This is a genomic window from Pseudomonas sp. Sample_11 (genome assembly GCF_004307505.1).
Lineage (GTDB): Bacteria > Pseudomonadota > Gammaproteobacteria > Pseudomonadales > Pseudomonadaceae > Aquipseudomonas > Aquipseudomonas atacamensis.
The window spans coordinates 115,344-229,781 of record NZ_RCOD01000096.1 but is presented as its reverse complement, the minus strand read 5'-3'; the positions used below and the strand labels follow the sequence as shown (position 1 = coordinate 229,781).

Annotated in this window: 105 protein-coding genes (2 of these 105 running past the window's edge); 42 read left to right on the top strand and 63 right to left on the bottom strand. The window is 59.4% G+C overall.

Features of this window, described 5'->3' with window-relative positions:
* The 3 genes from D8U60_RS25785 to D8U60_RS25775 form a co-directional block, all read right to left on the bottom strand.
* Positions 1-1,469, bottom strand: the 5' portion of a protein-coding gene (locus D8U60_RS25785) for a cryptochrome/photolyase family protein (protein ID WP_130901264.1). It extends 70 nt beyond the left edge of the window; 1,469 of the gene's 1,539 nt are visible here — the first part of the coding sequence; its start codon is at positions 1,467-1,469; its stop codon lies beyond the left edge, outside the window.
* Between the two features lie 195 nt (positions 1,470-1,664).
* Positions 1,665-2,786, bottom strand: a complete 1,122-nt coding sequence (locus D8U60_RS25780) for an alkene reductase (protein WP_130901263.1) — start codon at positions 2,784-2,786, stop codon at positions 1,665-1,667.
* A gap of 102 nt (positions 2,787-2,888) precedes the next feature.
* Positions 2,889-3,566 (bottom strand): type 1 glutamine amidotransferase domain-containing protein, encoded by a 678-nt coding sequence (locus D8U60_RS25775; RefSeq protein WP_073476243.1) that lies wholly within the window; start codon positions 3,564-3,566, stop codon positions 2,889-2,891.
* A 212-nt stretch (positions 3,567-3,778) separates the two neighbouring features.
* Here D8U60_RS25775 and D8U60_RS25770 point away from each other — a divergent pair, with 212 nt between their 5' ends.
* Entirely contained in the window at positions 3,779-4,363 is a 585-nt protein-coding gene (locus D8U60_RS25770) for a TetR/AcrR family transcriptional regulator (protein ID WP_130901262.1), read from the top strand.
* A 207-nt stretch (positions 4,364-4,570) separates the two neighbouring features.
* On the opposite strand, the gene D8U60_RS25765 is transcribed toward D8U60_RS25770, so the two are convergent.
* Together D8U60_RS25765 and paoC are read right to left on the bottom strand one after the other, a co-directional pair.
* A complete protein-coding gene (locus tag D8U60_RS25765; RefSeq protein WP_130901261.1) occupies positions 4,571-4,903 on the bottom strand; it encodes a hypothetical protein in 333 nt (110 codons plus the stop codon).
* 25 nt (positions 4,904-4,928) lie between these two features.
* A complete protein-coding gene (paoC, locus tag D8U60_RS25760; protein WP_130901260.1) occupies positions 4,929-7,139 on the bottom strand; it encodes an aldehyde oxidoreductase molybdenum-binding subunit PaoC in 2,211 nt (736 codons plus the stop codon).
* A gap of 266 nt (positions 7,140-7,405) precedes the next feature.
* On the opposite strand from paoC, the gene D8U60_RS25755 reads away from it, so the two are divergent.
* The gene (locus tag D8U60_RS25755; protein WP_130901259.1) at positions 7,406-9,532 is read left to right on the top strand and encodes a TonB-dependent siderophore receptor; all 2,127 of its coding nucleotides are present in this window, start codon (positions 7,406-7,408) and stop codon (positions 9,530-9,532) included.
* Positions 9,533-9,767: 235 nt separating this feature from the next.
* Positions 9,768-11,174 carry a GABA permease gene (gene gabP, locus D8U60_RS25750; RefSeq protein WP_016774785.1) on the top strand — a complete coding sequence of 469 codons (1,407 nt, stop codon included), beginning with the start codon at positions 9,768-9,770 and terminating at the stop codon, positions 11,172-11,174.
* Here gabP and D8U60_RS25745 read toward each other — a convergent pair.
* Together D8U60_RS25745 and D8U60_RS25740 are read right to left on the bottom strand one after the other, a co-directional pair.
* Positions 11,171-11,383, bottom strand: coding sequence for a hypothetical protein (locus D8U60_RS25745; protein ID WP_130901258.1), 213 nt, complete (start codon positions 11,381-11,383; stop codon positions 11,171-11,173). The genes gabP and D8U60_RS25745 overlap by 4 nt on opposite strands.
* Positions 11,384-11,401: 18 nt before the next feature.
* Positions 11,402-13,453, bottom strand: coding sequence for a pyridoxamine 5'-phosphate oxidase family protein (locus tag D8U60_RS25740; RefSeq protein ID WP_130901257.1), 2,052 nt, complete (start codon positions 13,451-13,453; stop codon positions 11,402-11,404).
* A 285-nt stretch (positions 13,454-13,738) separates the two neighbouring features.
* Here D8U60_RS25740 and D8U60_RS25735 point away from each other — a divergent pair, with 285 nt between their 5' ends.
* Together D8U60_RS25735 and D8U60_RS25730 are read left to right on the top strand one after the other, a co-directional pair.
* Positions 13,739-14,368 (top strand): glutathione S-transferase, encoded by a 630-nt coding sequence (locus tag D8U60_RS25735; RefSeq protein WP_130901256.1) that lies wholly within the window; start codon positions 13,739-13,741, stop codon positions 14,366-14,368.
* Positions 14,369-14,522: 154 nt separating this feature from the next.
* On the top strand, positions 14,523-15,443 hold the full coding sequence (locus tag D8U60_RS25730; protein ID WP_122610581.1) for a LysR family transcriptional regulator: 921 nt from the start codon (positions 14,523-14,525) through the stop codon (positions 15,441-15,443).
* A 28-nt stretch (positions 15,444-15,471) separates the two neighbouring features.
* Here D8U60_RS25730 and D8U60_RS25725 read toward each other — a convergent pair whose 3' ends face one another.
* The gene (locus tag D8U60_RS25725) at positions 15,472-16,248 is read right to left on the bottom strand and encodes an alpha/beta hydrolase (RefSeq protein ID WP_024013008.1); all 777 of its coding nucleotides are present in this window, start codon (positions 16,246-16,248) and stop codon (positions 15,472-15,474) included.
* 154 nt (positions 16,249-16,402) lie between these two features.
* Positions 16,403-17,308 carry an AraC family transcriptional regulator gene (locus D8U60_RS25720; RefSeq protein ID WP_130901255.1) on the bottom strand — a complete coding sequence of 302 codons (906 nt, stop codon included), beginning with the start codon at positions 17,306-17,308 and terminating at the stop codon, positions 16,403-16,405.
* Positions 17,309-17,433: 125 nt separating this feature from the next.
* Here D8U60_RS25720 and rclC point away from each other — a divergent pair, with 125 nt between their 5' ends.
* Both rclC and D8U60_RS25710 read left to right on the top strand, forming a co-directional pair.
* Complete coding sequence (rclC, locus tag D8U60_RS25715; protein ID WP_130901254.1) at positions 17,434-18,009, top strand: reactive chlorine resistance membrane protein RclC; 576 nt, start codon at positions 17,434-17,436, stop codon at positions 18,007-18,009.
* Between the two features lie 30 nt (positions 18,010-18,039).
* A complete protein-coding gene (locus D8U60_RS25710) occupies positions 18,040-18,267 on the top strand; it encodes a DUF2790 domain-containing protein (protein ID WP_130901253.1) in 228 nt (75 codons plus the stop codon).
* 1 nt (position 18,268) lies between these two features.
* Here the strand turns inward: D8U60_RS25710 and D8U60_RS25705 are convergent, their stop codons facing one another.
* The gene (locus D8U60_RS25705) at positions 18,269-19,510 is read right to left on the bottom strand and encodes an MFS transporter (protein ID WP_130901252.1); all 1,242 of its coding nucleotides are present in this window, start codon (positions 19,508-19,510) and stop codon (positions 18,269-18,271) included.
* Positions 19,511-19,628: 118 nt separating this feature from the next.
* A complete protein-coding gene (locus D8U60_RS25700) occupies positions 19,629-20,762 on the bottom strand; it encodes a lactonase family protein (RefSeq protein WP_130901251.1) in 1,134 nt (377 codons plus the stop codon).
* 265 nt (positions 20,763-21,027) lie between these two features.
* On the opposite strand from D8U60_RS25700, the gene D8U60_RS25695 reads away from it, so the two are divergent.
* Complete coding sequence (locus D8U60_RS25695; RefSeq protein WP_024013001.1) at positions 21,028-22,329, top strand: Nramp family divalent metal transporter; 1,302 nt, start codon at positions 21,028-21,030, stop codon at positions 22,327-22,329.
* Between the two features lie 42 nt (positions 22,330-22,371).
* On the opposite strand, the gene D8U60_RS25690 is transcribed toward D8U60_RS25695, so the two are convergent.
* The 5 genes from D8U60_RS25690 to folE form a co-directional block, all read right to left on the bottom strand.
* Positions 22,372-23,175: a DUF1206 domain-containing protein gene (locus tag D8U60_RS25690; RefSeq protein ID WP_016774775.1), complete on the bottom strand. Its 804-nt coding sequence runs from the start codon at positions 23,173-23,175 to the stop codon at positions 22,372-22,374.
* A 125-nt stretch (positions 23,176-23,300) separates the two neighbouring features.
* The gene (locus D8U60_RS25685) at positions 23,301-23,606 is read right to left on the bottom strand and encodes a DUF6482 family protein (RefSeq protein ID WP_130901250.1); all 306 of its coding nucleotides are present in this window, start codon (positions 23,604-23,606) and stop codon (positions 23,301-23,303) included.
* Between the two features lie 14 nt (positions 23,607-23,620).
* Positions 23,621-24,331 (bottom strand): SDR family oxidoreductase, encoded by a 711-nt coding sequence (locus D8U60_RS25680; RefSeq protein WP_130901249.1) that lies wholly within the window; start codon positions 24,329-24,331, stop codon positions 23,621-23,623.
* Complete coding sequence (locus D8U60_RS25675) at positions 24,328-24,870, bottom strand: DUF3833 domain-containing protein (RefSeq protein WP_076562880.1); 543 nt, start codon at positions 24,868-24,870, stop codon at positions 24,328-24,330. Before D8U60_RS25675 ends, D8U60_RS25680 begins: the two co-directional genes overlap by 4 nt.
* A gap of 45 nt (positions 24,871-24,915) precedes the next feature.
* A complete protein-coding gene (folE, locus tag D8U60_RS25670; protein WP_016774771.1) occupies positions 24,916-25,473 on the bottom strand; it encodes a GTP cyclohydrolase I FolE in 558 nt (185 codons plus the stop codon).
* A 354-nt stretch (positions 25,474-25,827) separates the two neighbouring features.
* On the opposite strand from folE, the gene D8U60_RS25665 reads away from it, so the two are divergent.
* Positions 25,828-26,139 (top strand): hypothetical protein, encoded by a 312-nt coding sequence (locus D8U60_RS25665; protein WP_130901248.1) that lies wholly within the window; start codon positions 25,828-25,830, stop codon positions 26,137-26,139.
* A 169-nt stretch (positions 26,140-26,308) separates the two neighbouring features.
* On the opposite strand, the gene D8U60_RS25660 is transcribed toward D8U60_RS25665, so the two are convergent.
* Positions 26,309-27,268 carry a LysR family transcriptional regulator gene (locus D8U60_RS25660; protein ID WP_110600700.1) on the bottom strand — a complete coding sequence of 320 codons (960 nt, stop codon included), beginning with the start codon at positions 27,266-27,268 and terminating at the stop codon, positions 26,309-26,311.
* 89 nt (positions 27,269-27,357) lie between these two features.
* Here D8U60_RS25660 and D8U60_RS25655 point away from each other — a divergent pair, with 89 nt between their 5' ends.
* From D8U60_RS25655 to D8U60_RS25645, 3 genes are all read left to right on the top strand, one after another.
* Positions 27,358-28,176, top strand: a complete 819-nt coding sequence (locus D8U60_RS25655; RefSeq protein ID WP_130901247.1) for an NAD(P)H-dependent oxidoreductase — start codon at positions 27,358-27,360, stop codon at positions 28,174-28,176.
* On the top strand, positions 28,173-28,463 hold the full coding sequence (locus tag D8U60_RS25650; protein WP_110600557.1) for a hypothetical protein: 291 nt from the start codon (positions 28,173-28,175) through the stop codon (positions 28,461-28,463). Before D8U60_RS25655 ends, D8U60_RS25650 begins: the two co-directional genes overlap by 4 nt.
* 284 nt (positions 28,464-28,747) lie before the next feature.
* Positions 28,748-30,202, top strand: coding sequence for a TrkH family potassium uptake protein (locus D8U60_RS25645; protein ID WP_130901246.1), 1,455 nt, complete (start codon positions 28,748-28,750; stop codon positions 30,200-30,202).
* 59 nt (positions 30,203-30,261) lie between these two features.
* On the opposite strand, the gene D8U60_RS25640 is transcribed toward D8U60_RS25645, so the two are convergent.
* From D8U60_RS25640 to D8U60_RS25610, 7 genes are all read right to left on the bottom strand, one after another.
* A complete protein-coding gene (locus D8U60_RS25640; RefSeq protein ID WP_130901245.1) occupies positions 30,262-30,747 on the bottom strand; it encodes a DUF6130 family protein in 486 nt (161 codons plus the stop codon).
* 121 nt (positions 30,748-30,868) lie between these two features.
* A complete protein-coding gene (locus D8U60_RS25635) occupies positions 30,869-33,259 on the bottom strand; it encodes a TonB-dependent siderophore receptor (protein ID WP_130901244.1) in 2,391 nt (796 codons plus the stop codon).
* A gap of 120 nt (positions 33,260-33,379) precedes the next feature.
* Positions 33,380-34,360, bottom strand: coding sequence for a FecR domain-containing protein (locus D8U60_RS25630; protein ID WP_130901243.1), 981 nt, complete (start codon positions 34,358-34,360; stop codon positions 33,380-33,382).
* On the bottom strand, positions 34,347-34,865 hold the full coding sequence (locus D8U60_RS25625; RefSeq protein ID WP_038862146.1) for a sigma-70 family RNA polymerase sigma factor: 519 nt from the start codon (positions 34,863-34,865) through the stop codon (positions 34,347-34,349). Before D8U60_RS25625 ends, D8U60_RS25630 begins: the two co-directional genes overlap by 14 nt.
* Before the next feature lie 185 nt (positions 34,866-35,050).
* A complete protein-coding gene (locus D8U60_RS25620; protein ID WP_122706226.1) occupies positions 35,051-35,944 on the bottom strand; it encodes a LysR family transcriptional regulator in 894 nt (297 codons plus the stop codon).
* Positions 35,945-36,039: 95 nt separating this feature from the next.
* Positions 36,040-36,780 carry an SDR family oxidoreductase gene (locus tag D8U60_RS25615; RefSeq protein WP_122692570.1) on the bottom strand — a complete coding sequence of 247 codons (741 nt, stop codon included), beginning with the start codon at positions 36,778-36,780 and terminating at the stop codon, positions 36,040-36,042.
* Between the two features lie 322 nt (positions 36,781-37,102).
* Positions 37,103-37,999, bottom strand: coding sequence for a LysR family transcriptional regulator (locus tag D8U60_RS25610; RefSeq protein WP_016774759.1), 897 nt, complete (start codon positions 37,997-37,999; stop codon positions 37,103-37,105).
* 503 nt (positions 38,000-38,502) lie between these two features.
* Here D8U60_RS25610 and D8U60_RS25605 point away from each other — a divergent pair.
* The 5 genes from D8U60_RS25605 to D8U60_RS25585 all read left to right on the top strand — a co-directional run bounded on the left by D8U60_RS25605 (position 38,503) and on the right by D8U60_RS25585 (position 45,244).
* The gene (locus D8U60_RS25605; protein ID WP_071172471.1) at positions 38,503-39,153 is read left to right on the top strand and encodes a hydrolase; all 651 of its coding nucleotides are present in this window, start codon (positions 38,503-38,505) and stop codon (positions 39,151-39,153) included.
* Positions 39,154-39,533: 380 nt separating this feature from the next.
* Entirely contained in the window at positions 39,534-41,246 is a 1,713-nt protein-coding gene (locus D8U60_RS25600) for a sigma-54-dependent Fis family transcriptional regulator (protein ID WP_071172470.1), read from the top strand.
* Positions 41,247-41,544: 298 nt separating this feature from the next.
* Entirely contained in the window at positions 41,545-42,123 is a 579-nt protein-coding gene (locus tag D8U60_RS25595; protein WP_016774755.1) for a nuclear transport factor 2 family protein, read from the top strand.
* A gap of 233 nt (positions 42,124-42,356) precedes the next feature.
* Complete coding sequence (locus tag D8U60_RS25590; protein WP_071172469.1) at positions 42,357-43,049, top strand: hydrolase; 693 nt, start codon at positions 42,357-42,359, stop codon at positions 43,047-43,049.
* Between the two features lie 299 nt (positions 43,050-43,348).
* Positions 43,349-45,244, top strand: coding sequence for an amidohydrolase (locus tag D8U60_RS25585; RefSeq protein WP_223631322.1), 1,896 nt, complete (start codon positions 43,349-43,351; stop codon positions 45,242-45,244).
* A 232-nt stretch (positions 45,245-45,476) separates the two neighbouring features.
* On the opposite strand, the gene D8U60_RS25580 is transcribed toward D8U60_RS25585, so the two are convergent.
* On the bottom strand, positions 45,477-46,478 hold the full coding sequence (locus D8U60_RS25580) for a zinc-dependent alcohol dehydrogenase family protein (RefSeq protein WP_130901241.1): 1,002 nt from the start codon (positions 46,476-46,478) through the stop codon (positions 45,477-45,479).
* Between the two features lie 108 nt (positions 46,479-46,586).
* Here D8U60_RS25580 and D8U60_RS25575 point away from each other — a divergent pair, with 108 nt between their 5' ends.
* Positions 46,587-47,468: a LysR family transcriptional regulator gene (locus tag D8U60_RS25575; RefSeq protein WP_122698266.1), complete on the top strand. Its 882-nt coding sequence runs from the start codon at positions 46,587-46,589 to the stop codon at positions 47,466-47,468.
* A 104-nt stretch (positions 47,469-47,572) separates the two neighbouring features.
* Here D8U60_RS25575 and D8U60_RS25570 read toward each other — a convergent pair whose 3' ends face one another.
* The 13 genes from D8U60_RS25570 to D8U60_RS25510 all read right to left on the bottom strand — a co-directional run bounded on the left by D8U60_RS25570 (position 47,573) and on the right by D8U60_RS25510 (position 59,433).
* Positions 47,573-49,138: an aldehyde dehydrogenase (NADP(+)) gene (locus D8U60_RS25570; RefSeq protein WP_122698267.1), complete on the bottom strand. Its 1,566-nt coding sequence runs from the start codon at positions 49,136-49,138 to the stop codon at positions 47,573-47,575.
* Positions 49,139-49,143: 5 nt separating this feature from the next.
* The gene (locus D8U60_RS25565; protein ID WP_041480352.1) at positions 49,144-49,773 is read right to left on the bottom strand and encodes an isochorismatase family cysteine hydrolase; all 630 of its coding nucleotides are present in this window, start codon (positions 49,771-49,773) and stop codon (positions 49,144-49,146) included.
* An 84-nt stretch (positions 49,774-49,857) separates the two neighbouring features.
* Positions 49,858-50,886: a D-cysteine desulfhydrase family protein gene (locus D8U60_RS25560; protein WP_123442471.1), complete on the bottom strand. Its 1,029-nt coding sequence runs from the start codon at positions 50,884-50,886 to the stop codon at positions 49,858-49,860.
* A 98-nt stretch (positions 50,887-50,984) separates the two neighbouring features.
* Complete coding sequence (locus D8U60_RS25555; protein ID WP_130901240.1) at positions 50,985-51,641, bottom strand: DsbA family oxidoreductase; 657 nt, start codon at positions 51,639-51,641, stop codon at positions 50,985-50,987.
* Entirely contained in the window at positions 51,638-51,853 is a 216-nt protein-coding gene (locus D8U60_RS25550) for a 4-oxalocrotonate tautomerase family protein (protein WP_016774741.1), read from the bottom strand. Before D8U60_RS25550 ends, D8U60_RS25555 begins: the two co-directional genes overlap by 4 nt.
* 204 nt (positions 51,854-52,057) lie before the next feature.
* Entirely contained in the window at positions 52,058-52,525 is a 468-nt protein-coding gene (locus D8U60_RS25545; protein WP_130901239.1) for a hypothetical protein, read from the bottom strand.
* Between the two features lie 252 nt (positions 52,526-52,777).
* Entirely contained in the window at positions 52,778-53,569 is a 792-nt protein-coding gene (locus tag D8U60_RS25540) for a putative DNA-binding domain-containing protein (RefSeq protein WP_130901238.1), read from the bottom strand.
* Positions 53,562-54,446: a DUF692 domain-containing protein gene (locus tag D8U60_RS25535; protein ID WP_130901237.1), complete on the bottom strand. Its 885-nt coding sequence runs from the start codon at positions 54,444-54,446 to the stop codon at positions 53,562-53,564. The genes D8U60_RS25540 and D8U60_RS25535 overlap by 8 nt, the downstream gene beginning before the upstream one ends.
* A gap of 112 nt (positions 54,447-54,558) precedes the next feature.
* Complete coding sequence (locus tag D8U60_RS25530) at positions 54,559-54,978, bottom strand: organic hydroperoxide resistance protein (RefSeq protein WP_130901236.1); 420 nt, start codon at positions 54,976-54,978, stop codon at positions 54,559-54,561.
* 61 nt (positions 54,979-55,039) lie between these two features.
* The gene (locus tag D8U60_RS25525; RefSeq protein WP_130901235.1) at positions 55,040-55,555 is read right to left on the bottom strand and encodes a DoxX family protein; all 516 of its coding nucleotides are present in this window, start codon (positions 55,553-55,555) and stop codon (positions 55,040-55,042) included.
* Positions 55,556-56,058: 503 nt separating this feature from the next.
* Positions 56,059-57,009 carry an enoyl-CoA hydratase/isomerase family protein gene (locus tag D8U60_RS25520; RefSeq protein ID WP_130901234.1) on the bottom strand — a complete coding sequence of 317 codons (951 nt, stop codon included), beginning with the start codon at positions 57,007-57,009 and terminating at the stop codon, positions 56,059-56,061.
* 207 nt (positions 57,010-57,216) lie between these two features.
* A complete protein-coding gene (locus D8U60_RS25515; protein WP_130901233.1) occupies positions 57,217-58,182 on the bottom strand; it encodes an alpha/beta hydrolase in 966 nt (321 codons plus the stop codon).
* 189 nt (positions 58,183-58,371) lie between these two features.
* Positions 58,372-59,433 carry an SDR family oxidoreductase gene (locus D8U60_RS25510; protein ID WP_130901232.1) on the bottom strand — a complete coding sequence of 354 codons (1,062 nt, stop codon included), beginning with the start codon at positions 59,431-59,433 and terminating at the stop codon, positions 58,372-58,374.
* 104 nt (positions 59,434-59,537) lie between these two features.
* On the opposite strand from D8U60_RS25510, the gene D8U60_RS25505 reads away from it, so the two are divergent.
* Positions 59,538-60,164, top strand: a complete 627-nt coding sequence (locus D8U60_RS25505) for a dTMP kinase (protein ID WP_130901231.1) — start codon at positions 59,538-59,540, stop codon at positions 60,162-60,164.
* Between the two features lie 120 nt (positions 60,165-60,284).
* On the opposite strand, the gene D8U60_RS25500 is transcribed toward D8U60_RS25505, so the two are convergent.
* From D8U60_RS25500 to D8U60_RS25475, 6 genes are all read right to left on the bottom strand, one after another.
* Positions 60,285-61,397 carry a hypothetical protein gene (locus D8U60_RS25500; protein ID WP_130901230.1) on the bottom strand — a complete coding sequence of 371 codons (1,113 nt, stop codon included), beginning with the start codon at positions 61,395-61,397 and terminating at the stop codon, positions 60,285-60,287.
* Positions 61,398-61,523: 126 nt separating this feature from the next.
* Positions 61,524-61,865: a helix-turn-helix transcriptional regulator gene (locus D8U60_RS25495; RefSeq protein ID WP_162999773.1), complete on the bottom strand. Its 342-nt coding sequence runs from the start codon at positions 61,863-61,865 to the stop codon at positions 61,524-61,526.
* Positions 61,866-62,825: 960 nt separating this feature from the next.
* On the bottom strand, positions 62,826-65,228 hold the full coding sequence (locus tag D8U60_RS25490; RefSeq protein WP_130901229.1) for a TonB-dependent receptor: 2,403 nt from the start codon (positions 65,226-65,228) through the stop codon (positions 62,826-62,828).
* A 67-nt stretch (positions 65,229-65,295) separates the two neighbouring features.
* Positions 65,296-66,246 carry a FecR family protein gene (locus tag D8U60_RS25485; protein ID WP_130901228.1) on the bottom strand — a complete coding sequence of 317 codons (951 nt, stop codon included), beginning with the start codon at positions 66,244-66,246 and terminating at the stop codon, positions 65,296-65,298.
* Positions 66,246-66,755: a sigma-70 family RNA polymerase sigma factor gene (locus D8U60_RS25480; RefSeq protein ID WP_130901227.1), complete on the bottom strand. Its 510-nt coding sequence runs from the start codon at positions 66,753-66,755 to the stop codon at positions 66,246-66,248. Before D8U60_RS25480 ends, D8U60_RS25485 begins: the two co-directional genes overlap by 1 nt.
* Positions 66,756-66,836: 81 nt before the next feature.
* Positions 66,837-67,733 carry a helix-turn-helix domain-containing protein gene (locus D8U60_RS25475; RefSeq protein WP_122507352.1) on the bottom strand — a complete coding sequence of 299 codons (897 nt, stop codon included), beginning with the start codon at positions 67,731-67,733 and terminating at the stop codon, positions 66,837-66,839.
* 162 nt (positions 67,734-67,895) lie between these two features.
* Between D8U60_RS25475 and D8U60_RS25470 the strand changes: the two genes are divergently transcribed.
* The 5 genes from D8U60_RS25470 (at position 67,896) to D8U60_RS25450 (ending at position 74,298) form a co-directional block, all read left to right on the top strand.
* Entirely contained in the window at positions 67,896-69,254 is a 1,359-nt protein-coding gene (locus D8U60_RS25470; RefSeq protein ID WP_016774729.1) for a glutamine synthetase family protein, read from the top strand.
* Positions 69,255-69,441: 187 nt separating this feature from the next.
* The gene (locus D8U60_RS25465; RefSeq protein ID WP_016774728.1) at positions 69,442-70,530 is read left to right on the top strand and encodes a polyamine ABC transporter substrate-binding protein; all 1,089 of its coding nucleotides are present in this window, start codon (positions 69,442-69,444) and stop codon (positions 70,528-70,530) included.
* Positions 70,527-71,828 carry an FAD-binding oxidoreductase gene (locus tag D8U60_RS25460; protein WP_130901226.1) on the top strand — a complete coding sequence of 434 codons (1,302 nt, stop codon included), beginning with the start codon at positions 70,527-70,529 and terminating at the stop codon, positions 71,826-71,828. The genes D8U60_RS25465 and D8U60_RS25460 overlap by 4 nt, the downstream gene beginning before the upstream one ends.
* Positions 71,829-72,073: 245 nt before the next feature.
* The gene (locus tag D8U60_RS25455; RefSeq protein ID WP_130901225.1) at positions 72,074-73,729 is read left to right on the top strand and encodes an MlaD family protein; all 1,656 of its coding nucleotides are present in this window, start codon (positions 72,074-72,076) and stop codon (positions 73,727-73,729) included.
* Positions 73,730-73,746: 17 nt separating this feature from the next.
* Positions 73,747-74,298 carry a PqiC family protein gene (locus tag D8U60_RS25450; protein WP_024012957.1) on the top strand — a complete coding sequence of 184 codons (552 nt, stop codon included), beginning with the start codon at positions 73,747-73,749 and terminating at the stop codon, positions 74,296-74,298.
* Between the two features lie 5 nt (positions 74,299-74,303).
* Here the strand turns inward: D8U60_RS25450 and D8U60_RS25445 are convergent, their stop codons facing one another.
* Positions 74,304-75,242: a tyrosine-type recombinase/integrase gene (locus D8U60_RS25445; protein ID WP_307845070.1), complete on the bottom strand. Its 939-nt coding sequence runs from the start codon at positions 75,240-75,242 to the stop codon at positions 74,304-74,306.
* A gap of 243 nt (positions 75,243-75,485) precedes the next feature.
* On the opposite strand from D8U60_RS25445, the gene D8U60_RS25440 reads away from it, so the two are divergent.
* The 5 genes from D8U60_RS25440 to D8U60_RS25420 all read left to right on the top strand — a co-directional run bounded on the left by D8U60_RS25440 (position 75,486) and on the right by D8U60_RS25420 (position 81,632).
* Positions 75,486-76,865: a UDP-glucose/GDP-mannose dehydrogenase family protein gene (locus D8U60_RS25440; RefSeq protein WP_130901224.1), complete on the top strand. Its 1,380-nt coding sequence runs from the start codon at positions 75,486-75,488 to the stop codon at positions 76,863-76,865.
* 241 nt (positions 76,866-77,106) lie between these two features.
* Positions 77,107-78,285 (top strand): MFS transporter, encoded by a 1,179-nt coding sequence (locus tag D8U60_RS25435; protein ID WP_130901223.1) that lies wholly within the window; start codon positions 77,107-77,109, stop codon positions 78,283-78,285.
* 157 nt (positions 78,286-78,442) lie between these two features.
* On the top strand, positions 78,443-79,129 hold the full coding sequence (locus D8U60_RS25430; RefSeq protein ID WP_130901222.1) for an HPP family protein: 687 nt from the start codon (positions 78,443-78,445) through the stop codon (positions 79,127-79,129).
* A gap of 241 nt (positions 79,130-79,370) precedes the next feature.
* Positions 79,371-80,477: an enoyl-CoA hydratase/isomerase family protein gene (locus D8U60_RS25425; RefSeq protein WP_130901221.1), complete on the top strand. Its 1,107-nt coding sequence runs from the start codon at positions 79,371-79,373 to the stop codon at positions 80,475-80,477.
* Between the two features lie 3 nt (positions 80,478-80,480).
* Positions 80,481-81,632: an acyl-CoA dehydrogenase family protein gene (locus tag D8U60_RS25420; RefSeq protein ID WP_130901220.1), complete on the top strand. Its 1,152-nt coding sequence runs from the start codon at positions 80,481-80,483 to the stop codon at positions 81,630-81,632.
* A 267-nt stretch (positions 81,633-81,899) separates the two neighbouring features.
* Here D8U60_RS25420 and D8U60_RS25415 read toward each other — a convergent pair whose 3' ends face one another.
* The 6 genes from D8U60_RS25415 to D8U60_RS25390 form a co-directional block, all read right to left on the bottom strand.
* A complete protein-coding gene (locus D8U60_RS25415; protein WP_130901219.1) occupies positions 81,900-82,673 on the bottom strand; it encodes an enoyl-CoA hydratase in 774 nt (257 codons plus the stop codon).
* Positions 82,674-82,688: 15 nt separating this feature from the next.
* Positions 82,689-83,816, bottom strand: coding sequence for an acyl-CoA dehydrogenase (locus D8U60_RS25410; protein ID WP_130901218.1), 1,128 nt, complete (start codon positions 83,814-83,816; stop codon positions 82,689-82,691).
* 148 nt (positions 83,817-83,964) lie between these two features.
* On the bottom strand, positions 83,965-85,158 hold the full coding sequence (locus D8U60_RS25405) for an acetyl-CoA C-acyltransferase (protein WP_130901217.1): 1,194 nt from the start codon (positions 85,156-85,158) through the stop codon (positions 83,965-83,967).
* Between the two features lie 12 nt (positions 85,159-85,170).
* Positions 85,171-85,932 carry an SDR family NAD(P)-dependent oxidoreductase gene (locus D8U60_RS25400; RefSeq protein WP_130901216.1) on the bottom strand — a complete coding sequence of 254 codons (762 nt, stop codon included), beginning with the start codon at positions 85,930-85,932 and terminating at the stop codon, positions 85,171-85,173.
* 18 nt (positions 85,933-85,950) lie between these two features.
* Positions 85,951-87,615: an AMP-binding protein gene (locus D8U60_RS25395; RefSeq protein WP_130901215.1), complete on the bottom strand. Its 1,665-nt coding sequence runs from the start codon at positions 87,613-87,615 to the stop codon at positions 85,951-85,953.
* A 291-nt stretch (positions 87,616-87,906) separates the two neighbouring features.
* Entirely contained in the window at positions 87,907-88,923 is a 1,017-nt protein-coding gene (locus D8U60_RS25390) for an AraC family transcriptional regulator (protein WP_130901214.1), read from the bottom strand.
* Between the two features lie 272 nt (positions 88,924-89,195).
* On the opposite strand from D8U60_RS25390, the gene efeU reads away from it, so the two are divergent.
* From efeU to efeO (D8U60_RS25370), 4 genes are read left to right on the top strand one after another with little or no spacing between them, the layout of a single operon-like run.
* Positions 89,196-90,035: an iron uptake transporter permease EfeU gene (efeU, locus tag D8U60_RS25385; RefSeq protein WP_041480384.1), complete on the top strand. Its 840-nt coding sequence runs from the start codon at positions 89,196-89,198 to the stop codon at positions 90,033-90,035.
* Positions 90,036-90,043: 8 nt separating this feature from the next.
* Positions 90,044-91,228 carry an iron uptake system protein EfeO gene (gene efeO, locus D8U60_RS25380; protein WP_130901213.1) on the top strand — a complete coding sequence of 395 codons (1,185 nt, stop codon included), beginning with the start codon at positions 90,044-90,046 and terminating at the stop codon, positions 91,226-91,228.
* A gap of 17 nt (positions 91,229-91,245) precedes the next feature.
* Complete coding sequence (gene efeB / locus D8U60_RS25375) at positions 91,246-92,544, top strand: iron uptake transporter deferrochelatase/peroxidase subunit (protein WP_130901212.1); 1,299 nt, start codon at positions 91,246-91,248, stop codon at positions 92,542-92,544.
* 26 nt (positions 92,545-92,570) lie between these two features.
* On the top strand, positions 92,571-93,395 hold the full coding sequence (efeO, locus tag D8U60_RS25370) for an iron uptake system protein EfeO (protein WP_130901211.1): 825 nt from the start codon (positions 92,571-92,573) through the stop codon (positions 93,393-93,395).
* A 108-nt stretch (positions 93,396-93,503) separates the two neighbouring features.
* On the opposite strand, the gene pssA is transcribed toward efeO (D8U60_RS25370), so the two are convergent.
* Positions 93,504-94,847, bottom strand: coding sequence for a CDP-diacylglycerol--serine O-phosphatidyltransferase (gene pssA / locus D8U60_RS25365; RefSeq protein ID WP_130901210.1), 1,344 nt, complete (start codon positions 94,845-94,847; stop codon positions 93,504-93,506).
* Positions 94,848-95,040: 193 nt separating this feature from the next.
* On the opposite strand from pssA, the gene D8U60_RS25360 reads away from it, so the two are divergent.
* The 3 genes from D8U60_RS25360 to D8U60_RS25350 all read left to right on the top strand — a co-directional run bounded on the left by D8U60_RS25360 (position 95,041) and on the right by D8U60_RS25350 (position 97,170).
* Entirely contained in the window at positions 95,041-95,604 is a 564-nt protein-coding gene (locus D8U60_RS25360; RefSeq protein WP_130901279.1) for a TetR family transcriptional regulator, read from the top strand.
* Between the two features lie 54 nt (positions 95,605-95,658).
* A complete protein-coding gene (locus D8U60_RS25355; protein ID WP_110600631.1) occupies positions 95,659-96,138 on the top strand; it encodes a nuclear transport factor 2 family protein in 480 nt (159 codons plus the stop codon).
* A gap of 252 nt (positions 96,139-96,390) precedes the next feature.
* The gene (locus tag D8U60_RS25350) at positions 96,391-97,170 is read left to right on the top strand and encodes a TSUP family transporter (protein WP_130901209.1); all 780 of its coding nucleotides are present in this window, start codon (positions 96,391-96,393) and stop codon (positions 97,168-97,170) included.
* On the opposite strand, the gene nudC is transcribed toward D8U60_RS25350, so the two are convergent.
* The 4 genes from nudC to D8U60_RS25330 form a co-directional block, all read right to left on the bottom strand.
* Entirely contained in the window at positions 97,138-97,968 is an 831-nt protein-coding gene (gene nudC, locus D8U60_RS25345) for an NAD(+) diphosphatase (protein WP_130901208.1), read from the bottom strand. The two genes, D8U60_RS25350 and nudC, sit on opposite strands and share 33 nt — an antisense overlap.
* Before the next feature lie 7 nt (positions 97,969-97,975).
* Positions 97,976-98,788, bottom strand: a complete 813-nt coding sequence (locus D8U60_RS25340; RefSeq protein WP_122698299.1) for a crotonase/enoyl-CoA hydratase family protein — start codon at positions 98,786-98,788, stop codon at positions 97,976-97,978.
* 186 nt (positions 98,789-98,974) lie between these two features.
* Positions 98,975-100,120, bottom strand: coding sequence for a PQQ-dependent sugar dehydrogenase (locus D8U60_RS25335; protein WP_073474484.1), 1,146 nt, complete (start codon positions 100,118-100,120; stop codon positions 98,975-98,977).
* 52 nt (positions 100,121-100,172) lie between these two features.
* Entirely contained in the window at positions 100,173-100,493 is a 321-nt protein-coding gene (locus D8U60_RS25330) for a hypothetical protein (protein WP_016774702.1), read from the bottom strand.
* A 189-nt stretch (positions 100,494-100,682) separates the two neighbouring features.
* Here D8U60_RS25330 and D8U60_RS25325 point away from each other — a divergent pair, with 189 nt between their 5' ends.
* Positions 100,683-101,549: a Ku protein gene (locus D8U60_RS25325; RefSeq protein WP_073474486.1), complete on the top strand. Its 867-nt coding sequence runs from the start codon at positions 100,683-100,685 to the stop codon at positions 101,547-101,549.
* A 131-nt stretch (positions 101,550-101,680) separates the two neighbouring features.
* On the opposite strand, the gene lpxO is transcribed toward D8U60_RS25325, so the two are convergent.
* Positions 101,681-102,580 carry a lipid A hydroxylase LpxO gene (gene lpxO / locus D8U60_RS25320; RefSeq protein ID WP_039764006.1) on the bottom strand — a complete coding sequence of 300 codons (900 nt, stop codon included), beginning with the start codon at positions 102,578-102,580 and terminating at the stop codon, positions 101,681-101,683.
* 309 nt (positions 102,581-102,889) lie between these two features.
* Here lpxO and D8U60_RS25315 point away from each other — a divergent pair, with 309 nt between their 5' ends.
* Complete coding sequence (locus D8U60_RS25315; protein ID WP_024012933.1) at positions 102,890-103,324, top strand: hypothetical protein; 435 nt, start codon at positions 102,890-102,892, stop codon at positions 103,322-103,324.
* A 33-nt stretch (positions 103,325-103,357) separates the two neighbouring features.
* Here D8U60_RS25315 and D8U60_RS25310 read toward each other — a convergent pair whose 3' ends face one another.
* From D8U60_RS25310 to D8U60_RS25295, 4 genes are all read right to left on the bottom strand, one after another.
* Entirely contained in the window at positions 103,358-104,302 is a 945-nt protein-coding gene (locus tag D8U60_RS25310) for a class I SAM-dependent methyltransferase (RefSeq protein ID WP_016774697.1), read from the bottom strand.
* Positions 104,303-104,316: 14 nt separating this feature from the next.
* The gene (locus tag D8U60_RS25305; RefSeq protein ID WP_130901207.1) at positions 104,317-105,684 is read right to left on the bottom strand and encodes an iron-containing redox enzyme family protein; all 1,368 of its coding nucleotides are present in this window, start codon (positions 105,682-105,684) and stop codon (positions 104,317-104,319) included.
* 110 nt (positions 105,685-105,794) lie between these two features.
* Positions 105,795-106,724: a ZIP family metal transporter gene (locus D8U60_RS25300; RefSeq protein ID WP_122698304.1), complete on the bottom strand. Its 930-nt coding sequence runs from the start codon at positions 106,722-106,724 to the stop codon at positions 105,795-105,797.
* Between the two features lie 15 nt (positions 106,725-106,739).
* Complete coding sequence (locus D8U60_RS25295) at positions 106,740-107,966, bottom strand: zinc-dependent alcohol dehydrogenase (RefSeq protein WP_130901206.1); 1,227 nt, start codon at positions 107,964-107,966, stop codon at positions 106,740-106,742.
* Positions 107,967-108,342: 376 nt separating this feature from the next.
* Here D8U60_RS25295 and D8U60_RS25290 point away from each other — a divergent pair, with 376 nt between their 5' ends.
* Together D8U60_RS25290 and D8U60_RS25285 are read left to right on the top strand one after the other, a co-directional pair.
* On the top strand, positions 108,343-109,929 hold the full coding sequence (locus tag D8U60_RS25290) for an ABC-F family ATPase (RefSeq protein ID WP_016774693.1): 1,587 nt from the start codon (positions 108,343-108,345) through the stop codon (positions 109,927-109,929).
* Positions 109,930-110,179: 250 nt separating this feature from the next.
* The gene (locus D8U60_RS25285; protein WP_130901205.1) at positions 110,180-111,367 is read left to right on the top strand and encodes an MFS transporter; all 1,188 of its coding nucleotides are present in this window, start codon (positions 110,180-110,182) and stop codon (positions 111,365-111,367) included.
* Between the two features lie 130 nt (positions 111,368-111,497).
* On the opposite strand, the gene D8U60_RS25280 is transcribed toward D8U60_RS25285, so the two are convergent.
* Both D8U60_RS25280 and D8U60_RS25275 read right to left on the bottom strand, forming a co-directional pair.
* Positions 111,498-112,535, bottom strand: a complete 1,038-nt coding sequence (locus tag D8U60_RS25280) for a dienelactone hydrolase (protein WP_130901204.1) — start codon at positions 112,533-112,535, stop codon at positions 111,498-111,500.
* Positions 112,536-112,702: 167 nt separating this feature from the next.
* Positions 112,703-113,314, bottom strand: a complete 612-nt coding sequence (locus tag D8U60_RS25275) for an FMN-dependent NADH-azoreductase (RefSeq protein ID WP_130901203.1) — start codon at positions 113,312-113,314, stop codon at positions 112,703-112,705.
* A 126-nt stretch (positions 113,315-113,440) separates the two neighbouring features.
* Between D8U60_RS25275 and D8U60_RS25270 the strand changes: the two genes are divergently transcribed.
* Positions 113,441-114,349, top strand: coding sequence for a LysR substrate-binding domain-containing protein (locus D8U60_RS25270; RefSeq protein ID WP_130901202.1), 909 nt, complete (start codon positions 113,441-113,443; stop codon positions 114,347-114,349).
* On the top strand, positions 114,346-114,438 hold the 5' end (the start) of the coding sequence (locus D8U60_RS25265; RefSeq protein ID WP_016774690.1) for an MmcQ/YjbR family DNA-binding protein. 267 nt of this gene lie beyond the right edge of the window; only the first 93 of its 360 coding nucleotides appear in the window; it begins with the start codon at positions 114,346-114,348; its stop codon lies beyond the right edge, outside the window. Before D8U60_RS25270 ends, D8U60_RS25265 begins: the two co-directional genes overlap by 4 nt.

The following is a 114,438-nucleotide window of genomic DNA, read 5'->3' as shown; positions in this document are numbered from 1 at the left end:
GCCAGCGGCATGCGGTCGAGGTTCTTGTACATCATGCCCATGCGCTGATTGCCGCGCAGGATATCGCCGTGGCGCATGAGGTAATGCCAGTACAGCGCGTTGAACGGGCAGGCATCGTCCGCGCTGCTTTCCTTGACCTTGTAGGCGCAGTCGCCGCAGTAATCCGACATCCGATTGATGTACTGGCCGCTGGCGCAGTAAGGCTTGGAGCCGAGATAACCGCCATCGGCGTGCATGACCATGCCGAGGGTATTGGGCAGTTCGACCCAGTCGAAGGCGTCCATGTAGATCGCCAGATACCATTCACAGATTTCCTTCGGCGCAATCCCGGCGAGCAAGGCAAAGTTGCCGGTGACCATCAGCCGCTGGATGTGGTGAGCGTAGGCATGTTGCAGGCTTTGACCGATGGCCTGGCGCATGCAGTTCATCTGTGTCTGCCCGGTCCAGTAGAACTCCGGCAGCGCACGCGTGTTAGCAAACACGTTGCCCTCGGCGTAGTCCGGCATCTTCAGCCAGTACACACCGCGCACGTATTCGCGCCAGCCGATCAACTGCCGAATGAAGCCTTCGGCAGCGTTGAGGCCGATGCTCCCCGACCAGTACGCCGCCTCGACATCGCTGCACAGCTGGCGCAAATCGAGCAGGCCGATGTTCAGCGCGGCACTGATCCGCGCGTGAAACAGGAACGGCTCGTCGCTGGCCATGGCGTCCTGGTAATCACCGAAGCCGGCCAGCGCGTAGTCGAGAAAGTATTGCCACAGGGCCTGGGCATCGGCGTGGGTCACCGGGTAATTGAAGTCATCCAGCGTGCCGTAATGGCTGGCGAAGCGCTCGCCGACCAATACCAGCACCTCTTGGGTGATTGCATCATTGGCGAAACGTGCCGGGTAGGGCGGTTTGGCGTATTTGGGCAGGGCCTTGCGATTCTCCGCATCGAAATTCCACGCACCGCCGACCGGCGTGCCGTCGCCATTGAGCAGCAGCCGACTCTTGCGCCGCATCTCGCGGTAGAAAAACTCCATGCGCAGCTGCTTCTTGCCGCTGGCCCAATTGGAGAACTCTTCGCGGGAGCAGAGGAAACGGCGGTCTGAGTGCCAATGCACGGGCAAGCCCGAATCGTTGATTGACTGCTCAAGACGCCAGTCGCCGCATTCGGTGATATGAATCTCTTCGGCGCCGGTGAGGGTTTGCCAGCGCTGTAGTTCGCCGGGAATTGAGCCGCTGTTGTCCGGGTCATCGAGGGTGACGTACTGGACGCGGTAGCCTTTATCGCGCAACGCCTCGGCAAAGTGGCGCATGGCGCTGAAGATCAGGGCGATTTTTTGCGGATGATGAGCGACGTGGGTCGCTTCCTCCATGACCTCGACCATCAGCAGCAGGTCGTGCTGGGGATCGAGTGGCTGCAGGGAGGCCAGGTCGAAGGACAGCTGGTCGCCGAGGATCAGGAGCAAGCGGTGGGCAGGGGGCATGGAGCGAAGTCCGGTCAGCGATTCGAACTCCAATAGTTATACAAATTTTTTGTGATGTATAGGTTTTGGCAGCAACTGACATCCTATTGTGGGAGCGAGCCTGCTCGCGAAAGCGTCCTGTCAGCAAATACAAATGCTGACTGACACACCGCCTTCGCGAGCAGGCTCGCTCCCACAGGGATTTGGGTGGGGTTCTTAAGCGGCGTAGGTCGGATAGTCGATATAACCCTCGGCACCGCCGCCATACACCGTCGCCGGATTCAACTGATTCAACGGCCAGTCATGGGCAATCCGCGCCGGCAGGTCCGGGTTGGCCATGAACGGTCGGCCAAACGCAACGAGATCGGCCAGCCCCGACTCAAGCAATTGCGCGCCGGTTTTGGCGGTGTAGCGGCCGGCATAAATGATCGCGCCGCTGAACGTGTCGCGCACGGCCTGGCGAAAGGTCTGCGGCATCGCTGGCGCGTTGTCCCAGTCGGCTTCGGCGATCGACAGGTAGGCGATGCCGACGTCTTCAAGAATCTTGATCGCCGCAATGTAAGTTGTGTGCGGATCTTCCTCGACCAGGCCCAGATACGTCCGCGCTTCATCGGTGGTAGTGAACAACGGCGCGAAACGCACACCGACCTTGTCCTTGCCGATGCATTCGGCGACGCCGGCCACCACTTCGCGCAAAAAGCGCAAGCGATTATCCAGTGAGCCGCCGTACTGGTCGGTGCGCAGGTTGCTGTGGGCGGAGATGAACTGGTTGACCAGATAACCGTTGGCGCAGTGCAGTTCGATGCCATCGAAACCCGCATCCATCGCGTTGCGCGCGGCCTGGATGTACAGCTGAATCAGTTCCTGCACTTCATCGGTGCTCAACGCGCGCGGAGCGGACGGCGGCACCAGTTCACCGACACCGGGCGCGGTTTCGATGAACACGCTGACGCGGTCCGTGGCGACCGCAGAGGCCGACACCGGCGCATCGCCGTTGGGCTGCAACGCAATGTGCGAGACCCGACCGACATGCCAGAGCTGGGCGAAGATCACGCCATCCACCGCGTGCACCGCCTCGGTGACTTTGCGCCAACCGGCGATCTGCTCCGGCGTGTGAATGCCCGGCGTCCAGGCATAACCTTGGCCGCGCGGTTCGATCTGCGTGCCTTCGGTGACCAGCAAACCGGCACCGGCGCGCTGCTGGTAATACTCGGCCATCAACTCGTTGGCGACATTGCCCGGTTGTGTGCTGCGCTGGCGGGTGAGAGGCGGCAGAACGATGCGGTTTTTCAGGGTGTGGGCGCCCAATTTGGCAGGCGTGAAGAAAGCGTTATTCATGGAGTAAGCCTTGAATCTGATTAGACCAGTCGACTAGTAACTGGACAAAAAAACAACGCCGGGCGGTACGCACGCGGCGTTGATCGGGTTGGAGCGAGGGATTCAGCCGAGCATCTTCAACAGCTTTTCGGCAACGGCGGCAGAGCTGGCCGGGTTCTGGCCGGTGACCAGTTGACCGTCAGCCACCACGTGAACCTGCCAGTCGGCGACTTTCGAGTAACGCCCGCCAAGGCGCTGGAACTCGTCTTCGATGAGGAACGGCACCACGTCAGTCAGGCCGACTGCAGCCTCTTCGGCATTGGTGAAACCGGTGACATCACGGCCCTTGACGATCGGCTGGCCGTCAGCGCGCACCACATGACGCAACACACCCGGTGCGTGGCAGACAAAACCGTGAGGTTTGTTGGCGCGGTCGAAGGCTTCGATCAGTGCAATAGAGGCTTTGTCTTCGGCCAGATCCCACAACGGGCCGTGGCCGCCTGGGTAGAACACTGCGTCGAAATCCTCGGCCTTCACATCAGCCAGACGGCCAGTGGTGGCGAGTGCCTGTTGTGCGGCCGGATCGGCGCGGAAGCGGTCGGTCTCGGCAGTCTGCGCGCTTGGCTCATCGCTTTTTGGATCCAGCGGAGGCTGGCCGCCGGCAGGCGATACCAGGGTGACATCGGCGCCGGCGTCCTTGAAGGCAAAGTAGGGCGCGGCGAACTCTTCCAGCCAGAAACCGGTTTTCTTGCCAGTGTTGCCGAGTTGATCGTGGGAAGTCAGAACCATCAAGATTTTCATAGAGCACCCTTGGGTTGGTCTGGCATCGGCAGAAGGCGAGGGATTCGCTTGTTGTCGGTGCCGCATGAATTTGTGTGTCGGGGCGCAGCATAGTTTCCAATTAGACCAGTCGTCTAGTAATTTTTTCAGAAAATGTTTTTGCCCGTCGGTTATGGCAAACTCCCGGTCCTGAAAACTATACGACTGGTCTATTGTCTGGAATTTTGCGCACCATGAAGCCGACCTTTGACGACACCCGCCAACACTTGCTCGACACCGGCCACCGGATGATGGCCGAGAAGGGCTTCACCAGCGTCGGCCTCAACGAGATCCTGCAGACCGCCGGCGTGCCCAAGGGCTCGTTCTATCACTACTTCAAATCCAAGGAGTTGTACGGCCAGGCGCTGCTCGAGGATTACTTCGTCGACTACCTCGCCGACATGGAGCGCCGCCTGACGTTGCCTGGGCTGACGGCCTTCGAGCGTTTGATGGATTACTGGCAGGGCTGGCAGAACCGCTGCACCCTCGAAGGCCACGGCGATGAATGCCTGGTGGTGAAACTCAGCGCCGAAGTCGCCGACCTGTCCGAATCAATGCGCCTGACCCTGCGCGACGGCGCCGAACGCATCGTCGCGCGCATCACCGAATGCATCGAACAAGGCCAGACCGACAACAGCCTGCCGGAGGGCGATGCGCGCAAGTTGGCAGAGACGCTGTATCAGCTCTGGCTCGGCGCGAGCCTGCTGAACAAATTGCAGCGCACCGGACAGTCGCTGGAAACTTCGATGGCGATGACCCGGCAGTTGTTGCAAGTCTGAGCCTCGCCGCAGATCCCTGTATGAGTGAACCACCGATCTTCATTTAATCCCCAATCTCTGTGGGAGCTGGCTTGCCAGCGATGGCGGTATATCTGCTACATCAATGCTGGATGTGCTGACCTCATCGCTGGCAAGCCAGCTCCCACAGGGATTTGCGGTGGTTGTCGCAGTTATGTCCAGGGAATACCGGATCAGGCAACTCAACATTCAGTCAGGGGATTTTTCCTCTTCAGGCAGTTGGGCAAACCACTGCGCAGACGGTGTATTGCTCACTTTGAATCGGTTGTAATCCGGGCTGCCGTCATCCCACCACACCGGCCCGCGTTCACCCAGCGCGACTTTGGCGTCGTTGACGCGAGCTCTCGCCGACTTCAACGCCTGTGCATCCTCCGCACGCTTTGCCTCTTTGACCGCACGCCGCGCTGACATGAGTTCGGCTACAAATGCCTCACGCTCGGCGGCTGGCAGCGATGGATTGCTGCAACGCCACAGCTGTTGTTTGACCACAAAATAGCGGCCATCGGGGGTGGTGGGGTACATGGGCGATATCCTGCGCGATCGAGTCTCAGACCGGGTAGGACAACTCGCCGATGAGTTTATCCAGCGTAATCGGATAATCGCGCACCCGCACGCCACAGGCGTTATAGATCGCGTTGGCGATCGCCGCCGCGGCGCCGCTGATACCCAGCTCGCCAACGCCTTTGGCTTTCAACGGGGTGGCATACGGGTCGACTTCATCGAGAAAGATGACTTCCTGATGGGGAATGTCGGCGTGCACCGGCACCTCGTATCCGGCCAGATCGTGATTGACGAAAAAGCCGATTCGATGATCCACCGCCAGCTCTTCCATCAATGCCGCGCCAGCGCCCATGGTCATGCCGCCGATGATCTGGCTGCGCGCAGTTTTCGGGTTGAGGATGCGTCCGGCGGCGCACACGGCCAGTTGCCGACGCAGGCGAATTTCGCCGGTCGCCGCATTGACCGCGACCTCGGCGAAATGCGCGCCGAAGGTCTGCTGGGCGAAGCGCTGGGCAAGGTCACCGTATTCCATGCGGTCCTCGCCCGTCAGCTCGCCATTGGCTGCGGCCTGAGCCAAGCCAACCTGCTGCGAGCCTGCGCGAATTTGCCCGTCGACAAACTCCGCTTGCTGCGGGTCAATCCCGACGGCGCGAGCGGCGGCCTCACGCAGTTTCACGCACGCGGCATACACGCCGGCAGTGGAGGAGGCGGCGCCCCACTGGCCGCCTGAGCCCGACGATTCCGGAAACCGCGAATCGCCCAAGTGCACCACGACACGCTCCAGCGGCACGCCCATCATTTCGGCGGCGGTCTGGGCGATGATGGTGTAACTGCCGGTGCCGATGTCGGTCATGTCGGTTTCCACGGTGATGACGCCTTGACGATCGAGACGCACCCGCGCCGCCGAAGCGGTCGTCGGTGCGCCGCGAATCGCCGAGGCCAGCCCGATACCGATCAGCCAACCGCCCTCACGGCGCTGACCGGGTTGAGGGTTGCGCTGACGCCAGCCAAAGCGTTCGGCCCCAGTGTTCAGGCATTCCACCAACTGCCGTTTGGAGAACGGCCGCGACGGTTGCTCCGGATCGACCTGCGAATCGTTGAGGATGCGCAACTGCAGCGGATCCATCTGCAGCTTTTCCGCCAGTTCATCCATGGCGATTTCCAGCGCCATCATCCCCGGTGCCTCGCCCGGCGCGCGCATCGCCGAACCCTCGGCGAGATCGAGCACGGCGAGATTCAAACGGGTCATGCGATTGGCCCCGGCGTAAAGCAAGCGGGTTGACGCGGTAGCCGCTTCGGCGCGTCCGCCGCGCAGATTGCCCGACCAGCTCTCGTGGCTGATCGCCGTGATCACGCCGTCACGGTTGGCACCGATGCGCAAGCGCTGAATCGTTGCCGGACGATGGGTCAGGTTGTTGAACATCAGCGGCCGCGGCAGCGCGACTTTCACCGGTCGCCCGGCATGTCGAGCGGCCAGAGATGCCAACACTGCGTCGCAAAGAATCGTGCCCTTACCGCCGAAGCCACCGCCGATATACGGCGAGATCAGGCGCACATCTTCCTTGGCGATGCCGAGGGTTTTCGCCAGATCGCGCACGCCCCAGTTGATCTGTTGGATCGATGTCCACAAGGTCAACTGCGTGCCACTCCAGCGGGCAATGGTTGCGTGCGGTTCCATCATCGCGTGGGCCTGGTCAGGCGTGCTGTAGTGCTGATCGATTTGCACTGGCGCAGCGGTGAAGGCGCCTTCGAAGTCACCGACGCTGGTTTGCGGCGGCGGGCCGAAACCGGCCGGTGGCGGTGGGGTTGCGGAGTCTTTCGCAGCCGCCAGATCGAAGGAACCTGGTTCGGCCACGTAGCGGATGTCGAGCAAGCCGGCGGCCGCGCGGGCCTGTTCAAAAGTGCCTGCGACGACAATCGCCACGGCCTGGTGATAGTGATCGACCTGCGGCCCGGCCAAGGCCCTGGCTACGTAAAACTCGCCTTTGGCCAATGGCCCGGCGTTTTCGTAAGTGACGATGGCAATCACCCCGGACGCCTCCCGCGCTTGCGTCGAATCGATCGAGGCAATGCGCCCCTTGCCGATCCCGGCGCCGACGATATAGCCATAGGCGGCGTCCGGCACCGCTGCGTTTTGCTCGTAGGCGTAGGGAGCGGTGCCGGTGGTTTTCAGCTTGCCGTCGATGCGGTCGGCAGGTTGGCCGATGACGTTCAGCTGGTCGATCGGATTGGCGCCGGCCGGGGTGTCGAATTTCATCTGCGAACTCCTTTCAGACAGGCTGGCGGCGCCCACGTAGCGCGGCGCAGCCATCGATTGACGTCGGATCCCTACGAGCCTAGGCCATCGACGCCCTGCTGATAATGCGCGGTTTCAGGATGGAATGATGAATCCCGCTCACCAATCCTGATCAACATGGCAAATAAGAATACGTTTCAATTACTAATGCGACCGTATACCATGCGCGGCGTTTTCAATGGCGGTTTTGCCCTTCGTTCTGGCCTATTCGTAAAGGTTTTCACCTCATGCGTCGAACTCTGCTTTCCATTTGTGTGCTGCAGGCGTTGTCTTCTTCCTCGTGGGCTGAGTCAGCCGAACCGACTTCTTCAACGCTTGAGCTGGAAGCCACCGATGTGGTCGGCACAGCGGATTACGAAAGGGCAGACGGCCCGGTCCAAGGCTACCGCGCGACTCGTTCGGCCAGCGCCACGCGCACCGACACTTCGATTCATGAAACCCCGCAGTCAATCAGCGTGGTGACCAAGGATGCCGTCGAAGACCTCGGCGCCACGCGTTTGCAGGATGCGCTGGATTACGCCGGCGGCGTCGGGCGCGCGAACAACTTCGGCGGGCAGGGCCTGACCACCTTCACCGTGCGCGGTTTTACCACCGGTGAGTTCTACCGCAACGGTTTCCCGATCAACCGTGGCTACCCGAATATGCCCGACGCGAATACCATCGAGCGTCTGGAAGTGCTGCGCGGTCCGGCGACCATGCTCTATGGCCGTGGCGATCCCGGCGGTACCTTCAACGTGGTGTCGAAACAGCCGTTGCCCGAGCGCACCGTAACGTTAGGCAGCCAGTTGAACGACCAAGGCATGAAGCGCGGCACCCTCGACGCTTCCGGGCCACTCGATGAAGAAGGGCGTTTGGCCTATCGCTTGAATGTGGTGGGCGAGGGCGGTGACACCTTCCGCGATCATGTCGAGACCGAGCGCTACGGCATCACGCCGGTGCTGACCTGGCAGGCCACCGACGCGACCAAGCTGATTTTCGAAGGCGATTTCATGCGCAACAACGCGCCGCTCGATCGTGGCGTGACGCGCTACCCGGCGCAGATCGGCACTGCCTCGCGCGATACCTTCTTTGGCGAGAAGGACGTCGGCAAGCTGCACAACGACAACAACATGGCGCAACTGCGTTTCGAACACATGTTCAACGACGACTGGACCCTCGGCGGTGGTTTCCAGTGGCTCGACGGCTCGCTCAAGGGCAATGCGATCGAGGCCAACGGCATTGCCGCTGACGGCCGCACGCTGGGGCGTAACTTCAACTACCGCAAGCTGGAATGGACCGACAAGGACACCCAGCTCAACCTCACCGGGCATTTCGACACTGGCGGTCTGCAGCACACCTTGCTCACCGGCATCGAGTACGAAGATTACGACTACAAGTCGATCATCCAGCGCTCCAGCGGCGCGGTCAGTGCCTACCCGATCGACATCTTCAACCCGGTCTACGGCCAGCCACGCCCGGCGCTGACCCGCACACCGACCCACGATAAAGAGAACCTCAAGACCTACGCCGCGTTCCTGCAGGATCAGGTAGCCCTCACCGACAAACTGAAAGTGCTGGCCGGCGCACGTTTCGAGCGCTTCGAGCACGATTACGAAACCTACGTGCCGGGCGGCAAGAGCTGGCAGGCCAGCGACAACGCCGTCACCCCGCGTATCGGCGTGACCTACGATTTGACCGAAACCCTGGCGGTGTACGCCAACACCGCGCGCTCGTTCAAGCCCAACACCGGCGCCAGTCGTGAAGGCGGCGGCTTCGCTCCAGAGAAAGGCAAGTCCTACGAGATGGGCGTGAAGTGGGAAGCGCTGGATCAGCAGTTGAGCGTCGACGCGGCGATCTACCAGATCGAAAAACGCAACGTGCTGACCACCGATCCTGTGGATTCGACTTTCAGCGTCGCTGCCGGTGAAGTGCGCAGCCGTGGTTTCGACGTCAACGTCACCGGCAACCTCACCCCGGAGTGGCGAGTGGTCGGCGGTTACGCTTACGTCGACGCCGAGGTGACCAAGGACAACACGCTGCGCTCCGGCACGCGCCTGCTGAACATCCCGAAGAACAGCTTCAGCCTGCTCAATATGTACGAATTCCAGGACGGCACGCTCAAAGGCCTTGGCCTTGGCACTGGCCTGAAATACGTCGACGAGCGCGCCGGGCAGACGTCCAACACCGCGTTTTCCATGGGCAGTTACACCGTGGTCGACCTGCTGAGCTTCTACAAGATCAACGACAAGGTGCGCCTCAATCTCGATGTGAAAAACATCTTCGATCGCGACTACGAAGAAGGCGCCTTCGGCAACGTTTACGCCTACCCGGGCGCGCCGCGAACCGTGCAGGTGGGGATTTCCTACACGCTGTAAATCGCCGCAGCGGTTGCCGCAGCCCCATGCTGGCCTGAGAGCGGCATGTCGAAATCAGACATCGGCATGCCGCACTCAGGCTAGTTGCGCGGCGGGCGGGCCACGTAAGGTGAAGCATCATTTCGTCGGCAAGGCGTCTGCGTCGCAGCTTTCGCCTGATGCCGACACCGGAAATGATGATCGCCTGACGCTCAGTCAGTGGCCCAAACGTCGATCATGAGAACAATAAGAACCCATGACTAGCCTGAACCCCAAGGACTCCAACGGTCAGTTGGCGCAAGGTTTCAAACCGCGTCACGTCACCATGCTTTCCATTGCCGGCATCATCGGCGCAGGACTTTTCGTTGGCTCAGGCCACGCCATCGCCGCCGCAGGACCTGCGGTGCTGCTCGCGTATCTGTTCTCCGGTCTGCTGGTCGTGCTGGTGATGCGCATGCTCGGCGAAATGGCCGTGGCGCATCCCGACACCGGCTCGTTTTCCACCTACGCCGATCAAGCCATTGGCCGCTGGGCCGGGTTCACCATTGGCTGGCTCTACTGGTGGTTCTGGGTGCTGGTGATTCCCATCGAAGCACTGGCCGCCGGGCATGTGCTCAATCAGTGGTTTCCCCAGGTCGATGCGTGGTTGTTCGCCTTGCTGTCGATCGTGCTGCTGGTGATCACCAACCTGTTCAGCGTGTCGAAATACGGCGAGTTCGAATTCTGGTTCGCCATGGCCAAGGTCATCGCAATCATCGGTTTCATCGGCTTGGGCTTTGCGGTGCTGATGGGCTGGATTCCCGAACGCGAAGCCAGTGGCTTGAGCACGCTGATGGCCGAGCACGGCGGCTTTGCGCCCAACGGCATGTCGGCGGTGGTCGGCGCGTTCATCACCATCATGTTCAGTTTCATCGGCACCGAAGCGGTGACCATTGCCGCTGCAGAATCGAACAATCCGGCGCAGAACATCGCCAAGGCCACGCGCTCGGTGATCTGGCGCATCGGCATTTTCTATCTGCTGTCGATTTTCGTGGTGATTTCCGTGGTGCCGTGGAACGACCCCCAACTCGCCTCGGTCGGTTCCTACCAGCGCGCACTGGAACTGATGAACATCCCCAACGCCAAATTCCTCGTCGACGTGGTCGTATTGATCGCGGTGGCCAGTTGCATGAACTCGTCGATCTACATTTCCTCGCGCATGCTCTATTCGCTTGGCCGACGCGGCGATGCGCCGCCGGCATTGAAGGTGACTTCGGCGGCCGGCGTGCCACGCGCGGCGGTCATTGCCAGCACGGTGATTGGCGCGGGTGTGACGTTACTCAGCTATTTCATGCCGGCCGGGCTGTTCCAGTTCCTGCTCGCCAGCTCCGGCGCGATTGCCTTGCTGGTGTATCTGGTGATCGCCATTTCGCAGTTGCGCATGCGCCGCCGACTGGAACGGGAAAAGGTCGAAATGACCTTGCGCATGTGGCTGTTTCCCTGGCTCACCTGGCTGGTCATCGCCTTTATCTGCGCCGCTCTGGCGGTGATGATGATCACCCCAGAACATCGCCTGGAAGTGACTTCGACCATTGGCCTGGCGCTGCTGATCTCGTTCATTGGCCTGGTCACCAGCCGCCAGCACCGGCCGGCGAGCAGGGTGGCGGCTGTTAGCAAAGCCTAAGCAAACAACGCCTTGAGCCCACGGGAAAACCAGCCGTTCGGGCTCGAAGGCAGATGCTCACGTTGATTGAATGAGCCCGTCAACGCGCAGGTTTCACCGGCGAGTGAACCCATCAATTGCGGCAGCAAAAAGCTGCGTTCGCATTCACTGGCGGACAGTCCGGTGTTCTCTTGCGGCCAAACGACGTTGGTTTCGGCAAACAGCTTCATGGCGCACCTCCTCATGATTCAAACGTCCAGCACCAGGGTTTCGCTGCCCTGCGCCGGGGCGGCGCAGCAGATCAGCACTTCGTCGTCCGCCAGGCGCATGGCCGGCGGGGTGAGGTAGTGCACCTGGCCGCTGGTAAGGCGGGTTTTGCAGGTGCCGCACGAGCCGCCGCGACAGCTGAACTCCGGATTCAAGCCACGCGCCTCGGCCAGTTCCAGCAAGGTGCCGCTGCCCGGTTCCCAGCGTGCTTCCTTGCCGGACGTGGCGAACAACACCTTGACCGGTTCTTCGGCGACCGGCACCTGCGGCGGCGCCGGGGTACTGATTTCGACATCGCGGATCAGCGTCGAAGGGCCGAAGGTTTCGGCGTGGATGCGATCGTCGGGAATACGCATTTTGCGCAGGCCGTCGTACAGCGCCTGGGTAAAACTGCCCGGGCCGCACAGGTAGAAATCGTAGTCATCCAGCGGCAGCAGGCTCTTCAGCAAGGCAATGTCGATGCGCCCGGCATGATCGTAACCCTGCGCTGTTGCTTCCAGCGGCGGCTGGCTGACCACGCGCAGCACCTTGACCTTGTCACCGGCGCGCGCAGCCAAGGCGTCGATTTCTTCGCGAAAGGCCAGATCCTCGACGGTGCGACTGCTTTGCACCACCCAGGTCGGGCGCATGCGGCTGATGCGTCTGCCCTGATAGACCACCTCGCGCAGCATCGACAGCAACGGCGTCACCCCAACCCCTGCGGCCAACAGCACCAGTGGCCGGCGTTCGGTGGCGTCGACGGTGAAATCGCCTTGCGGCGCGCGGGCTTCGATCAAGTCCAATGCCTGAACCCGATCATGCAGATGCGAAGACACCGAGCCGTCGCGTTTGACGCTGATGCGCAGGAACTCGTCCGACGGCGCGCTGGAGACGCTGTAGGTGCGGATCGACGCGGCATCCTGACCGTCGAGCAAGACCTTGATCGGCAAGTGCTGGCCCGGTTCGAAGCGCGGCAGGCCGAAGCCATCGTTGGCTTGCAGGTAAAAAGAACGGATCTGCGGACTCTCATCGACCACCCGCGTGACGTGCAGCGCGCGCCATTGATTGCGCAGCGCCTCGGCCTGCAAACGCTCGCGGGTCTGTTCCCAGCTGCCGGTCATTTGCGAGTTGGGCGAATCGCCTTCCGGCTGCTCGGCCCAGCGCAGTGGCAGCGCGGCCTGACGGTAAACGATGCGCTGCGGCTTGAAGCGCCACAGGCGCTCGGCGCCTTGAAACGCGGCGATTTGCGGATCGTCGAGCAGCACTTCCGCGCTGCCGGTCATCTGCAACAGATCGCCGCTTTCGAAATCGATGAAAGTCAGCCCGGCGCGCGGGTTAAGCAGAATGTTGCCCAAGGTGTTGAAGAAGAGATTGCCGGAGAAATCCGGGATGGTCAGGGTGCCGTCTTCGTCCATATGCACGAAACCGGATTTGCCGCCGCGATGGGACACATCGACTTGGCGCTCACCGTCGCGCACCACGTAAGTGGCCACGTAGAACGAGTCGGCGGCGGTGATCATGTCGCGCACCAAGGGTTCGCTGACCGGCAAGTCGAGCGCGTTGTCGGTGGTCTCGTCGACGAAGGCGTAATGACGCAGGTTGATATAGCGCGGGCAGTTGCCGTAAGCCTGGGTCACGCCGATCTCTAGAATGTTGTCATCGCGGCGGCTGATATTGCCGTTCATGCGATTGCGCCGACGGGTGTGCAGCTCGATGCCGAGCATGCCGATCGCATCGCCGGGTTGCAGGCCTTGATTGGCCGGGTCGTTGGGCTGGGCGTCGAGTTTGATCTTCAGCACCTGTGGCGACGGCGAATCCATGAACCCCGGTTGACCGGTGCGCAGCGTTGCCCACGGATCGCCCTGGCTGTCGACAGCGCCGAGTACGACAAAGGGCAGTTGCGCATAGAACTCGCGGTGCTGGTCCGGCATCCAGTCGCGGGCCAGTTGCCGCTGGCCGACACCGACCATCATCTCCACCGCGCCGACGGCACGTTGCAGGGTCAGCTCACCTTCATGCCAGGGCGAGGGCTGCGGTTTCGACGCTGTGTCCATTTCGATTCTCCTCGGGTGCAAACGGGCCGGTGAGCCGCCAGGGGCTGAAGCTCAAGTGGGCTCATGTTCGCCCTCGGCCGGTTGCGAGGGAATGGCCAGAAACTGCAATCCACTGTTTCACTCGGTGAAATGATCCCTGCGCGCACCTAAGGAGGCGGTTGATTATTTCACTGGCTGAAATGCTCGATTGTATTTGCTGAGGATTCCGCGATTTGCGGCAGGGGAGCAGGATGAGACCCATCGACACGATCAGCGGGTCGACCTCAAATAATCCAGGAGCACGTCATGTCCCAGTCAGCCGTCAAACTGTACCGCCATCCGTTGTCCGGCCACTCGCACCGCGTCGAGTTGATGCTGTCCCTGCTGGACGTTCCGACTGAACTGGTGTTCGTCGACCTGATGAAGGGCGCACACAAAACCCCTGAATTCCTCGCCCTCAACCGTTTCGGTCAGGTGCCGGTGATTGATGACAACGGCACGGTGCTCGCTGATTCCAACGGCATTCTGGTTTATTTGGCGAGCAAATACGGCAACGGCCAGTGGCTGCCGAGCGATCCGGTCGAGCAAGCCAAGGTGCAACGCTGGTTATCGGTGGCAGCCGGGCAGATCAGCTCCGGCCCGGCCACGGCGCGCTTGATCACTGTGTTCGGCGCCGGTTACGACGCGGCTGATGCGATCAAGCGTTCCCACGCTTTATTGCAAGTGATGGAAGACGAGTTGGCCAACAGCGCATTCCTTGCCGGCGACAAGGCAACCGTTGCCGATGTGGCCGCCTACACTTACGTCGCCCACGCACCGGAAGGCAATGTCTCGCTTGAGGATTACCCGAATGTGCGGGTGTGGCTGGCGCGGGTGGAGGCGCTGCCCAAGTTCGTCGGCATGCAGCGTACAGCGGTGGGCCTGCAAAGCGCTTGATATCAGCACACGCCAAAAAACCTTGTGGGAGCGGGCTTGCCCGCGATAGCGGTGGGTCATTCAGCATCGTTGTTGACTGACAGGACGCCATCGCGGGCAAGCCCGCTCCCACAGGGGGCGGTGGGTTTTCAAAATCTTCGGCAGGTTCCCGTCTATGGATCGTTTTCAGGAAATGCGCATGTTCCTGGCCGTGGCCGAGGAGGGTGGCTTTGCGGCGGCGGCCCGGCGTTTGAACACCTCGCCCCCCAGCGTCACCCGCGCCATTGCCGCTCTGGAACAACGCATCGGCACGCGTCTGTTGTCGCGCACCACGCGCAGCCTGCATCTGACCGAAGCCGGGCATCGTTATCTGGACGATTGCCGAAGAATTCTGTGCGACGTCGACGAAGCCGAAGAGGCCGCTGCCGGCAGTTATCGGGTGCCGTGCGGGCACTTGAGCGTGACCGCGTCGGTGTTGTTTGGCGAGCTGTTCATCGCGCCGTTGCTGGCGCAATACGTCGACGCGTTTCCTTCGGTGCATCTGAAGGCCTTGCTGGTCGATCGCGTGGTGAACATGGCGGAAGAGGGTATCGATGTCGCCGTACGCATCGGCCATCTGCACGAGAACAATCAGCATGCAATCAAGGTCGGCGAGGTCCGCCAAGTGATTTGCGGCACCCCCGATTACTTCGCCCGCTATGGCCGTCCGCAACATCCGAACGAGCTGAGCCGCGCCAATATCGTCATGTCGTCCGCCAGTCATTTGCTCAGCGATTGGCAATTCGCCCATGCCGATGGCCCGTTGAGTTTTCGCTTCGAACCGCGTCTGGTGGTCACGGCGAATCAGGCGGCGATCAACATCGCCAGCTCCGGTTGGGGCATTACCCGGGTGCTGTCTTATCAAGTCGCCAGCCAGGTTGCGGCCGGTGAACTGGAATTGGTGTTGCAGGCCTATGAGCCGCCGGCGCTACCGGTGCAACTGGTCTATCTGAAACATCCGCGCGTACCGGCGAAGGTGCGCACGTTTGTCGATTTCCTCAGCGAACGTCTACAACATCATCCAGCGCTGAAAGCCGTGAACAGGGTTCACGGCTAAGGCTTCAAGGGTTCAACTCAGCGCTGGATCACTTCGCGGCCGCAGCGGTTTCGATCAGGCTGGCAACGGCTTTCGGGTTCGACACCATCACAACGTGCGACGCGCCTTTGACCACGACGGTCTGCTTGGAGTGCGCGCGCTCGGCCATGAACGCCAGGGCTTGCGCCGGGATGTTCTTGTCCTGGTCCCCGTAGACGAAGTACGACGGCACGGTTTTCCATGCAGGCTCGGTGGCGGCTTCGTTGAGCGCGGCGACGGTCACCGGGCGCTGGGTGGCGGCCATCAACTTCGCATCTGCCGGGGAAACATCAGCTGCGAACTGCTCATGGAATTTGTCCTGCTGGATGTACAAATCCTTGCCACCATCGGCCAGCTCAACCGGGGCCGACAGGGTCGGGCCAAGAGTGCTGCCAGGGAAGCGGCCGGACAATTCGGCTGCGGTTTCACCCTTTTCCGGAGCGAACGCAGCGACGTACACCAGCGCTTTGACATTGGCATTGCCGTAAGCGGCTTCGCTGATCACCGGGCCACCGTAAGAGTGGCCGACCAGCACCACCGGGGTTTTCACGCTGGCCAGCACATCCGCCACCGATTGCGCATCACCCTTGACCGAGCGCAGCGGGTTGGCAGCGGCGATCACCGGATAGCCATCCTTCTCGAGAATCTTGACCACGCCGTTCCAGCTGCTCGAATCGGCAAAGGCACCGTGCACCAGCACCACGGTAGGTTTGACCGGCGCGGCGAAGGCGGCGGTGGCACCAAACATGGCGGCGGTAAGGGCGAGGGTAGCGAAGACTTTGTTCATGGTGATGTCCTGTCGATTGATTAAGGTAGGAATGGAAGCGACAGTGGTATTTAGCGCGCTAAATGTGTCAGTTGTGTGTGCGCACGGCCGAACTTCGCATGCATGTGTATCTGTGTCGGCAATTGCTACACGCTGATACAAAGCGACCATCCGTTCAGATCGCGCGGCGGATCTTGCCTGGGGCCTCGCCGTAGGTTTCCTTGAATTTCTTGCTGAATGCAGCTTGCGACTGATAGCCGACCTGCACGGCAATGTCATTCAGGCCCAGATGCGAATGGCTGAGAAGACTGAACGCCAGTTCCATGCGCAATTGGGTCAGCAGCACCCACGGCGACACGCCAGCGACCCGGGCGAAGGTGCGCATGAACGTTGCACGAGACATGTTCGCGGTGTCGGCCATGGCTTCGATGGTCCACTCGTGCGCCGGGTCGGCCAGTATCGCCTGACAGGTTCGGCCCAGGCGCTGGTCGCCGAGCAGCGCCAGAGTGCTCTTGTCCTGCTCCGCACGGGCCAGGTGCGCACGCAGAATCAAGGTGAACAAGGCTTGGGACAGTGAATCGAGGAGAAAGCGTGCACCCGGCTGTTCGCTGTCGGCTTCGCTGCGCAATAGCGCGACCAGGGCGGTCAGCGGCGCATCCACCGGCAAACCATCGTTGGCAATCAACAGGTAATCGGGGAGGGCAGCGAACAGCATCGACGCGCGGTTGTAATGAAAGCCACCGCAGAGCATGTCCAGATCGGCGCTCGCGCCACCCAGCCGATAGATCGGCAACACCCCGCCGGGAATCAGCGTTGGCGACATCGCCGCTACGTTTTTGCCGTCACTGTGCAGCACATGTGGCGTCCCCCGTGGCAACAGCAGAATATCGCCGGCGCGCATCGCCAGGCGTTGTCCGCTGGCCAGTTCAACCCGGCATTCACCTTTGAGCACGACGTGGTAGGGCGCCTTGCCCAAGGCTTCCTGTTGATGATCGCGCGCCCAATCGCCTTGAAACTGGCAACGCAGATCGAGGCTGCCGCGCACGTTGGCCAGGCTGATGAGCTTATCGAGCGAGTTCATTGGCACCCATCACGAAGGAATCCGCAAAGTTGAGACGATTGAGCAAGACGTTGAGCATGACCGACAAAAGCGCGATTCGGTAGCACCGCAGACTGACTCCACTTTCATTGATCTGGAGACGTCGCATGTTCACCTCAATCAACGCCGGACTACAACAGCTCGGCAAACTCGATCGCCTCGGTATCCCGCTGATGCGCGTGGCCATCGCCATCGTCTTCCTGTGGATCGGCGCGCTGAAATTCGTCCCGTACGAAGCCGACAGCATCACGCCCTTCGTCGCCAACAGCCCGGTGATGTCGTTCTTCTACGAACACCCGCAGGACTACAAGGCGCACCTGACCCATGAGGGCGAGCTGAACGCCGACAAGCGCGCCTGGCAGACCGCGAACAACACCTACGGCTTTTCCACCGGGCTTGGCGTGGTGGAAATTCTCATCGGTCTGCTGGTCCTGTCCAATCCGCTTTCTCGCCGTACCGGCCTGCTCGGCGGTGCCTTGGCGTTCGCCACGCCGCTGGTGACCCTGAGCTTTCTGATCACCACGCCGGAAGCCTGGGTCGCTGCGCTGGGCGATGGTCAGCATGGCTTTCCCTATCTGTCCGGCGCCGGACGCCTGGTGCTCAAAGACGTCCTGATGCTCGCCGGAGCGCTGCCGGTCATGGCCGATTCCGCGCGCCAATTGCTGACTGAACGTCAGGCCTGAATTCCTTCCCCTTTATAGAGAGATCACACCATGAAAACGTTTATTGCTTTGACCCTGGCCATCCTCGCCGGCAACGTGTTCGCCGCCACCGAACCTGCACAAACCGGCGTGCCACTGGATATCGCCAAAACCATCAGCATCACCGACACCAGCGCCGCCTGCGGAATTGTTCCGGTGGAGGTCGTCTATGAAGACAGCCACGGTCAGCGGCATGTCGCCACTTACAGCGTTTTAGGCGATGGCTGCGGTGGCGATTAGCTCAGGTTTGGCCCATAACTGCAGCGGACTCGAATTGCTCAGTCCGCTGCAGCGTTTCCGGAACACCGATCACCAGCAGCAGGAATGCTGCCGCTGCAATCCCGGCGAGAGTCAGGAATGCCGCGCTGTAACCGGCGGCCTCGACGACAAATCCGGCGAGCCCATTGCTCAGCGCCGCGCCCAAGCCAAACGCTGTGGTCAGCGCGCCGAGGCTGACATTGAAATGCCCGGAGCCGAGGGTGAGATCCTTGACCATCACCGGGAACAGCGCACCGAACAAACCAGCGCCGACGCCGTCGAGCAACTGCACGGCGACCAGCCAGTACGGATCATCCGAGAAGGTGTAGAGCAAGCCACGCAGCGGCAGGATCAGAAAACCCGCCAGCAATAACGGTTTGCGCCCCCAGACATCGGCTTTCGCACCGGCCAGCAGCGCCATCGGCACCATCACCAGTTGCGCGGCGACGATGCACGCCGAGGTCAGCGGTGTGGCCATGTGCAAGTTGGCTTGGGCGAGTTTCTGGCTCACCAGCGGCAGCATCGCCGCGTTGGCCAAGTGAAACAGCGCGCAGCACAGGGCAAACATCAGCAACGGGCGATTGCTCAGCAGTACCTTGAATCCGGACGGCTGATGGCTTTGATCGCCAGGCTGCAAACCGCGCGCGACGTCGTGATCTATCGCTTCGGCCGAAACGAACAGCACGGCAATCACACTGGCCAGCGCCATGACCGCCATCAGATAAAACACCGCCACCGGACCGAACAGATAGGCAAACAAACCCGCCAATAACGCCGCGCACGCGTTGCCGGCATGGTTGAACGTCTCGTTGCGACCGGTACGCCGGGTGAATGCTCGTGGGCCGGTGATGCCTAGGGTGATCGCGGAAATCGCCGGGGCGAAAATTGACGCTGCCGCCGCGCTCAAGGCTTGAGTCAACGCCACCAGACTGAATGACGAAATGAACGGCAGGAGCAGACAACTCACCGTCACCAACAGCGCGGCGATGATGATCAGCGCACGTTTCGCCCGGCTGCTGTCAACCAGCGCACCAGCGGGCGTCTGCGTGACCAGCGCGGCGATACCGGCGAGAGTCATGACCACACCGATGCTGGCCGGGTCCCAGTGGTGCACGGCGAGCAAGTAGATGGCGAGGTACGGCCCGAGGCCGTCGCGGACATCGGCGAGGAAGAAATTCAGACTGTCCAGCGAGCGGTTGTTGCGGCGATCGAGATGGCTGATCACGTTGGGCAGTCTCTTGAAAGTGAGGTCTGCGAAAATGTATCAACCTCGGCAAACCTAATGACCGAAGCGGCGGGGGATTAGTTGCAGAACGGCGGAGCAGTTGCTGCTCCGCAGATATTCATGCGTCAGGCGTTTGCAGTACTTCGATCCATAACGCGCCTTTGCCGGAGGCCGCTTCACCGACACGCTTCAGCGCGCCATCCTTGCTCACCGCGTACGTACCGACCTTGGCGCTTTTCTCGCCCGTCACCAGCAGCCAGCGGCCATCGGGGGAAAAGGCGATGTTGCGTGGTTGCTGTTCTTGCACGGGGTAGTTGTCGAGAAACGTCAGTCCTCCCGTTGCCGGATCCACGGCAAATGCCGAAACGCTGCTGCTGGTGCGCTCACTCATCAGCAGCAGTTTTCCATCCGGCGACATGCGCAGGTCGGCAGCCCAGATGCGTGGGGTCGGATCGTCTTTCAAGTCGTTGTTGCGCGCATCACGGACTTCGCCGTGGGCCAGTTTCAATCGCTCGGGAATGCCATTGGCTTCAGCGATGCGGGTCAACGCGCCGCTGGCCTCGTCGATCGAAAACGCCGTCACGGTGCCGCTCATTTCACCGACGACGTAAAGGAATTTGCCGTTGGGCGAGAACGCCAGGTGCCGAGGCCCGGTTTTCTCCGGAACACTGACCGCGCCGCTGCCGATCGGGCTGAGTTCGCCAGTCTTGGCGTCCAGGCGATATTGCAGCACCTTGTCGGTGCCCAGGTTACCGGCGTAGGCAAAGCGATTGCTCGGCTCGGTGCGAATCGAATGGGCATGCAGGCCGGTCGGGTAGCGCAGGATGTTGGCGGAAGGTTGATGATCTTCGCCGATCTTTTGAACGCTGAGGGTGTCGGCGCCGTAGGACGCGGCGAGCAGGTAGCGACCTTTTCGATCGGTCGACAGGTAGGCCATGCTCTCTGCCAGAGGCGCTTGGGTGAATTTTGTCAGGCGACCGCTTTGGCGATCGATCCGGTAACCCAGCACCTGAAAGGGTTTGACGCGCAAGGCTGCAAACAGCACCTTGCCATCCGGGGAGAGAGCCATGGGATTGACCTGATCACCGGCCTGAATCTGCTCAACGAGGGTGAGCGCGCCATTGCTCTGATCAAGGCGATACTGCGAGATCAGACCGTCACCGGGGCTTGAGATGTAAGCGTAAGTAGCGGCGTTAGCCGTCACGCTCAACGTGGAGGCGAGCGCAGCGATCAAGAGGGTTCCTTTCATCATTTCCAGCCTTATTGTTGTTGTGATCAGTCATCCTATGAGTGATTCGCTGGGGCATCAATGGCTATTTCGTCGGCCTGTAACGTCGCTACGCTTATTTCACATGCTTGTTCTAGATGATTTTGATCAGCAGAAATGACCGGAGAGGGTCGTCGTCATTGAGGTTTGACACATTTTTACATACTCTCCCGTTAGCGTTGTTGTACGACATCCTACCTAATGTGCGCAGTGCAACAACTCTCACAAAAACAATAACGGAGATACCCCTATGACGAGCATGGCTCCACTCGATCATCAGGCCGCTGCAAAACCGCAAAACCTGTTCCTGCGTACGCTGAAACTGCTCGGCCCCGGCATTATCGCCGTGCTGTCGTGGCTCGGTGCGGGCGATCTCATCACGTCTTCAGTGGCCGGTGCGAACTACGGCTACGCGATGATGTGGGTGCTGGCGGTCTCTTTGCTGTTGAGATACCTGATCGTCAACATCATTGCCCGTTTCCAGCTGTGCAATAACCAGGGCATGACCATTCTGCAGGGCTACGCCCAGCTCAACCCGGTGTTTGCCTGGTTCATGCTGGTTTATGCCTTGTTGATGGGGCACTTGATGAACGCCTACATGATCAAGGGGGCAGGGGAGTCGCTGGCGATGCTGTTCAAGATCGATCAGCCATTGCTGTGCTCGGTGGCGGTGGTGCTGGCGGTCTGGATGCTGGTCGGGCGCAACATCTACACGATGATCGAAGGCGTGATGAAGCTGCTGCTGGCGATCATGACCCTGGCGTTCATCGCTTTGGCGGTGATGTCCGGTCCGGATGTCAGCGGCATCATCAAAGGCACCATCGGCTTCAGCATTCCACCGGACGAAGGCGTGCATGGCGCGTTGCTGGTGGCGGTTTCAGTGATCGGCGCGGTTGCCGGCTCGATCGCCAACTTCGTGCACCCCTATGTCATGCGCCAGAAAGGCTGGACCGGGCCGCAGCACAAGCGCATTCAGCGTAACGATCTGCTGTTTGCGGTGTTCGTCGGGATCATCATCAACCTGGCGATCTGGATCGTCGGTGCGGAAATCCTGCGGCCCAACGGCATCGAGGTGAAAACCTTGGGCGATCTGGGCAAGGCGCTGGAAATCTTCTTCGGCCCGATCGGCTGGTACGTGTTCTTCATCGGCGTATTCGCGACCTTGTTTGCCAGTATTTCAGGCAAGACCACGGCGTTTCCGATGCTGATCACCGACGCCTTCCAGCATGTTCGTCCTGAGCGCCGCGAGAAGTACGGTAAAGAGTTCCATCACGACCCGATGCACAAGTGGTTCATGCTGTTCATCCTGGTCACGCCGCTGATCTGGTCGATGCCGGGCATGCCGGATTTCGTCACCCTGACCATTGGTGTCAGCGCATTGAATATCATTGGTTTGCCGGTGATTTCCCTGGGCTTGCTGATCATGTCTAACCAGAAATCGCTGCTGGACAAGCAGTACCGCAACAACCTGTTTGAAAACATCGCGCTGATGTTTGCTACAGGTCTGGCGCTATGGGTAGCGTTCCAGTTGGGCGTTGATCTGTTTACTTGACGGGAAGCAATCGAGGGGGCAAACGCCCCCTCGAATCGCCGCTTACAACGGCACATCCATTTCGATCCGGCGCCAGGCCGCTTCGGAAAAGCTGTACACCGAAAACGCGATCAGCCCCAACGCCATCAGCATCAACAGCACGCCGCCTGCCGGCAGATTCTGCAAAGCATCCAGCGCTTCCTTCATGCCGGGTGGATTGGTTGCCTGGTAAACCGAGCCGCTGACCGCCATCAACACTGCAATCTCGATAAACACCACGCCGCGGGCGATCAAGCCAAAGCGCGACACCGGGCGCACGTAGCGCATCACTTCGTCATCCGCTTCGAAGTATTTCTCGAACGTGGCCTTCCAGCCTTTGATGATGTGGGCGATACCGACACCCAGCGGAATCAGCGCAATCAGGTAGATCAACAGGTTCGAATGCTCGAACGACAGCAGCTGCGCGAGCAGATCCTTGGTCTTGCCATCGCCGGAACCGCCCGAACTCCTGAGACCACTCACCAACAGACCCAAGGCAAAGAAGGCCAGCGCCGCATTGACCAGACCGCCGGCGAGCAGACCTGCGCGAATGACCAGGCCTTTGAACTCGCTGCCATGGTGGTCGACATCGCGGATCGCTTGCAGCGCACGCCACGCGGCGAAGGCCAGCAGGCCGGCGACCACAACACCGATCAGCACATAGCCAAAGGGCTGACTGAGCAATGCTTCGAGGCTTTTGTGACTGTCTTTCGGTTTGGTGGAGTCGTGCGCTGCCAACAGCGCGAAGATACCGATGATCAGATACAGAACGCCGCGCGCGGCGTATCCGCCTCGGGCAAGCAGGACAAGTGTGTGTTGAGTGGACATGGGTTTACTTCCAGGGAATCGATGTGAAGCAGACCCGTGGACGGGGCAGGGGTTCGATAAATGCGTCGCCGGTGGGCGACGCGCGCTTTATCAGCCTGCCATTCAGCGCTCGCCTCGCTTCAGCGTCATAACGGCATGGTCAGCGAAAACGGAATGCGCAGCTCTTCAACCGGCCCTGAATCCCGACCGCACATTTCGTCGTGCACGCATTGTTGCACCAGTACGCAGGGAAACGCCGGCACGGTCTGCAGCAAGTCGCGCAGGTGGGTGATCGAGCGCAGGTGCATTGGCTTGGCCGCGTCATCGAGCAAGGTGAACTGGCCCTGATCCACGCGAATTCTCGCCAGATAAAAACCACCTTCGAGTGACAGCAGCTCCAGTTCGCGAACTTCACTGTTGGCCGCACGTTCGGTGAGGGTTTGCAGATTCATGCTTCACTCCTTGCCTACCAGGGCAGGCGTTCTCCATCGTAGGCGAAGAAATGGCCGCTATCGGCCGGCGTTAGCGTGTCAATCAGACTCAGTAATTGCCCGGCGGCAATGTCTGCCGGGCGGGCGCTCGAGGCTCCGCGAAAAGGTTGCGACAACGGCGAGACCACCGTGCCTGGGTGCAGACTGAGCAAGCGGCTCTGCGGTCGAGTGCGCGAAAGCTCGATGGCGCCGGTCTTGATCAGCATGTTCAGCGCAGCCTTGGAGGCGCGATAGGCGTACCAGCCGCCCAAACGGTTGTCGCCGATGCTGCCGACTTTCGCCGACAGCATCGCCATCGCGCCTTGAGGCGCAAGCAATGGCAGAAAGTCGCGCAGCAGCAATGCCGGCCCCAGCGTGTTGACTTGAAACACGGCCTGCAGCGACTCGGCTTCGATTGCACTGTAGCTTTTTTCCGGCTTGATCCGGTCACGATGGAGCAGGCCGGCCGCGTGAATGATCAGGTGATAGGGCGCTTCGCCTGCCAGTTCGGCGGCGGCGCTGGCGATCGTTTCGGGCTGCTCGAGGTCGAGCTTCGGCACGGTATCGCGTCCCAGCGCACGGACGCTGGCGCAGCGTGGATCCTTGTTCAAATGTTGGCAGAACGCCGTGCCGAGGGCGCCACTGGCGCCGATCACCAAGGCGCGATAACCGTCGCCGAACGAGGCCAGGGTCAACCCACTGCTCATGGGTTCGCTCCAGCGTTCTGGCGCCGGAAGAACACCGTCACCTGACCGACTTCGAAACCCCACTTGGACATACGGGTGCGGTTGATCAACGTGTCTTCGTCGACCAGGTACATCCAGTCGTCCATGCTCATCTCGTAGGTCGAGTCGTCGACTGGCAGGTTCAGGCGATAACGCCAGTGGAAGGTGTTGCCTGCGATCTGGCCCTGCGCAACCCCGACCACATCGTGCGCGCGACCGCTCCACTGACCATTGCCGCCAGGAGTGAGGGTCCAGACTCGGCGTTCACGGGTGCCGTCGCTGTAACGGAAGCGCTCGTCGAGGATCAGGTTTTCACCCTCACGACGGCTGGCAATATCGACCTCAAACCGCTTGACCACTTCGCCGTTGCGCTTCTGAAACATCCCCCAGGCTTTGACGGGCTGACTGAAAAACTGCTCCAGATTCAAAGCCGGTTGCTGATCCGCATAACGAGCAACATCGACACTGCCGCAGCTTGCAATGCTGAGCGCCAGTCCTAACAGCAGCAGAAATCGGGTCATCTTCCTACTCCTTGTGCTTGTACAGTTAACAGGCTGTGTATAGGCCTAGCGCCGTCCGATGAGCTGGAGAAATTCCTGCCGCGTCGTCGAGCTGTCGCGAAAGGCACCGAGCATGACCGAGGAGGTCATGATCGAATTCTGCTTCTCGACACCGCGCATCATCATGCACATGTGCCTGGCTTCAATAACCACCGCGACACCGGCAGCATCGGTGATCTGCTGGATCGCCTGAGCAATCTGCCGAGTAAGGTTTTCCTGGATCTGCAGACGCCGCGCGAACATGTCGACCACCCGTGCCACCTTGGACAGCCCCAGCACCCGGCCAGTGGGGATATACGCCACATGCGCCTTGCCGATAAACGGCAGCATATGGTGCTCACACAGCGAATAGAGCTCGATGTCGCTGACGATCACCATCTCATCGCTCTGCGACTCGAACAGCGCACCGTTGGTGACGTCTTCCAGGCTCATCGCATATCCGTTGCACAGGTATTGCATCGCCTTGGCGGCGCGCTGGGGCGTGTCCAGCAAACCCTCGCGTTCCGGGTTCTCACCGACGCCAACGAGGATTTCACGGTAATGGCTGGCTAGTAGTGGGCTCATTCGGGTTACTCGTGGCGGTGCGGGTTAGGGATACTGTCGGGCGAAAAGGTTGTACGCATACAGGTTGGCTGTATAGGTTTTATTCAAGATAGGCCGAAAAAAATCAACTGACAACGCATCGGTGGTTTTTTTGTGCGGGTTTGGGAGTTTAGACAGGACAAACCTGGGGCCAGGTTTGGTGAGTGGCTTGCTTGGGCCAGATGTACGGGCGTTTCAGCTGATAGCTGCCGGTGGCGGATGGCAGCTATCGGTCAGAGCGTACGCCCAACGCACTTTTTTCCAACCCAAAGCGGTCATCATCATGTTCAAGTATTATTGCGTCGATGCTCGGACTGTTCATAGGTAGGTTGACGCATGGCCAGAAGCGTTAGGCTTCAACAGAAACTTCATTCAAAGTATCTCGTTGAGGTAGCGGGAGAGGTGGTGTTTGATGACTGCCTTGTTGAAAAGCTATGGGCGCTCAACAGAGGTGACCGGTTTGAGTTGAATTCACGCTCCTTCGGTTTTGGACCTGTTCAAAAATACCGCTTGGAATACGTGATAACGAGAGGCCCCATTCCTGGGCATTGGCTCTACAAAGAATTTGACCCAAAGGAACTGACATTATTTTTTACGGCAAAAGACTTTGCCGGCATTTGCCATGGCTGGACCTTGTTTGACGAGTGACCATTCACGGTTCGCTGCCTGGGAGGCAGCTTCCGGCCAAAAACAGTCATTCAGGTATGCCGATAAAACCATAATCGGCCATACGTAGATGGATGTAGATTTATTGCCTCAGCGAGCTTGCAAGAGCGAGCCAACCAGCGAGCCTTTGAGCTATCGAGTACTCGACACGCTAGCTTGTCTGGACGGGTTTTAAGGTCGTCAGAGATCTTGGGTTGCCATAATCGGATGCACGAGAATCGGCCACGCGAGTGATGAACTCACGTACCCATTTGAAGCCGGCGTGCCCATCCGACCGCTCATGCCAGAACAAGCCAATCGCAAAACCTTCCACCGGCAAGGGAGGGGCTACGCACAGCAGTTGCTCGCTGCGACCGTCTACAAGACGACTTGGAACCAGGGCCACACAATCGGACTGCGCGACCAACTCCGGTACTGGAAGAAATGACGACGCTGAATGAACGACGTTACGCCGCAGCCCGCGCGCTACCAAGGCGTGATCCACCGAGGTAGAGAAGCCTCCGCCGCGCAGTGACACCACGACATGTTCCAGCTGCGCGAACTCATCCACGGTCAGGTCCGCGCGCAGGCTGGGATGCCCACGACGCCCGATCAGCACGTAACTCTCATCATAGAGGTGTTGCGAGTGCAGTGCGGGCGGAACCCCGTTCATGTTTATCACGGCCAGATCCACCTCGCCGCGGGTCATCTGCAGCTCCAGCTGTGGTACGTCCAGGATGCGCAGTGCGATGCGGACACCCGGCGCTTCGCGTCGCATGGCGACAACGAGATGTTTGATCAAAACCGCCTGCACGTAATCCGTGCAGGCGATTGATACCGTCAGGCTCGCCGTCGCGGGCTCGAAATTCAGATGAGTAGTGACCGTCGCCCTTACCTGGTCAAGTGCCTGGCGAAGCGGCACGAGCAGCTCCAAGGCTTTGACGGTGGGCGTCATTCCACGCTGCGCGGGGATCAGAAGAGGGTCGTTGAAGACGTCGCGCAGACGGCTCAACTGAGCGCTGACTGCTGGCTGGCTCAAATGCAGACGGGCGGCAGCCCGGGTCACGTTCTGCTCAATGAGAAGGGCCTCCAACGTCACAAGCAGATTTAGATCAAGGCGTCTGGTATCCATCGATCTTATGTTAGCAGCAAACTTTTGCGATTTCACAGATGGCCCGAGCCCCGCGACACTCCTTCGAAATCACAGCGGAGCCGTCCTTCATGTCGAAAAAAATATTGATCATCTATGCCCATCCCGAGCCTTCGTCGCTAACGCGGCAACTGGTGGATGTGTCTGTTGAATGCTTGACTGCGCAAGGACACGAGGTCCTGCAATCCGATCTATACGCCATGGGCTGGAAAGCGATATTTGACGAGCACGACTTTCCTCAGCGGGCCAACCCTCAGCGGCTTTCGTTCGGAGCAGAGTCCGCCCACGCCTATCGTCATCGCAGCCAAAGCTCTGACGTGGCGGCGGAGCAAGACAAGGTTCTAGCGGCAGACGTTGTCATCTTCCAGTTTCCGCTTTGGTGGTACGGCATGCCGGCCATCATGAAGGGATGGATAGATCGCGTCTGGGCAGCCGGACTCGCCCACGGCTACAAGGACGCTGGCAACGCCTACCGCTATGGTGACGGCGCTTTCAAAGGCAAGCGGGCCTTGTTGTCAGTCGCTGTCGGCGGCCCCGCAGATGACTACTCGCCGCGCGGCATCAACGGACCACTCGAGCAATTGCTGTTTCCGATCACGCACGGCTCGCTCTACTTTCCTGGGTTCGATGTGCTGCCGACGTTCGCCATATACGGCACTGGCAACTTGACCGCCGCAGATGCCGTCGCAGCCAAAGAGGCTTGGCGCACCCGGCTCGAGAATTTGTTCACAGATGCGCCAATACCTTTCCGGCCCCAAAACGGTGGGGACTACACTCCCCGCAATGAGCTTAAACCGCATGTGGCCGTGGGCCAGAGCGGCATAATGGCGCACGTCGCGTATGGTGAAACAACCCAGCGCAAGCAGCTGAAAACGGAGGAGGTGTCATGAAAACCTTCGTGATCCTGACTCGCCGTGCTGATGGAGCGGCAGAAGACTTCAAGCGGCTGGCGAAACCGGAGGTAGTGCACGTTTGGCAAGGCTTCGCTGGCGGTATCGTGCGCGCAGTTCATGGGCTGGCCGATGGTCCCGGTGCCGCGTTTGAACTGGAATCCGCCACCTTCGAAGAGGCGCGTGATTACATCGAGGCGCTGCCTTACGTCAAAGGGAATCTGCTGCACGTGCAGTACTGCGCGCTCAAGCCCTTCTCTGATTACGAGAAACTCGTTTCCTCCTGATGAGCGATCAGCGCAGATCAACACCTGTTTGCACGGCGCTGCATGCTGTAGCCAGATTTTACGCGCAGCATGCAGCGTCAGGCCGGGACTCGTTTGATGCGAAGAGGGCTGGCACTGGCGGCTTCTGCCGATTTCGGCCTGTTGCGAAGGCCTGTAATTGACTCTTAGCCACGCTTTGACTCACGCAATCTGACTCATTGCAGGTAAAAATTTTACGGAGAATTTACGCAGTCTTTATTGAGGGCATCCGATACTGCGCGGCGCTAATTTGGAACGCTTTCGTGATGTCCCTCGCAGCAATTCGGCTTATCGGTTTCATCTTGGGTATTTTTCTGATCACCCTGGCGGTAAGCATGGCTATACCCATGATGACGCTGGTGGTCTATGAGCATAGCGACGATCTGTCGGCCTTTCTCTGGTCGAGTCTGATTACCTTCATCTGTGGTCTGCTGTTGATCGTGCGAGGGCGTCCGGAGACTGGCAATCTTCGGCCCAGGGACATGTACCTGTTGACTACCGCGAGCTGGGTTGTTGTGTGCGCCTTCGCAGCGTTACCCATGGTTTTCATCAGCGATATCAGCTACACCGATGCGTTCTTTGAAACGATGTCGGGCATCACCACCACTGGCTCGACGGTACTCACCGGTCTGGATAGCGCCTCTCCCGGCTTGTTGATCTGGCGTTCCATGCTGCACTGGCTAGGCGGCATCGGTTTTATCGGCATGGCTGTCGCGATTCTTCCGCTCTTGCGAGTCGGCGGCATGCGTCTTTTCCAGACAGAGTCCTCGGACTGGTCGGAGAAAGTGACACCACGTTCTCATGTCGCAGCCAAGTACATTCTTTTGCTCTATCTGGGCCTGACGGGTATCGGCACTTTGGCGCTCTGGCTCGCAGGAATGACCCCATTCGAAGCGATCAACCACGCAATGTCGTTGATCTCTACCGGCGGGTTCTCGACGTCGGACTCCTCCCTCGGGCACTGGCAGCAGCCAGCAATTCACTGGGTGGCGGTAGTCATCATGATCCTGGGCAGCCTGCCATTCACCTTGTACGTCGCAACCTGTCGGGGCAATCGGCGTGCGTTGATCAGGGATCACCAAGTACGCGGGTTTATTGGATTCCTGCTCGTCACATCGTTGGCAGTAGGTACCTGGCTGTATTTTCACAGCGACTACGGATGGTGGGACGCGTTTCGTATCGTGGCGGTCAATGTGACCTCGGTCGTCACGACCACCGGAATTGCGGTTGGCGACTACACCTTGTGGGGCAGCTTCGCTGTGTTGCTGTTTTTCTATCTGACCTTCGTCGGTGGCTGCTCCGGCTCAACGGCAGGCGGGCTGAAGATCTTCCGTTTTCAGGTGGCTGCCGCGCTTCTGGTCAGCAGTTTGAAGCAGTTGATCCATCCCCGAGCCGTGATTCAGAAAAAATACAATGGCCATCCCATCGACGAGGAAATCGTCCGTTCGCTGCTGACCTTCTCGTTTTTTTTCACCATCACGATTGCCGCCATCGCTTTGGGCCTGGCGCTGATCGGGCTTGATTGGATTACCGCCCTGAGCGGCGCCGCTACGGCGGTGTGTAACGTCGGCCCCGGCCTGGGCACAATCATCGGCCCGGCAGGTAATTTCTCGTCACTGCCGGATGCAGCCAAATGGCTACTCACCGTTGGCATGCTGCTAGGCAGGTTAGAGATCCTGACGGTGTTGGTGCTCGTGACCCCGGTTTTCTGGAGATATTGAGCCAGTCAGTCGCTGGCAGAGACGCCGATTGTTGCCTGTTTCGGTGAATAGCAGGGCAGTCATGGCTTTACCGCGTGATGATCGTCAGTACGGGGAGCGTCCATCGGTTTCTTCTCCGGTACTGTAAAACTCACTGTCGTACTGGTGATGATCTGGTGCGTCGGATCGGCCACTTCCAAGAGAACCTTGTGAGGACCGGGCGTTAGCCCGACCAGGATAATCGGGTCTTCACTGGTGTGCGCCCACGTACCTTTCCAGTCATCGACGGTCACGTGAAGGTGACCTAAGCGTGGTGATACCTCAGCAGCCACTTTGCCAAATACCGGCATGATCCTGGCGTGCTCTGTTCGAAACTGGATGATGACCACTCCACGGGCGAGCGGCTCGGCAAGCGGCGGGTAGGCAATGAGTTTCGGCGCACTCTCGGATGCCAATGGCAGTATTGCCGGTGGAGAATCGCTGTCTGCTGCCCCTTGTCCGAGCACGGATGGGCAAAAGCAGACACCCAAAGCCAGGGCCAATAGACTTCCGGGAGCGAGGGACATGATCGGTTTCTCCGCGTGACTTCATTCAAGCGTAGATCAAGCTGGGTATTGCCCGTAGTTAACGGTGCCCGCGGTAACGCGGGCACCGTTTTCTGTGTGGGAAAAACGCTTACCCGCCTGCTTACCAGTTGTAGCTCAGCTTGGCGGTAATCTCGCGGCCCGGGTTGTAGAAGTTCGCGGTGCCGGAGCCGACCACGTGCTGCTCGTCCAGCAGGTTGCTGACATTCACCGCCAGGTCGGTGCCTTTGGCGATCTTGTAGTTGAAGGCGGCGTCGAACAGCGTGGTGCCATCGCTTTTGCCGGAGTTGGCTGCATCGAAGTAATAAGCGCCGACGTAGCGCGCACCCAGGCCCACGCTGACATCGGTGGCGGGTACGTCGTAGTAACTCCAGAGCGAAGCGGAATGCTTGGGTGCCGTGGCGAACTCGTTGCCCTTCAGGGAACTGCCGTCATACAACGAACCGCGCAGTACCTCGGACTCCATATAGGAATAGCCACCGATCAGGCTCAGGTTCTGCGTCACCTGCGCCTTGGCCTCCAGGTCGAGGCCACGCGCCCTCGATTCACCCACCGTCTGCTGCTCGATGATGCCGCTCGGCAGCACCACGGCGATGGTGACGTTTTCCTGGGTCAGGTCATACACGGCGGCGGAGAACAGTGCGTCCATCCCCATCGGTGCATACTTCACGCCCACTTCGTACTGCCTGCCTGTCTGTGGTGTCACGCCAACCTGCGGCGGCGAGACGGATTCGACCATGCTCACGTAGGTTGATACTTCATCGTTGACGATATAGGTCAACGCACCTCGGTAGGAGGTTTCGGAGAAGTTGTCTTTCTCAGTGGATTGCAAGCCTTTGCTGGTCAGGTCCATCGAGTCGTTGCGCACGCCCCCGGTGACGATGAAACGCTCGTAGAACGACAGGTTCTGCTGAAGGAAGACGGCCTTGGTGGTCGCGTCTCGCTTGTTGACGGCATACGGCGCGATTGAGCGTGGAACGCCAGTAAACACCGGGTTGGCAATATCGATCGGGGTTGTCAGGGCGTAGACCGAGCTTTCCTTGGTGGTCGAATCGAGATACTCCACGCCCACCAGGCTGCTGCTGTCGATGTTCTCGAAGCGGGCATCGTATTGCAGCATCAGATTGCCGTTGAACTGATCGGCTTCAGTGTCGGTTCCGAACAGGTATCGATCGACGGTGGTACCGACACGTGCGGCGCTGTCGCTGAGGTACACGTAGCCGAAATCATCGGTCAACTTGCTGTAACGCAGATTGCTGCGCAGCACGAAACCGTTGTCGAAATCATGGGTGACGTTACCGCTGAGGCTGGTGCGCTCGACATCGTGGAAGTTGTAGCTGGGCTCGCCATAAAACTTGCTGCGGTCGTATTCCCGATCCAGTGGATAGCCGCCGCTGTTGGGCGAACTCTCGGTTTTCAGGTAGTCCAGAATCATCGTGGCCGACGTGTAATCCGTCGGTGCCCAGGTCAGGCCACCCATAAACAACTGGTTGTCGTCCTGCGAGTGATCGTACTCGCGGTCGCTGTTCTGGCCTTTGGCAGTAAAGCGGCCGGCCAGGGTTTTTTCGTCGTTCAGCGCATCGCCAACATCGATGCCGGTCTCGACATGGTCAAACGAACCGTAGGTCACATAGCCTTGGCCAAACTTCTCGAAGCGCGGCTGTTTGGTCACGAAATTTACCGAACCGCCCGGGTCCGCAGGGCCAAACAGGGTGGAGTTGGCGCCACGCAGAATCTCGATGCGCTCATAGGCGAACGGATCTTCGCGTACGCCGCGCATCGAGCTGAGGGTCAAGCCGTCACGGTAGGTGGTGGCCTGGAAGCCGCGGATCTGGAAATAGTCGTTGCGATCATCCGTACCATAAAAGTCGCTGACCACGCCCGGCGTGTATTGCAGCGCTTCTTCCGTGGTGCTGACGCTGCGTTGCTGCATTTCCTTGTTGGTCACCACCGACACCGATGCCGGTGTATTGAGAATGCTGGTGGCCACCTTGCCGCCCACCCAGAGTTCCTTGGCAACCACCGAGTTGGCGTCGTCGTCGGCACTGACCCGAACCTTGGCATTGATGATGAGCGGGGCGAGGCGGTAGTCCTCGACGGCCGTTGCGTCGAGTTCCAGCGGGCCGGCGGTTTTTGCTTGAGGGGTCAGCAGGTAAGCATTTGGGCCTTGCTGTTCGATCTGCAATTCGCTGCCCTGGAGCAGGGATGACAGCGCTGCCGACGTTTCGAGCGAGCCATTCACGCCAGCCGTGGTGCGGTTCGCCACACTCGAGGCGTCGAAGGAAAGGCTGATGCCAGCCTCGCGCGCAAAGCGGTCAAGCGCTGGCGCCAGTGGCCCGGGGGCGATATTCCACTGTTTGACCTGACTGCTCTGGTCAGCGCCCGAGGTTTGCGCCAGCGATGGCAATGCGTAGCTGCTCACGATCAAACCCAGGATCGCACCGTGCATGGCACGACTTAATGGATGGCACTGTGAAACCGGGGACGAACTCATTTTCTCGCTCCAAGAAAGGACATCGGCAGACTGGCCTGTATTCCGGCCTTCCTTACAGGTCGAACGAGAATGAGAAACCACCTCATTATTTTTTAGGTAGCAAAAAATATTTGGATGGAGTCAGGTGGCAGCGGTTACGGTGACCCAATAACGGGTTCGGTAATCAATGTGCAGGCGCAGTGACTGCGCGATCAATGCCAGGACCCGATCGTTGTCGGCGAGCTGGAAGGTGCCGGAAACGCGACGATCAGCGACTTCTTCGGCGCAGCGCAAGACTCCTGGACGATAACGCGACAACTCTGCGATGAAGTCACCAAGGCGCATATGGTTCGCACTGATCACTCCGTCACCCCAACCCCATGGATCAAGGCCGTTGTCCCCGACCGTTCGGGCGTCACTTGAGGTGAACAGCAGTTGATTTCCTGCCAGGACGTTGCGGCTCGCAGGCGTTTGGCTGGAGCCGGGGAACACCGTGACTGATCCTTCCTGAGCTGCGACCAGAGTGCCGTCGTCACGCTCGCGGACCAGAAAGCGCGAGCTGTGGGCTCGCATCATTCCGTCGCGTGATTGCACCCACAACGGTCGCGCTTGCGGCGAGTGTTGATCCGCACCGACATTCACGATGATTTCACCACGGCGCAGGATGATCAGGCGTCGCTGGGCGTCGAAATCGCTGTCGACGGCGCTATCGCTATTGAGCTGGATAAGGCTGCCATCATCGAGTTCGAAACGTCGTTGCTCGCCGGTGCTGCTGCGCTGCTGTGCAAGCATGGAGGGCAGGGGGGTGTAGTCGCGGCCGAGCCAGGCTGCCGTGCCGACGGTCGCCAATACGCCCAGTAGCTTCAGGCTTTCCCGCCGGCGCATTCCCTGTTGGGCGCCCTTAAGGGTTTGTCGAGCCAGCTGAGCTGGCACGCCTTCGAATTCATCGCCAAGCGTTTCCACACGCTGCCACGCCAATCCATGCTCCGGGCGCTGCTGCAGCCAGTGCTCGAACGTGCGCTGTGTCTGTTCATCGGCTTGATTGAAGCGAAGGCGCACCAGCCATTGGATCGCCTGCTCGACAATGGCCGGATCCAGCGCCTCGGGCTCAGGCCTCGACATAACGCAAGCGATAGCAATGTTGCAGGGCCGTGGCCAGGTCGCGCTCCACCGTCGCGCGGGAGACTCCGAGCTTTTCGGCGATTTGCGCGCAGGTCAGACCGTCGAGACGGGCAAATAAAAACGCCTGGCGAACTCTTGGTTTAAGCGAGTCAAGCAGACGGTCTATGCGCTCGAGCGCATCGAGAATCATCAGCCGGCTTTCTTCCGAGGGAACCTCGTGTTGCGGCAGCAAGGTGATGCTTTCCAGGTAGGCACGTTCGAGTTCGCGACGACGATACTGATCAATCATCAGACCGCGGGCAATGCTGCTCAAATAGGCGCGTGGCTCGCGCAGGGCGCCGGACTGATGGCGGTGTTTGAGCACACGCACAAAGGTGTCTTGCGCCAGATCTGCGGCGTTGTCGCGACAGCCGATGCGACGGACCAGCCAGCCCTGTAACCACGAGAAGTGGGTGCGATAGAGCAGCCCTGGATCTGCAGTACCTAGTGTTTCGTCGCTACGCATCGGCATCCCGGGACATACATGATTGATAATGAATCGCATTCTACTCAGGCGATTGATCTTAGGCAAACATGCGCAGCTCAGCGCCTGCATGCAGGCGAATGGCATGGTTGTGCAGGAACTACGAGTGGAAGATGCGTCCGGCAATTGGATAGATTGAACGCTCGCCGTCCCGAGTGGCGTGCCTTCTAAAGGGAGAGGACGTTGCCCGGGCTCACATCTGCGAACCAATCGACCAGCATGTCCGTCAGCACCCGTATCTTTCGCGCAGGGTGCTGGCTTTGGGGGCGAACAATGTAAATACCCGCCGGAACAGGGGGATATCTGTGCATGACGGACACCAATGCGCCAGATTTGATGTGCTCGTCGATGACGCTGTCAGAAAGGTACCCAAGACCCAGACCTGCAACGGCTGCCGCGGCGAGCGCGACAGGATTGTCAGCCTTGAAGCGCCCTTGGGGATTAACCATGATGGACTTTTGGCCATCCATAAACCGCCAGGTTTCCGCACCTTGCATAAGAGATTCATGCGCAAGAATCTCGTGGGGAGCCTCTGGCGCTCCATGTGTACTCACATAGCCTGGGCTTGCCACGAGTTTGCCGTGAATGCTGCCCACACGCTTTGCGATGAAATTGGAGCTCTGTAAATGGCCGACCCGAATAGCACAATCGAAGCCCTCGCCAATCAGATCGACGATACGATCGCTGTAACTTGCATGAATGTGCAGGAGAGGGTGGCGTCGCCCCATTTCAGCAAGCACGGGGGCAATATGTGTCGGGCCGTACGAGATCGGTGCTGCGATCCGGAAGCGGCCTCGAAGGTCTCCATCTGGAACAATGGCGTCCCTGGCCGCGTCAAACTCAGCGACGATCCGCGCCGCATACTCTCGCAAGGCGGCTCCCGCTTCGGTGACAGCAGCACCACGGGTTGTCCTGGCCAATAGCTGCACACCCAGTTGGGTTTCCAGCTTCAGAAGCCTGCGGCTTATTATCGATTTCGCAACACCCAGTCGCCGGGCCGCCGACGAAACACCACCCGCGTCGGCTACCTCGACGAAGGTTCGAAGATCATCAATATCCAATGCTTCCTGCCTCTGCAAATGGCCATTAGTGCGTTTCAACCCCTGACCAACAGTCCATGGCAGGCGTCCACTGCGGACAGCTGCCTGAGCGTTAGTCAAGCGATCGCACCGCCGTCCACGGTCAGGATGGCGCCAGTGATCAGGCTCGCGGCAGGACTGGCCAGATAGACCACCGCACTCGCAACCTCGCGAGGCTCGCCAAAACGTCCCAAGGACGACAGGCTCCGCTGAAAGTCGCCGGCGGGGCCGTCGGCTGGATTTGCGTCGGTGTCGACCGATCCCGGCTGAACAAGATTAACGGTTATGCCGGTGGGGCCGAGTTCACGCGACAAACCCCGGGTGAATGCGAGCAACGCCGACTTGGACATTGCATAGGCTGTTACACCCGCAAAGGGCACCCGCTCTGCCAGTCCCGAGCCAATTGAGATGATTCTTCCGCCAGCGGGCAGATGTGGGATGACCGCCTTTGCGAACAGGACGGGGCCTCGCACGTTGATATCCATCAGTGCTTGATAGTCGTCTACATCAATGTCGGCGATCATTCCGTTCAAGCCGATAGCCGCGCTATTGACGAGAATATCGAGGCCGCCCAGCGTCGAGATGGCCTGCGCGACTGCGCATTCAATGGCTTGCGGGTTGGCACTGTCGGCTTGAATTGCGATAGCACGACGCCCTTTATCAGCGATGAATTTGGCCACTGCCTCAGCTTTTTCCGTCGACTGCTGGTAGGTGAACGCAACATCGGCGCCATTCTCTGCCAGTGCCACTGCGATAGCGGCGCCGATCCCGCGAGCTCCTCCCGTCACCAACGCACGTTTTCCTTCCAAATCGATCATTACTCACCTGTCTGGCATGCAGTTATTTGGCCGCGCGCATTCACCAGGGATGGTGCAAGCGTGCCGATACGGGGGCGGATATTAGGGATCCAGTTCCTTGGTTTGTAGTCTCGTGGGTTGTATTACTGTGTCGCACAAATCGGAACATCCAACCGGGTGTTGGCGTTATTCGCGAGTGAGGAATGAAACTTTGGAGAAATATTCGGGTGCGCTGATCAGGACTGGACGTATTGCCGCGATAGCTCTGATGGATCAATAAGTAAGCCTGGTATCCATACTTTGCTTTCAGGACTCACTCTAAGGGAGCTTGCAATCGGGTCTTTCAGCTCTGTGGCGACTCAGGAATATGTGCCGCCTGGTCGCAGTATTCAAGCAGCAATTCGGTGAGCACCCTTATCTTTCGCGCAGGGTGCTGGCCTGGCGGTCGAACTACATAAGCGCCTGCTGGAGGCGGCGGATAATCCGTCATGATCGCTACAAGTGCGCCGCTCGCCAAATGCTCATGCGTGACCCAGTCAGGTAACCAGGCAATGCCGATGCCGGCCAAAGCTGCGGCCAGCAATGCGGTGCCATTGTCGGCTTTGAACGTTCCCTGCGGGCGCACCGTAACCATCGTGTCACCATCCATGAATGACCACGATTCATTGCCTTGCATCAGTGCTTGGTGGCTGACGACTTCGTCGGGTGTTTCGGGCGCTCCATGCGCCTTGATATAGACGGGGCTTGCCACCAATTGGCCAAAGATCGGTCCGATACACCGGGCGATCATGTTGGAATCGGGCAGGTAGCCCACCCGTATCGCGCAGTCATACCCCTCGGCGATGAGGTCAACGAAACGATCGGTGTAGTTCGTTTGCACATGAAGCTGTGGGTGACGCCTGGCCATTTCCGCGAGGATCGGCGCGAAATGTATTGGCCCCAAAGTCAGGGGCGCGGCGATCCGCAGGCGGCCACAAAGCTCGCCGGAAGGCAAGATCGCATCGCGTGCCGACTCGGCCTCAGCGCATATTCTGGCGGCGTAGTCGCGGAAGGTCGCCCCAGCTTCGGTAAGGGCCGCACCGCGGGTGGTACGCGCCATCAGTTGCACGCCCAGCTCTGCTTCCAGGCGGGCAAGCCGGCGACTGACGATAGATTTCGACGTGCCCAGGCGCGTTGCCGCACGGGAAATGCCGCCGGCATCGGCCACTTCTACAAAGGTTTCAAGCTCTTCTATATCCATTTCCACGTTCCTTTTTTTGCCACGCAGCTACGCACGGAATGCGACTACCAGAACGTACATCTGAACTGCACATTACGGAGTTCGCGCCTTGGCGCCAATAGCGGTTCCCGGGGACGTCCTGATCTGTGCGTACATGGGGCCGCTTTTCGAGCGGCCGGCAGTGCGTGCGAGTGTCGACAAGCTGCTACAGGATGTATTGCGGGAGCGTATACGGGTTGTCATTGAACGGGCCTTTACCCTATCGCAGGCTGCTGCGCATGACTTCGCGGAGCGAAGCAAACCGCTGGGGCGCGTCGTCATGAAGCCGTGAAGCCATCGCCAGAGAATTGCAGCAAAAACCGTGGCGTTCCTCATTGCGCGACACAGTTAGTCATTCGCTGCTACTACCCGAAGGTTTGAGGGCGCTGCACAGTGCATGAGGCATCGCCGCTCATAAGGCGCGCTGCACGGAAACTGATCCCGCAAATAAACGTGCCAACCCACGGCAACAAGAGGATGGATTAATGGCTTTTCGTAACGGTCTTGCTTCGCTTCTTCGTCCAGAAGACTCCGTACTTGTGTTGATCGACCACCAGCCTTTTCAACTCACCAATCTCAATAGCCACGATCCGCACGCAGCGGTCAACTGTGCGACAGCATTGGCGAAGGCTGCGAAGGCGTTTAACGTCCCGACCATTCTGACCAGTGTGATTGCCGAGCGTGGCGGTTGGATCTTTCCGCAAATCACCGACGTTTTCCCCGGTCAGGAGGTGATTGACCGAACGCTCATCAATACTTGGGAAGACAAGAAAGTAGTGGACGCGGTCAAGGCAACAGGCCGCAAGCAATTGGTCCTGGCTGGCCTGTGGACTGAGGTCTGCGTCGCCATGCCAGCGATTCAAGCACTAGGCGAGGGCTGGGACGTTACCGTGGTCACCGACGCGTGCGGTGGCGTTTCGGTCGAAGCCCATCAAGTCGCCATCCAACGCATGGTCGGCGCCGGGGCAAATGTCATGACCTGGTTGGCAGTCATGGCTGAATGGCAACGCGACTGGGCACGCCTCGATACGGCAGGCGCTGTAACCGATGTGCTTCTCCAGCATGCTGCAGGTAGCGGCATTGCTTATCTGTGGGAGCAGCAATTGCTCGACACGCCGGTACCCGCTGAAGGTTGATCAGCACGGGAGTGAGGGGCCAGTGAAGTACCGCTTTGCCAGGGAGGCGCCCCATTCCCGCGTTCATCGACGGCCGATACTGAAGGCGTGCATTCGCAATCTGCTGGGATATTGCGAATGACCAATACCTAGTCCAACACAGCACATGGCCGGCTCGGGCCAGATCACCAACATTAAGCCTGGCTGACTTTGGCGCTTGGTAACTGCCTTCATCTGCCCGCGAAGCCCGTGCACCGTCATGTCTTTGCATCGGGAGGCCCGCTGGCTCTGCGTAGCAATGCACTAAAATCCCTTCATATCGCGATCGATTGTTTCGGTGCTTTCACTCGGCGCCACAGCTTGATCAAGACCGCTCAAAACAATAATCGAGGTCTCTCTCAATGGCTGTCAGTTACAACCCTGAGCTCCACTATTCCGGCTTTCACGACCTGAGCGACCAGGTTCGTTTTCAAAGCACGGAAGGCAAGATCTGGTTTGGCGAGCAGCGCATGTTGTTGATGCAGGTATCGGCGATGGCTAATTTTCGCCGTGAACTCATCAATAGCCTCGGCGTCGACCGCGCCAAGGGGTTCTTCTTGCGCCTTGGCTACCAGTCTGGACTCAAGGATGCGGAAATGGCCCGCAAGCTCAGACCAGACAGTCCGCAGTTGCAGATGTTTCTGGTCGGCCCGCAACTGCATTCCCTCAAAGGTATGGTCAATGCGAAACCCATTCAGTTAGAGCTGGATCAGGAGAGCGGCCATTTTTATTGCGAGCTCGAATGGATTGACTCCTTTGAGGTCGAGACTTGCCTGACTGAAGTCGGCCTGATGGAGGAACCAGTCTGTTGGTCTTTGTTGGGCTACGCCTGTGCGTACAGTTCTTCATTCATGAAACGCGAAATCATCATCCAAGAAACGACCTGTCGCGGATGCGGGGATGAGCGCTGCATCATTATTGGTAAACCTGCCGAGGAATGGGAGAACGCCGCAGAATTCAGACAGTACTTTCAAGCCGACCCAATCATCGAGGAGCTGTATGAACTGCAATCACAGATCAGCTCTCTGCGTAGAAGCCTGGAGAAGCAGGAAGCTCAATTCTATGGAGTAGGGCGCTCGCCTGCCTATTTGAAGGTATGCAAGATGATCGACAAGGCTGCCAAAGGAAAAATTTCCGTCCTGCTGCTCGGAGAAACTGGCGTCGGCAAGGAGGTCATCGCACGGAGCGTGCATCTGCGCAGTGATCGCGCCGAGCAAGCGTTTGTCGCAGTGAACTGCGCTGCCATTCCTCAGGACCTGATTGAAGCCGAATTGTTTGGTGTTGAGAAAGGCGCTTTTACCGGCGCCAATCAAACCCGCCCAGGACGCTTTGAACGGGCCAACGGAGGGACGATTTTTCTAGACGAGGTGGTGGAGCTGACGCCCAGAGCGCAGGCGACATTACTTCGGGTACTGCAAGAGGGTGAACTGGAACGGGTAGGCGATTCCCGAACCCGCAAGATCAATGTGCGAGTCATCGCTGCTACCAATGAAAGCCTCGCCGACGCCGTCGAAGCGGGCCGGTTTCGCGCCGATCTTTATTACCGCTTGAATGTGTTTCCGGTGCAGATTCCCCCACTGCGCGAGCGACTTGAAGATCTGCCACTGCTGGCCGAGCACTTTATAAGCAAATTTCACTTGCAATATCACAAGCGAACGCTGGGTTTATCAGACAAAGCTCTTGAATTGTGTCGCCGCTACGCCTGGCCGGGGAATATTCGCGAATTGGAAAATACGATTGAGCGTGGCGTCATCCTGACCGACAGCAACGAGACCATAGGCCAGGATGCACTCTTTGCAGTCTTCCCAAAAACAGACGATTCGCACGGTGATCGTCTCAACTCTGATGGCGCGTTAGTTCAGGCTGGCGGTGAAGAACCTTGTCCCGATTGGGTTACGCAGATCTTTGATAAAAACATCAGCCTGGATGCTGTGGAAGAACGGCTGATGCGCCGCGCCATGGAGCTTTCACACCAAAACGTCTCGCAAGCCGCTCGCATGCTCGGGTTGACCCGGCCGGCACTGGCCTATCGCCTGAAGAAAAGCGGCTTGTTGCATGACGAGAGTCTTGAGTGACTTTGCGTGGCCGCCTGGCGGTTCACCGTGGACCACGCTTGAGCTGGATTGATCAAATCAACAAAACCTCGCCGAGACTTCATCAAATGATCAAACAAGCCCTTCGATAAACTCCGAGCCCGATACTCGCGACATCACATTAAGTTATATGTCATTGATAAATATCGATTTATATAAGTTTTATAAAATTGGCATAGCCCTTGCTCCAGTACCAATTGTCGCTTTTCGACGCGTAGCAATTTGCAACATGGGTTGGAAGACCGCGAATCGCAAAATCGTACTCATAAATGGAGAGTTCATGAATACTCGAAGCATCAAATTGATCACTGCAGCAATGGCGCTCGCCTCATGGTTAGTAACAATCACTCCAGCGTCGGCGCAGTCAGCTACTGAAGCGCAATCTGCTGCTTCACTAGCGGTTGTCGTGGAATTCCTGGCCAATACCGCACCCGATAAAGTCGAAGCCGCGGCAATGAGGTTGGCAGCTCCAGACGCCACCTATGTTTCTCTAAACTTTGACAATCCAGAACTCAGAAAAATCATGCCGTGGACCGGCACAAACAAAGGTCCCAAAGCCTTTAGCTCTTTGTTTTTGCAGGTCTCAAACTACTGGAAAATCGAAGACTTTACGATTACTACCAAAATCGCTTCCGGCGAAGATGTCGCGATTTTCGGTAAGTTCACCTACCGCTCCGTGGCGGTCGGACATCTGTTCACATCACCGTTTTCCATCCATGCGAAAGTTCAGGATGGAAAGATGACCTATTTCCAGTTCATGGAAGATACCTACGCGTCTGCCAGTTCGTTCCGGCAGTCCGGTTCATGGACCGTGAAGACATCCAAAGATGCACTTCCCTTCAAGGTGGGCGCGAATTAGCCGCAGATGATGTGCACTTGCAAAAGCAGCTTGGCAAGCGTTTTTCGGGCATTTAACTGAACCCCGCGAACGCGGCTGAACAATGCTGCATTCGTAAATTCAAGGGGCTTTTCGGCACCCCTGAACTCGTCCGGAAAGTGGCTTTTAGCCCTACCAGGACGGGTAGCGTTCTGCTTGCGCAGCCACGCATAACGCCGCTTTCGTATTGCTCTACTTACCAAAGGAAATCCGCCATGTCCAACAAGTACTTAGAAATACTGACCCCGCAAAACAGCCAAGTGATTTTCATCGACCACCAGCCCCAAATGGCCTTTGGTGTGCAGTCGATAGATCGGCAGGTGCTGAAAAATAATGTCGTGGGGTTGGCCAAGGCTGCCAAAGCGTTCGGCATACCTACCACCATCACGACTGTGGAAACCGAGGGTTTCTCTGGCAATACATACCCTGAGTTGCTAGCGGTATATCCGCAGAACAAAATCCTCGAACGTACTTCAATGAACTCCTGGGATGACCAAAACGTTCGTGATGCCCTGGCAGAGTCCGCCATTGCCGGCCGTAAGAAGATCGTCGTATCCGGCCTGTGGACCGAGGTCTGCAACACGACCTTCGCACTGTCCTGCCTGCGCGATACAGACTATGAAATCTATATGGTTGCCGACGCCTCGGGTGGCACCTCGATCGACGCGCACAACTACGCCATGGACCGCATGATTCAGGCCGGTATCGTACCGGTTACCTGGCAGCAGGTGCTGCTCGAATGGCAGCGGGATTGGGCGCGCAAGGAGACCTATGAAGCCGTGATGGGGATCGTGCAGGAACATTCCGGCGCCTACGGGATGGGTGTGGATTATGCCTACACCATGGTGCATAAGGCGCCTGAGCGGGTGCAACATGGCGAGCACATCGGTCCAAACCCTGCTAAATAAATCCGTTATGCAAGAGCTGTCGCGCAGGGCTGACGCGATAGCTCCACCCATCGGCGTTATTGTCCAAAACACGAGGTGGAGCATGAGGATGTATGCAGTTTAAAAGTCCAGTCAGACGTGAGTAACCGGTTCGCAAGGTTCGCTATTCCCTGAAGGCCCTGGAAACGGGCTTTATATCTGTGAGGCCTCTACCTATGACATCGCGCCGAAAACTTCTCCAGGCCGCCTCCACCTTAGCGTTAGGGGGTGTCTTTGGACGCAGCGCTTTTTCCGAAACTCTAAGTAGGGAAGGGCCGAATATGACCGATTCCATTCCGGACATCATTTTCCACAATGGCGAGATCACTACACTGGATCGCGCCAACCCAGTCGCCCACGCCGTTGCAATCAAAGACGGCAAGTTTCTGGCTGTAGGGTCAGACCAGGAAGTCCTGGCGCTGGCTGGCTCAGCCACAAAAGTTGTCGACCTCAAGCGCCGTTGTGTGCTCCCTGGCTTAGTCGATAACCATACCCACATGGTCCGCGGCGGCCTTAACTACAATCTGGAATTGCGCTGGGACGGTGTGCGTTCACTGGCTGACGCCATGGACATGCTCAAGCGCCAAGTGGCTAACACACCAGCACCGCAGTGGGTTCGCGTGGTAGGTGGCTTCACTGAACACCAGTTCGCTGAAAAGCGTTTGCCAACCATAGCCGAGATCAATGCGATCGCGCCCGATACACCTGTATTTCTTCTGCATCTCTATGACCGGGCCTTGCTCAATGGTGCGGCCTTGCGCGCGGTCGGCTACACCCGAGATACCCCCGAGCCACCAGGCGGGAAAATTTACCGCGATGCCAATGGTGCGCCTACGGGCCTGCTGTTGGCCACGCCCAACGCGACGATCCTTTACGCCACGTTGGCCAAGGGACCGAAGTTGCCCTTCGACTATCAGGTCAACTCCACTCGCCATTTCATGCGCGAGCTCAATCGCTTGGGTGTGACAGGGGTTATTGATGCGGGCGGCGGTTTCCAAAACTATCCCGACGATTACGCAGTGATCCAGAAGTTGGACAACGATGGGCAAATGACGGTCAGGTTGGCTTACAACCTGTTCACTCAGAAACCCAAGGAAGAGAAGGAGGATTTCCTCAAGTGGACCTCCAGCGTTAAGTACAAGCAAGGAAACGACTACTTCCGTCACAACGGCGCGGGCGAAATGTTGGTGTTTTCCGCTGCCGACTTCGAAGATTTTCGCCAGCCGCGACCGGACCTGCAGCCCGAGATGGAGGGAGAACTGGAGGAAGTTGTGCGCATCCTCGCAGAGAACCGATGGCCGTGGCGGTTGCATGCCACCTACGACGAAACCATTACCCGAGCGCTGGATGTATTTGAGAAGGTCAACGAGGACATCCCCCTCGCTGGCATCAATTGGTTCTTTGATCATGCCGAAACCATCTCGGACAAATCAATCGACCGTATCGCCGCGCTCGGCGGTGGCATCGCTGTACAACATCGTATGGCTTATCAGGGGGAGTACTTCGTCGAGCGCTACGGCGCCCGTGCGGCGCAAGCGACCCCGCCCGTAGCGCGCATACTGGAAAAAGGGGTGAAAGTGTCTGCAGGCACCGATGCCACCCGGGTTGCCTCCTACAACCCCTGGGTTTCCCTATCCTGGATGGTAACCGGTAAAACGGTGGGCGGTCTGAATCTGTACCCTCAACGAAACCTGCTTGATCGCGAAGCGGCGTTGCGGATGTGGACAGAGAATGTCGCCTGGTTTTCTAACGAAGAGGGCAAACGTGGTCGCATCCAGACCGGTCACTTTGCTGACCTGATTGTGCCAAGTAAGGACTACTTCTCTGTGCCTGAAGACGAGATTTCATTTCTTACCGCCGATATGACCGTGGTTGGCGGGCGCGTGGTTTACGGGGCCGGCCAATTCGCCAGGTTTGACGACAACCCGCTACCGCCCGCCATGCCTGACTGGTCGCCGACGCGTACCTTTAAAGGTTATGGCGCTTGGGGAGACCCAGACGGAGCAGGCAGAAACTCGCTGGCTCCGCTGCGCGCCCAAGTCGCGGCCTCGTGCGGCTGCGCAAGCTTTTGCGGCCTGCACGGTCACGATCATGCCGGTGCATGGGGATCCAATGCTCCAGTATCGGACCCCCGAAGTTTTTTTGGTGCCTTGGGCTGCTCCTGTTGGGCCGTGTAGAAATGGGCCGGTGATCGATCAGCTATCCTATGAGGGTCATCGGCCATTACTCCTGCACTGCCAGCGCGTCAATCAATTCTTGGGTGGTCACGATTGAATGAGCGACGGTCGGCCCGTTCAACTCGTGGGGTGCTACGTGTTTGACGCTTTTGGCTGGGAGAATGGCGGCGAGGACGTTGCGGACCATTGCGCACGCTTTTGGCCGAGTGCGCTCTAAAGAGATTACAAGGAACTATGCAGCCACAAACTCGATCACCGTCTTGCCCCTGCCGCGGCCTTCGGCGACTTGGCGAAATGCCTCGTTGACGTCGTGCGGCGCAAAGTGCTGTTGATCCACGCGGATTGTCAGTTGACCCGCATTGGCCAGCGCAGCGGCCTCGCGCAGGATAGCGCCGTGATGGTCGCGTCCTTTGCCGGTGAGCAGCGGAGCCAGAGTGAAAACCCCCGAGTAGGTGGCACTTTTGAACGATAACGGTGCCAGGCTGTGCTGGCCCCAGCCCAGGCAGCTCAGCACGTGCCCGGTATAGGCTTTCACGGCTTTGAATGATGCATCCAGCGTGCTGCCGCCGACGGTGTCGTAGACAATGTCGAACCCTTCGCCGGCGGTGTAGTGCTCGACATAATCCTCAACGCTCTGTGCCTGATAGTCGATCGCCGTAGCCCCCAGCGAGCGTATGAAGTCGAGACTGCCCGCCGAACCGGTGGCGTAGACATCGGCACCGCGTGCCTTGGCCAGTTGCACAGCCACTTGGCCGACCCCGCCCGCGCCCCCATGAATCAGGACACGCTGACCGGAGCGGACATTGGCGTGATCGACCAGACCTTCCCACGCGGTGATGAATACCAAAGGCAATGCAGCCGCCTCACGCATGCTGAGGGTGTGTGGCTTGACCGCGATCAGGCGGGCATCCACGGCAATGTACTCGGCCATGGTGCCTTGGGCACCGCCGATCCCGCCGGGCATGCCGAAGACTTCCTGACCCGGGGTGAACCCCTCGACCGCTTCGCCCGTTTCGACCACCGTACCGGCAAGATCAAGGCCGAGCACGGCCGGCAGCGTTTGGCGGGCGTGAGCCCCTGCGCCGGCGGCAATTTTGGTATCGAGCGGATTGACCCCTGCGGCGTGAACCTTGACCAGTACTTGCCCCTTACCGGGAACAGGGCGGTCGATGTGACGGATGGCCAGAGGGGATTGAGCGGACTCGGCGATGGCGGCAAGCATGGAATGTTTCATGACGGGAACCTGTGTTGGGATGGACGCTTACAGATTGCCGCGCTTTAATCATTCCGATAAGAAACCCAATGTGCATATGACTTATTCCCCAAAGAGAACCAATCGTCGATGGATCTGTTCGACAGCATGCATGTCTTTGTTCGCGTCGTGGAGCGCGGGTCTTTCTCGGCGGTCGCCCGTGAACTGAACGTGGGGCAGCCGGCAGTGAGTAAGCAAGTGCGCGCGCTGGAGCAGTATCTGGGTGGGCCACTGTTCGCACGCAGCACTCGGCACCTGGCCCTGACCGACCAAGGTCAACGCTTCTACGACCACTGCCAGGAAATTCTCGGCCACGTCGAAACTGCCACGCGAAGCTTCACCAGTGGCCAGGAGCAGATTGCCGGCCCTTTACGAGTCGCCGCCCCGGTCAGTTATGGAAGGTTATGCATCGCACCGCTCATAGGGACTTTCCTGCAACGCCATCCTGATGTGCGGATTGACCTGCGGCTGAGTGACCACAATGAAGACCTGCTCAAGGAAAACATCGATCTGGCTATTCGCATTGGCGCGGTGAAGAGCGAGGGATTGGTGGCACTGCCACTGGGCAATAGCCCACGGCGTGTCTATGCCGCGCCCGCTTACCTGGCTCTGCACGGCGTGCCACGTGAGCCAAGCGAACTGTCCGATCACAACTGCATCGGCTTCACGTTGCTGGAGCATTACGACCGTTGGCACTTTACCCACAGCGCCGAAGAACTCGATGTAGCCATTCAGGGCAACGTCACCAGCAACAGCAGCGAGGCCATCCGCGAAATGGTGCTCTCCGGCCTGGGTATTTCCCTCTCTCCGCAATGGCTGTTCACAGCTGACGTCGAGCAGGGCAGGGTGAGTACCGTCCTCGACAACTATCAGACCAGCGCGCTGCCTGTCAGCGCCGTACTCAGCCGCGAGCGGCGACGTTCAGCGCGGACGATGGCGTTCATCGATTTTCTACGCGAGCAATTGTTGTAGCAGCGTTTCGCTCGGAAGACGGATCTACATGGATCCATCAGCGAATTTTTCCTGCCACTGAAGTCGTCACGGACAGGTGACTCGAGCTGATCCCTGACAAGCTCTTATTGGCCGTCAATCAGACGCGGCAGTTGCAGCGGATTAGCCTCGCGCAGTGCTTCAGGCAGCAGCACATCCGGGAAGCCCTGATAAGCGACAGGTCGCAGGAAGCGCTCGATCGAGCTCATGCCCACCGAGGTGAAGCGGCTGTCGGAGGTCGCGGGAAACGGGCCGCCGTGGACGGTGGCGTAGTTGACTTCCTGCGGGTGAGCAAAGGCGTTGACGACAATGCGCCCGGTGCGCCGCTCCAGCACCGGCAGCAGTCGCCTGGCCAGTGCAAGGTCGCTGTTTTCCAAGTGCAGGGCCGCGCTGAGTTGCCCCTGGAGTGAGCGCGCTACGGCCAGCAATTGTGCTTCGTCGTCGACGCTCACGAGCAGCGCTGACGGCCCGAACACTTCCTGGGCCAGCAACGGTTCGCTCAGAAACCTTACGCCGTCGACCTCGAGCAGCGCCGACTGACCGTCGAAGTCCGCATGGCTTGCACCCCCTTGCGCGATGCGACGCGCGCCGGCACGTTCCATGAGCTTCAGCCCGTCTAGATAGGAGGCGTGAATGCCGGGCGTCAACATCGTCCGTGCGGCGGCTTCGCTTACGCGTTTCACCATGGCGCTGCGCAGCGTTTCGAGACCGGGGCCTTTGATCGCGATCAAAAGGGCAGGGCGCAGGCAGGCCTGGCCGACATTGACCAGCATGCGCTCGATGAACCCGTCGCCAATTTGTCCACCCCGCACAGCGAGCGCGGCGGGCAGAATGAAGGTTGGATTGACGCTGGTCATTTCGGTGAAGACCGGAATCGGGGCCGGGCGACGTTGCGCGCGGCGATACAAAGCCATGCCGCCGTGTTCCGAACCGGTGAAAGTCACCGCCTTGATCAGCGGATGATCGACCAGCGCTTCGCCGATCGTATTACCGGCGCCCCGCACCATTGAGAACACCCCCTCGTGCAAGCCGTGCTCCTGCACCGCCTGACGGATCGCACGGGCCTGGATTTCCGAGGCGCCGGGATGCGCGTTGTGCGCCTTGAGGATCACGGTTGCGCCGGCGGCCAGTGCCGACGCGGTGTCGCCACCGGCAACCGAGTAGGCAATCGGAAAGTTACTGGCGCCGAAAATTGCCACCGGGCCGATGGCGATTTTTTGCAGCCTATGGTCCATGCGCGGGCGCGGCTGACGTTCAGGCTGCGCTGGGTCGATCGCCAGTTGCAGAAAGCGGCCTTGACGCACCACCTCGCCAAACTGGCGAAACTGCGTGGCTGCGCGGTTCACTTCACCTTCGAGCTGCACCTGGGGCAAGCCCGTTTCGAGTGCGGCGCGTGATGCCAGTTCTGAACGCACACTTTCCAGGTTATCGGCGATGCTATGCAGAAACGCCGCCCGTTGGCTCAGCGAGGTGTGGCTGTAACTGTCGAACGCCTCGTCCGCGAGCACTGCAGCCTGATGCACGTGCGCCGCGTCGCCCAGGGCAAAGTCCGGTTCGATCCATTCCTGAGTGGCGGGGTTGAGCGCCTTCATCGTGCCGGCAGTGGCCGCGACGTCGTTTGCGCCGATGATCAACTGTCCTGTGAGGTACATCGCCATTACTCCTGCACTGCCAGCGCTTCAATCAGTTCCTGGGTGGTGACAATTGAGTGAGCGAAGGTCGGCCCGTTCAACTCGTGGGCGGCGTGCATCATTTCCGCGCGGAAAGCGGCGGTCGCATCGCGCACCAGCGTGACGTGGTAGCCCAATTCCGAGGCGTAGCGGGCGGTCGCTTCGATGCAGGTGTTTGCGAGCAGGCCGACGATGATGACGTGGGTGATGCCTTTCTGCTTCAGGCGAAAATCAAGGTCGGTATTGGCAAAGCCGCTGGAGCCCCAATGTTCCTGCACGACAATGTCGCCGTCCTTCGGCGCGAAATCGGGATGCCATTCGCCGCCCCATTCACCACGTGCGAAGTGGTGCATGTGCATGATTTTGCACTGGGTCGGTGTTGGATGGTCCCAGCCTTCGTAGTCGCCATGTTCCCAACGGTGGTGCGGCACGATGACCACTGGAATGTTCTGCGCTCGTACGGCGCGATCGAGGGCTCGCAGGTTGTCGAGCAGCCCGACCTGTTCGGCAATCGGCTTGATCAAGGGGAAGACCTTGCCGTTTTCCGAGAGAAAATCGTTGTACGGATCGACCAGCAGATAAGCGGTGCGGTTCAGCGGATAAGGGGCGTTCGACATGACTATGTACTCCACGCAAGTTGAGTGACCGATGCCGTGGGCTCGCCCGGGCATCAGTTTTTTATGACGACGAAAAAGCTCAAGTCAGTTGAAGGCGCTGCGGTAGGCAAAGAGGCCAGGCAAGCCGCCGGTCATCACAAACAGTAGATTGCTTCCCGCCGGGTAGTCGCCTTGGCGCACGGCAGCGAGCAACCCGGCGAAGGCCTTGCCACCGTAGACCGGATCCGTCAGCAAACCCTCAACGGAGGCCAGCAGCCGGACCGCTTCGAGCATCGATTCGGTGGGGGCGCCATAGGCGTCGCCACGTTGACTGCCATCCACAGTGATTGCGCTTTCCACAAGGGTTGCGGACGGGTCCAGGAGCTGCAAGGTTTCCCGAGTTTTGCTCAGGGTCGCCGCCGTGGCCTGCTCCTCAGTTGCCAATACCGAATAGCCGATAACTTCGGTTGATGATCGAGCGAGTGCCAGACCTGCTTGCAGTCCTGAATGGGTTCCGGCGCTGCCATTGGGGATGATGATCCGCTCGAAGTGAACGCCGAGCGCGTCCGCCTGGCGGAGAATCTCTCCCGCACAAGCGGCGTAGCCCAGACTGCCCCTGGGGCTGGAGCCGCCCAATGGTATGAGGAAGGGTTTTTTGCCTTGGCTTCTGAGCGTGCTGAGCAATTCTCCAGCGTAGCTGTCCGGCGTCAAACCCCGCAGCAGTCGATGAACCTTTGCGCCAAACAGGCCATTGAGCAATACGTTGCCGTTATGACAAAAATCGTCATCGCTGCGCACCGCCGACGGGGTCAGGATAAGCTCGCAGGCCAAGCCGTGGTGGGCCGCGACGGCGGCGGTCAACCGGGCGTGATTGGATTGAAAACCGCCCCAGGTAACCAGTGTGTCGGCGCCTTCGGCCAATGCTTCGCCAAGCAGGAATTCGAGTTTGCGCAGTTTGTTGCCACCACCGCCGAGGCCCATCAGGTCATCGCGTTTGACGTACAGATTGCAGCCATGCAGCTCGGCTGCCCGGCTCAGGCGGGACAGCTTCTGAATCGGTGTCGGGCCTTCCAGCAGCGCCACTCGGGGGTAAGCAGCCAGCGCAGTTTCCAGTTGATTCAAGTCGTGAGGCATGACGGTTCACTTGACGTTGATGAAAGGAAGTGGGGCGGTCACTTCACCAAGGCCCCGGCCAAATGGTTAATAACTGGTATTGCAGTTAAGTCGCTTTGTCAGGCCGGGGCGGACTCTCGTGCCACTTGCCTGAGAATTTCTTCGTACTCCTTGACGGATAGCGATCCGGACACCAACTGGCGACCGTTCAGTACCATGGCCGGGACCGGGTTAATCCCGCGTTCAAGGTAAAAGCTCTCAAGTTCACGGACTTCGAGAGCGAACGCCTCGCTGGCCAAAATCTCTCGGGCGCGGGTGGTTGAAAGTCCCGCTTCAGCGGCCAGGCGCACCAATGTTTCGTGGTCGCTGGGGTTCTCGCCATTGCTGAAATAGGCCTTGATCAGGATTTTCTTCAGCGCGACCTGGCGGCCTTCCTGCACGGCCCAGAGCAGAAGGCGATGGGCATCGAAGGTGTTGTAGAAATGGCTGCGCTTGTCCAGGTCGAACTGAAAGCCGATGGCTTTGCCACGCGCGACGATCATTTCATTGCGCGAGGCGACTTCTTCGGCGCTGCGCCCGTATTTGCGCATCATGTGCTTGATGGCGTGCTCGCCCTCGGCCGGCATGTCCGGGTTCAGTTCGAAGGGCTTGAAGGTCAGCTCCACGGCAACCTCGCCGGCAACATTCGCGATGGCTTGTTCCAGCGCTGTGGCGCCGAGTGCGCACCAGGGGCACACGACATCCGACACAAAGTCGATACTGACGGGGAAAGTCATTTCTTCGACTCCGTCAGTTGTTGGCGGTACTCGGTGGTGGTAATTCCGGCATAGCCCCAGTTGTCGGTGTCGACCTCTTCAATAACGATATGGGTGAGGTGCGGGTCCTTGTTGAGGACGGTTTGCATGGTTTTGGTGATCTCGGCGATGACTTGAGATTTCTGTTCTTTGGTGACGCCGTCGCGAGTGATACGAACGCTGATGAAAGGCATGGGATAAGTCTCCAGTAGGCGCCCCATCGACATGATGAGGGGAGCAGTGGGATGGACTTTAGAGTGTTGCGTTCAGGGGATAAATCAGGGGCGGAGAACATCACTTATAACGCGATGTAATCAATACAGCTGAGGGCTTTGCAGAAGTTAAATCGCCCTCCCTGGCTGCAGGCGCGGGGAGGGCGAGTGCTACGGCGAGAGGAATCAGTTCTGCGCTTTGCTCATGCGGGTAAATAGCTCGGTGGGTACTTTCTTGCCGTTGGAAATGTACTGATTGGTTCTGAACTTGTAGACCTCACCTTCCGAAAGAAAACCATCGTGGTTGGTGTCCATCGCTTTGAATTCTTCACCGCCCTGCGGTGCCACAGCCAGCAGTTCTTTAAGAGAGACGAGGCCATCATGGTCGGTGTCTGTGCGAGCGAAAGAGTCGTCGCCACATTTGCCTTCACCGCACTTGCCCTCGGCAGTAGCGGACTTGTCGCTGGCTTCGCTGGCCCCGCATTTGCCTTCGCCACACTTGCCTTCGCCGGTTTTATCGGCCGATGCCAGTTGGTAGCCTTGAGGCAATGGCTCTACAGCGAATGCCGCAGACGATGCCAGGCTCATGCCACCGGCTAAAGCAATTGCGGCCAGGCCAAGACTGGTTTTGTTCGACATTGATTTACGGTACATAGTGCTTCTCCAGATGCTTTGCGCGGCCAGGCCGCGGTTCATGCCACAGGGCGGATAGACCCTCAAGGAAGTTCGAGGCGAAAGGCGCAAGCGTCTTCCACTTCGATACAGCGTCCTTGTTCGGGTAGGCCTATTTAGCGGGAGTCATGTATCGGCGATGTATCGGCGAGCGGAGCATTTGTAAGCCAATCCCAAGACTTAGCGTTTGGGTACATAGAGATACAAAAACCGACCTCAGCCTTTGCGCGTCACTCAGGACAACAGCTTTAAAACGGGTGTCGCGGCTACGCCGACGGCAGCTTGCGCATGCAACTGGCGCAGCAGCACCAGTGCGTCAGCGACGAAGCCGGTCACGTCTGAAGCACCAGCCTCCGCAGCCAAAGCGTGCAACTGCGCTCGACCATCCATGTCAGGGAACTGCTCGATCCGCTGCAACAAACGGAACGCGAGAGGGCTGACCTGGGAAAATTGGACCTGGCCACTCGGCACACGGCTGATCAGCAGCAACGTCGGTTGTTCTGGCGGTTCAGAAGGCAAGTGGCCTGGCGCGAGACGATGTACGGCCCAGGTGTAAGCCAGCGGCCAGACGAGCGGGGAGAGCCTGAGGGGACGGTCGAGTAAATGCGCCGCATCACTGGCCTTTAACGGCGCAGCGTCCAACTGTTGCAGCGCCATTTCCACCCACTCGTAATGAGCCAATTCAGGCAAGAACGGGTACCAGGGGTGTTCGTGGCCGGGCGAGTCTTCCAGGCTCGCTACGAAGTCTACAAACTCACGGGCAATTTCTCCGAAGCGTGGCGTTTGCGCGCGGTAATCACGCAAAAAACGTCGTACCAGTGCACGCCAACCGGCATCACCCAGCACGGCAACCAGCACCGGAAACGTCCCACCCAGCAACCCCAACAGATTGTTCAACACCAAGTTGAGATAGACCTGCGCTCTCTCGGGATTCATCTGCGCAGGTGGCGCATAACTGTCCGGGTCACGCAGGTACCGGGTCAGTGCGAGCTGCTGACTGTGCAGGCTTGAAGGGGAGTCAGCCATCGACGGTCACCCGCACCAAAGCATTGGCGTCGCGTTGCAAGCGCCTGATGGTGTTCAGCTCAGCCACCAGTTCGTCGTAGGACGGAAAGTTGAAATCGCGCTCCAGCAGGGTTGGCTTCACGCCGAAAAGGTCATAAGCCTGGCCCAGCAATGACCAGACTACCGGTTTGACCGACGCACCATGGGTGTCGATGATCAGGTCATCAGCTTCGTCGTAATGGCCAGCCACATGCATGGCGGTTACGCGTTCTGGTTCCAGGCCGGCGAGGAAAACTGCTGGATCGAAGCGGTGGTTCACCGAGTTGACGTACACATTGTTAACGTCGAGCAACAGGTCGCAATCGGCCTCGCGGAGCACTGCATTGGTAAAAGTGAGTTCGTCCATGTCCTGATGAGCAGCGGCGTAGTAGGAGACATTTTCTACAGCAAGACGACGACCGAGAATGTCCTGTGCACGGCGGATGCGCGCAGCAACGTGATGAACGGCTTCCTCAGTGAATGGCAACGGCAGCAGGTCGTATAAATGGCCATCGTCACTGCAGTAACTCAGGTGTTCGCTATAAAACGGCACGTTGAAGCGATCAAGAAACCCGCGGACTTGCTCAAGAAAAGATTCGTCCAGCGGTGCACTGCCACCCAGCGACAGTGACAGGCCATGGCATGACAGCGGGTAGCGTTCAGCTAGCAACTGCAAGGCCTCACCATGAGCGCCACCGATGCCGATCCAGTTCTCTGGAGCAACCTCCAGAAAATCGAAATCACCGACCGGAGCGTCACGAAGCGTGTAGAGCAGCGCACGGCGCAATCCCAGCCCGACGGTCGCCTCAAGGGAGAGCTGTGGAGCGAATTGTGTTGATGATGATGTGTTCGTTTGCATGAGCTCAATACTCCGATTCGACGTCTGGAACCCCCGATCCACAGCACCTCCACGGTTACCGCTGGCAGCCGGGAGGTGTGAATCGGGTGATTGAAACCCGCCACGGTTCTGCTCAAACGAGGTTGATCACCACGTTGATGTTGTTCCGCGTCGCTTTGGAGTACGGGCATGTCTGGTGTGCGGTGTCGATCAGGTCTTGAGCAACGTTGCGATCCAGCCCGGGAAGGGAGACGTTGAGGCAAGCCTGGAGGAAATACGCACCATCGGTTGTGCCTAGATCGACTTCGGCGTCGACGGCAAGGTCAACCGGGAGGGTGACTTTCAGCTTGCTCGCCGCTAGTCCCATTGCACCGATAAAACAGGCCGACCAACCCGCGGCGAACAACTGCTCTGGGTTGGTACCGGCGCCAGAAGTGCCAGGCGACGACAGCTTTATATCCAGTCGGCCGTCGTCACTGACGGCGGTGCCATTGCGACCACCCGAGGAGGTATGGACTTTGCCGGTGTACAGCACTTTATCAATATGGGTCATGGTGAAATTCCTGATTCACTAGCGGGGGTTGAGAGCGATAACCTTGGTGACGCGATAACACTCAGCGTGCATTCAAACGCTTGAGATACCGACCGATGAATGCATCCAGGCTCAGCTTGCCGGCGCCTGTGAATACCAGTGGCAGAAGTGCGACGAGATAGATCAACGGCAGCTTGAAATTGCCGTAGCCTTTGTTGCTGATGGAGTACCCCATAGCCAGTTCGCTCAACGTCGACCAGTGTGCTGGCCAGTGAACTGCGGCAGTTGCCACGACGGTGACCACTATGAGGATCAGTGCCGAAAGACGTGTTCCCAGGCCTACAAGCAAAGCAATGGAACAGAGCAGTTCTGCCCACATGGATAACTGCCAATTGAACGTAGCCGGCAGATGATTGAAGGGAAAAGGAAAGGCCCCTTGAATGCTGGGGAACCAGTTCTCACCGTTCCACTTTTCCCATCCCGCTTCAAAAAACTCCCAGGCCAGAAAAACGCGCAGGCTTAAAGGAGCGATCCAGTCCCCAGCGCGATCGAGATTAAGTTGCAGCCGATTCAAGACCGATAACGCGTTTGTTTGCATGGGTTTAATCCTCCGACTTGTCGTCAAGAAAGTGGAAGCCGTTCAGGTGCTCCCAATGACAGCTGTCAGGCACAGGAGCACTGCGCTGGCCGTGGGCGCAGTTCATCGTGCTGGTGTATCTCGCTTGTGTCTGAGGGGGCGGGAAGATCAATGTTGTGTAACGTGTTTGCGTCCGTACACACTTGGATACAGAGCGATACCTGTCGAAGGCGCTATTTTGGAGTTGGGATATACGATCGGCTGCGTTCTGCCGGTGACTGGCGGGAGGATTTCTGGCGGGGCGTAGTCATTTTCTGCCCGCCAATAATCTGTATTGGCAGAGAAATGTCCCGAGGATTGGTCAGTTGTAGCAGCGGTGTGCTGGTCAACCCGTGCGTGAACTGCGCGCGAATGCGAGTCTGCCAGGCGTTGAATGCAGCCGCGGCATGACAGATATTGTGCTGGAGTGAAGGGCTAAGCCTGGCCCAGCCCTGTAAATCAGTACTGTCGCAGTTATCTGCGGTTCATTTTTTCTCGGCGCTGACCTGGCCGGTATATTTGGGGAGGTTGATTTCCACATCGGCTTTTTGTTGCAGGCCTAGTTCCATGAGCCGGCCGATATGGTGCTGGGCTGCGGGGCGTCGAACCGAGTTGAGAAAACCTGTCCATTCCTTACCGATGTCTTCGTTTGGGGGCAGGGAGGCTATGTTCACCAGATCCTTGATCTCGCCCAGAGACTGCTTGTCGAAGGTGGCAATGCGGCGAGCCAGAGTGTCGACAAAACCGTTCAGTTCACCTTCGGGGAAACTGCGGTTTACGTAGCCATAACGCTCGGCCAGCTTGCCGTCGATGTCGCTACCGCTCAGCAAGACCTCTAATGCGCGGCCGCGGCCGATGAGACGCGGCAGACGTGCCATTGGGCCTCCACCAGGGACAAAGCCGGCGCCAATTTCAAATTGGGACAGCACTGCCTTATCGCTGGCAAAACGCATATCGCTGGCCAGGGCCAGTTCGCTGCCTACGCCTGAGGCGCGGCCGTTGATCATCGAGATGGAAACCACTGGGGACTTACTCAGGCGTACCAGCATGTCCGGAAGTGGCGGTAGGCCGGTCTTCCCGTTAGGCATTTGCAGGGTGCGCTCCAGAGGCTCCGCAAAGTCGTAGTGGGTCAGGAAGAAACCAGGAACCTTGCTTTCAAAGACCACCACTTTGAGCTTGTTGTCGCTTTCGATCGCGCTGATCACCTTCTCGAGCTGAAAGGTAGAGTCAGGGCCATATATGTTGAAAGGCGGGTTATTGATTTGCACCCGCCAGTATTCCGGGCTGATTTTTTCAATGAGAAACTGGTTGGGTGAGGAGCTGGCAGATTTAGGGGAGCTGGCAGAGTCGGCTGCCAGGGCTTGACCCGCCATGGCAGTACCGCCAAGCAGCATGCTGACGGCGAGAGTCGCGCTTACGATACGTCGTAGTTTCATGGAGAACTCCAACTTAATCGAATGAACTGCGATGAATTGACCTGAATCCTGTTCAGGATCACGAGCACCGGATGATGCTCGACTCAGCAGTATGATCGGCAGCCGCGTTTTGGCAAATTCAGGCGCCACTACCAGCGGCAGCCGTGGCGCAAGCCAAGGTTTCTGTTGATGGAAGCCAGTTTTGCAAACAAGTCAGTCGAGCCGAATTCAGTCCCTCATATGCTTACCAAGAAATGCCCCCACCAACCCGGCAATCTGCCCAGGCTGCTCATCCAGCGCGAAATGCCCGGCCTCCAATACATGAATCTCTGCATTCGGCAAATCCCGGCGATACGCCTCGGCCTCCGCCACATCAAAAGACGGATCAAACTTGCCCCACACCACCAGGGTCGGCGGTTGATGTTCGCGCAACCACGCTTGCCACTTCGGATAGCTGGCCACGTTGTTGCGATAGTCGTAGAAAAGATCACTCTGTATATCCGCTTGCTGCGGCTGGTTCAGGAAGTTGAACTCATCGGTCCACAGATCCGGGTTGAAAACCTCGATATTCGGGTTGGCCCCCACGTGCCGTTGCCGAGTGGTCGCGAAGGAGAAAAAACTTGCCCGCAGTCCCGCCTCGTTTGCCGCCCGATTGGCCCAGAACTCACGACGTTTTTGCCACAACGGCCCTAAACCATCCTCATGGGACACTGCATTCTGGACAATCAGCGCCTGCAACCGTTCAGGATGAGCCAGCATCAACCTGAAGCCCACGGGGCCGCCGTAATCCTGAACATACAGCGCATAATTTTTCAGCCCCAACGCGTCAGTGAAATGCTCCATTACACTGGCCAGATGATCGAAGGTATAGGCAAACGCCTTGGGGTCGGGCGCATCGCTATGACCAAAGCCCGGATAGTCCGGCGCAACCAGATGGTAATGCTCAGCCAGACGCGCCAGCAGCGGGTCATACATGCGTGAAGAACTGGGGAAACCGTGCAGCAATAATAAGGTAGGCGCATCCGGCCGACCGGCTTCACGGTAGAAAATCGTCAGGTCATCGACTTTGATACTTCGGTAGGCAACGGCCAGTTGCGCGGTGGAATATCCCGCCGAATCGGCAGCTTGGGTAGTGCTGGAAAGAGACAAACCCAAAGCGCAACCAAGGGCCAGGGCAGACAACAATTTACTCATCGCAGGGCTCCGACAGAAGGGTGGAAGGAGGTGACTGATAACGGTGCCACCTCGATGTATCCACCCTGTATCGGTTTTGTAATCGCCGGTATGTTTCCCGGGGAAACTTACACAGCGATACACACCCCGCACGTCCCCGCGCGCTCTTATTGGAGCGCGGTGGATTTGTAATGGCGGGTCTGGAACAGCCTAAGGCATCAAGCGCATCTCTCGCAGTTTGTCGAACACGTCGAAAAATGCCTGATCACTCGCTTGGTAGGCAGTGAAGCCCATCAGGCGGCTTTTCGACATATCCGTGACCACTTCGATGGGCCGACCGAGGTCGGCATCGGTATGCCATGGGGAAATCAGGCGACCGATATCGGATTCTTTCAAATCGTGTTCTGCGACTATTTGCGCCCAAACGGCTTGATCGTCCGCCATCTGCTTCTCTAGAGGCGAAGGTGACGCAGGATAGTCAGCAGCAGGCAGGTCGAAGTATTCGGCAATTCGGCTCCACATCCATTTCCAGCGGAATACATCGCCATTGGTGATATTGAATGCCTGATTTGCCGCAGCCGGCGTGGTGGCCGCCCACAGTTGCTGTTTCGCCAACTGCCGCGCATCGGTCATGTCGGTGAGGCTGTCCCACTGCACTTTTGATCCTGGAAACACGAAAGGGCGATTGGTGTGTTTGCAAATCGAGGCATAGACGGCGAGGGTGGTTGCCATGTTCATCGCATTGCCCACGGCCACCCCGGTGACGGTATGCGGGCGATGCACGCTCCAGGTGAAACCGTCCTTTTCCGCAGCGGCGAAGAGTTCGTCTTCTTGGGCGTAATAGAAGTTCTCGACATCGAGGCGACCCTGTTCTTCGCGAAACGGTGTCTGCGGCAGACTGCCCTTACCGTAGGCTTCGAACGGGCCGAGGTAGTGTTTCAGGCCGGTAACCAGTGCTACGTGTTTGACGCTTTTGGCTGGGCGAATAGCGGCGAGGACGTTGCGCACCATGGCTGCATTGACGCGAATGTTTTCGGCCTCCGTGGCTTGCCGCGACCATGTGGTAATGAACACATGCGTGGGTTTCACATCCCTTAGCGCCTGTTCCAGAGAAGCAGGATCCTGAAGGTCTGCCGCGACAGGGATCACGCCTTGCGCTTGCGATGGATGCCTCGACAGCGCAGCGACCTGCCACTGGTTGTCGATGAGTAACTGAGTGATGGCGCTACCGACGATGCCGCTGGCGCCCACGACTAGAGCTGTCTGGGTCATAGGTTTCTCCTGGATTTGAGTTTGGGAGTCCGTCTGAGCAACAGAGGTTCAACCTGAAAATCCGTTAGAGTGCGCGCTACTACCCGCTAAAGCCTGTGAGAAAAATGACTCGTCCGCTGTTTGTCGCTCTGGATGGCCCCAAAGGCGTCGGCAAAACCTCGCTGTTGGAGGCCATCACTGAAGTCCTGAGGGCAGACAACCAGAAAGTCATCCGACTGTGCGAGAAAAAAAGCGACCCGTTCAGGGGCGAGACAATGCATCTGGTGAACCGGCTCGTCCGCCATCCTGACCGGGATCTGGAACTGGAAGTTTGCCAACGCCTGGCTGATAGCCGCCGCTGGATCTCCCAGCACGTGCTGACCAAACAACCCGCCGACAGCATCATCCTGATCGATCGCTGGTACCCGTCCGATGCCGCGTTTCGCCGGATAGTGCCTTTCGCTGAAATCCTGCAGTTGAACACTGACCGCAACGTACAGGTGCCCGACCTGCATGTGGGGGTGGTCACAGCGGCGGAGATTTCGTGGGCGAGGGCAGGGGCACGCCGGCGCGGCTTGAGCAGTACTGTACTTCGCGGTCTGGAGGAGCATGTCGCTTGTACTGAGGCGTTTGAGGTGGCCGCTGCCGATCAGGGTTGGTTTTTGTGTCGGAATGAAGGGACGATCGAGGAGGCGACGGGGCGGGTGGTAGGGGAGATTAATCGGGTGGTGAGCCGCCTGCGTGTTCCTTAGCGCCAGTCCTTCAGGGCAGATCACGGTCGACTAAGAAAGGCAGCGCGGAAAGTGCCATTGCACAAAAAAACGTGGCTCCAGCGTTGCGAATATGTGCTGGAGCCCCGTATTTATGGGCTATCAGTCAAAACTCAGTTCCTGAGTCTTGATGTGATTGGCCACTGCGCCGGAGATGGCGTCGAAGATTGCTTTTTCATTTTTACTGTAGACCTCCATGTCGAGATCCAGGGTAATGGCAGCGCTGCGGATCAATACACCTTCATGGTGGTAGCTGACAAACAGTGAGCGCCAGTCTGTGAATTCTACATCCAACACGAGGTAAACCACCGTCACCGAAGCCATGCCCTGATCGTTCTTGATGGGGCCAAAGGCGACAGTCGTACGGCCGTCCTTGGTGCTGGCCTTGTTCCACCAGAAGGTCATGAAGTCGTGGGTACCGGAATCGTTGGGATCCTTGGCCAAGAGCGTCGCGAGCTGCTTGAAACTCTCGAGTTCCGCCGCTCCCAGATACGTGCCAACGATGGTGGTCAGCAAACTACCGATGTCCACGTCACCAGAAGAGACATCCTGCCTGACCTGGCCGCCGCTCGCTGCCTTTACGGTAAAGCCCAGATCGGTCAGTTGGTAAACCACAGCATCGAACCATTGCTTCGTCTGCAGATAGTCCGTATTGGTGATGTCCACGCCCTTTTTTTTCAGGACGGCGCGCGCAGCCCCCTGTGCGTAGAGGTTCAGGTGAGAGTATGCGCTGACCTGCTCCGGGGTAGCATCGGTCATGGCATAAACCAACTGCGAGTCGATGGCTGTGGCGTCGATTGTCGTCGTAGTTCCACCGGTTAGCACGCCGCCCAGCTTAGCCGGCGCAAGGGCAGGCCATGCGCAGGTGATGATCCTGCTCGTAAATCCCACACCATCGCGAAGATAGGCTTGACGAGAGCGCCAGTCGGGATGGGAAGTGCGGTCGATGGTGAAAGGGACGTCGCGCAATCCTTCGGGAGGGTTACCTATGGACTTGTCGATTGCCACGTTGAGTCTCTTCAGAAGCCCGTCGCACTCGCATTTCGCGAAGACATTCAGGTGGTAGGACAGGCCTTCTGTATTGGTTACTTGCACGTGAGCACCGGCCCCCAGGGCCGCTTGGCAAGTTGAGATGTTGCGACCGAAGAGGCTGAACGTTTTCTGGGACTCGAACTTCACTTCTACATCAGCTTTTGCAGATTCCTTAGTGCACATGATGATCTCCAGCTCATTCCCAGGCGTCATTGCTTGGGCATCTAGAAGTTATCAATATCGGACCCTTCGTGAAGCTCAGTCGGTTGAGCAGTGCTCACGAATTGCCCTGAAAATATTGCGCGGCGCTCAAGGTGCTGGAGTGGTCACTTCATCAAGAAACTTGGCGAGGTTACGAACGTCGTTGTCGGCCATTCTTTCAATCACGTCCGCGAGCGCTTTGCGATGCGGCGCGTCATGCATCGCGGCGAGCGTGTGTTGCCCACGGCCGAGCAGAAGCCAATCCGCATTGACGTTCAGCTCGACGCACAGCTTGGCAAAATTCTCCATACTGATTGGCTCTGAACGAAACCACCGACTGAGGGCACTATCCGTCACGCCGATTCGGTGTGACAGCGCGTAGAGCTTTGGAAACCCACGAAGGGTATAAGCGAACTGAAGTCTCTCGCCGTAGCTTTTGATGCCATGCATTTCCATATCTTTCTTCGTCCTTTACTCGGAGAGGCATCGAAAGCTTCAGAAGTCCGCAGCCTCTCCGGGTTTAAGGCGGGTGAAGCCCCCAAGAGCGAATCGAGTGTGGTAACTGTCAGCCGGCAGCGCGCCAACGATTGCTCTCGGCCATGCTAAAGACGAACTCATGTGCCGTGATATGAACTTTGCTGACAGAGAGCAAAGGTAGGTGTCCGGCCAAGGTGATGAGAGGCCAGGGTAGGAGAATAGCGATGCTGGATAAACTTCACTCCAGTCGATGCCTTATTCGCGATTTAACATAATATACATTACACGTAACAAGATATTACGACGTCCGCGTGTAGTCCGTGGGATTCGAATCTCTTGTCACGCAACAGCTTCGTTCTTTCCTCAATCCGGCCTCGAATCCTCACCTCGATCCTGTCGATGACCCGATATATCCGCTTGGCGAAATCCCACTAACGCGAACGTTACTGGGATTTCCTTTCTTTGGAATGGGTTAGACCGCTTTATGAGGATCTACAAGTCCTCAGTTGGCAGTACACTATCAATTGGCTTGTAAACCTTCTGCTGTGTGCACCTTTTCTTTTCAATCAGTATGTTTCGTCGTGTCAGCTGTTCAGGCGTCAATTGCGTCAATTGCTCTGGAGTCAGTTCTATAAGTTCGGCATCGCTGAAGTTTGTCATGGTCGATTCTCTATTATGGAATGGGATTCGTCACACAACACCTATCATTCGACCCTTGAGGCTATTTTAAAACTGTAAGAACTAACAGTTTCTTATGCTCTTTTGCTTTAGCCGACATTACCTGAAAGCATAATTCTAAAAAAATTGGTTTAGGTTCTGATTACGCTGGCAGGCCATCTCGATATTCTTGAATGTTTTTGTTAGCTCAACTAAACGGTCATTTAGTGTAGTTAACGTATTTTAGGCGACGATTGACGCACTTACCCTGCTCCATTAGAAGTCTACCGTCGCCGACAGCAGATACGTTCGCGGCGTCGAAAGCGTCAATCCCGGTTCGCTGTCATCCGAAGCGCCCGCTGAGCTCCAGTAGCGTTTATCCAGTACGTTTTCGACATTGGCGCGCAAGGTGATCGTCTTCTCGTCCAGCTTGAAAGCATAGCGTGTGCCTACATCGAGCCGTTCCCAGGAGTCGATTTCCTTGTCGTTCGCCTGATCCAGATACTGCGAACTCGAATAGATTCCACGGCTGGTCAACGTCAAACCCTGCACAGTCGGCACGTCCCACTCTGCACCAAGGTTGACGTTGTATTTCGGTGTCGCCGGTGCGCGGTTGCCGTCGAATGTGCCGTTGGTGGTGTGGGTCAGTTCGCTGTCGATGTACATCACACCGCCGAGCAATCGGAAGCCCTTGAGCGGTTCGCCGAACACGCTCAGTTCTACGCCGTTGTTCTCACGCTTGCCGTTCGGGCCGAAGACTCGTGTGGTGGCGTTGGTTTCGTAGGCAGGCTGTTTGATGCGGAACACCGCTGCCGTCAGCGCGTATGAGCCCGCGTCGTACTTTGCGCCGACTTCAACCTGGCGGCTGATGAATGGCGGGAAGATTTCGTCTTCGTTGATAGATGTCGATGGCGCGATCTTGCCTTGGCTCAGACCTTCCATGTAGTTGGCGTACAGCGAAAGTTTGTCCGTCGCCTTGAACAGAATCCCGCCCGATGGCGAGACTTTTTCCTCATCGTAAGCCGTGTCGCCCTTGATGCCGTCGCTCCAGTCATCGACTTTGACTCGCTGCCAGCGCGCCCCCAAAGTCAGCAACAGACGATCGTCGAAGAAGCCGAGTGTGTCCGACAGCGCTACGCCGCTGAAGCGGTTCTCTGTGTAGACCTTGGCGTCATTGCGGGTCGGCGTGCCGGGTCTGGCGATTTCCACCGGGTCGTAGAGATTACTGCGCCCGGCCGCGTAACGGGCGCCGCCGTTTTCGAAGTCCATATAAAAGTAGTTGGCCGCCAGGTTCACTTCATGGCTGACCGGCCCGGTGTGGAACCAGTTGCGCACCCCAGCGGTAGCGGTACGCACGTTTTCGTCGCGGGTGAAATCTCGCGGCTGGACGCTGAAATCACCGGCATCGTTGGTCACCGAAACGGCATGGCGCAAGAAGTCATGATTGCTTTTGCGTGCGCCGACGCCGCCATACAGCATGACCGAATCGCTGACATCGAACTCGCCGTTCACCGTGCCGAAAGTGTCTTTAGTGCGCGCCCGGCTCCAGGGTTGCGCATAGTTATCGCGCACATCATTGGAGTTCGGCACCTTGGCATTGGCGGCGACTTGTACGCGTTCCTGCGGCGCGTCGGTGTCGCGTTCGGTGTGGCCGATATCGGTGGAAAGTCGCAAGCGTTCACCACGGAAATCCAGACCAAGGACCGCCATGTCGCGATCGACGCTCTGGTGATCCCATTCGGTATCACCGGACTGTTTGACACCGTTGAAGCGCAGACCGAATTGGTTTTCGTCACCAAAACGCCTTCCGACATCCACCGCGCCGCCGACTTGATTATTCGAGGCGTAGTTGGCCGTCAGCGAGGTGATCGGCTTGTCGGTCGCGCGTTTCGGCACGACGTTGATCCCCCCTCCTACACTGCCCCGTGGCGAAATCCCGTTGATCAATTGGCTCGGGCCTTTGAGGATGTCGACGCGATCAGCCATTTCCATATCAATGGTGTACGTCGGCAAGATTCCGTAGAGGCCGTTGTAGGCAACGTCACTGTTGAACAGGCTGAAACCACGGATGGTGAATTGCTCGTAGCGTCCACCGGCCGGGTTGGTTGCGCGTACCGAAGGGTCGCTGCCGATCAAGTCGCCGAGGGTGCGCGCCTGTTGGTTTTTCACCGTTTCGCTGGTGTAGGTGGTCATGCTGAACGGGGTTTCCATGAAATCCCTGGAGCCCAACAGCCCTTGCGAACCCCGCCGCGCGACCTGACCGCCGGCGAATACATCGGCATCCGCTGAACCGCTCGCGCCGAGAATGGATGTCGGCGCAAGTTGCAAGGTGCTGCCTTGCGCTGCGGGCACCAGCGTATAAGCCTGATCGCCGACCGGTTGCAGCTGCAACCCCGAACCCAGCAACAACCGGCTGAACCCCTCCTCCACGCCATATTCACCGGACAAACCATTGCTGTTGCGGCCGCTGACCAGCGCCGGATCCACCGAAAGATTGACTCCAGCGAGGCCGGCGAACCGCGTCAGCGCCGCACTCAGACTACCGGCCGGCACCTGATAACTGCGGCGGCTGCCATCGTCGGCCCAGCTCGATTGGATCAACACGGGGCTGGCACTCAGGCTCAGCAAAAGGCTCAACTGCAACAACGGACGCAAACGACCTGGAAATACTGCGGGCATTGGAAGAAGCTCTCGATTTTGTTCACTTGCCTGGAATGACCAGCGAGGCGAAAAAAAGGGACAGGCTTCAGCCAGTTTTTTCTACGCGCGGTACCAGTGACACCCAAAATCGCGTTCGCGTGTGCACGTCGACGGGCAAACTGGCTGCCAGCAGTGCCAGTACTTGATCGGTATCGTCGAGGCGGAAACTACCCGTGATGCGCAGCGATTCCAGCGCCGGATCCCAGCGCAGCACGCCCGAGCGGTAGCGACTCAGCTCGCGAAGGAAATCACCCAGCGGCTGGTTTTGCGCCATCAGCACACCGTCGCGCCAACCGGGCATCAACGCATCGAATGCCGTCACCGCCCCCGCGCCCGAAGCTTGCAGGCTGACTTGCTGGCCCTGCTGCAATACCAGCGCCGGGCCGTGCAGCGGCTGCAATTGCACCGAACCGCGCAGCACGCAGACCTGGCAATCGCGTGCATTGAGGCGCACCGAGATGTCGCTGTGATTGACGATCATCCGCCCATAAGGCGCGTTGACGATAAAGGCTGAATCGCCCGCCACGTTGAGCGCCATCTCGCCACGAATCAGTGTCAGCTGACGTGCAGGCAGATCGACATTCACCGCGCTGTCGGTGTTGAGTTGCAATGAAGAATCCTGGGCCAACTGCACTTTGCGTCGCTCGCCAGTGCTGGTGTGCAAATCGGCACGCCAGACCTCCAGCGGCAGCTCCCGACTGATCAACCACGCCGCCGGCACCAGCGCCGCTACGCCCAGGGCACGCTTGAGTGCCGCGCGCCGCGCCGGATCAGGCCGATCCAGCGTGGCCATGGCCAGTGTCGGCGGCAAACCTGCAAAGCGCTGACGCAGTTGCTGGATTTTCTGCCAAGCGTTTTCGTGGCGACTGTCACTGGCGCGCCAATGCTGCAATTGGGCGTGATCTTCATCACTGGCGCCGCCGGATTCGAGCAAGGCCAGCCATTGCGCCGCCGCCCTCGCCACTTCCCGCGTTTCATCGTTGGGGGCAACGCGCATCACAGCTCCACCAGCAGGCAATGCTCGTACGCCTGGGCCATGTAGCGTTTCACCGTGCGCTCGGAAACCTGCAAGCGTTCGGCAATCTCGCGGTAGCCAAGGCCCTCGAGTTGACTCCAAAGAAATGCCCGGCGCACGGGGCGCGGCAAGCCATCGAGCAATTCATCCAGCGCCTGCAAGGTTTCCAGCAGCAACCAGCGCTGTTCCGGCGACGGTGCGCACGCTTCCGGCAATTGCGCCAAGGCGTCGAGGTAGGCTTTTTCCAGATGGCGCCGCGTGTAGAAATTGCTCAGCAGGCGTTTGCCGACGGTGAGCAAATACGCGCGCGGCTCGCGCAACTCGGCCAGTGGCGGCGCGTTGCACAGGACGCGCAGAAAGGTGTCCTGGCTGAGGTCCGCCGCATCCCACGCATTGCCCATGCGCCGGCGCAGCCAGGTTTCCAGCCAGCCGCGGTGCTCGCGATACAACTGCTGCAGGCTCTGCTCCGACGGTGACGTAGCTTCAATCATCTCAAGAGACCCTGCGCGAAGGTAGATTCAAATGAGACTGATTCTATTTAACTTCTCGAAGGACACAAAGCCTTTTTCTGCTCAGCGCTTGAGCGTTTCGCTCGGCAGCTCCTTGAACAGCGCGCGGTAACTGCTGGAAAACCGCCCCAGATGCCAGAACGACCAGCGCATCGCCACTTCCGCAACGGTGGTTTCCGTGGGCCTGCGCTTGAGCAATTCACGGTGCGCACTGTTCAGCCGCCTCAGCCGTAACCAGTGGCTCGGGGTCATCCCGGTGTAGGCCTTGAATGCCTGTTGCAACTGGCGCAGCGGCACGCCGGCAACGTGAGAAAGTTCGAGCAGATTGACCGTGTCTTCCGGCGAATCAGCCGCCCACTCCCCTACTCTTTTGATGATCTGGCGTTCGTTGTTGCGCCGCTGCAATCCGCTGCGATCAAGGCTGGTGTGAGCGTTATCAAGGATGAACAGGCAGTCCTCAAGCAACTGTTGAGTCAGACGATCTTTATCAAGTGGATCAGCAGCTTGCGACAACTTCGTGAGAATCGAGCTTAACCAGCCGCTGAACAAAGCGTTCTGGCCGCAGTTCAGCGGCGCCATGAACAAACCCTCGAGCTTTGCCACTTGCAAACCGTGCTCGCGGACGAAATCCGGACCGAACACCACAGCGATTTCCCGGTAGTTCTCCGGGGTGATCCAGATGTTGCGGCTCTCTTCGTTGAGCAGGTACAGCGCGTTGTCGCTGCGATCGAAACAGAACGCCAGAGCACCGGATGGCGCACTGAAATTCTGCTCGACCCGGGTGTTCATCTGTTCTTCGTAAACCTCGACGCCCTGCAGATCGAGATAGCGAATCTGCCCGGCGAAATGCCCCGGCGACATCTGCTGGTAATGCTGGACCCAGCCCGGTGTAGCGCGGATTTGCTCGGCCACGTCGGCGGTGTTGAACGCTTGTACCTGAAGCGGATTGCACGTTGTCATGGGGTGACCTTGCGCACTCTTTTGGTGCGCTTTGGTGCTGCTGAAAGTGGATAGATGGAATCGCAAGCCGCGCCCAAGATAGTCGCCAACGCGCCACAGGGGAAGGGGCGGAAGATGAAACCCGCCCTCCCCGGCGTCTACAAAACCAATAACGAGGTCTTTATGAACGCCCCTTTCGATCAGCTGTTCACCTGGCTGAAAGATCACAAGATTACCGAAGTCGAATGCGTGGTCAGCGACCTGACCGGCATCGCCCGCGGCAAGATTGCACCGACCAACAAGTTCCTGCATGAGCGCGGCATGCGCCTGCCGGAGAGCGTGCTGCTGCAAACGGTAACCGGGGATTTTGTCGACGACGACATCTACTACGACCTGCTCGATCCGGCCGACATCGACATGGTGTGCAAACCGGTTTCCGATGCCGTGTATGTCATTCCGTGGGCCATCGAGCCGACCGCCATCGTCATCCACGACACCTTCGACAAGTTTGGCAATCCGATCGAACTGTCGCCGCGCAACGTGCTGAAGAAAGTCCTGCAGCTCTACACCGACAAGGGCTGGAAGCCGATTGTCGCGCCGGAAATGGAGTTCTACCTGACCCAGCGCTGTGAAGATCCGGACCTGCCGCTCAAGGCACCGCTGGGTCGTTCGGGTCGTGCGGAAAGCGGTCGCCAGTCATTCTCGATCGATGCCGCCAACGAATTCGATCCGCTGTTTGAAGACGTCTACGACTGGTGCGAACTGCAAGGCCTGGATCTCGACACGCTGATCCACGAAGACGGCCCGGCGCAGATGGAAATCAACTTCCGCCATGGCGATGCATTGGATCTGGCCGACCAGATCACCGTGTTCAAACGCACCCTGCGCGAAGCAGCGCTCAAGCACAATGTCACTGCGACGTTCATGGCCAAACCGATCGGCGACGAGCCCGGCAGCGCCATGCACTTGCACCAGAGTGTGGTCGAGATCGCGACGGGTCAGCCGATCTTTGCCGATGCCGAGGGCAACATGAGCGAACTGTTCCGGCATCACATCGGTGGCCTGCAGAAGTACATCCCGAAAGTGCTGCCGATGTTCGCGCCGAACGTCAATTCGTTCCGCCGCTTCCTGCCGGACACCTCGGCGCCGGTCAACGTCGAATGGGGTGAAGAGAACCGCACGGTGGGCCTGCGTGTGCCGACTTCCGGGCCTGAATCGATGCGCGTGGAGAACCGCTTGCCCGGCGCCGACGCCAACCCGTATCTGGCGATTGCCGCGAGCCTGCTGTGCGGCTACATCGGCATGGTCGAGAAGATCGAGCCGAGCGCGGCGGTCGAAGGCCGGGCCTACGAACGGCGCAATCTGCGCCTGCCCATCACCATCGAAGAAGCCCTGACGCAGATGGAAGAGTGCCCGAAGGTCGCCGAGTACCTGGGCAGCAAATTCGTCCGCGGCTACGTCGCGGTCAAACGCGCCGAGCATGAAAACTTCAAGCGCGTGATCAGCTCGTGGGAGCGGGAGTTCCTGCTGCTCAGCGTCTGACGGCGAGCCCGTCCCTGTGGGAGCGAGCCTGCTCGCGAAGACGGCCGCACAGTTGATCGTTCCCACGCTTCCGCGTGGGAATGCATCACGGGACGCTCTGCGTCCCATTCAAAGCCGAACGCCGAGCGTCCGTTGCGGCATTCCCACGCAGAGCGTGGGAACGATCATTACAAGAAGAGGTGTCGAAATGCGTCTATTGAAATCCGTACTCCCGGTCGCACTGAGCGTGCTGTTCAGTGCCGTAGCCCACGCCGAGCCCCAGGTCAGTGTCTACAATTGGACCGACTACATCGGCGAAACCACCCTCGCCGACTTCCAGAGCAAGACCGGGATCAAGGTGATCTACGACGTCTTCGACTCCAACGAAACCCTTGAAGGCAAACTCCTCGCCGGCCGCACCGGTTACGACGTGGTAGTGCCGTCCAACCACTTCCTCGCCCGTCAGGTAAAGGCCGGCGCGTTCATGAAGCTCGATCGTTCACAGTTACCAAACTGGAAGAACCTTGACCCGAAACTGCTTGAATTGCTTGAGAAAAATGATCCCGGCAATGCGCACTCGGTTCCCTATCTGTGGGGCACCAACGGCATCGGTTACAACGTCGACAAGGTCAAGCAAGTGCTCGGCATCGACCACATCGACTCCTGGGCCGTGCTGTTCGAACCCGAAAATCTGAAGAAGCTCAGCCAGTGCGGCGTGTCGATGATGGATTCCGCCGACGAAGTCTTCCCGGCCATCCTCAACTACATGGGCATGGACCCGCGTAGTGAAAACCCTGAAGACTACAAAAAGGCCGAAGCCAAGCTGCTGAGCATCCGTCCGTACATCACCTATTTCCATTCCTCCAAGTACGTGTCGGACCTGGCCAATGGCGACATCTGCGTTGCGTTCGGTTACTCCGGCGATGTGTTCCAGGCAGCCAACCGCGCCAAGGAAGCCAAGAACGGCGTGAATATCGCTTACGCCATCCCCAAGGAAGGCGCCAACCTGTGGTTCGATCTGCTGGCGATCCCAGCCGACGCGAGCAACGCCAAAGAGGCACACGCCTTCATCAATTACCTGCTCGATCCGCAGGTGATCGCCAAAGTCAGCGCCACCGTCGGCTACGCCAATCCGAACCCGGCGGCCAAGCCGTTCATGGATGAGGAACTGGTCAACAATCCTGAGGTTTACCCGCCGCAGTCGGTGCTCGACAAACTCTACATTTCCTCGACCCCGCCCCAGGCGATCATGCGTCTGATGACCCGGTCGTGGAGCAAAGTGAAGTCGAACAAATGAATCAGCACAGCGCACAACACACCGGCTCTTATTACGCCGCTTCTGCGCGGGCGAGCACGCCCTACCCTGCGCTGGATGGTGATTTGCTTGCTGATGTCTGCGTAATCGGTGGCGGCTTCACTGGCGTCAATACCGCGATTGAGCTGGCGCAGCGCGGTCTGTCGGTGGTGTTGCTCGAGGCGCGACGTATCGGCTGGGGCGCCAGCGGGCGCAATGGCGGTCAGCTGATTCGCGGTATCGGCCATGAAGTCGAGGGGTTCGCTCGCTACGTTGGCCAGGACGGCGTGCGCTATTTACAGCGCGCCGGTATCGATTCGGTGGAGCTGGTGCGCCAGCGCATCACTGACAACGCCATCGCCTGTGATCTGCGCTGGGGCTTTTGCGAACTGGCCAACACCGCCGCGCAATTCGCCGCGTTCAAGCAGGAACAGGACAGCCTCGCCGAACTCGACTATGCCCACGAAACCAGGCTGGTCGGGCCGGAACAGATCCGGCAGCAAGTGGTCGACGCCGGTGTGTACGCCGGCGGATTGATCGACATGGGTTCGGGGCACTTGCATCCGCTTGATCTGGTGCAAGGTGAGGCGCGTCTCGCGGCATCGCTGGGCGTGCGTATCTTTGAGCAGAGTCCGGTGCTGGAAATCTTCCATGGCCCGACCGTCGAGGTGCGCTGCGCCACCGGTTCAGTGCGCGCCGGCAGTCTGGTGCTTGGTTGCAACGCGCATCTGGATGACCTCGAGCCGAAACTCAGCGGCAAAGTTCTGCCCGCTGGCAGTTACATCATTGCCACCGAGCCGCTGGACGAAAGCCGTGCCGCGCAGTTGATTCCACAGAACCTGGCGCTGTGCGATCAAAAAGTCGGACTGGACTATTACCGACTCTCGGCTGATCGACGGTTGCTGTTTGGCGGCGCTTGTCATTATTCCGGGCGCGATCCGGCGGACATCGCCGCCTATATGCGCCCGAAAATGCTCAAGGTGTTCCCGCAACTGGCCGATTTGCGAATCGACTACCAATGGGGCGGCAAGATCGGCATTACCGCCAATCGCTTCCCCCAGGTTGGCCGACTCAAACAGCACCCGAACGTGTTTTACGCGCAGGGTTATTCCGGCCATGGCCTCAACGTCACGCACTGGTGCGCGAAGTTGTTGGGCGAAGCCATTCATGCCGGGCACAGCCAGGGCATGGACGTGTTCAGCGGCGTGCCGCACATGACCTTCCCCGGTGGCCCGGCCTTGCGTTCGCCGCTGCTGGCGCTGGGCATGTTCTGGTATCGCCTGCGCGAAATGCTCGGCTGAGCCCGCCACGACTCTGGCCCCTGTAGGAGCTGCCGAAGGCTGCGATCTTGGGACGCAGAGCGTCCCGGGCGGCATTCCCACGCAGAGCATGGGAACGATCAGGTCGCAGTGTTCGGCAACTCCTTGCACCGCAATCGCGTCCCACGCCAGCTATACACATTTGCTCTATCGCCAAGCACTTCTATATTGATGAGGTGCTTTTGCGTTCCTGACGCTCAGTGCCCGATAAATTGAGGAGGACATGGATGAAGTCGTCAGCCAGCGATGAGCCGCTAGCACCCGGTCAAGCGCCGATCAAAACCCGCCGTTTCGCGATTTCACTGGTATGGATCGTGCCGATTGTGGCGGTGCTGGTCGGGATTTCGTTGGTGATTCACAACATCCTTCAAGAAGGCCCGGTCATCACCGTTACCTTCAAGACCGGCGATGGTCTGACCGCAAACAAGACCGAAGTCAGATACCGCAACGTGGTCATCGGCCATGTCTCCGACGTTGAACTGGCCAACGACCATAGACACGTCAACGCCACGATCAAACTGGCCAAGCAAGCCGAAGCCTTCACCCGCGAGGATTCGCAATTCTGGGTGGTGCGTCCGCGCATTGGCGCCGGCGGCGTCTCGGGCATCGATACACTGCTGTCGGGCGATTACATCGGCGCCGACATTGGTCAAGCCAATACCCGCTCAAAAAACTTCAAAGGTCTGGAGAACCCGCCGCCGATCACCTACGGCGAACCGGGCAAACGCTTTACGCTGCACACCGCAGACCTTGGCTCGCTGGACATCGGCTCCCCCGTTTATTACCGCAAGATTCCGGTTGGCCAGGTCGTGTCCTACGCGCTGGACCCGGACGGCAAAGGCGTCAATATCGAAGTATTCGTGCATTCGCCCAACGATGCCTACGTCACCGAAAATACCCGCTTCTGGAACGCCAGTGGCATCGACATCAATGTCGGCGCCAACGGCTTTGCGGTGAAAACCGAGTCGCTGTCGACCCTGCTGGTGGGCGGCATCGCTTTCCGCGCCCCGGACTACAGCCCCGACGATAAGCCGGCCAGCGACGACAAGAGTTTCGAGCTGTTTGCCAACCAGACCGCCGCCCTCGCCCCGCCCGACGGCAAGGCGCAATACCTGGCGCTGCGGTTTGATCAGGCCTTGCGCGGCCTCAAGGTGGATGCGCCTGTCGAGTTTCTCGGTATCGAAATCGGCCGGGTGGTGGCGGTCAATCTCGACTTTGACGAGGTCAAACGCACCTTTCCAGTGAATGTCGGCATTGTCATTTATCCGCAGCGACTCGGCCGTGCCCACGCGAAGATTCTCAAGACCTACCATGGCGACGAAAACGACGAGGCCACCGGCGCGCGCCTGATCGGCACGTTCATTGAAAATGGCCTGCGCGCCCAGGCCCGCAATGGCAACCTGCTCACCGGTCAGTTGTATATTTCGCTGGATTTCTACCCCAAAGCGCCGAAAGTCGCGTTCGACCCCAAGGCACGGCCGGTCACCATTCCGACCGTTCCCGGCAGCCTCGAACAGTTGCAGGAAAAACTCGAGGCGATGGTGAACAAGATCAACGCATTGCCGGTTGAACGCATCGCCAGCAACCTCGACGGCAATCTGGTCGAGCTGCGCAAGGGCCTGAAGCAGTTCAACGCCAGGACTCTGCCGGGTGTACAGAGCACCCTCGCCGATGTCAGCAAGACCTTGCAGTCCGCCAATGCGACCCTCGCCGAGGATTCACCGCAACGCGAGCAACTCACCGAGACCCTCGACGAGCTCGGGCGCATGTCGCGCTCGTTGCGAGAGCTGTCGGATTACCTCGGTCGCCACCCTGAGTCGCTGATTCGCGGGCGTCCCGACAACGCCGCGCCGCTGGACCTCAAAGGACCGCCACGCAATTGAGCACAGGAGCTGAATCCATGGCTTTACCGTTGAAGATCACCGTGCTCGCTGCCTTCGTGCTGCTGACTGCGTGCCGTAGCGACCCGATCAGCTTTCACACACTGACCCCGGCGCAACCGGGTGCCAGCCGCAACGGCGCCGACATCGCCATCGAAAGCATCAGCGTGCCGCCACAGGTCGATCGCGCGCAGATTGTGATTCGCCAGGGCAACAGCGGCGTGGCGATTCTGGAAACCGATTGGTGGAGCGCCACCCTTGCCGATGAGTTGCGCGGCGCGCTGATCGATCAATTGAGCAGCGGTGTCGGCCAGCAGCGCGCCTCCGTGCGTATCGACGTGCAGCGCTTCGATTCGATTCCCGGCCAGTACGCCTTGATCGACGTGAAATGGCGAGTGCGTCCGCTGGGTGCTGAAGACGCGGCGCTACTGACCTGTCGCTCGGTGTTGCAGACGCCTTCAGGGCCAAGCATCGAAGAGCTGGTGACTGCGCAACAGAACAACGTCAAACGGCTTGCTGCACAAATCACTCAGGCTGCGACGGCCGCGCGCAATTGCCCTTCATCGGGCTAAACGCGTCACAAATCGAAGCGATCCACCGCCCGCCGCCGCTCGTTGTCATCGCGCACATCGTAGTTGGCGGTCGTCTGGATATTGCTGTGATGCGCGAGTTTCTGCGCGATCGACAGGTCGTGCTCTTCGATCACCCGGGTGATAAATGAACGCCGAAAATCGTGGGGCATGATTTTCACCCCGACCTGCGTACCGCGCTGGCGGGCGATGTAGTAAATCGCGTGTTTGGTAATGCGCTCGCGGGTGATGTGGCTGCCCCGGCGTATGCGATTGAACAGGAATGCATCGTCGCTCTCGCCTTCCTTGAGCTGTGAACGACGCAGTTCCAGCCAGGCATCGAGCTTGGCAAAGGCCCAGGCCGGCGCGTACTTGATCAGCTGTTTGTTGCCCTTGCCGGTGACGGTCAGGCTGCGCTCTTTGAAGTCGACTTGACTCAGATCCAGATCCACCGATTCCGACTTGCGCATGCCGGTGCCATACAGCAACGCTATCACCGCCGCATCACGCAAGCCCTGCGGGCGCGGGTCGGCAGCGCAGACTTCCATCAGTTCGTGGATCAGCGTGCGCTTGAGGTTGCGCCCTTGGGACAGCCGCGTGCCAGCTATGCCCTTGACCGAACGCATCTTCAACAGGTGATCCTGGCTGATCAGGCTCATGCGCCACGCCTCGTTCATCACCCCGCGCACGGCATTGACGTACAGCGACGAGGTGTTCGGTGCATAACCGTCGGCACGCAAAGCGGCGACCAGCGCCACCACGTCTTCCGGTTGCAGGCCGTGCCAGGGGATTTCTTCGATATCGACGTCCTCGAAACCGAGGCGGTCAGCGGCATCTTGCAGCACATAGCGCATGGTCAACTGGCTGGAAGGTGCCAGTCGCGCCAGGTAAACGGTCAGCGGATTGCTGGTGGACGGTGCAGGTTGGGTACTCGACAAATCACTCAAACGAAACGGCCTTGAAATAAAAAACGATTCAACAAAAACAATAAATGCATGAAATGAAACGCAAAAAAACGGCGTGACTCAATGACAGGGGTTACCGCGAAAGGCCGACAACCTGCCGTTCGAGGCCGTAAAAGTCAATCGGGCATTCCCCGAACGGTCTGTTTGCTGCTTTATCAGCACGGTAGGCGAACTGAAACATCGCGCTCTTATGTTCGATGCAGGGACTGCGAACAGGAGTGCGGCATGAAGATCACGGTATTTGGCAGTGGTTATGTCGGTCTGGTGCAAGCGGCGGTGCTGGCCGAGGTCGGTCACGACGTGGTGTGCATGGATGTCGACGCGCAGAAAATCGAGCAGTTACGCCAGGGCCACGTCAGTATTTTCGAGCCGGGGCTGGCCAGCCTGGTGCGTGAGGGCCTGGATTCGCAGCGCCTGCAATTCACTACTGATGAGCGGTTTGCGGTGTTGCATGGGCGGGTGGCGTTCATCGCGGTGGGCACGCCGTCACGCGAGGACGGCTCGGCGGACCTGCGCTACGTGCTGTCGGTCGGCGACGCGATTGCCCGGCATCGCCAGCAGCCATTGATCGTGGTGGAAAAGTCCACGGTGCCGGTGGGCACGGGCGACGCTTTGCGCAGCCACATCGAAAAAGCCCTGATCAAGATTGGCCGCCTGCTGCAGTTCGATATTGTCTCCAACCCGGAATTTCTCAAGGAAGGTTCAGCGGTTGCTGATTGCCGGCGGCCGGATCGTATCGTCATCGGTTGCGAAGGCGCTGAAGTGCGCGATGTGATGCGCGATCTGTACGCGCCATTCAACCGCAACCATGACCGCATCCTGTTCATGGACCTGCGCAGCGCCGAGCTGACCAAATACGCCGCCAACTGCATGCTGGCGACCAAGATCAGCTTCATCAACCAGATCGCCGAACTCGCCGAGCACCTCGGCGCGGACATCGAATCAGTACGCCAGGGCATCGGTGCCGATACGCGGATTGGCTATCACTTTATCTACCCGGGTTGCGGCTACGGCGGTTCGTGTTTTCCCAAGGACATGCGCGCGTTGATTCACAGTGCCGAACAGGCGCATTGCTCCAGTGATCTGCTGCAAGCGGTAGAAGCCATCAACCAGCGGCAGAAGCACAAGCTGTTTGAACGCATCAACGCGTTCTACCGTGGTGACTTGCGCGGCAGGACCTTTGCCTTGTGGGGCCTGGCGTTCAAGCCCAACACCGACGACATGCGCGACGCGCCGAGCCGGGTTCTGCTCGAAGATTTATGGGCCGCCGGGGCCAGCGTGCGCGCGTTTGATCCGGAAGCCATGGTGGAAACCCAGAATCTCTATCCAAATGAATCAAAACTGATGCTGATGGGCACGCCGGAATCGGTACTGGCCGGCGCCGATGCGCTGATCATCTGCACCGAATGGCAACAGTTCAAAGCCCCGGATTTCGAGCTGATCAAACAGCGCCTCAACAGCCCGGTGATCTTTGACGGCCGCAACTTGTACGACGCCGAGCGTCTGGCGCGCAATGGTTTCCAGTATTTCCCGATGGGGCGCGGTGAATCGTGCAAGTTGCCGATCACCTTGCGGCAGAGGCCGGCGGCTTCGGATGTGGCTTGAACTGGCCCTGAGGGAGTCATTGCAAATTGTGAGCTACACAGACCTTGTGGGAGCGAGCCTGCTCGCGAATACGGTATGTCAGCGACATTAGAGGTGACTGATCCGCCGCCTTCGCGAGCAGGCTCGCTCCCACAGGGAAATCATGTGCTCCGAGGGACGCTGGTGTATCAGCTTGACCGGTGGCGGCTGCCCAGAGAGGATGGCGTTCGCCAGCCATTCCGAATAAGGACATTCCCCCTCCGTGGCCATGTATTCGCCGTTCATTCGCCGGTTGATGATCAGCTCGCTGACCGTGGTCATCAGCCGCGCCCTGGTCAGTCCGTTGCTGACGCTGTTCCTCAGCAACAAGCTTGGCCTCAATCCGCAGGATGTCGGCTTGCTGCTCGGCATCGCCGTGTTCAGCGCCACGCTGCTGTCGCTGTACGGCGGCTACATCATCGACAAGCTGGACAAGCGCCAGTTGCTGATTGTGGCCATGCTCTCCAGCGGTATCGGCCTGATCCTGCTGACCTTCGCGCAGAATCTCTATCTGGTCACCGTGGTGCTGGTCATCAGCGAAACCGCGTCGGCGCTGTTCCTCATCGGCTCCAAGGCGATCCTCAGTGAAAACCTGCCGGTGGGCCAGCGGGTCAAGGCGTTTTCCCTCAATTACACGCTGACCAATATCGGCTACGCCGTCGGCCCGATGATTGGCGTGGTGATTGCCGGGGTGCAGCCGTCCGCGCCGTTCATCGTTGCCGGCGCGATCGCCATTGGCAGTATTTTTCTGCTGCTCGGCGCAGTCCGCGATGTGCGTCCGATAACAGCCGCCAGCGCGCCGCAGAGTTTTCTCAACACGCTGATGATCCTGAAAAACGACCGCACCATGGTGCTGTTCACCCTTGGCTGCCTGCTCAGCACGTTGGTGCACGGGCGCTTCACCCTGTACCTGTCGCAATACCTGCTGGTCACCCACACCCAACAACAGACCCTGGACACCATGGCCGCCCTGCTCGCCTGCAACGCAATCACAGTGATCCTGCTGCAATACCAGGTCGGTCGCTGGCTCAGTCGCGAACACCTGCGTCACTGGATTGCCGGCGGCACTGCGCTGTTCATCGTCGGGTTGATTGGCTTCAGTGTGGCGGACAGCCTGCTCGGCTGGTGCCTGGCGATGTTCATCTTCACCTTGGGAGAGATGATCATTTACCCGGCAGACTTCCTCTTCGTCGACACCCTCGCCCCGGAGACACTGCGCGGCAGCTACTACGGCGCGCAGAACCTGGCGGCACTCGGCGGTGGGGCGAGCCCGGTGCTGTGCGGGTTTCTGCTGATGCATACGCCGGCGCCGAGCATGTTCTACGCCCTGAGCGGCTTGGCGGCGCTGGGCGGTTATCTATGCTTCGTCAGCGCGCGGCGCACCCGTTCAGTGCAAAAATAGTGCACTAAAACTGCATTTATATGAATTTGTCAGCATCGAGTTTGATCGGCAAACTACGCGCGTTCCTCCCCCAATGTTGGAACGCTTCGAGGGCTTTCCGGATATGCCGGACAAGTCCTTTTTTTTGCCCCGGATTTTTGTAAAGGATCAGTTCTACATGCTTGCTCGCTGGTTGCCCGCTGCCATCAACACCCGCCCCACTGAATGGAGCCGTGCCGCGATCGGCATGGCCTTGGGCACGCTGTTCAGTGTGTGGATGTGCGCGCAGGTGTTCGGCCATGACGTTGCCTTTCACCTGATCGGCCCGCTCGGCGCTTCGGCGGTGTTGCTGTTCGCCGTGTCCTCGGGCGCCCTCGCCCAGCCATGGTCGATTCTTGGCGGCTACCTGTGTGCTGGCGTGGTCGCCTTGCTGGTCGCCCATGTGCTTGGCCGTACGCTGGGCAGCGCCTGCCTCGCCGCCGGCATGGCGGTGATCCTGATGTGCTGGCTGCGTTGCCTGCACCCACCGGCCGGTGCCTTGGCGTTGACACTGGTGCTGGCCGACCCTGCGACCATCGCCATGGACTGGAAAGCCATGGAGCCGGTCATGCTAGGCGCGCTGTGCATGCTCGTCAGCGCGCTGGCCTATAACAACCTCACCCGCATCCGTTATCCGAAACGCGCTGCCGACCCGGCACCGCCAGTGGTCCCGGTCGACCGCCAGGCGATCACCGTCGAAGACTTGAAACTGGCGCTGGCCGACATGGAAGCCTTCATCGACGTCACCCCCGAAGACCTCGAACGCCTGATTCACGCCAGCGAACTGCACGCCAAGCGCCGCAGCATTACCGAAACGTTCAGATGATCCCTTTGTAGGAGCTGACGAGTGCAACGAGGCTGCGATCTGTTGATTTCAAAAAACAAGATCAAAAGATCGCAGCCTCGTTGCACTCGTCAGCTCCTACACGGAAAGCGGCGCTAGGAGAAAAACGCAGATTCCCCCTGCACATATCCCCGTTGTACACGACAAATTTGCACTGTTACGATCCGCTAACGCCCGCGCGCGGGCTTTTCGAATAAAGACAATAAAAAGCAGGGAGTTACAGATGACAGCTCAGGCTTCATCCCGGCGGACCCCGTCCATGGATGCCATACCAAACGACGTGCTGGCCGAGGTGCGCAATCATATCGGCCACCTGACCCTCAACCGCCCTGCGGGCCTCAATGCAATTACCCTGGACATGGTGCGTCTGCTGCAACAGCAGCTCGATGCCTGGGCGTCTGACGCCGATGTGCACGCCGTGGTATTGCGCGGTGCCGGGGAAAAGGCTTTTTGCGCCGGTGGTGATATTCGTTCGCTATACGACAGCTACAAGAGCGGCGACACGCTGCACGAAGATTTCTTCGTCGAGGAATACGCCCTCGACCTGACGATTCATCACTACCGCAAACCGGTGCTGGCCCTGATGGACGGTTTCGTCCTCGGCGGTGGCATGGGCCTGGTACAAGGCGCCGATCTGCGCGTGGTCACCGATAAGAGCCGACTAGCGATGCCGGAAGTGGCCATCGGTTATTTCCCCGACGTCGGCGGCAGTTATTTCCTGCCACGCATTCCCGGTGAACTGGGGATTTATCTGGGCGTCAGCGGCGTGCAGATTCGCGCGGCCGATGCGCTGTACTGCGGCCTCGCCGACTGGTATCTGGAAAGCAGCAAACTGGCCCTGCTCGACGAGAAACTCGATCAGATGGAGTGGCAGGACACGCCGCTGAAGTCGCTGCAGAACCTGCTGGCCAAGCACGCCGTACAAACCCTGCCGGATGCCCCACTTGAGGCGCTGCGCCCGGCCATCGACCACTTCTTCGCCCTGCCCGACGTGCCGAGCATGATCGAGCAATTGCGCGCCGTCACTGTCGCCGACAGCCACGAATGGGCGGTCACCACGGCGGATCTGCTGGAAACCCGCTCGCCGCTGGCCATGGCCGTGACCCTGGAAATGCTCCGTCGCGGCAGGCACCTGAGTCTGGAGAATTGCTTTGCGCTGGAGCTGCATCTGGACCGCCAGTGGTTTGCCCGTGGCGACCTGATCGAAGGCGTGCGCGCCCTGTTGATCGACAAGGACAAGTCACCGCGCTGGAACCCGCCGACCGTCGCTGCACTGGACGCTGCGCAGGTGGCGAGCTTCTTCCATGGTTTTGATGAGAGCGGGAGCTGAGTCATGCACGATCTCGAACTGACTGAAGAACAAGTGATGATCCGCGACATGGCCCGGGATTTTGCCCGTGGCGAAATCGCGCCCCACGCCCAGGCCTGGGAAAAGGCCGGCTGGATCGACGACGCGCTGGTGGCGAAGATGGGTGAGCTGGGCCTGCTCGGCATGGTTGTGCCGGAAGAGTGGGGCGGCACCTACGTCGATTACGTCGCCTATGCCCTGGCCGTCGAGGAAATTTCCGCCGGCGATGGCTCGACCGGCGCGTTCATGAGCATTCACAACTCGGTAGGCTGCGGCCCGGTGCTCAACTACGGCAGCGACGAACAGAAACAGACCTGGCTGGCCGATCTGGCCAGTGGGCAGACCATCGGTTGCTTCTGTCTGACCGAACCCCAGGCCGGCTCCGAAGCACACAACCTGCGCACCCGCGCCGAACTGCGCGACGGCCAATGGGTGATCAACGGTGCCAAGCAATTTGTCAGCAATGGCAAGCGGGCGAAACTGGCGATCGTCTTCGCGGTAACCGATCCGGATCTCGGCAAAAAAGGCCTGTCAGCGTTTCTGGTGCCCACCGACACACCGGGTTTCATCGTCGATCGCACCGAACACAAAATGGGCATCCGTGCTTCCGACACCTGCGCGGTGACTCTGAACAACTGCAGCATCCCCGAGGCCAATCTGCTCGGCGAGCGTGGCAAGGGCCTGGCGATTGCCCTGTCCAACCTTGAAGGCGGACGCATCGGCATCGCCGCGCAGGCATTGGGTATCGCCCGGGCGGCGTTTGAAGCGGCGCTGGCATACTCGAAAGACCGGGTGCAATTCGACAAGCCGATCATCGAGCACCAGAGCATCGCCAATCTGCTGGCTGACATGCACATGCAGATCAATGCTGCGCGGTTGCTGATTTTGCATGCGGCGCGGCTGAGGACGGCGGGCAAACCATGCTTGTCCGAGGCTTCGCAGGCCAAGCTGTTCGCGTCGGAAATGGCCGAGAAGGTCTGTTCGTCGGCGATCCAGATTCATGGCGGCTATGGCTATCTGGAGGACTACCCGGTCGAGAAGTACTACCGCGATGCGCGGATTACCCAGATCTATGAAGGGTCGAGCGAGATACAGCGGATGGTGATTGCGCGGGATTTGAAGAACTATCAGTTGTAATGGCGTTGGCCCTACCCCTCACCCCAGCCCTCTCCCCAGGGAGAGGGAGCCGACCGAGTCGGTTACGGATTCAGCGGCAACCTTTCAGGTCGGCGTAATTCGCCCATATCACGCGGTCAGTCCCCTCTCCCCAGGGAGAGGGAGCCGACCGGGTCGGTTACGGATTCAGCGGCAACTTTTCAGGTCGGCGTAATTCGCCCATATCACGCGGTCAGTCCCCTCTCCCTGGGGAGAGGGCTAGGGTGAGGGGCTTTTGAAGCTCACACACTATTTGCCTTGGAATGCAGCCTCACGCTTGGCAATAAACGCCGCCATCCCTTCCTTCTGATCCTGCGTCGCAAACGCGGCATGAAACACCCGCCGCTCGAAACGCACGCCTTCGCTCAGGTTGACCTCGAACGCCCGATTCACGCTCTCCTTGATCATCATCGCAATCGGCAATGACTTGCCGGCGATCACCGCTGCAACTTTCAGCGCCTCATCAAGCAGCTCATCGCTCGGCACGATGCGCGCGACGATGCCGCAGCGCTCGGCTTCCACCGCGTCGATCATGCGCCCGCTCAGGCACATTTCCATGGCCTTGGCTTTGCCCACCGCGCGGGTCAGGCGCTGGGTGCCGCCCATGCCTGGCAGCACGCCGAGATTGATTTCCGGCTGGCCGAATCTGGCGTTGTCGCCAGCAAGAATGAAGTCGCACATCAGCGCCAGTTCACAGCCGCCGCCGAGGGCGAAACCATTGACCGCCGCAATGATCGGCTTGCGCCGGTTGGCGACGCGATCGCTGTCGCTGAACAGATCGTCCATGTAGATCTGCGGATAGGTCAGCTCAGCCATTTCCTTGATGTCCGCGCCGGCAGCGAAAGCTTTTTTCGAACCGGTGAGGACGATGCAGCCGATATGCCCATCGGCTTCCAGCGTATCGAGCGCGTGATTCACTTCGCTGACCAGTTGCGCGTTCAGCGCGTTCAGCGCCTGCGGCCGGTTGAGGGTGATCAGGCCGACGCGGTCGCGGGTTTCCAGCAGAATCGTTTCGTAAGTCATGAATAAAATTCCTTGTCAGAGATTGCGCGAAATGACCATGCGCTGAATGTCGCTGGTGCCTTCGTAGATCTGGCAGACGCGCACGTCGCGGTAGATGCGTTCCAGCGGGAAGTCGTTGAGGTAACCGTAACCGCCGAGGGTTTGCAAGGCCATGGAACAGACCTTCTCGGCCATTTCCGAGGCGAACAGCTTGGCCATCGACGCCTCCACCAGCGCCGGTTGGCCGCTGTCGCGCAAGGCTGCGGCGTAATGCACCATCTGCCGGGCAACGGCAATTTGCGTTGCCATGTCCGCCAGGCGAAACGCCACGGCCTGATGCTCGATGATCGGCTTGCCGAAGGTGTCACGCTCACGGGCATAGTCGCGGGCGGCTTCGAACGCAGCGCGGGCCATACCGACAGCTTGTGAGGCGATACCGACGCGGCCGCCTTCGAGGTTGGCCAAGGCGATCTTGTAGCCCTCGCCCTCCTCGCCCAGCCGATTGGCCACCGGCACTTTCACATCTTCGAAGAGGATCTGGCAGGTGTCGGAGGCGTGCTGGCCGAGTTTGTCTTCGACCCGCGCGACTTTGTAGCCGGGCGAGTCGGTCGGCACGATAAACGCGCTGATCCCGCGCTTGCCGGCGCTCGGGTCGGTCACGGCAAACACGATCACGATGCCGGCGTTCTGCCCGGAGGTGATGAACTGTTTGCAACCGTTGAGCACGTAGTGATCGCCGTCCAGCCGGGCGCGGGTTTTCAGGCTGCTGGCATCGGAACCGGCCTGCGGTTCGGTCAGCGCGAAGGCGCCGAGCATGGCGCCGCTGGCCAATGGTTTGAGGAAGCGCTCGCGTTGGTCGTCATTGCCGAACTTGAGAATCGGCACACAGCCGACCGAGTTGTGCACGCTCATGATCGTCGAGCAGGCACCGTCGCCGGCGGCGATTTCTTCCAGGGCCATGGCGTACGCGAGGTAGCCAGTTTCACAGCCGCCCCACTGCTCCGGCACGAGCATGCCGAAGAAGCCCAGCTCGGCCATCTCGGCGATGGCTTCCTTGGGGAAACGGTGCTCGCGATCCCACTCGGCGGCGAACGGCTTGAGCCGCTCCTCGGCAAACTGCCGGGCCATGTCGCGGATCTGGGTTTGGTCTTCGTTGGGGATCATGGTGATTCCTTGAATGTCAGTCGCACAACAGTCCCCTGTAGGAGCTGCCGAAGGCTGCGATCTTTTGATCTTGATCCTGATTGTGAAAGCAAGATCAAGAGATCGCAGCCTCGTTGCACTCGTCAGCTCCTACAGCGAACTGTGTGGATCAGTAAACGCATTCCACAGCCATGGCCGTGGCCTCTCCGCCGCCAATGCAGATCGCTGCAATGCCGCGCTTGAGTTGTTTCTGCCGCAGCGCCGCGAGCAACGTCACCAGGATCCTCGCCCCCGATGCGCCGATCGGATGGCCCAGCGCGCAGGCGCCGCCGTGCACGTTGAGCTTGTCGTGGGGAATCTCCAGGTGCGTCATCGCCGCCATGCCGACCACGGCAAACGCTTCGTTCACTTCAAACAGATCCACTTGATCCAGCGCCCAACCGGTCTTCTTCACCAGTTTCTTGATCGCGCCAATCGGTGCGGTGGGAAACAAGCCGGGGGTATCAGCGAACGCAGCGTGGCCATGAATCACCGCCAGCGCTTTGAGGCCCAGTTGCTGCGCGTGGGACTGGCGCATCAGCACCAACGCCGCCGCGCCGTCGGAAATCGAGCTGGAGTTGGCTGCGGTGACCGTGCCGCCCTCGCGGAACGCCGGTTTCAGCGAGGCAACCTTGTCGAGTTTGGCTTTTGGCGGCTGCTCATCGTTGCTGATCACCACCTGCTCTTTGCCGACGGTCACCGTCAGTGGGACGATTTCGTCCTTGAAGCTGCCATCCTTGATCGCCTGTTGCGCGCGGGTGGTCGAGGCAATGGCGAAAGCGTCCTGCGCTTCGCGACTGAAGCTGTTGGCCTCGGCGCAATCCTCGGCGAAGGTGCCCATCAGGCGCCCCTTGTCGTAAGCGTCTTCGAGGCCGTCGAGGAACATCGAATCGAGCACGCGGCCATGGCCCATGCGATAGCCGGCGCGGGCGCGATCAAGCAGGTACGGCGAGTTGGACATGCTTTCCATACCGCCGGCAATCACCACGTCGGCGCTGCCGGCAAGCAGCATATCGTGGGCCATGATGGTGGTTTGCATGCCCGAGCCGCACATCTTGTTGACCGTGGTGCAGCGCGTCGATTTATCCAGCCCGGCACCCAGCGCAGCCTGACGTGCGGGCGCCTGGCCGAGGCCGGCAGGCAGTACGCAGCCGAACAGCACTTCATCAACCGCGTCGCTGGCGACACCGGCGCGTTCGACCGCAGCCTTGATCGCCGCCGCGCCGAGTTGCGGTGCGGTAAGGCTTTTCAGCTCACCTTGAAAACCGCCCATTGGTGTGCGGACAGCGCTGACGATAACAATCGGATCATTGGACATAGTCATGACTAATCCTCCTTACTTGGCGGCCATGCGCAAGGCGCCGTCGAGACGGATCACCTCGCCGTTGAGCATGCTGTTTTCGATGATGTGGCGCACCAGCGCGGCGTATTCGGCAGGCTTGCCCAGGCGCGGCGGGAACGGCACACCCGCGGCCAGCGAGTCGCGCACTTCCGGGGTCATGCCATCCATCATCGGCGTTTCGAAAATGCCCGGTGCGATGGTCATCACGCGGATGCCGAAGCGCGCCAGCTCGCGGGCGGCCGGCAGGGTCAGGCTGGCGATCGCGCCTTTGGATGCCGAGTACGCGGCCTGGCCGATCTGGCCGTCGAACGCTGCGACCGAGGCGGTGTTGATGATCACACCACGCTCGCCATCAGCATTGGCTTCGCTCTCGGCAATGGCCGCAGCGGCCAGGCGCAGCATGTTGAAACTGCCGATCAGGTTGACGTTGATCACTTGCGCAAAGCTGCTGAGTGCGTGCGGGCCGTTCTTGCCGAGGATTTTTTCTCCACGGACGATACCCGCGCAGTTGATCAGACCGTTGAGGCTGCCGAATGCCGCGACAGTCGCCTGCACAGCGGCTTCGGCTGCCGCCTCATTGCTGATGTCGGCAACCACACTTTGCGCACCGAGGCGCTGGGCCTGCGCGGCGACGGCTTCGGCGTTCATGTCGACCAGCATGACTTTGGCGCCGGCACTGACCAGCAATTCAGCGCTGGCGGCACCAAGGCCGGAGGCGCCGCCGGTGACGATAAAAACCTTGTTCTCGATCTGCATGACGGTGTTTCCTTGGATTCAAGCTGAAACGTTGTGCGCCGCAGCCTCTTGAGCCTTGGCGATTTCCTGGTTGCGCAAGATAAAGCGCTGCAATTTGCCACTCGGGGTTTTGGGCAATTCGCTGACAAATTCGATTTCACGCGGGTACGAATGCGCGGCCAGACGCTTGCGCACGTGTTGGCGCAGCTCTTCGGCCAGCTCCGGCGCGGCGCGGTACTGCGCGCTCAGCACGACAAAGGCTTTGACCAGTTCGGTGCGTTCCGGGTCGGGTTTGCCGACGACCGCCGCCTCGACCACGGCCGGGTGTTCGATCAGCGCGCTCTCCACGTCGAACGGGCCGACGCGGTAGCCCGAAGTAGTGATCACATCATCACTGCGGCCGACGAAGCTGATGCTGCCGTCCGGGTTCCACTCCACGGTGTCGCCGCTCAGGTAGTAGTTGCCAACAAAGGCCTTGGTCGGCGCGCCTTCGTAGCCGCCGAACCAGCACATCGGCGACTGCGGGCGGTCGATGGCAAGAATGCCCGGCTGACCGACGCCGAGTTCGTTGTATTGCTCATCAAGCACGACGATGCGATGGCCCGGCGAAGCGAAACCAGCGGCGCCGACATGCACCGGGTGCTCAAGGCCGTGGTGGTTGCACAGCACCATGCCCAGTTCGGTCTGGCCGTAATGGTCGTGAATGACCACGCCGAGGTTATCGGCGAACCAGCGGATCACTTCCGGGTTCAGCGGCTCACCGGCGCTGCTGACGATGCGCAGTTTGCCCTTGATCGATCTGGCGAACTCCTCTCCCCCGGCTATCAGCAGGCGATAGGCAGTGGGCGAGCCGGTGAGATTGGTAATGCCGTATTTGTTGATCACCCGGCAGGTGCTTTCGAGGGTGAACGGGCCATCGTAGAAGGTAATGGGGTGGCCCAGCGCCAACGGCCCGGTCACGCCGAAATAAATGCCATAGGCCCAGCCCGGATCGGCGACATTCCAGAACGCGTCTGCAGGACGCAGGTCCACCGCATCGCGGGTGTAGCTCTGGAAGGCGACGATGGCTTTGAGCGGCACCGCCAAGGCTTTCGCAGGGCCAGTGGTGCCCGAGGTAAACATCAGCAGGAACGGGTCTTCGCCGGTCAGCAATACCGGCTCGCAGACATTGGAATGGTTGGCCAGCTCAGCCCAGAAACTGAAATCACCACGAACGATGCCCTGACCTTTGGCGCCACCAACGGTGACGATGGTCGGGCATGCGCTGACTTCACTGAGCTTGGGGCGATTGACCGCGTCGGTGACGACGACTTTCGCCCCGGAACTGTTCAGGCGATGTTCGAGGGCTTTGGGGCCGAACGCGGTGAATAGCGGCTGATACACCGCGCCGATGCGCCAGGTGGCGAGCACGGTGATGAGTAGTTCGACGTTGCGCGGTAGCAGGCCGGCGACTTTATCGCCCTTCTGCACACCCTGGGCGAGGAGGAAATTGGCGAAACGCGCGGCTTTGTCTTGCAGATCGGTGAAGGTGTAAGTCGCACTTGAGCCGTCGCGACCTTCCCAGAACAACGCAATGCGCCCGGGCAAGGCATGGCGGTCGCAACATTCGACGCAGGCGTTGAGTGCCGCAAGCGTACCGCTGAGTGACGCGTCGACGGTGTGCTGATAATCAAACTGTTCGGTGGCAGACAAGTAATCGCGCATTGCCAGAATCCCTCGGTGTTTTTATTAGGCTGGGAACCGTAAACAACACAGGGATAGTCGCGCCGCGCGGGGCTTGGGGCAATGGTCAAAGTTATCAAAGTGGCTGACTGGTTTGGCCAAGGGGTTGGGGCCGCATCCCCTGTAGGAGCTGACGAGTGCAACGAGGCTGCGATCTTTTGATCTTGATTTTCACCATCAAGTACAAGATCAAAAGATCGCAGCCTTCGGCAGCTCCTACAGGAGACCGCATTTCAAAAATGTGGGAGCGAGCCTGCTCGCGGAGGCGTCGGGTCAGACCACCTCATTGAGGATCAGTGTGCGGTAATGCCCCGGGTTCGACCCGGACCATTTGCGAAACGCCTTGTAGAACGAACTGGCATCCGCAAAACCCAGCCGTGCAGCAATCTCGACGAAACTGATCGAGGGCTCTGCCAGCCAGGTGATTGCCAGCTCCTTGCGCACGCTGTCCTTGAGACCCTGATAAGTCTGCCCTTCCTCGGCCAGACGGCGGCGTAATGTCGACGCGGACATGCACAGTTGCTGGGCCAGCGCCTCGGTTTCCGGCCAATGCTCCGCGGGCACTTGCCGCAGATCCTGCTTGATCCGGCTGGCGAGGCTGTCGGGGTCGCGGTACTTGACCAGAATGTTCGCCGGCGCCTGGGCGAGAAAGCGCTTGAGTTCTTCGGCACTGCGCTTGATCGGCAGATCGAGGCAATCGGCGGAAAAAATCATCCGCGTACGTGGGCGCTCAAACCGCAGGTTTTCCGAAAACATCACCCGATAGTCGTCGGTGAAGTCCGGTTCGGCGCAGCGCAGTTCAATCGCCAGAATCGGAATCCGCCGCCCGGCCAGCCAGCACGCGACGCCGTGCACGATCATCCAGTAAGTGAAATAGGTAAAGGCGCGGCGCGGTTCGGCGTCGTCTTCGAGCAGGACGATTTCCGCCAGGCTCTGCTGATGCACCAGTTGCGCCGGCAGTTTTTCCAGCATCAGCGACAGGAACGTCAGACCGGTATCCAGCGCCGCCGCCAGCGTCGGTTGCGCCATTGCGCTGCGACACAAAAATGCCAGGCTGCCGGACTTGAGCGGGCGCGGGTCCATGCCGAAGAACTCGTCATCACAGCGTCGTGCCAGCAGGCGCCAGAGTCTGGCGTATTGCGAGGCCGGCACCCTGCCCTCATCGGCCGCTAACAAAGCCGGATCGATGCCGACCTTGGTCAACGCCTCATCCGTCGCCGCGCCCGGGGCACAGCTTTGCAGCAACGCTTCGCGCACCAGTTGAATGGCAATGGTGTCTTTTTCCGCCATGGAGCGAGGTGAACCTTGTTGTTTTTCGGTGGTGGGCATCTTAACCCAGCTGCTGATTTCACCGCAGGGCCAATGTGGGAGCGAGCCTGCTCGCGAACGCGGTGTGTCAGATAAACAAATGTCACAGGCATACCGCATTCGCGAGCAGACTCGCTCCCACAGGAATCACAGTTGTTCAGCTAAGGTTCAGCTAAATGTCAATGAATGCCATTTGGGAATGAGTGTCATTATGTTACAACTTAGCCTCCTATCTAAATCGCTGTGGCTCGCCAATGCTCGTTCCCTTTTTGATCATGTTGCGCGAAGGCATCGAGGCCGCGCTTATCGTCGGCATCATTGCCAGTTATTTGCAGCAGACCGGCCGTGGTCAATGGATGCCAGCGGTATGGATCGGCGTCTTCCTCGCCGCTGCCCTTGCCCTGCTGGTCGGCGGTGGCCTGGAGCTGGTCAGTGCTGAATTCCCGCAAAAGCAGCAGGAGTTGTTCGAAGGCGTGGTCGGTCTGGTCGCCGTGGGCATTCTCAGTTCGATGGTGTTCTGGATGCGCAAGGTCGCGCGGTCGATCAAGCACTCGCTGCAAGCCTCGCTGGATCAGGCGCTGACGCAATCCAGGCATCAGGTGATTGCATTGATCGCCATGGTCTTCTTCGCCGTCGCTCGCGAAGGCCTGGAGACGGTGTTCTTCCTGCTCGCCGTGTTCCAGCAAAGCGAAGGCCCGGGCGCGCCGATTGGCGCCCTGCTCGGCCTGATTCTGGCGGTGATCGTCGGTTTCCTGATCTACAGCGGCAGCATGCGCCTCAACCTTTCGGCGTTCTTCAAGTGGACCGGGTTGTTCATCCTCGTGGTCGCCGCCGGGATTCTCGCCAACTCGGTGCAGGCGCTGCATGAAGCCGGGCTGTGGAATCACCTGCAGACCGTGCTGTTCGACTTTAGCGCGACGCTGCCGATGGACGGCCCGCTGGGCTCGGTGCTGGCCGGCATGTTCGGTTATCAGGATGCGCCGACCGTCAGCACCTTGGGCGCGTACCTGATTTATCTGCTGCTGGCACTGGTGATGTTCTTCATGCCCGCGCCTCGCCAGGCGACGCCAACCACTTCCGTTTCCAGCCAATAAGGCCCTTCATGTCTACTACCCAAACCCCTCCGGCCCTGCGTTGGGCGCTGGCCGGCTCGGTGCTGCTGATGATCGCCGCCGGCGGGCTGTTCTGGTACGCCTCGAACATGGCCGCCGTCAAGCGTCAGCACAACCACGACGAAATCGTCGTCAACATCCACCCGCACAGTTGCGAGCCGAATGCCCTGACGGTGCCGGCCGGCCGCGCCAGTTTCCGCATCGTCAACCGCTCCGAGCGTGCGGTCGAGTGGGAAATTCTCGACGGCGTGCTGGTGGTCGAAGAGCGGGAAAACATCGCGCCGGGCCTGAGCCAAGTGATCAACGCCAACCTGCAACCGGGCGACTATGCAATCACTTGCGGCTTGCTCAGCAACCCGCGCGGCACTTTGCACGTCACACCGACGGCCGCTTCCGATGCGGCCGCCAAGGCCAAGCCCTCGATGGTGGCGTTCGTCGGGCCGCTGTCGGAGTTTCGCGTGTATCTGGCCGTTCAGGGCAGCGCGTTGATCAAAGCGGCGACGGCGCTGAATCAGGCGATCGCCAGTGGCGATCTGGCGCAGGCGCAAGCGTTGTACCTGCCGGCGCGTGCCGCTTATCAGCGTCTGGCGCCGGCGGCGCAGCGCCTGGCCGAGCTGGACAACCACATCAATGCTCGCGCCGATTATTTCGAAAAGCGCGAGCAGGATCCGGCCTTTGTCGGTTTTCATCGCCTCGAATACGCGCTATTCGAGCAACGCAAACTCGACGATGTCGCGCCGATTGCCCAGCGCTTGCTCGCTGACGTCACCGTCCTCAAGCAACAGTTGCTCGCGCAGTCGCTGCCGCCGGAGCAATTGGTCAGCATCCTCGTGCGCAACCTCAACAGCCTCGCCGATGTGCGCGCCGGCAGCGGCGAAGAGGAACGCTACAGCCACAGCGATCTCAACGGTTTCGCCGCCAACACGCAGACTGCGCGCAAGGTCGTCGACCTGCTGCGGCCGATGCTGAGCAAATCCGCCGCTGACGTGTTGGCGAATGTCGACCAGGCCATGAGTGACTTCGACAACCAGCTCAACGCGTTCAAATCCGCCGATGGCTACGTCAGTTACGACGCCGTGACCGCCGCGCAACGCCAGCAGATCGCCGCCAAAGCCAAGGCTCTGGCCGCGGCAATGGATGGCATCGACCCCGCCCTCGGCCTTTCCGGCCTGTAAGCAGAAGACCACGACAGATGAACGATTCAGAACCTCTCAACCTGCAACGACGTCGCGTGCTGATGGGCATGGGCGCCGCTGGTGTCGCCCTTGCCGGATCGGCGCTGAGCTGCCCGGCCATGGCCGCGCAGCCTGCGCAAGTCACCGAAGCGCCGAGCAGCGACAAGACCGAAGACCGCCACGACTTCCACGGTGTGCACCAGGCCGGCATCGTCACCCCGCGCCCGGCCTCCGGGATGCTGGTGGCGTTCGATGTGCTGGCCAGCGATCGCGAAGACCTTGAGCGGCTGTTCCGCACCCTCAACGAACGCATCGCGTTTTTGATGAAGGGCGGCCCGGTCGCGCAGGTCGACCCGAAACTGCCACCGCTGGACTCCGGCATCCTCGGCCCGGTGGTCACCCCGGACAACCTGACCATCACCGTTTCCGTCGGCGATTCGCTGTTCGACGAGCGCTTCGGTCTGGCGGCGGCAAAGCCCAAGCGTCTGCAACGCATGGTCGGTTTTCCCAACGATGCGCTGGACGCCGATTGCTGCCATGGCGACCTCAGTCTGCAGTTCTGCGCCAACACCGCCGACACCAACATTCACGCCCTGCGCGACATCGTCAAAAACCTGCCTGACCTGCTGCTGGTGCGCTGGAAACAGGAAGGCAGCGTCCCGCCGCAAGCGCCGGCCAAACCCGGTGTACCAGCGCAGTCGGCGCGCAACTTTCTCGGTTTTCGCGATGGCTCGGCCAACCCCGACTCCAACGACGCCAAAGCCATGGACCGCATCGTCTGGGTGCAAGCGGGCGGCGATGAGCCGGCCTGGGCTGCCCACGGCAGTTACCAAGCGGTGCGCATCATCCGCAACTTCGTCGAGCGCTGGGATCGCACGCCGTTGCAGGAACAGGAAAGCATTCTCGGCCGGGTCAAGAGCAGCGGCGCGCCCATCGGCGGCCACAAGGAAAGCGAAGTGCCGGATTACAGCAAAGACCCGGCCGGCAAGCTGACCAGGCTCGACGCGCACATTCGTCTGGCCAACCCGCGCACCGCCGCGACCCAGGCCAATCTGATCCTGCGCCGGCCGTTCAACTACTCCAACGGCGTCAACAAGAACGGCCAGCTCGACATGGGCCTGCTGTTCATCTGCTACCAGGCCGATCTGGAAAAAGGCTTTATCACCGTGCAAACCCGACTCAATGGCGAGCCGCTTGAGGAATACCTCAAGCCGGTCGGTGGCGGGTACTTCTTCACCCTGCCCGGCGTGACCGGCGATGACGATTTCATCGGTCGCTCGTTACTCGCTGCCACCTCCCAAAACAAAATCGCATGACACCCAAACGACACTGGAGCCGCCCCATGAAAAAAACGCCACTCGCGTTATTGCTGACCCTTGGTTTGCTCAACACCCCGCTGGCGGCGTTCGCCGCGACTGCGCCGCTGGATCTGGTGGGGCCGGTGTCGGACTACAAGATTTACGTCACCGAAAAGCTCGATGAACTGGCCAGCCACACCCAGCAGTTCACTGACGCGGTGAAGAAAGGCGATCTGGCAACGGCGCAGAAGCTCTACGCGCCGACGCGGGTGTATTACGAGTCGATCGAGCCGATTGCCGAGCTGTTCAGCGATCTCGATGCGTCCATCGACTCACGTGTCGACGATCACGAAAAAGGCGTGAAGGCGGTAGACTTCACTGGCTTTCACCGCATCGAATATTCGTTGTTCGCGGAGAAATCCACCCAAGGCCTGGAGGCATTGGCCGACGGTTTGAACAAAGACGTGCAGGATCTGCAAACCCGTGTGGCCGGTCTGACCTTCCCGCCAGAGAAAGTCGTTGGCGGCGCTGCTGCGCTGTTGGAAGAAGTGGCGGCGACGAAGATTTCCGGCGAGGAAGACCGCTACAGCCACACCGATCTGTATGACTTCCAGGGCAATATCGACGGCGCCAAGAAGATCGTCGACTTGTTCCGCCCGCAGATCGAACAGCAGGACAAGGCGTTTGTTGCCAAGGTCGACAAGAACTTCGCCACGGTCGACAGGATTCTGGCCAAGTACAAGACTGCGGATGGCGGATTTGAGACCTATGACAAGGTCAAGGACAACGACCGCAAAGCGCTGGTCGGGCCGGTGAATACGCTGGCGGAAGATTTGTCGATGATGCGCGGGAAGTTGGGTCTGAATTGACAGAATTGGTTCGTCAGTAGCAAAGATCGCAGCCTTCGGCAGCTCCTACATTGGGCGGTGTACATCCTGTAGGAGCTGCCGAAGGCTGCGATCTTTTGCTTTTAGCGATCAGAGAATCCTGTACAGCAACCGCTCAATCCTCACCCGACTCACCCGCTTGAGAAACTTCGCCACCCCTGCCGGGTAATCCGGCAGTGTCTCCAGGGTCTGGAAGCTGTCGATCCGCGTGGTATGGCGGAAGATGTTCTCCAGCTCGTTCGCCCTTGGCTCCAGCCATTCGCCTTTCGGATCGTCGATCAGCAGCGCGTTTTCCAGATCCAGGCGGAACGCCCGTGGGTTGAGGTTGTTGCCAGTCAGCAAGGTGTAGCGCTGATCGATCCACATGCCCTTGAGGTGATAGGTATTGTCGCCGTCGCGCCACAGGTGCAGGTTCAACTGGCCGCTGTCGATGCTGTGCTGATGGCGTTTGGCGAAGCGGCGCAGGCTGATCTCGTACAGATACGGCAGCGCGGCGATCACCTTGAACGGCTCGCTCGGCGGAATGTAAAAATCGTTGGCGGTCTTGTCGCCGACCACAATGTCGATCTTCACGCCACGGGCCAGCGCGCGGTTGATCTCACGGATCACGCCCAGTGGCAGGTTGAAGTACGGCGTGCAGATAGTCAGCTGCTTTTGCGCGCTGGCAATCAGTTCGAGAATCGCCCGGTTCAGCGGGTTGTTCTTGCCGACGCCGAGCAGTGGCGTGACCGACAGCCCTTCTCTGCTGGTGCTGCCGGCGCCGGTGTCGTAGGCCGCATACTTGAGGCGACTGCGAAGGTCGCCGATGTCGTTGCGCAGGCTGCGGGTAGTCGGCAGGTTGGGCAGGTCGAGGCGGTGCACGGCTTTCGATTCGATCAGGCCATGCTTGACCAGGTGATGCATCGAATCCGCCAGCTCGCGACTGTGCAGCACGTGGTAACGGTCGAAACGGTACTTGTCGAGTTTGTGCAGATAGACGTTGTTGAGGCTGGCGCCGCTGTAGACCACCTTGTCGTCAATCACGAAGCCTTTGAGGTGCAGCACGCCGAACAGCTCGCGGGTCTGCACCGGCACGCCGTAGATCGGCACTTCGCTCTGGTGCGTGCGGGTCATGTCCTGATACCAGGCGGCGTTGCCCGGCTGCTTGCCCGCGCCAATCAGGCCGCGCTGGGCACGTAACCAGTCAACCACCACGGCGATTTCCAGCTCGGGACGCTTGAGCTTGGCCGCGTGCAGGGCATCGAGGATTTCCTGACCGGCTTCGTCCTGCTGCAAATACAGCGCGACGATGTAGATGCGCTGGGTCGCTGCGGCGATTTGCTCGAGCAGGCAGCGTCGGAATTCGGCAGCACTGGACAGAATGCTCACCGCCTCGGCGGTCAGCGCGAAGCTGCGCAGTTTAGGCAGCAGAGAACGTTTGAAAAGCAACGGCATAAGGCTCGCAAGGTTCGATTCCGAAGAGTTTGAGAGCTTACACCATCGTCTGCGCCGGGTCTTGTCAGTGTCTATGAACGCCCGGAACCTGATCGTGCCCACGCAGAGCGTGGGAACGATCATTCAAAGCGCCTTTATGGACGCCGAAGAAATTCGCTTGACCAAGGAGAACAGTCGTTCTACTGTTCGCCACATGAACGAATCAATCAGCAATGACACACGCGACATCATTCTGGATGTCACCGAAAAGTTGATCTACAAAAGTGGCATCGCTGCCACCAGCATGGATCTTCTGGTGAAGACCGCCGGCGTCTCCAGAAAAAGCATTTACCGTTACTTTGCCGACAAGGACGCACTGGTTGTCGCAGCGCTTCAGCGACGCGATGTTCGCTGGATGCACTGGTTCACACATGCTGTCGATCAGGCCGAAACCCCGACCGATCGCCTGCTCAACCTGTTTACCGTGCTCAAGGGCTGGTTCGACTCGGAAGGCTTTCGCGGCTGTGCCTTTATCAACACCAGCGGCGAAACGGGTGATCCGCAGGATCCAGTGCGGCTGGTGGCCAAAGAACATAAACAGAAGCTGCTCGACTACGTGAGCAAGCTGTGTACCGAATATGGTGCCGAGGATCCGCAACTATTGGCCAGACAGTTGCTGATCCTGATTGAAGGCGCCATTACCGTAGCGCTTGTGATGGGTGATCACAGTGCCGCCGATAATGCGCAATGCATGGCGCAAAAGTTATTGGGCCTGTAACTCTTAATAAGCCGGACTTGTTGTTCATACATCAAATGAAACAGGAGATTGAACATGTCGACTGCAGCCCAGGTACGTCCGCCATTGCCGCCATTCAACCATGCGTCAGCGATCGAGAAGGTGCGTCTGGCCGAGGATGGCTGGAACAGCCGCGATCCGGAGAAGGTGTCGCTCGCTTACACCCTCGATACCAAGTGGCGCAATCGCGCCGAGTTCGCCAACAACCGCGAAGAGGCCAAGGCGTTTCTGACGCGCAAATGGGCCAAGGAACTGGATTATCGCTTGATCAAAGAACTCTGGGCCTACTCCGATACGCGTATCGCGGTACGTTATGCCTATGAATGGCACGACGATTCCGGCAACTGGTTCCGCTCGTACGGTAACGAGAACTGGGAGTTCGATGAACACGGCCTGATGTTCCAACGCTATGCCTGCATCAACGACATGCCGATCAAGGAAAGCGAGCGCAAATTCCACTGGCCGCTGGGCCGCCGGCCGGATGATCATCCGGGGCTGAGTGAACTCGGTCTCTAAAGCCAACCCACCCCTGTGTAGGAGCTGCCGAAGGCTGCGATCTTTTGATCTTGATTTGATCGTTCCCACGCGCAGCAGCCGGGGCGCTCCGCGCCCCGGAAGATCGCAGCCTTCGGCAGCTCCTACTCAGGAATGTATTCCAGACTGCAATTGACGACGGCATGCTCTGGCTCGCCGCAACACTTCGATACAGGTAACATAACCGCCCTCCCCGCAGCCCACGTTCTGCGCCTTGCCGAATAAGCCGACTCCATGCCTTTCGAACTCAGCGTTGACCTCACCACCCTGGCCATTCTGGCTGCTGTTGCTTTCCTTGCCGGTTTCATCGATGCCATCGCTGGCGGTGGCGGTCTGTTGACCACGCCGGCCCTGCTGACGGCGGGCCTGCCGCCGCATCTGGTGCTGGGCACCAACAAGCTGAGTTCGACCTTCGGTTCGGCGACCGCCAGCTTCACCTTCTACAAGCGCAAACTGTTCCACCCACGTCAGTGGACCCACGCCATTGTCGGCACCCTAGTCGGCGCGCTGACTGGCGCGGTGGTTGCGCATTACCTGCCGGCCGAGTGGCTGAACAAGATGCTGCCGGTGATCGTTTTCGCCTGCGGCCTGTATTTGCTGTTTGGTGGTACGCCTAAAGCGCCGCTGGACAGCGACGCGCCGATCAAAAAGAAATGGCAATCGACGCAAGGCTTCAGCCTCGGTTTCTACGATGGCGTGGCCGGCCCCGGCACGGGCGCATTCTGGACCGTGAGCAGTCTGCTGCTGTACCCGATCGATCTGGTCAAGGCCAGCGGCGTGGCGCGGAGCATGAACTTTGTCAGCAACATCGCGGCGCTGTCGGTGTTCATCTTCTCCGGTCAGGTCGAATGGATCATTGGCTTGTGCATGGGCCTGTCGGTGATGGTCGGAGCGTTCTTTGGCGCGCGTACCGCGATCAGCGGCGGCGCCAAATTCATTCGTCCGGTGTTCATCACTGTCGTGCTCGGGCTGACTGTGCGCTTAGCCTGGCAGCACTGGTTCAGCGTGGCCTAATCGCCGCGCCACATAGACGTCGATCAGGTATCGAGCAATCGAACGCGATGCCGGCAACGGCGGCAGGTCATGCACGTTGAACCACTGGGCGTCTTCGATCTCGTCTTCCTGACAGACAATTTCGCCACCGGCATATTCGGCATGGAAGCCGAGCATCATCGAATGCGGGAACGGCCAGCACTGGCTGCCGATGTACTGGATGTTCTTCACTTCAATCTGCACTTCCTCGCGAACTTCGCGAATCAGGCACTCCTCGGCCGATTCCCCCGGCTCGGCGAAACCGGCCAGCGTGCTGTAAACCCCGGTGACGAAACGCGGCGAGCGCGCCAGAAGGATTTCGTCGCCACGGGTGATCAGCACGATCATGCTTGGTGAAATGCGCGGATAACTGCGCAGATTGCACGGCTGGCAATACATCGCTCGTTCGCGCGGGACTTGCGTCATCGGCTGGCCACAGTTGCCGCAGAAGCGATGCTCTCGTGCCCAAGTGCCGATCTGTGCGGCGTAACCGAGCACTTTGTACAGCGTGTGATCGCCTTCGAGCATGAACGCCCGCAAGCCTTTCCAGCCGCAACCGGGCACTTCGCTGACGCTGCGCAACTCAAGCAGATAGACCGGTTCGCCATCCAGATGACCAATCCCATGCTCGGCGAGGACTGAAAGGTCCTGGCGCTTGAGCCATTCGCGCGGGAACAGTGCGCCATTGTCATCGAACAGAAAGCCTTCCGGGCTGCGCGCTACGGCCCAGCCGCCGGGTTGATCGGTGTCGAGTACTGCAGTGGTCCAGCGAGAGGTCATGGTTAACTCAATCCAGAAATTCGGGTTTCTGTTTGCTCATGTGGGCGGCCATGGCCACGCGCAGATCGGTGGATTGCAGCATGGCGGCGTTCCAGGTGGCAACGTATTCGAGACCATCGTCGATGCGATGGTCGCGCATGTAGCTGATCATTTCCTTGGTGCCGGTCACGGCAATCGGCGACTTCGCCGCGATGTCGCGGGCAATGCCGAACACGCCTTCGAGCAGCGTGTCCTTGTCGCTGTAGACGCGATTGACCAGGCCCATGCTGCGCGCTTCCTCGGCGCCAAAGGTGCGACCGGTGTATGCCAGTTCACGCAGCATGCCGTCTCCGATGATTCGCGGCAACCGTTGCAGCGTACCGACGTCAGCGGCCATGCCGATGTCAATTTCCTTGATGGAGAATTGCGCGTCCTCGGCGGCATAACGCATATCACAAGCCGAGATCAGATCGATCGCCCCGCCCAGGCAATAGCCCTGAATCGCAGCGAGTACCGGTTTGCGGCAGTTGTCGACGGCGTTGAACGAGGCTTGCAGATTGAGGATCTTGCGCCGCAGCAGGCGCGCATTGCGGCCCACGTCCTTGCCCAGCTCATTGGCGACGCCGGCAAGCATCATCAGGTCAATGCCGGAGGAAAAATGCTTGCCGTTACCGCTGAGGACTACCACGCGGACTTCGTCGGTATCGTCGATCCATTGGAATATCTCGACAATCTCGCTCCAGAACGCCGCGTTCATTGCGTTGATCTTTTCCGGGCGATTGATCTGCACATGCGCGATGTTGTCGGCCAGTTCGACGCTGAAGGCGGAGTATTGAGTCATGGCAGTGATCCTTTACCGGGCTGGGAAATAAGGCCCGAACTATAACAAGGCAACGGGGCGGCGGTTCGGCCAAATGCGGGACTGACTGGCGCGGCTCATTGGGGAGCAGCCGAAGGCTGCGATCTTTTGGGACGCAGAGCGTCCCGGGCTGCATTCCCACGCAGAGCGTGGGAACGATCGATTGGCTTATTTCAGCCCCAGCCTGTACAGCGAGCCATTCTCCTCATCCGTCAGCACATACAGATAGCCATCCGGCCCTTGGCGCACATCGCGTATGCGCTTGTTCAACTCGCCCAGCAAACGCTCCTCATGCACGACCTTGTCGCCATCGAACTGCAGTCGAATCAGCTCCTGGGACACCAGTGCGCCGATAAACGCGTTGTGCTGCCACGGCGTGAAGCGATCGGCGTCGTAGAACGCCATGCCGGTAACCCCGGGGGATTTTTCCCAGACATGATGCGGCGCCACGGTGCCTTCAGCAGTTTTGCCCTTGGCCTCTGGAATCGGCTGCATCGAGTAATTGATGCCATGGGTCGCCAACGGCCAGCCGTAATTCTTGCCACGTTCGATGATGTTCACTTCGTCACCGCCACGTGGCCCGTGCTCGTTTTCCCACAACGTGCCGGTCCACGGGTTGAGCGCCGCGCCCTGCGGGTTGCGCAGGCCATAGGACCAGATTTCAGGCCTGACACCGGATTGGCCAACGAAAGGGTTGTCGTCCGGCACTTTGCCGTCCGGGAAGATCCGTACGACTTTGCCTTGCAACTTGTCGAGGTCCTGCGCAGTCGGTCGATCGTTGTTTTCGCCGAGGGTGATGAACAGATACCCGTCGCGGTCGAACACCAGCCGCGAACCGAAGTGGTTGCTCACTGAGAGTTTCGGTTCCTGACGGAAGATCACGTTGAAGTCCTTCAACGTCTTCAGGTCATCGGAAAGCCGTCCGCGCCCTACCGCCGTACCAGCCTTGCCGCCCTCACCACCGCCTTCTGCGTACGACAGGTAGACCATGCGGTCCTGCTTGAAGTCTGGCGACAGCGCCACATCGAGCAAACCGCCCTGCCCTTTGGCCCAGACCTGCGGCACGCCACTGATCGGCTCCGACAGTTTGCCGTCCTTGCTGACGACGCGCAGATGCCCCGGGCGCTCGGTCACCAGCATGCCCTTCTGATCAGGCAGAAATGCCAGCGCCCACGGATGTTCGAGGCCTTGGGCAACAGTGGTGACTTCAAGAATGCCCTGTTCGCTTTTCAGCTCCTTGGGCGCGGCGGCGAAGGCCGGGGCGCTGATCAGCGCGGCGGCGCAGCAGGTAGCTAGTAGGGTTTTACGCAACATGCACGATTCCTTTTGTTCGTGTGAAAGGCTGACAGAACATCAGTCCTGCCGTTCAACGGTTGCTGCCGGTGCCCCGTGGGGGCGGGTTGGGAATGAAGGTTGGCGGATTGCTCGGTACCGAGCGAATTGGCTGGCCATTGCCGATGCCGCGATTTTCAACGGTCGGCTGACGTGGCACGGGAACGGTGTTCGGCCCGCGAAGGGGCGGAGCGCTGGGCTGGGTGCCCTGCATGCTGTTGGGATTGGCCCGGCGTATCGGGCTGTTGTAGGGATTGTTGCTGTTGCCGGTAGGGCTTTGCGCCAGCACGACATCGGCATGAACCAGGCCGCCACTGAGGGCGAGGACGGCGATGCCAAGCAGAAACCGGTTCATGGGAAATACCTCTCGATGTGCGTGGACTAGAGCCTTGGAGCCCACGCTACGCCGTGGGTTCGGATTTGTTAACCCTCGCGCCTTAAACAACATGTAACACGGCTTGACCGTACCGCTGGACGCCGCGCAATCACTGGAAACTTTCTCACCGCGCCACGGGTCACCTGATCATCACTCGGAGGACAGGTCATGGCTCGGGCAATCTGGAAAGGCGCAATCAGTTTTGGACTGGTACACATCCCCGTGGCGCTGGTTTCAGCGACGTCGTCCCAAGGCGTGGACTTCGATTGGCTCGACAGCCGCAGCATGGACCCGGTGGGCTATAAACGCATCAACAAGGTCACCGGCAAGGAAGTCACCAAAGAGAACATCGTCAAAGGCGTGGCCTACGAAAAGGGCCGATATGTGGTGCTCAGCGAGGAAGAAATCCGCTCGGCGCACCCCGTTTCCACGCAGACCATCGACATTTTCTCGTTCGTCGATGCCGAGCAGATTCCGCTGCAGAACATCGATACGCCCTACTACCTGGCGCCAGACAAGCGCGGCGGCAAGGTCTACGCGTTGCTGCGCGAAACCCTGAGCAAAACCAACAAGGTCGCCCTCGCCCGCGTTGTCCTGCATACCCGTCAATACTTGGCCGCGTTGATGCCGCTGGAGTCGGCGCTGGTTCTGGTGAAACTGCGCTGGCCGCAGGAAGTGCGCAGCCTTGATGAACTGGCGCTGGGCAGCGAAGTGACGAAGCCGCAACTGGCCAAGGGCGAGCTGGACATGGCCAAACGTCTGGTTGAAGACATGACCTCGGAGTGGTCGCCTGAGGACTACAAGGACGAGTTCGAAGACAAGATCATGGCGCTGGTCGAGAAGAAAGCCCACGAAGGCAAGATCGAGGACGTCGAGACCACCACTGGCGAGGAAGAACGCAAGACTGCCGATGTTATCGACTTGACCGAACTGCTCAAGCGCAGCCTCGGCGGCAAGGCACCGGCCAAGCCCAAGGCCAAATCAACCAGTAAGGCGGCGCCGGCGAAGAAGACTCGGAAGGCGTCCGGGGAGTAAGCGTTGGGCCAGCTAGAGGTATGTTTGAAGTGAGGCCGCCTTCGCGAACAGGCTCGCTCCCACAGGGGAACGCATTCCAAATTGTGGGAGCGAGCCTGCTCGCGAAGAGGCCAGCGATTACACTGCAAACTTCAGATCAGAATAAAGATCGCCAACAACGCGGCAAAAATCGCCCATTTCTCGAGGTAATACCGCGTACGGTTGCGCTTCTTCAGCTCTTTGCCGCGCAAACGAATCTTGTAGATCTTGGTAAACAAGCGGTTGATGCCACCAGTCTTGTCCCCCGCATCATTCGGCGCGCCTGCCGCTGACATCACGGTGCGGCTGAACCAGCGGTTGAACGCGGCGGCCCAGCGGTATTTCAGCGGCCGCTCAATGTCACAGAACAGAATGATGCGGTTCTGATCCGTGGTGTTTTCGGCGTAATGAATAAACGTCTCGTCGAACATCACCGCTTCGCCGTCGCGCCAGTGATAGTTCTCACCGTCGACGTTGATGTAGCAGCCGGGATCATTCGGCGTATCCAGGCCCAGGTGATAACGGTAGGAACCCGCATACGGATCGCGATGGCGCACCAGTTTCGAGCCCGGTGGCAGCTCGGCAAACATCGCCGCTTTGATCGAGCCGATGCTTTGCACCAGTTCGGTGGTGCGTGGGCACAGCTTCATCGCCGATGGATGGCTGTCGCCGTACCACTTGAGGTAGAAGCGCTTCCAGCCAGTCTTGAAGAAGGAGTTGAAGCCGACATCGTCATACTGATTCGAGCGCTTGATCTCGCCGGCACGCAGCAGATTCTGGCCTTCCTCGCGAATCTCTTCCCAGTGCGCCTGCAACGGGCTCAGATCGGGAAAGTCTGCCGGGTTCAGATACGGCTTGTTCGGCATCCTGGAAAACAGATAGAGGAAGCAGTTGATCGGCGCGAGGAACGTCGAGTGGTCACTCAATTGCCGCCCCAGTTTGTGGCGCACGCGCCCACGCAAGTGAACGTAGGCAATGGAGATGACATAAACAGCGGCAATGATGAGTTTCACGGAAAAGGGTCACACGTCAAAAGTGAACAAACTGCGCGCGTGGAGGCCTGAGGCCCAGCGTCTTATGCAGCGGTCTTGATGCACAGGGCGCGTCCTTGGCCCGCGCCGTTTCCGGGCGCTCGGTGAAAGGGTGGCATTTTAGCCACAGTTCGTAACCGATAGTGAACCCTCAACTGTGAAAAACTGTCTTGCGCGTTTGCGGCTAAAGCTCCAGCACACTTGAATCCATACAAACGCCCGTTGCTCATTTCGATGGAACCACGCTTGGCACGCGCTCCTCTATCGCTTACCAATAACGGAGGAACCCCCATGATCGCCCCAGAAACCGGTATGAAACCAGGTCAGCGCTATCGAATTGAAAGCGTCGAGCGCGCGCCACAATTCTCTGGCTTTTTTCTCGATGGCAAGTATTACCTGGGACCTGAGTTGCAGACCGCCATCGGCTGGCTTGAAGGGCAAATATTCTTCTACGACCAGCTCGACCCGACCGGTGAGCCGGTGTATCCGGGCAGAATTGCCGGCACGATCGAAGGGCTGACGCTGGTAATGCCGGACGGCTTACGGCTAGAGATCGAAGAAGCGCCTTATCTGGCGGAACCTGCTGCGCCAGTGCGCGCTTCCGTCGCCGGGCGCATCGAGCGTATTTCGCGGCAGCCAATTCGCCCTTCACCGCTTCTGGTGGCCGGGGCTGCGATGCTGGTAGGGGTTTGCCTGCTGACGATCTCGCGCATCAGAAATCGCTGAAGGCCACCGCGCGAGCAGTGGCCCAACTATCGGTCACTGCTCGCGGGTTACCGTCAGTGCGACCACGGCGATTCGCTCGGCGCGCTCGTATTCAGGCTTGAGCAGTTCCTCGCTGAACACATCCGGATCAAGCTCACGATAAGTCCAGCCAAAACGCTCGCCCTTGAGCAGAGGCGCCACGGCCTCGCGGAACGGATCCTGCCCGGCGACGATCGCCACGCCGGTGTACACCAGCAACGTGCCGCCGACTTCCAGACGCGGCAACGCCTCACGCACGATCCGCACCGACAAACCCTCACCCAGCGCCCCGCCGCCGTGGCGATAGGCGCGCTGTTGTTCGTCGTTCATGTACGGCGGATTGGCGATGATCAGATCGAACTGCCCTTCGACACTGGCGAGCAGATCGCTGTGATACACCGACACATTGTTTGCGCCCGCCAGCTCGGCGTTGACCGCACTCATGCGCAGCGCCCGCGGATTGATGTCGACCGCCAGCACGTCGGCATCGGGACGTGCCTTGGCCATGACGACCGCGCCGGCGCCACTGCCACAGCCGATGTCCACCGCGCGTCTGATCGGCGAAAAGCGTTGCTGCAATTGCGCTTCGATGGCCTGGGCGAAGCGATAAGTGTCGGGGCCGAAGAACACTGCGTCACTCGCCGTCGTCGGGAACGCCGAATGGGCGAACAACCGGTCATTCAGCGTCGACCAGCGCACATGGCTGCGCCACACGGCGCCATCGCGTTCGACTACGCCGGCCTGCTCCAGCGTGGCCAGTTCCTCTGCGCGAAACAGCTCTGAAGGAAACGGCATCGACCAACCAAACACATCGCGCAGATCCTTGGCCAACGGCGTGGCAAAGCGCTGCAGAAATCGTTCGTGGGTCAACGGCGTTGGAGTAATGAAGTGATAACCACTGTCGAGCAGGCGCTTGCCCAACTCGAACAGGGCTCTATCGGATGTTTCTTGTGCCGACATGAAGCCTCCTTGTTTCAACGCAAGCGGGCGCGCAGTTGGATGAAGCGACGCGTCGCGAAAAGTCCGGCCGGGCGCCAGTGTCGCTGCGGTTGCAGCCATGGCATCAACAACGACATTTGCTCGGCGGCAGGTTTGTCGGCCAGTGCCGCTTCCAGATTGAGCAGATCGGCGTCATCGTCAAAGTTTTCTTCGACGGCAGCTTCGCGGCGCACATAAGGCCGAGGCCGCGAGGCCGGGCAATCCTGAGTGATCCAGTCGCGCAGCAGCTGTTTTTCATAGCCGTTGAACACACCGAACATGGCCGCATCGCTACCGTCGATCAACCGCCAGAAGCGACTTTCTTCCACCGCCTCGCCGCGCTTGATCCAGCTCTTGCGCTCCAGCGCCGAAAGAAACTCGCCCATTTGCCCCGGCGTGGCCAGCCATTGATTGATGGTGCGGTTTTCGATACGGCAGTAATCGGAATGCATGTGCCTTCCAAACACAGCCTTGCGCTCAAGCATGGCGATGACTTCGTGGTCCAGATCGAACTCTGTGATCACGGCGGTTGTGCCCTTGCCGATGTCATTGAGGCGATAACCGACGGCCATGCGCCGATAGAACTCATCGCGCTCTTCACCCAGCGGCATCAGTTCGAGCATTGATTGCACAGCCTTGCGCGCGTGCCCGGTGCTGGCGTTGTCGATGGTCACATGCAGGCGGAAATAGTGCGGATCGATACCCAGCTCTGCCAATTCATAAGCGCTGATCAACAGATGCAGAGGCAGTTGTTCGTAGCCGAGATTGAAGCCGATGACTTCTGGCAGAAACTGCCCGCCGAAGCGTCCCAGCGCCAACTGCACCGCGCCTTGCAGAAAATACTCGTCGGCAAGACCGCTCAGATCGGAGCAGTCATGCTCGGCGAGAAGCTTGCGATAGATCACCACATGATTCTGCCGTGGCACGCCCTCGCCCAGCTCTTCCAGATAGGTATCGAGCAAATCGTCGAAACGCGGATCCTGGCACTGCGGCAGCAGCCCGGCGAGCCAAGCGCCATCGACCTCTTTGGTCGGTGCCACATGCAGAATGAAATACAACGCGTGGGATTTGTTGCGGAAATAGCGGCGCGGCGCGCCCTGCTGACGTTGCTCAAGGTAATCGGCGTATTCGGCCGCCACGCTGGCGCAGCGGGTTTCCGACCATTGCAGAAGCTCTTCGGCGCTGGCCGGCAAATCGTCAGACAGCGCAGCCGCCTTGCTCAGTTGCCGGCGCAGAAAGTCCAGTGCCGCACGATCAACCGTGGAGTCTTCCGCCAGCAATCGGTCATAGAGCCGGCGCTCGGTATCCGCCGGCGTGAATGTTTTACCCGAAGACTTCCTGGTCGGGATTTCGATCAGCGACATGACTCATTCCCCTGCGTTATTGGCATTGCCTATAAACGAAAGAGTGATTGGCGCTGAAAAAAATTCCTTTTTTGTGCGGCGTGATGCGCTCAGTGGTGTGCGCCGGTTGGCTAACCCAAAGCCGTGTCGAGAAACATCATCACGCCGAAGCCGAGCATCAGTCCTAGCGTGGCCGGTGTTTCGTGGCCGTTGCGGTGAGTTTCCGGAATCACTTCGTGGGATACCACGAAGATCATCGCACCGGCAGCCAGGCCCATTGCCACCGGGAAGCCCAACGCGAAGCTGTTGGTGATGCCCAAACCGATAATCGCGCCCAACGGTTCCATCAATCCTGACGCAGCGGCAATCAACGCTGCACGCACTGCGGAAATGCCGGTCACCCGCAGCGCCAGCGCAACAGCCAGTCCTTCTGGAATGTCCTGAATGGCGATCGCAGTGGTCAGCGGCAAGCCGATTTTCATGTCGCCGGTAGCGAAGCTGACGCCGATCGCCATGCCTTCCGGCAGGTTGTGCAACGTGATCGCCAACACGAACAGCCAGACCCGATTGAAGCGCTTGGCTTCTGGGCCGCGCCGGCCGCTCTTTTCATGTTCGTGGGGAACGAAACGGTCGAGGCCGACCATCAACGCCACGCCCAAGGCCATGCCGGCCACAACGACGGCAGCGGCGAGCATGGGACTGCTCACCGCCTCCTTCGCCGCCGCAATGCCCGGCAGGATCAATGAAAAGGAACTGGCTGCCAGCATCATCCCCGCCGCGAAACCGAGCATGGTGTCCTGGGTTCGCGAAGTAATCGCCCGCAACGCCAGGGCCAATAACGCACCGACTGCCGTGGCGGCAAAACCCGACAGCCCGCCAAGTGTGGCGAGGCGCAAGGTGTCGCGGCCCGTGCTGACCAAACCGGTGTAGCCACTGATCAAGAGCAACACGGTTACACCGACCAGGGTCAGCCAGAAAATGCGCCCTCCCCAGCCCGTCCGCGAAAGGTTCACGAACCATGCGCGCACGGGGGCGGCGAACGAAGATGACGGTAGCGCCATGAAAATTCCTCGGTTTCAGGTGGCCGGTACGAACGGCGTGGTTTCATTCAGTTGCGCCAGGGGAACATCGCTGCCACCCGGGGTCAGAATCACCTTGCGGCATTCTTCCTGCTTCTTATTGAAGATCTTGTAGCCCTCGGCCGCCTGCTCCAGCGACAGCCTGTGGGTGATGATCGCCTCAGGCTGCAACTTGCCGGTTTCGATGTAGCCAAGTAGTTCCGGCAGAAAGCGCTGCACGTGAGTCTGGCCCATTTTGAAGGTCAGGCCCTTGTCGAAAGCATCGCCGAACATAAAACCGTGGATGAACCCGGCATATACGCCCGGAACGCTGACCACGCCGCCACGGCGTACAGCGGCGATGCACTGGCGCAAGGCCTTGCCGCTGCTGCCTTCAAGCTTGAGTGTAGCCATGACCGTTTCGGTGGTGCTGCCCTTGGCTTCAAGGCCGACGGCATCGACCACGGCATCGACGCCGCGATGGCCGGGAGTCTGGCTGGTAATGGTGTCGGCCGGGTCATCGTCTTCATCGAAGTTGATCGGAATCACGCCGTAGGTGCGCTGGGCGTAATCGAGGCGGTACTGATGATGGTCGACCATGAAGATCAGCTCAGCACCGAGCATTCTCGCGCAGGCTGCGGTGAGCAACCCGACCGGGCCGGCGCCGTAAATGGCTAGACTCGAACCCTGTTTTACCCCGGCGTTGATCACGGCTTGCCAGGCAGTTGGCAGGATATCGGACAGGAACAGCACTTTTTCGTCCGATAGCGTGCCTGGCACCTTGAACGGGCCGGTATTGGCTTTCGGTACGCGCACCAGTTCCGCCTGGCCACCGGGAATTCCGCCATACAGACGGCTGTAGCCGAACAGCGCTGCTGGCGGCGGAATCATTTTCTTGTTCAGCGCCGCGCCAGGGCCTTCATTGGTGGTTTCGCAGGCGGCGTAAAGCTCTTGCTGGCAGAAGAAGCAATCGCCACAGGCAATCACGAACGGAATCACCACACGGTCGCCGCGCTGCACGGCGGTGACGGCTGGGCCGGTTTCTTCGACGATGCCCATGAACTCATGGCCAAAGATATCGCCGTGCTCGACGGTGGGTATTTTGCCGCGGTACAGGTGCAGGTCCGATCCGCAGATGGCGGTAGCGGTGACGCGCAGGATGATGTCGTCGGCGGCTTCAAGTTTCGGGTCCGGTACGGTTTCGACGCGCACGTCATGGGCGCCGTGATAGGTCATTGCTCGCATGGCTTGGTCCTCACTCGTTTGAACGAAAATGGCTGCTGCTCCACTTTCCGAAGTGAAAATGGTCGAGTGAGTTCATTCGGGTTTTCGAGATTTTGATCAGCGGATATCGGTCGCTTCTCGGACGAGCCGATGTGTACGCCCGTTTGCCTGCCATATAACTGCCGTCTGAGTTATGCGACAATGCGCGCCAATGTCCAACAAGAACCCCGTACTCGTCGCTCAGCAGCTTGCCTTCAACGGCCCCAGTTGCGGACGGCTTATGCGCGTTGGCTCAACTCAAGCACAGACTGGGGGGAGCTGGAAAAGCTCCAGATTGGTATTCAAGTCCGGTACCAGGCACCACAGACCAGCTCTAACCCATTGATAGGTAAGGTAATTGATCTCCACAGCTAACATCACGATGCAGTTTGGCGCCAAGCCGCTGTTCGAAAACGTTTCGGTCAAATTCGGCGCAGGCAATCGCTACGGCCTGATCGGTGCCAACGGTTGCGGCAAGTCGACCTTCATGAAAATCCTCGGCGGCGATCTCGATCCGTCCGGTGGCCAGGTCATGCTCGAGCCGAACGTGCGTCTGGGTAAGCTGCGCCAGGATCAGTTCGCCTACGAAGAATTCACCGTGATCGACACCGTGATCATGGGTCACGAAGAGCTGTGGAAGGTCAAGGCCGAGCGCGATCGCATTTATTCGCTGGCGGAAATGTCCGAAGAAGACGGCATGGCCGTCGCCGAGCTGGAAACCGAGTTCGCCGAGATGGACGGCTACACCGCCGAATCCCGCGCCGGCGAACTGTTGCTGGGTCTGGGCATTCCGCTGGAACAGCATTTCGGCCCGATGAGCGAAGTTTCGCCAGGCTGGAAACTGCGCGTGTTGCTGGCGCAGGCACTGTTTTCCGATCCGGAAGTGCTGTTGCTCGACGAACCGACCAACCACCTGGACATCAACACCATTCGCTGGCTGGAAAACATCCTGACCCAGCGTAACAGCCTGATGATCATCATCTCCCACGACCGTCACTTCCTGAACAGCGTGTGCACGCACATGGCTGACCTGGATTACGGCGAGCTGCGTCTTTTCCCGGGCAACTACGACGAGTACATGACCGTGGCGACCCAGTCCCGCGAGCAACTGCTGTCGGACAACGCCAAGAAGAAAGCGCAGATTTCCGAGCTGCAATCGTTCGTCAGCCGCTTCTCGGCCAACGCCTCGAAAGCCAAGCAGGCCACCTCCCGCGCCAAGGCGATCGACAAGATCCAGCTGGCCGAGGTCAAGCCTTCCAGCCGCGTCAGCCCGTTCATTCGATTCGAACAGAACAAGAAGCTGCACCGTCAGGCGGTCATGGTCGAGAAAATGGCCAAGGGTTTCGATGGCAAGCCACTGTTCAAGGACTTCAGCTTTCAGGTTGAAGCCGGCGAGCGCGTCGCGATCATCGGCCCGAACGGTATCGGCAAGACCACCCTGCTGCGCACCCTGGTCAACGAACTGACCCCGGATGCCGGTAGCGTGAAATGGACCGACGCCGCTGAACTGGGTTACTACGCTCAGGACCACGCTCACGACTTCGAAGACGACGTCACCCTGTTCGACTGGATGGGTCAGTGGACCCAGGGCGAGCAGATGATTCGCGGTACTTTGGGCCGGATGCTGTTCTCCAACGACGAGATCCTCAAGTCGGTCAAGGTCATCTCCGGTGGTGAGCAAGGTCGCATGCTGTTCGGCAAGCTGATCCTGCAAAAGCCGAACGTGCTGATCATGGACGAACCGACCAACCACCTGGACATGGAATCGATCGAGGCGCTGAACCTGGCGCTGGAAAACTACCCGGGCACGCTGATCTTCGTCAGCCACGACCGTGAGTTCGTATCGTCCCTGGCCACGCGCATCATCGAGCTGAGCCCGAATGGCGTGACCGACTTCAGCGGCACTTATGACGACTACCTGCGTAGCCAGGGCGTTGTTTTCTAAGGGCAGCTTTTAGTTTCAAGCTGCAAGCTGCAAGTTAAAAGCCCTGTCCGTGTGACGGGGCTTTTTGCATTCGGCGTTTGGGAATGGTGGGTGCGCAGATATTCGCGAGCAGGCTCGCTCCCACATTGATCGTTCCCACGCTCCGCGTGGGAACGATCATTAAGGCGAAGTAGTTAGCCTGCTTTCTTTTATCCCGGCCCCGCGCCATGATGTCGGCAACTCTCCCACCGCCGCCCGCGAACGAGTGCTCATGTCTGCGCAGCCACTGCCACCGCAAAGCTCCCTGGCGATCACCCTGCAGATCGTCTCCATCGTTTTCTACACTTTCATTGCCTTTCTCTGTATCGGTTTGCCGATTGCGGTATTGCCCGGTTATGTCCACGAGCAACTGGGTTTCAGCGCGATCATTGCCGGCCTGGTGATCGGCTCGCAGTACCTCGCCACCCTGCTCAGCCGGCCGATGGCCGGGCGCATGTCGGACACGCTCGGCACCAAGCGGGCGATCATTTATGGCTTGTGGGGGATTGTCCTCAGTGGCGCGCTGACGTTGCTGTCGACCTTGCTGCAAAGCTTTCCGCTGACCAGCCTGTTGATCCTGATTGCCGGGCGCTTGTTGCTCGGTATTGCCCAAGGCCTGATCGGCGTCGGCACCATCAGTTGGTGCATGGGCCAGGTCGGTGTCGAGCACACGGCGAAATCCATTGGCTGGAACGGCATCGCCTCTTACGGCGCGATCGCCATTGGCGCGCCGCTGGGCGTGGTGATGGTTGCCGAATATGGCTTTGTCAGCCTTGGCATCGCGCTGTCGGCGTTGGCGGCAGGTGCGCTGTGGTTGATCCGCAACAAGCCTTCGGTGCCGGTGATTCGTGGTGAGCGCCTGTCGTTCTGGGCGGTGTTCGGCAAGATTGCGCCGTACGGCACCAGCCTGACGCTGGCCTCGATCGGCTACGGCACGCTGACGACGTTCATCACCCTTTATTACCTCAACCGAGGCTGGACCGGCGCAGCGTACTGCCTGACTGTGTTTGGCGTGTGTTTCATTCTCTCGCGATTGCTGTTTATTTCGGCCATCGCCCGCTTTGGCGGGTTTGCCTCGGCCATCGTTTGCATGTCGGTTGAAACTGTCGGGCTGGTGATGTTGTGGCTGGCGCCCTCCACTGCGTATGCGTTGATTGGCGCAGGGCTGGCGGGGTTCGGGCTGTCACTGGTGTATCCGGCGCTGGGGGTGGAAGCGATCAAACAGGTGCCGAGTTCCAGCCGTGGTTCAGGGTTGGGGGCTTATGCGGTGTTCTTTGATCTGGCACTGGCGATTGCCGGGCCATTGATGGGCGCGGTGGCGTTGAATCTGGGCTATTCGTGGATCTTCTTCAGCGCGGCATTGTTGTCGGTGACCGGGTTGGGCCTGACCTTGTTGCTCAAGCGCCGCGCAACCTCATGAAACCCCGATCTCCTTGTAGGAGCTGACGAGCGCAACGAGGCTGCGATCTTTTGATTTTGCTTTGAAGATCAAGAGATCGCAGCCTCGTTGCACTCGTCAGCTCCTACAGGAATTGGTGGCGGTGATGAAGTTATTGATCCGCCGTCTGCATCCCGGCCCGTGTCGATCTGCCCAGTGCATGAGCAAAAAACCGTCCGGCCTCGGAGATCAGGTTGCGGTGTATATCTTCGCGATCCACCCCGTCGGCATCGGTGCACAACGCCGGCATGGCGCGGATCTGCTCTTCGGTGCACGGCGCCATGAACACGAAGTGCCCTGCCCCGGCCAGCAATTTGAAGTCCGGCGCGGTGGGCAGTTTGCGCGCCAGGGCCGCAGCGTTTTTATCGAAGGCCACCAGTTTGTCGCCGTCGCCGCTGTAGAGCAGCACCGGTACGTGCACATCGGCGAGGGTATGGCGGCCAAACTTCAGGCTCAGCGGCGCCATCAGCAATAACGCGTGAACCCGTGGATCGGCCACTGGCTGCAAGTCATCGCGATCAACAATCAGCTCGCCCTGGGTGTTGCAGGCGTCGTGATCGTCCGGACGTTCCTGACAATAGCGGCGCAGACGATCCAGATCCGGTTGCGCCCCGGAAAGAATCAGCGCGGTCTCGCCCCCGGCCGAATAACCGATCACTCCGACCTGTCCAGCATTGACGAACGGCGCCAGCATGTTGTCGGCGAGGGTCGCGGTGATCGCTTGGGAAATCTGGATTGGCCGGCCGTAGAGATTGCTCAACGTGCCAAGTCGGCTGTGGTCGCGCCAGTTGTCGCCGGGATGAATCACCGCAACCACGACAAACCCCTTGCGCGCCAGTGAAGTGGCCAGATCATGCAGGGCCAGCGGCGTACCGGTGTTGCCGTGGGACAGCATCAACATCGGAAAGCGGCCGATCGCGACTTTGGTGTCTTCTCCGGCCTCGACCGAGTAACCCTCAAGCAAGCTCATGTGCTCGCGGTCACTGGACGGGTAAAAAGCGATGGCGCGCATCGGTTGCAGATCGAGCGGGTCGAGAAAGGTCATCTCGTGATAACCGACGCTCCAGACAGGGTGGCGCCCCGGTGCGGCCTGCACTGAATTCAGGCTGGCCAGCAGGCAAATCAGCAACAGTGCACAAAGATGCCTCATGAATGCCCTACCCTGTTGGACCACATCGTCGGATGTGCTGAATCTGCATAACCCGGGCCAGATTATGTAACAGTCAGAAACAAAAAACTCCGTATTCGGCCCTTGCGGAACCAGAATACAGAGTTTTTGGGGGATTACCTGAACATCAGCTGTTCTTTACGCAAGCCTTATGCGGCGGCGAACAGTTGCTCGCTGATCTTCGTTTGCGCAGCACTCATGGCGTTGTTGCGCACTTCTTCGCCATAGGCCAGACCTTCAGCGCGGACGATTTCGATATCGGTGATGCCGAGGAAGCCCAGTACCAGCTTCAGATATTCTTCATGAGCGATGCCGCTGGCCTGACCGGCATGAATGCCACCGGAAGTCGACACGATCACCACTTTCTTGCCGCCGCACAGACCTTCAGGGCCGGCTTCGGTGTAGCGGAACGTCTGGCCGGCGACGGCAACGCGGTCGATCCACGCTTTCAGTTGGGTTGGCACGGTGAAGTTGTACATCGGCGCGGCAATGACCACGGCGTCAGCAGCGATGAACTCGGCCAGGGTCGAAGCGCTCAGCTCGGCTTCGTGCTGTTGCGCAGCGTCGCGCAGTTCGGCGGTGGTGCCGGCGGCAACCAGCGTGGTCGACGAGAAGTGGCTGATCGCGTCGGCGGCCAGGTCGCGGTAGGTGACTACGGCGCTCGGCTCGGCAGCTTGCCAGGCGTCGACGACTTGACGGCTCAACTGACGGGAAGCCGAGTTGTCGCCGAGAATGCTCGAATCGATGTGCAACAGTTTCATGTGGGTTCTCCTGAAAGAATCGCCGGCGGCGACGGAATGGAGACAATCCTACGCAACAAACCAATAGCTGATTAGTCGCCGACAATGCGATAGTTCGTCCCATTGATAGAACGACTGGAAACGCGCATGCAGGACCTCAACGATCTCTACTATTTCGCCAAAGTGGTTGAAGCCGGCGGATTTGCCGCCGCCGGGCGCTTGCTCGGCATTCCCAAGTCACGCTTGTCGCGACGCATCGCTGAACTGGAAGAACGTCTCGGCGCGCGTCTGCTGCAACGCACTACCCGCCAACTGAGCCTAACTGCCGTGGGCGAACGCTATTTGCGCCACTGTCAGGCGATGCTGCTGGAAGCGGAAATGGCTGACGAAGCGGTGGCGAGCATGTCCAGCGAGCCGCGCGGGCGCTTGCGGGTGTCGTGCCCGACCGGGCTTGCCCATGAAATGCTGCCAACGGTGATCAGCGACTTTCTCGGCAAGTTTCCGCAGGTGCAGCTGGAGGTCGTGCTGCTCAATCGCCGGGTCGATCTGGTCACCGAAGGCATCGATGTTGCTTTGCGTGTGCGCGATCATGGTGATGAAGATCCGTTGCTGGTCACCCGCCGCTTGCGTCAGGCCCAGGCGGTGGTGATCGCCAGCCCGGCGTTCATGCAAGGCAAGACGATCACTCATCCGCAGGACCTGAAAAACCTGCCGGTACTCGGCGCGCTGGAAGCCGACCGCATGGTTCACGTCCGTCTGCTCGATCAGCGAGGCAAGAGCGTCGATCTGAGCATGGAAGCGCGGCTGGGCATTGATGACTTCGTGGTGCGCAAGGCCTGCGTCCTGGCCGGTCAGGGCTTTACCGTGCTGCCGATGATGTTCTGCGAAACCGAATTGCGTAACGGCACGCTGGTGCAAGTGCTACCGGAATGGTCATTGCCTGGCGGCTGGCTGCAAGCGGTGTACCCGCATCGGCGCGGGGTAATGCCGGCGGTGCGCGCATGGATCGATCACTTGGTCGAATCGTTCAATGCCTGCGGGGATCGATTTCTATGAAACAGGGAAGAATGAGCGAAGCCGAGGTCGCCGAGTTTTGTCTGGCCCTGCCCGGCGCCCGGGAAGATTACAAATGGGGCGGCGTGCGG

Excerpts from the sequence above, each read along its gene's own strand:
- D8U60_RS25780 (WP_130901263.1), bottom strand. The coding sequence starts at position 2,786 with ATGAATAACGCTTTCTTCACGCCTGCCAAATTGGGCGCCCACACCCTG.
- D8U60_RS25775 (WP_073476243.1), bottom strand. The coding sequence starts at position 3,566 with ATGAAAATCTTGATGGTTCTGACTTCCCACGATCAACTCGGCAACACT.
- D8U60_RS25770 (WP_130901262.1), top strand. The coding sequence starts at position 3,779 with ATGAAGCCGACCTTTGACGACACCCGCCAACACTTGCTCGACACCGGC.
- D8U60_RS25765 (WP_130901261.1), bottom strand. The coding sequence starts at position 4,903 with ATGTACCCCACCACCCCCGATGGCCGCTATTTTGTGGTCAAACAACAG.
- paoC (WP_130901260.1), bottom strand. The coding sequence starts at position 7,139 with ATGAAATTCGACACCCCGGCCGGCGCCAATCCGATCGACCAGCTGAAC.
- D8U60_RS25755 (WP_130901259.1), top strand. The coding sequence starts at position 7,406 with ATGCGTCGAACTCTGCTTTCCATTTGTGTGCTGCAGGCGTTGTCTTCT.
- gabP (WP_016774785.1), top strand. The coding sequence starts at position 9,768 with ATGACTAGCCTGAACCCCAAGGACTCCAACGGTCAGTTGGCGCAAGGT.
- D8U60_RS25745 (WP_130901258.1), bottom strand. The coding sequence starts at position 11,383 with ATGAAGCTGTTTGCCGAAACCAACGTCGTTTGGCCGCAAGAGAACACC.
- D8U60_RS25740 (WP_130901257.1), bottom strand. The coding sequence starts at position 13,453 with ATGGACACAGCGTCGAAACCGCAGCCCTCGCCCTGGCATGAAGGTGAG.
- D8U60_RS25735 (WP_130901256.1), top strand. The coding sequence starts at position 13,739 with ATGTCCCAGTCAGCCGTCAAACTGTACCGCCATCCGTTGTCCGGCCAC.
- D8U60_RS25730 (WP_122610581.1), top strand. The coding sequence starts at position 14,523 with ATGGATCGTTTTCAGGAAATGCGCATGTTCCTGGCCGTGGCCGAGGAG.
- D8U60_RS25725 (WP_024013008.1), bottom strand. The coding sequence starts at position 16,248 with ATGAACAAAGTCTTCGCTACCCTCGCCCTTACCGCCGCCATGTTTGGT.
- D8U60_RS25720 (WP_130901255.1), bottom strand. The coding sequence starts at position 17,308 with ATGAACTCGCTCGATAAGCTCATCAGCCTGGCCAACGTGCGCGGCAGC.
- rclC (WP_130901254.1), top strand. The coding sequence starts at position 17,434 with ATGTTCACCTCAATCAACGCCGGACTACAACAGCTCGGCAAACTCGAT.
- D8U60_RS25710 (WP_130901253.1), top strand. The coding sequence starts at position 18,040 with ATGAAAACGTTTATTGCTTTGACCCTGGCCATCCTCGCCGGCAACGTG.
- D8U60_RS25700 (WP_130901251.1), bottom strand. The coding sequence starts at position 20,762 with ATGATGAAAGGAACCCTCTTGATCGCTGCGCTCGCCTCCACGTTGAGC.
- D8U60_RS25695 (WP_024013001.1), top strand. The coding sequence starts at position 21,028 with ATGACGAGCATGGCTCCACTCGATCATCAGGCCGCTGCAAAACCGCAA.
- D8U60_RS25690 (WP_016774775.1), bottom strand. The coding sequence starts at position 23,175 with ATGTCCACTCAACACACACTTGTCCTGCTTGCCCGAGGCGGATACGCC.
- D8U60_RS25685 (WP_130901250.1), bottom strand. The coding sequence starts at position 23,606 with ATGAATCTGCAAACCCTCACCGAACGTGCGGCCAACAGTGAAGTTCGC.
- D8U60_RS25680 (WP_130901249.1), bottom strand. The coding sequence starts at position 24,331 with ATGAGCAGTGGGTTGACCCTGGCCTCGTTCGGCGACGGTTATCGCGCC.
- D8U60_RS25675 (WP_076562880.1), bottom strand. The coding sequence starts at position 24,870 with ATGACCCGATTTCTGCTGCTGTTAGGACTGGCGCTCAGCATTGCAAGC.
- folE (WP_016774771.1), bottom strand. The coding sequence starts at position 25,473 with ATGAGCCCACTACTAGCCAGCCATTACCGTGAAATCCTCGTTGGCGTC.
- D8U60_RS25665 (WP_130901248.1), top strand. The coding sequence starts at position 25,828 with ATGGCCAGAAGCGTTAGGCTTCAACAGAAACTTCATTCAAAGTATCTC.
- D8U60_RS25660 (WP_110600700.1), bottom strand. The coding sequence starts at position 27,268 with ATGGATACCAGACGCCTTGATCTAAATCTGCTTGTGACGTTGGAGGCC.
- D8U60_RS25655 (WP_130901247.1), top strand. The coding sequence starts at position 27,358 with ATGTCGAAAAAAATATTGATCATCTATGCCCATCCCGAGCCTTCGTCG.
- D8U60_RS25650 (WP_110600557.1), top strand. The coding sequence starts at position 28,173 with ATGAAAACCTTCGTGATCCTGACTCGCCGTGCTGATGGAGCGGCAGAA.
- D8U60_RS25645 (WP_130901246.1), top strand. The coding sequence starts at position 28,748 with ATGTCCCTCGCAGCAATTCGGCTTATCGGTTTCATCTTGGGTATTTTT.
- D8U60_RS25640 (WP_130901245.1), bottom strand. The coding sequence starts at position 30,747 with ATGTCCCTCGCTCCCGGAAGTCTATTGGCCCTGGCTTTGGGTGTCTGC.
- D8U60_RS25635 (WP_130901244.1), bottom strand. The coding sequence starts at position 33,259 with ATGAGTTCGTCCCCGGTTTCACAGTGCCATCCATTAAGTCGTGCCATG.
- D8U60_RS25630 (WP_130901243.1), bottom strand. The coding sequence starts at position 34,360 with ATGTCGAGGCCTGAGCCCGAGGCGCTGGATCCGGCCATTGTCGAGCAG.
- D8U60_RS25625 (WP_038862146.1), bottom strand. The coding sequence starts at position 34,865 with ATGCGTAGCGACGAAACACTAGGTACTGCAGATCCAGGGCTGCTCTAT.
- D8U60_RS25615 (WP_122692570.1), bottom strand. The coding sequence starts at position 36,780 with ATGATCGATTTGGAAGGAAAACGTGCGTTGGTGACGGGAGGAGCTCGC.
- D8U60_RS25610 (WP_016774759.1), bottom strand. The coding sequence starts at position 37,999 with ATGGATATAGAAGAGCTTGAAACCTTTGTAGAAGTGGCCGATGCCGGC.
- D8U60_RS25605 (WP_071172471.1), top strand. The coding sequence starts at position 38,503 with ATGGCTTTTCGTAACGGTCTTGCTTCGCTTCTTCGTCCAGAAGACTCC.
- D8U60_RS25600 (WP_071172470.1), top strand. The coding sequence starts at position 39,534 with ATGGCTGTCAGTTACAACCCTGAGCTCCACTATTCCGGCTTTCACGAC.
- D8U60_RS25595 (WP_016774755.1), top strand. The coding sequence starts at position 41,545 with ATGAATACTCGAAGCATCAAATTGATCACTGCAGCAATGGCGCTCGCC.
- D8U60_RS25590 (WP_071172469.1), top strand. The coding sequence starts at position 42,357 with ATGTCCAACAAGTACTTAGAAATACTGACCCCGCAAAACAGCCAAGTG.
- D8U60_RS25585 (WP_223631322.1), top strand. The coding sequence starts at position 43,349 with ATGACCGATTCCATTCCGGACATCATTTTCCACAATGGCGAGATCACT.
- D8U60_RS25580 (WP_130901241.1), bottom strand. The coding sequence starts at position 46,478 with ATGAAACATTCCATGCTTGCCGCCATCGCCGAGTCCGCTCAATCCCCT.
- D8U60_RS25575 (WP_122698266.1), top strand. The coding sequence starts at position 46,587 with ATGGATCTGTTCGACAGCATGCATGTCTTTGTTCGCGTCGTGGAGCGC.
- D8U60_RS25570 (WP_122698267.1), bottom strand. The coding sequence starts at position 49,138 with ATGTACCTCACAGGACAGTTGATCATCGGCGCAAACGACGTCGCGGCC.
- D8U60_RS25565 (WP_041480352.1), bottom strand. The coding sequence starts at position 49,773 with ATGTCGAACGCCCCTTATCCGCTGAACCGCACCGCTTATCTGCTGGTC.
- D8U60_RS25560 (WP_123442471.1), bottom strand. The coding sequence starts at position 50,886 with ATGCCTCACGACTTGAATCAACTGGAAACTGCGCTGGCTGCTTACCCC.
- D8U60_RS25555 (WP_130901240.1), bottom strand. The coding sequence starts at position 51,641 with ATGACTTTCCCCGTCAGTATCGACTTTGTGTCGGATGTCGTGTGCCCC.
- D8U60_RS25550 (WP_016774741.1), bottom strand. The coding sequence starts at position 51,853 with ATGCCTTTCATCAGCGTTCGTATCACTCGCGACGGCGTCACCAAAGAA.
- D8U60_RS25545 (WP_130901239.1), bottom strand. The coding sequence starts at position 52,525 with ATGTACCGTAAATCAATGTCGAACAAAACCAGTCTTGGCCTGGCCGCA.
- D8U60_RS25540 (WP_130901238.1), bottom strand. The coding sequence starts at position 53,569 with ATGGCTGACTCCCCTTCAAGCCTGCACAGTCAGCAGCTCGCACTGACC.
- D8U60_RS25535 (WP_130901237.1), bottom strand. The coding sequence starts at position 54,446 with ATGCAAACGAACACATCATCATCAACACAATTCGCTCCACAGCTCTCC.
- D8U60_RS25530 (WP_130901236.1), bottom strand. The coding sequence starts at position 54,978 with ATGACCCATATTGATAAAGTGCTGTACACCGGCAAAGTCCATACCTCC.
- D8U60_RS25525 (WP_130901235.1), bottom strand. The coding sequence starts at position 55,555 with ATGCAAACAAACGCGTTATCGGTCTTGAATCGGCTGCAACTTAATCTC.
- D8U60_RS25520 (WP_130901234.1), bottom strand. The coding sequence starts at position 57,009 with ATGAAACTACGACGTATCGTAAGCGCGACTCTCGCCGTCAGCATGCTG.
- D8U60_RS25515 (WP_130901233.1), bottom strand. The coding sequence starts at position 58,182 with ATGAGTAAATTGTTGTCTGCCCTGGCCCTTGGTTGCGCTTTGGGTTTG.
- D8U60_RS25510 (WP_130901232.1), bottom strand. The coding sequence starts at position 59,433 with ATGACCCAGACAGCTCTAGTCGTGGGCGCCAGCGGCATCGTCGGTAGC.
- D8U60_RS25505 (WP_130901231.1), top strand. The coding sequence starts at position 59,538 with ATGACTCGTCCGCTGTTTGTCGCTCTGGATGGCCCCAAAGGCGTCGGC.
- D8U60_RS25500 (WP_130901230.1), bottom strand. The coding sequence starts at position 61,397 with ATGTGCACTAAGGAATCTGCAAAAGCTGATGTAGAAGTGAAGTTCGAG.
- D8U60_RS25495 (WP_162999773.1), bottom strand. The coding sequence starts at position 61,865 with ATGCATGGCATCAAAAGCTACGGCGAGAGACTTCAGTTCGCTTATACC.
- D8U60_RS25490 (WP_130901229.1), bottom strand. The coding sequence starts at position 65,228 with ATGCCCGCAGTATTTCCAGGTCGTTTGCGTCCGTTGTTGCAGTTGAGC.
- D8U60_RS25485 (WP_130901228.1), bottom strand. The coding sequence starts at position 66,246 with ATGCGCGTTGCCCCCAACGATGAAACGCGGGAAGTGGCGAGGGCGGCG.
- D8U60_RS25480 (WP_130901227.1), bottom strand. The coding sequence starts at position 66,755 with ATGATTGAAGCTACGTCACCGTCGGAGCAGAGCCTGCAGCAGTTGTAT.
- D8U60_RS25475 (WP_122507352.1), bottom strand. The coding sequence starts at position 67,733 with ATGACAACGTGCAATCCGCTTCAGGTACAAGCGTTCAACACCGCCGAC.
- D8U60_RS25470 (WP_016774729.1), top strand. The coding sequence starts at position 67,896 with ATGAACGCCCCTTTCGATCAGCTGTTCACCTGGCTGAAAGATCACAAG.
- D8U60_RS25465 (WP_016774728.1), top strand. The coding sequence starts at position 69,442 with ATGCGTCTATTGAAATCCGTACTCCCGGTCGCACTGAGCGTGCTGTTC.
- D8U60_RS25460 (WP_130901226.1), top strand. The coding sequence starts at position 70,527 with ATGAATCAGCACAGCGCACAACACACCGGCTCTTATTACGCCGCTTCT.
- D8U60_RS25455 (WP_130901225.1), top strand. The coding sequence starts at position 72,074 with ATGAAGTCGTCAGCCAGCGATGAGCCGCTAGCACCCGGTCAAGCGCCG.
- D8U60_RS25450 (WP_024012957.1), top strand. The coding sequence starts at position 73,747 with ATGGCTTTACCGTTGAAGATCACCGTGCTCGCTGCCTTCGTGCTGCTG.
- D8U60_RS25440 (WP_130901224.1), top strand. The coding sequence starts at position 75,486 with ATGAAGATCACGGTATTTGGCAGTGGTTATGTCGGTCTGGTGCAAGCG.
- D8U60_RS25430 (WP_130901222.1), top strand. The coding sequence starts at position 78,443 with ATGCTTGCTCGCTGGTTGCCCGCTGCCATCAACACCCGCCCCACTGAA.
- D8U60_RS25425 (WP_130901221.1), top strand. The coding sequence starts at position 79,371 with ATGACAGCTCAGGCTTCATCCCGGCGGACCCCGTCCATGGATGCCATA.
- D8U60_RS25420 (WP_130901220.1), top strand. The coding sequence starts at position 80,481 with ATGCACGATCTCGAACTGACTGAAGAACAAGTGATGATCCGCGACATG.
- D8U60_RS25415 (WP_130901219.1), bottom strand. The coding sequence starts at position 82,673 with ATGACTTACGAAACGATTCTGCTGGAAACCCGCGACCGCGTCGGCCTG.
- D8U60_RS25410 (WP_130901218.1), bottom strand. The coding sequence starts at position 83,816 with ATGATCCCCAACGAAGACCAAACCCAGATCCGCGACATGGCCCGGCAG.
- D8U60_RS25405 (WP_130901217.1), bottom strand. The coding sequence starts at position 85,158 with ATGACTATGTCCAATGATCCGATTGTTATCGTCAGCGCTGTCCGCACA.
- D8U60_RS25400 (WP_130901216.1), bottom strand. The coding sequence starts at position 85,932 with ATGCAGATCGAGAACAAGGTTTTTATCGTCACCGGCGGCGCCTCCGGC.
- D8U60_RS25395 (WP_130901215.1), bottom strand. The coding sequence starts at position 87,615 with ATGCGCGATTACTTGTCTGCCACCGAACAGTTTGATTATCAGCACACC.
- D8U60_RS25390 (WP_130901214.1), bottom strand. The coding sequence starts at position 88,923 with ATGGCGGAAAAAGACACCATTGCCATTCAACTGGTGCGCGAAGCGTTG.
- efeU (WP_041480384.1), top strand. The coding sequence starts at position 89,196 with ATGCTCGTTCCCTTTTTGATCATGTTGCGCGAAGGCATCGAGGCCGCG.
- efeO (WP_130901213.1), top strand. The coding sequence starts at position 90,044 with ATGTCTACTACCCAAACCCCTCCGGCCCTGCGTTGGGCGCTGGCCGGC.
- efeB (WP_130901212.1), top strand. The coding sequence starts at position 91,246 with ATGAACGATTCAGAACCTCTCAACCTGCAACGACGTCGCGTGCTGATG.
- efeO (WP_130901211.1), top strand. The coding sequence starts at position 92,571 with ATGAAAAAAACGCCACTCGCGTTATTGCTGACCCTTGGTTTGCTCAAC.
- pssA (WP_130901210.1), bottom strand. The coding sequence starts at position 94,847 with ATGCCGTTGCTTTTCAAACGTTCTCTGCTGCCTAAACTGCGCAGCTTC.
- D8U60_RS25360 (WP_130901279.1), top strand. The coding sequence starts at position 95,041 with ATGAACGAATCAATCAGCAATGACACACGCGACATCATTCTGGATGTC.
- D8U60_RS25355 (WP_110600631.1), top strand. The coding sequence starts at position 95,659 with ATGTCGACTGCAGCCCAGGTACGTCCGCCATTGCCGCCATTCAACCAT.
- D8U60_RS25350 (WP_130901209.1), top strand. The coding sequence starts at position 96,391 with ATGCCTTTCGAACTCAGCGTTGACCTCACCACCCTGGCCATTCTGGCT.
- nudC (WP_130901208.1), bottom strand. The coding sequence starts at position 97,968 with ATGACCTCTCGCTGGACCACTGCAGTACTCGACACCGATCAACCCGGC.
- D8U60_RS25340 (WP_122698299.1), bottom strand. The coding sequence starts at position 98,788 with ATGACTCAATACTCCGCCTTCAGCGTCGAACTGGCCGACAACATCGCG.
- D8U60_RS25335 (WP_073474484.1), bottom strand. The coding sequence starts at position 100,120 with ATGTTGCGTAAAACCCTACTAGCTACCTGCTGCGCCGCCGCGCTGATC.
- D8U60_RS25330 (WP_016774702.1), bottom strand. The coding sequence starts at position 100,493 with ATGAACCGGTTTCTGCTTGGCATCGCCGTCCTCGCCCTCAGTGGCGGC.
- D8U60_RS25325 (WP_073474486.1), top strand. The coding sequence starts at position 100,683 with ATGGCTCGGGCAATCTGGAAAGGCGCAATCAGTTTTGGACTGGTACAC.
- D8U60_RS25315 (WP_024012933.1), top strand. The coding sequence starts at position 102,890 with ATGATCGCCCCAGAAACCGGTATGAAACCAGGTCAGCGCTATCGAATT.
- D8U60_RS25310 (WP_016774697.1), bottom strand. The coding sequence starts at position 104,302 with ATGTCGGCACAAGAAACATCCGATAGAGCCCTGTTCGAGTTGGGCAAG.
- D8U60_RS25305 (WP_130901207.1), bottom strand. The coding sequence starts at position 105,684 with ATGTCGCTGATCGAAATCCCGACCAGGAAGTCTTCGGGTAAAACATTC.
- D8U60_RS25300 (WP_122698304.1), bottom strand. The coding sequence starts at position 106,724 with ATGGCGCTACCGTCATCTTCGTTCGCCGCCCCCGTGCGCGCATGGTTC.
- D8U60_RS25295 (WP_130901206.1), bottom strand. The coding sequence starts at position 107,966 with ATGCGAGCAATGACCTATCACGGCGCCCATGACGTGCGCGTCGAAACC.
- D8U60_RS25285 (WP_130901205.1), top strand. The coding sequence starts at position 110,180 with ATGTCTGCGCAGCCACTGCCACCGCAAAGCTCCCTGGCGATCACCCTG.
- D8U60_RS25280 (WP_130901204.1), bottom strand. The coding sequence starts at position 112,535 with ATGAGGCATCTTTGTGCACTGTTGCTGATTTGCCTGCTGGCCAGCCTG.
- D8U60_RS25275 (WP_130901203.1), bottom strand. The coding sequence starts at position 113,314 with ATGAAACTGTTGCACATCGATTCGAGCATTCTCGGCGACAACTCGGCT.
- D8U60_RS25270 (WP_130901202.1), top strand. The coding sequence starts at position 113,441 with ATGCAGGACCTCAACGATCTCTACTATTTCGCCAAAGTGGTTGAAGCC.